Below are 115,343 nucleotides of genomic sequence, written 5' to 3'. Positions count from 1 at the left end.
TCGCGATCAGCAACCTGCTGGCCCGGCACGAGCTGGACTGGCTGGACTGGTACGAGGACGACCGCAGCCTGCACCTGCTGCCCGGCCACCACATCGGCGGGCCCTGGTGGTTCCTCCAGGGGTTCCGGGCGGGCGCCACCAACGTGCTCGCGCAGGGCTTCGACGCGCGGCGCACCCTGGAGTGGTTCGCGGAGGGCGGTATCACCACGACGCTGATCGTCCCGTCGATGCTCCAGGTGCTGCTGGCCGAACCGGACGTGGGGCCGGGGCACTTCGCCGGGCTGCGGAAGGTGGTGTACGGCGGGTCGCCGATGCCGGAGTCGCTGCTGCGGCAGTGCCTGGAGACGATGGGCTGCGCGTTCGCGCAGATCTACGGGCTGACGGAGACCTGCGCGTCCGCGGTCTGCCTGCCACCCGCCGACCACGTCCCGGGGAGCCCGCGCGCCCGGGCGGTGGGGCGGCCCTACCCGGGGGTGGCCGTGGAGGCGGTCGGCCCGGGCGGGGAGACGCTGCCGCCGGGTGAGGTCGGGGAGGTGCGGATCGTCACCCCGGCGGTGATGACGGGGTACTGGAACCGTCCGGAGGAGACCGAACGCACCCTGTCCGACGGCTGGTTGTACACCGGTGACGCGGGACACGTGGACGCGGACGGATACCTCCACATCCACGACCGCATCAAGGACGTGGTGCTGGTGGCCGGGGAGAACGTGTACCCGGCGGAGGTGGAGAACGCGCTGGCCCAGCACCCCGAGGTCGCGGAGGCGGCGGTGGTCGGCGTGCCGGACCAGGTGCGGGGCGAGGCGGTCCGCGCCTACGTCGTGGCCCGGGACGGCAGCCGACTCGGCACCCGGGAGCTGACGTTGTTCCTGCGGGAACGGCTGGCCGACTACAAGGTGCCGTCCTCCTTCGCGTTCGTCGACCGGCTGCCGCGCAACGCGGGCGGCAAGGTCACCCGGCACACGCTGCGCGCGCGGGCCACCGAGGAGGCGGAGGACGAGGGCGTCGAGGACGGCCCGCTCGGCCCCAACAGCCCGCTCAGCCTGGACGGTTCGCCGTCGCGCGCCCCCGGTGCTCAGGGTGGCCCGGGCGCCGCAGGAGCGCGGGGCGGAGGCTCGGCGCTGCCGCCGTGGCCGGTCCCCCGGCTGGAGGAGTGCCCGTTCGGCCCGCCCCCGGAGATGGCGGAGTTCCGCGAACGGGGGCTGACCAGGGTGCGCTGCCCCACCGGGATCACCGCCTGGCTGGTCAGCCGGTACCCGGACGTCCGCGAAGTGCTGGGCGACGCGGAGCGGTTCAGCAGCAGGCCGGGCCAGGCCGCGCACGTGCTGCGTCACCAGGACCCTCAACTGCCCGTCATGAACGGTGACTTCACGCGGATGGACGGGCCGGAGTACCAGCGCTACCGGCGGCACTTCGGGCCGGAGATCGGGATGCCGAAACGGCTCGCCGAACTACGGCCCGAGGTACGGCGGATCACCGACGAGCGGCTGGACGCGCTCGGGGAGCGCGGCCAGGAGGCGGAGTTCTACCACGAGTTCGCCATTCCGATCACGACGGCGGTCATCGCCGGGCTGATGGGCGTGCCCTACTCCGACCGCCAGCTGTTCCACGACGCGGCGGCGGCCATGTTCGCCTCCGGTACCGACGAGGCGGACATAAAGCGCGGCACCGACCCGCTCTTCGCCTACGTGCACCAACTGGTGCGCAGGCGCCGCGCGGACCCCGGCGAGGACTCCATCAGCCGGATGATCGAGCGCAGCGCGGCGGCCGACGAGCCGTTCACCGACCACGAGTTGATGATGATGGGCGCCAGCCTGCTCATCAGCGGCTTCGACACCACCGCGACGGTGCTCACGCACAGCGTGCTGGCCCTGCTGCGGCACCCGGAGCAGTGGCGGCGGCTGCTGGACGATCCCGGGCTGGTGCCGAACGCGGTGGAGGAGCTGGCCCGCTTCTTCGGCGGCTCCCCCGGGCTGACGCGCGAGGTGACCCGGGACACCGAGATCGGTGGACAGCCCGTCGCCAAGGGCGAGTTCGTGGTGCTGGCGGTGCAGGCCGCCGACCGCGACCCGCACGCCTTCACCGATCCGGACCGGCTGGACGTGGGGCGGGAACTCGGTGAGCACCTCGGCTTCGGCTACGGCACGCACCAGTGTGTCGGGCAGCAGACCGCCCGGCTGGAGATGACCGTCGCGCTGGAGACGCTGCTGCGGCGGGTGCCCTCGCTGCGGCTCGGGGTGCCCCCGGAGGAGATCGTCTTCAAATCGGGGACTCCGGTGGTGGGACCGGCCGCTCTGCCCATAGCGTGGGACGCCATCCTGCCTGCCGAGGAAGGACGTTGAGGATGAAAGTAACGGCCGACACGGAGAGCTGCGTGGCCGCTGGAATGTGCGCGTTCACCGCGCCGGAGGTGTTCGACCAGAGCCAGGAGGACGGCGTGGTCGTCGTGCTGAGCGAGCAGCCGCCGGAGAGCCAGCACGCGGCGGTGCGCCGGGCGGTCCGCGCCTGCCCCGCCCAGGTGCTCTCCCTCACGGAGTAGCGCCCGGTCCGCACGCGCGGCGCCCCGTCCGGACACCCGTCCGGGCGGGGCGCCGCGCTGTGTGGACCCGAACGGCCCGGTGCGGGCGGGGAGTTCACGCCCCGAAGTGGGGTGCGGGGCGGACGGAGCGGAGTCCGGCACGGCGCCCCGGATGTCGGGCTGGACACTTCCCGGGGCGCGATTCTCGGCCAACTCCCGTACGACGACGCCGCGCGCTCAGCCGACGTCCACGGGCCGCTTCCGCCGCCCCGTCCAGCCCCGTCGGACGGGTCGTGTGATCGCTCAACTTCCCTGCTCCACAAGGGTTGTTGACGGCGTTCCACCCCCAGGAGCCGCGCGGCGGCACACCACCTCTGTCAACTTTGATTGACGGCGACGCTGGTGTCATCTTAGGTTGACGGCATGACAGTGCCCGAAGCACGAGACGCCGTGGACACCGCGCAGGCGGCCGCCAGTCGCGACCCGGGAACGGGACTGCGCGCCGTCGCGGCCCTGCGCCGGCTCACCGAGCGACTGGAGGCCCTCCAGGTCGACAACGCCCGCCGCCAGGGCTGGTCGTGGGACGAGATCGGCACCGCGCTGGGAGTCAGCAGGCAGGCCGTACACAAGAAGCACGCACGGAGGTAGCCATGTTCGAACGGTTCGCGAGCACGACACGTCACCTGGTGGTCGTGGCCCAGGAGGAGGCCCGCGCCCTGGCACACCGGAGGATCGGCACCGAACACCTGCTGCTGGCCGCGCTGCACGACCCGGAGCAGCCGGGGGCGGCCACCCTCGCCCGGATCGGCGTGACCCGCGCCGCCTGCCGTACCGCGGTGACCGAGGTCGCGGACGCCGAGAGCGGCGCGCTCGGCGAGGCGGACGCGGAGGCGCTGCGCGGCCTCGGCATCGACCTGGAGGCGGTCCGGGCCCACGCCGACGCCACCTTCGGCCCCGGCGCCCTGAACGGGCCCGCCCCGGCCCGGGCGCCCCGCGGCCATCTGCCCTTCGCCCCACCGGCGAAGCGGGCCCTGCGCCGGGCGCTGGAGGAGGCGAAGGGGCGCCGGGACCGGCATATCGGCGTGGAACACGTCGTGTTGGGGGTACTGGGGGTGCTGGCGGCGCCGCGCGCCGAGGACCCGGCCGGGCGGGCGGTGCTGGACCGGCTCGGCGTCGTCCCGGCGGACCTTCGCGAACTGGTCCTGGCCGATCTGCGATCCGCCGCGTGATGGCGTACAACCCCCCGGCGGGCTCGTGGGTCTCACTGGACATCCGGGCATGAGCCGCATGCCTCGGATATGACCAATCGAGCGAGCTGATGCCGCCACGGGCTGATGAAATCCGTTGAACGCCAGTACTGGGGGACGAACGGTGACACATACCCGGAAGAGCTGACGATCGCCGATGAATGCCAATGAAGGGGAAAACTCTGATGCGTTCCATGCGCTACACCAAGGGTGCTGTCGTGGCCGCGGCCTGTGCCGCCCTCCTCGTGCCCGCCGGGGCGGCCTACGCGGGAAGCGGCGAGACGGCGGCCCCGTCGGACCGGGCCGCGAAGAGCGCCGCCCCCTCTCCTGAGGGCAACCCCAGCAGCAAGCTGGCCCAGGAGGCCGGGGTGTGCGATGACGCGACCGAGATCGGCGAGCGCGGCCTGATCACCAAGGACGGCAAGACCATCGCCTCGGTGAAGCAGTTCTACTCCAAGGAGTGCCAGGAGAACTACGGCTACCTGTGGGTGTGGGAGGACTTCAGGGACGGCGCCGAGCCGTACGACGTGAGCGTCGGCGTGTACAGCGACGAGGACGACACGGTGCACGGCAAGCGCAGCTGGAAGGCGACCGACCGGCAGGAGTTCTGGTCCTCGGGCAGCGACACCGTCGCGGACTGCACCAGCGGCTTCGGTGAGCTGCGTCCGGCGGGCGACCCGCAGACCCACCAGGCGTCCTCGGAGACCCGCTGCTGAAGCGGACTCCCCCGCTGAACACCGGGGCCCGGCGGCCGTCTCCCACGGCCGCCGGGCCCCCGGTCCGTGCGTGGCCCGTCGGTCAGCGGCACGGCCCGTCGACGGGGTGGGACGAGCCGTCGGCCGGGTGGCGGGGACCGGTGACCGGGTGGCGGGCCGGGGGTGGGCGTAGGGCATCATTCCGCCATGGGGATAGTCGCCGGTCTGGACAGTTCAGCTGATTTCACGCGCATCGTCGTCTGCGACGCGGAGACGGGCACCGTCATCCGGCAGGGCCACGCCGAGCACCCCGAGGACCGGGAAGACCCGCAGTCCTGGCTGGTCTCCCTGGGCAAGGCGGCGAGCGACGGACAGCTCGCCGACGTACGCGCCATCGGCGTCTCCGCGCAGCAGCAGGGCGTGGTCGCGCTGGACGCCCAGGGCGAGCTGGTGGGCCCGGCGCTGGTGGGCAACGACCGGCGCGCGCAGACCTCCGCCGCCGACCTGGTGGACGCGCTCGGGGGGCGCGGGACGTGGGCCGAGGCCGTCGGCGCGGTGCCGCAGGCCGCCCATCCGGTGTCGAAACTGCGCTGGCTGGCGCGGAACCAGCCGGAGACGGCCGCGCGGGTCGCCGAGGTGATGCAGCCGCACGACTGGCTGGTGTGGCAGCTGCTCGGCCGCCCCGCCCGCCGCGTCACCGACCGAGGTGACGCCTCCGGCACCGGGTACTGGTCGGCGCGGACCGGGGCCTACCGCCCCGACCTGGTCGAACTGGCCCTCGGCCACCAGGTGGCGCTGCCCGAGGTGCTCGGCCCACAGGAGGTCGGCGGGGAGTCCCCCGAGGGCATCGCGATCTCCGCCGGGACCGGCGAGACGATGGCCGCCGCCTTCGGGCTGGGCGTGGGCGCCGGGGACGCGGTCATCTCACTGGGCGCCTCCGGCTCGGTGTTCTCCGTCCACCACGAGGCGCTGTCCGACCCGACGGGCACCATCACCTCGTACGCCGACGCCACCGGCCACCATCTGCCGGTGGTCCGCACGCTGAACGCCACCCGGGTGCTGCGCGGCACCGCCGAACTGCTCGGCACCGACCTGGACGGGCTGTCCGAACTGGCGCTGCGCTCCACCCCCGGCTCCTCCGGCCTGGTGCTCCTGCCCTACCTGGGCGGCGAGCGCACCCCCGAACTCCCGCACACCGCCGGGTCGTTGCACGGTCTGCGCCGGGAGAGCATGCGTCCGGAGTTCCTCGCCCGGGCGGCCGTCGAGGGCATGCTCTGCGGACTCACCGACGCGCTGGACGTGCTGCGCGGACGCGGCGTCGAGGTACGCCGGATCTTCCTGCTCGGCCAGGCCGCGGGGCTGCCCGCGGTGCAGGCCGCGGCGCCCGCGCTGTTCGGCGCACCCGTGGTGGTGGCCGACCCGGCGGACTACGCGGCGATCGGCGCGGCCCGGCAGGCCGCCTGGTCACTGGCGGGGGGCGGGGAGCCGCCGCGCTGGCCGGAGCCCACCGGCCGCACTCTGGAACCCGGCGAGGAGCTGGCCGTCGGACAGGCCGTGCGGCAGCAGTACGTGACGGTGCGCGAGGAGGCCCACCCGGGCGCGTTCGCCGCCACCGCCCCGACGAACGGCGCCTGACCGGGCGCCTGGCGGTCAGTCGAGGTAGCCGCGCAGCTGCTCCGCGAAGGCGTGCTCGCGGAGCTTGTTGAGGGTCTTGGACTCGATCTGGCGGATGCGCTCCCGGGTCACCCCGAAGAGCCGCCCGATCTCCTCCAGGGTGCGCGGCCGTCCGTCCGCCAGCCCGTACCGCAGCTGCACGACCCGCCGCTCCCGCTCGCCCAACGTGGAGAGCACCGCCTCCAGATGCTCCCGGAGCAGCAGGAACGCGGCGGACTCGACCGGGGAGGGAGCGTCGCCGTCCTCGATGAGGTCGCCGAGGTGGACGTCCTCCTCCTCACCGACGGGCGCGGAGAGCGACACCGGCTCCTGCGCCAGCCGCAGCACCTCGCTCACCCGCTCCTCGGAGAGGTCGAGCTGCACCGCGACCTCCTCGGCGGTGGGTTCGCTGCCGCGCTCCTGGAGCAGCCGCCGCTGCACCCGCACCACCCGGTTGATCAGCTCCACGACGTGCACCGGGACCCGGATCGTCCGGGCCTGGTCGGCCAGGGCGCGGGACATCGCCTGCCGGATCCACCAGGTCGCGTAGGTGGAGAACTTGTAGCCACGCGCGTAGTCGAACTTCTCCACGGCCCGGATCAGGCCGAGGTTGCCCTCCTGCACGAGGTCGAGCATGGTCAGCCCGCGGCCCACGTACCGCTTGGCGACGGAGACGACCAGCCGCAGGTTCGCCTCGATCAGCCGCCGCTTCGCCATCCGGCCCAGGACCACCAACCGGTCGAGGTCCAGGGCGAGTTGCCGGTCCAGGTCGGGGGTGTGCGCGAGCCGTTCCTCGGCGAACAGGCCCGCCTCCACCCGGCGCGCCAGCTCGACCTCCTCCGCCGCCGTGAGCAGCGGAATCCGGCCGATCTCCCGCAGGTACTGCCGGAAGAGGTCGGCGGAGGTGCCGTTCGGCGCCGCGGCCCGCTGCCGCGCCGCGGCGTCGGGTTCGCTCTCGATCCCGGGCGGCCCGCCCTGCCGGGGCACCGCGTCGATCCGGACGGACTCCCCCGCCGGGGAGCGCCCCGCGCCGTGCGGGGGCGTTCCGGTCGTCGGCTCGTCGGGCGTCGTCGGCGCCGCGGGGGCACCGGCTGTCAGGGTCCGGGTCTGCACGGGGGCGACCTCCAGTGTGATCGCGGCCAGTTGGGGGCGGCGCGCGCGGCGGGGGCGGAAACGGCCGTGCCGCGCTCCGTCCTTTGGGGACCATCGCGTCGTGTGCGGATCGACGGGGGACTGCGGCCCCTCCTGGCCAGCACCGCCCCGTTCCGAGGACTCAGGCACCGCTCACCAGTGTGGGGGACAGCACACTCCCGCCACGAGAGGCGTGCGCCCAGTTTTTGGGATAAACGGTGACCCCGTGCGCACGGACGGACACGTGGGACGACCTCCTCCACGTCCCCCGCCCCTCCCGGCACGCGGGCCCCGGCCGCACCACCCCTCCGGCGGCCGAAGACGACGGGGCGTGCGGTGGCCGGGCGAGGGACGGTGGAGACGGACCGGCCGAACGGACAGGGCCGGGCGGGCGCTACAGCGCCGCCGCGCCCCGCTCCCGCAGCGCGATGCCGTACTGCTGGAGGGTCCAGATCTCCCGGCGTACCTCCGCCGAACGCTCCAGCTCCCGCTGCGCCTCCAAGCGGCGGGCGGAGCCCTCCAGTTCGGCGAGGCGCGCCTGGACGGCGGCCAGCCGCACCGCGACCAGCTGCGTTCCCGCGTACTCGCGGTCCGGTTCGCGGCCCCGGCGGGAGATCCGCGGCGGCTCCACCGCCAGCTCGGTGACGAGGGTGCGCGCCGCGTCGTCCGCGGCGGCCTCGCGCACCCGGGTGAGGAAGTCGCGCTCCCGCTCCGCCTCCTCGACCCCACCGGCCCACTCGATGGCCCGCCGCACCTCGGCGTACGGCGGGGCGGTGAACTCGTCCGCGCCGTACGCGTCGAAGGCGGGGGCCACCAGCTCCGGGCGCTGCAACGCCAGCTTCAGCAGCTCGCGTTCGACCTGGTGGGCGGGGCTGCGCAGATGGAGCGCGGGACCGCTGGGCGGCGGCGCGGCCGCCCGCTCAGCGGCGGGCGCCGGGGCGCCACCGCCCGGCCGCGCGGCCCGCCGCGCCCCGTGCTGGCCGTGCTGGCCGCTGGACTGCCGCTCCCGGGCCCAGCGGGCGAGCTGCGCGATCCGCCGCACGACGAACTGGGTGTCGAGGATGCCGATCAGCCCGGCGAGGCGGACCGCGTACTCGTGCTGGATCGCCACGTCCTTGATCCGCGCGACGACCGGCGCGGCCTCCTCCAGGGCGGCCGAACGCCCCTCCGCCGTGTCGAGGTTGAACCGGGCGACGGTCGAGCGGATCGCGAAGTCGAACAGCGGCGAGCGGTCCTCGACGACCTTCAGCACCGCCGCGTCCCCCTCGGCCTGGCGCAGGTCGCAGGGGTCGAGCCCGCCGGGGGTGACGGCGATGGAGGTGCGGGCGGCGAACTTCTGGTCGTCCTCGAAGGCGCGCAGCGCGGCCTGCTGACCGGCCGCGTCCCCGTCGAAGGTGAAGATCACCTCGGACTGGGCGTTGTCCATCAGCACCCGGCGCAGGATCTTGACGTGCTCCCCGCCGAAGGCGGTGCCGCAGGTGGCGATGGCGGTGGTGACACCCGCCAGGTGGCAGGCCATGACGTCGGTGTAGCCCTCCACCACGACGGCCCGGTTGGCCTTGGCGATGTCCCGCTTGGCCAGGTCGATGCCGTACAGCACCTGCGACTTGCGGTAGATCGGGGTCTCGGGGGTGTTCAGGTACTTCGGGCCGCTGTCGTCCTCCCGCAGCCGCCGCGCGCCGAAGCCGACGACCTCGCCGGTGATGTCCCGGATCGGCCAGAGCAGCCGCCCCCGGAAGCGGTCGATGGGGCGGCCGTTCCGCGCCTCCTGCGCGAGGCCGGAGAGCAGCAGCTCCTTGTCGCTGAAGCCGCGGCCGCGCAGGAACCGGGTGAGGTGGTCCCATCCGGCCGGGGCGTACCCGAGGCCGAACCGCTCGAACGCGGGCTCCGCGAAGCCGCGCTCGCGCAGGAACCGGCGGGCCGGTTCGGCCTCCGCCTCGGCCAGCCGCTCGGTGTAGAACTGGGCGGCGGTCCGGTGCGCCTCCACCAGGCGGGTGCGCTCGCCCTGCTGGCTGGCGCGGCCGTAGCCGCCCTCCTCGTACCGCAGGGTGATCCCGGCCTGGGCGGCCAGCCGCTCCACCGCCTCGGAGAAGGAGAGGTGGTCGAGCTTCATCACGAAGTCGAGGGTGTCGCCGCCCTCCTGGCAGCCGAAGCAGTGGTACAGGCCCTTGCTGGGGCTGACGTGGAAGGAGGGGGACTTCTCGTCGTGGAACGGGCAGAGGCCCTTGAGGTTGCCGCCGCCCCCGGGCCGCAGCTGGAGGTACTCGGAGACCACGGCGTCGATCGGGACGGCGTCCCGCACCGCCTTCACGTCCTCGTCGTTGATCCTCCCAGCCACGTGGGAAGTCTACGGCGCGCCCCCGGCACCCCCCGCGCACGGTCCGCCGCCCGGAACGGGACGGGTCAGGGACCGCTCAGGGGCGGGGGATGTGGCGCAGGTTGGAGCGGGCCAGCTGCACCATCCGGCCCACCCCGCCGTCCAGCACCGTCTTCCCGGCCGACAGCGCGAAGCCGCTCAGCTGCTCCCGGGTGACCTTCGGCGGCATGGACAGCGCGCCGGGGTCGGTGACCACGTCGATCAGGGCCGGGCCCTGGTGGGCGAGGCCCTCGCGCAGCGCGTCCCGCAGCTGCTTGGGCTTCTCGACCCGCACCCCGTGCGCGCCGGCGGCGCGGGCGATCGCCGCGAAGTCCGTCTTCCGCAGGCCCGTTCCGTAGGCGGGCATGCCGTCCACCATCATCTCCAGCTCGACCATGCCCAGCGAGGAGTTGTTGAAGACCACCACCTTCACCGGCAGCCCGTACTGGACGAGGGTGAGGAAGTCGCCCATCAGCATGGCGAAGCCGCCGTCCCCGGACATCGAGATGACCTGCCGTCCCCGGTCCAGCAGCTGGACACCGATGGCCTGCGGCACGGCGTTCGCCATCGAGCCGTGGGTGAAGGAGCCGATCACCCGGCGCCTGCCGTTCGGGGTGAGGTAGCGGGCGGCCCAGACGTTGCACATCCCGGTGTCGACGGTGAACACCGCGTCGTCGGCCGCCACCTCGTCCAGCACCGAGGCGACGTACTCCGGGTGGATCGGGGTGTGCTTCTCGACGTTCCGGGTGTACGCCTTGACCACGCCCTCCAGCATGTCGGCGTGCCGCTTCAGCATCCGGTCGAGGAAGCGCCGGTCCGTCTTGGGCCGCACCCGGGGCGTCAGGCAGCGCAGTGTCTCGCGCACGTCGCCCCAGACGGCGAGGTCCAGTTTCGAGCGGCGGCCCAGGTGCTCCGGGCGGACGTCGACCTGCACCGTCCGCACGTTCCGCTGCGGCAGGAACGCGGTGTACGGGAAGTCGGTGCCCAGCAGGAGCAGCAGATCGCACTCGTGGGTCGCCTCGTACGCGGCGCCGTAGCCCAGCAGCCCGCTCATGCCCACGTCGTACGGGTTGTCGTACTGGATCCACTCCTTGCCGCGCAGGGCGTGCCCCACCGGGGACTTGACGCGTTCGGCGAACTCCATGACCTCGCGGTGCGCCCCGGCCGTTCCGCTGCCGCAGAACAGTGTGACCCGCTCCGCCTCGTCGATCATGCGGGCCAGCGCGTCGATCTCCGCGTCCCCGGGGCGGACCGTCGGGCGGACGGTGACGATCGCGTGTTCCTCGGGGCTCTCGGTGGCGCTCTCGGCGGCGATGTCCCCGGGCAGCACGACGACGCTGACGCCCTGCCGCCCCACCGCGTGCTGGATGGCGGTCTGGAGCACCCGGGGCATCTGCCGCTTGTTGGAGACCAGCTCGCAGTAGTGGCTGCACTCGCGGAAGAGCTGGTCGGGGTGGGTCTCCTGGAAGAACCCGGAACCGATCTCGCTGCTCGGGATGTGGGAGGCGAGAGCCAGCACCGGGGCCATGGAGCGGTGCGCGTCGTAGAGGCCGTTGATCAGGTGCAGGTTGCCGGGGCCGCAGGAGCCCGCGCAGGCGGTGATCCGCCCGGAGAGCTGCGCCTCGGCACCGGCCGCGAAGGCGGCCGTCTCCTCGTGACGCACCTGGACCCAGTCGATCTCGGAGTTCCGGCGGATCGCGTCGACCACCGGGTTGAGGCTGTCGCCCACCACCCCGTACAGCCGCCGCACGCCCGAGCGCACCAGCGTCTCCACGAACTGCTCCGCCACCGTCTGCCTGGCCATCGCCGCGTCCTCCGCTCGCACCGCCGCTCCGCGACCCCGCAGGCAACGTATCCCTTTTGTGGGGAAACGCGCGCGGTGGGCGTGGCAGTCGCCCGACCCGGCGGGGCCCCGCCCGCCCCGCTCCGGGACGGCTTCCCGGGCGGGCGGACGCGGGCGGGGTGGGCGGACGCGGGCGCGGGCGGGCTAGTCGCCCAGCGAGTCGAGCGGGACCGCCGGGTCGCCCAGCGCCAGCGGGTCCACCTCTGCGCCACCACGGATCAGCCGCTGGATCGGCCCGGTGACGTCCCAGATGTTGACGTTCAGCCCGGCCAGCACCCGGTTCTCCCGCAGCCAGAAGGCGACGAACTCCCGCTTGCTCACGTCCCCCCGGCACACCACCTGGTCGTAGGCGCCGGGCGGGGCGTAGCCGGAGTACTCCAGACCGACGTCGTACTGGTCGGAGAAGAAGTACGGCACCCGGTCGTAGCTGACCTCCTCGCCGAGCATGGCGCGGGCCGCCGCCGGTCCGCTGTTCAGGGCGTTCGCCCAGTGCTCGACGCGCAGCCGCTCCCCGAGCAGCGGATGCCGCACCGCCGCCGCGTCGCCCGCCGCGAAGATGTCCGGATCGGAGGTGCGCAGCGAGGCGTCCACCGCGATACCGCCCACCCCGCCCTCCGCCAGCTCCAGCCCGGCGGCCTCGGCCAGCGCCACGCGTGGGGCGGCGCCGATCGCGGCGAGCACGTCGTGTGCCGGGTGCTCGTCCCCGTCGTCCGTCCGGACGTGGTGCACCAGACCGTCCTCGCCGACGATCTCCGACAGCCGCGCCCCGAAGTGGAAGCGGACACCGTGTTCCCGGTGCAGGTCGGTGAAGACGGTGCCCAGCTCCGGCCCCAGCACCGAGTGCAGCGGCGTCGGCTCCGGCTCGACCACGGTGACCTCCGCGCCGTACGACCGCGCGGCGGCGGCGACCTCCAGGCCGATCCACCCGGCACCCGCGATGACCAGGTGACCGTTCTCCTTGCCGAGCGCCGCCAGCACCCCGCGCAGCCGCTCCGCGTGTGCCAGCCGCCGCAGGTGGTGGACCCCGGCGAGGGTGGTCCCCGGCACGTCCAGGCGGCGCGGTTCGGCGCCGGTGGCCAGCAGCAGCGTGTCGTAGCGGACCCGGGCGCCGTCTCCCAGCACCACCGTCTTGGTGGCGCGGTCCAGCCGGACGGCGGGCTGTCCCAGGCGCAGTTCGATGTCGGCGGAGGCGTACCAGGCCGGTTCGTGGACGAAGAGGCTGTCGCGCGCGTCGACCCCCGTGAGGTATCCCTTGGAGAGCGGTGGCCGCTCGTAGGGATGGTCCCGTTCGTCACTGATCAGGATGACCCGCCCGGTGAAGCCCTCCGCACGCAGGGTCTCGGCCGCCTTCGCTCCGGCAAGACCTCCACCGACGATGACGAACGTCCGGTGTGCGTCGACCACTTGATGCCTCCTCGCTGACGCGTCCCCCGACGGTTGAGTTTCCGTGTCCCCGTTTCGTGCCCGTTCGTGCCCTGTTCGTGCACCGTGCGTGCACCGTGTGTGCCCCGTGCGTGCCCTGTTCGGGCCCACGGGTGAGCGTCCCGCATCACGGGGTGCGCGGGAAGAGCACGGGCGGGGAAGAGGGCAGCGCCCTCACATCCCCTTCCCGGAACGAACAGCCCCGCACCATCGCTCCCTGACACGGGCACCGCACCACGAGCACAGCGCGTCCCTCGCCCGGAGCCCCAGAGCCCCGGCCGCCGGTCCGCCGTCCCGGGCGGCCCACCCGCACGCACCCGTGCGCCCCCGTACGCCCCCGGACGGGTGGCGTGGCGCTCCCGGCGGACGGGCCAGCCGCGCTCACGCGGTCAGGTGGCGGTGGAGCGAACGGGCCGAGGCGTCCGTCAGCGAGGCGATCTGGTCGACGGTGACGCGCAGCCGCGCAGCCGCCCCGTCCGCCGCCTCGGCCTGGAACAGCTCCCGGAACCGGGGGTCGAACCCCTCCGGCGCCCGCTCGGCCAGCGCCTCCGCCAGCTCCGCGAGGATCACCCGCTGCTCGGCCCGCAGCCGCTCCAGGTCCGGCCGCTGCATCACGTACAGATCGGCGACGGCCTTCAGCACCGCGCACTCCAGCCGCACCGCGCGCGGCACCACCAGGTCCGCCGCGTACCGCGTCAGACGGCCCGGGCCGAAGGCCGCGCGGGTGGCCCGCTCCGCCGCCACGCAGAACCGGCCGATCAGCTGACTGGTCGCGTCCTTGAGGCGGGCCTGCGCCAGCGCCGTGCCGTCGTAGCCGTGGGGCCACCAGTCCTGGGCGAGCAGCCGGTCCAGGGCCGCGCCCAGCTCCTCCCGGTCGGCGTCCGGCGCGTACCGCGCGACGGCGACCTCGAAGACGGCCCGCCGCTCCGGTCCGGACAGCAGCGTCGCCGGGTCCAGATAGCCCGCGCGCAGCCCGTCCTCCACGTCGTGCACCGAGTAGGCCACATCGTCCGCCCAGTCCATGACCTGCGCCTCGAAACAACGCCGGTGGGCGGGGGCTCCGCGCCGGAACCACGCGAAGACCGCGCCGTCGTCCGCGTACACCCCGAACTTGGCGGACTCCGGATCGGCCGGGTCCCCGCCCCGGAACCAGGGGTACTTGGTGGCGGCGTCCAGGGCGGCCCGGGTGAGGTTCAGCCCCACCGAACGCCGCCCCGCGCCGCCGCCCGGACCGCCGGGGTTCTCCGGACCGCCGGGGTTCCCGGGGCTTCCGGGGCTCTCCGGGCTGAACCGCTTCGGCTCCAGCCGGGTGAGCAGCCGCAGCGACTGCGCGTTGCCCTCGAATCCACCGCAGGGCTCCGCGATCTCCGCCAGCGCGCGCTCCCCGTTGTGGCCGAACGGCGGGTGCCCCAGATCGTGCGCGAGACAGGCCACCTCCACCAGGTCCGGGGCGCAGCCCAGCGCCGCGCCCAGCTCCCGCCCCACCTGGGCGCACTCCAGCGAGTGCGTCAACCGGGTGCGCGGCGCCGCGTCCCAGATCCGGCTCGCGGCCGCCCCGTGTCCGGCGTCCACCGCGTCGTCGGCGTCTCCGGGACCGCCGCCCCCCGAGCCCGGCGCGACCATCTGGGTCTTGCCCGCCAGCCGCCGCAGCGCCGCCGAGTGCAGCACCCGCGCCCGGTCCCGTTCGAAGGCGGTACGCCCCGGGCGCTTGTCGGGCTCCGGGACCCAGCGCTCGACGTCGGCCGCCGCGTAGCCGGAGGCGGGGCCCACCGGCCCCTCGGCCCCGGCGCCGGACGGCGCCCCGCTGGCGGGGACGGCCCGGCCGCCACCACCCGGCGGCTCTCCGGCTTCCGGAGTGGACGTTGGGCGCATACCGCCGACCGTAACCCCACCGCGCCAACCCGGCCCTCCGGCGTCCGCCAGCCTCGCGACGAGCCGCGCCGGGCGGACTCCGTGACCGGCCGTCACCGGAGGGGCCGGGGGGAGGGGCCGTCGCGGGGCCGTCCCGGCCGGTGGGACGGGAGGCGGGGAGGCGGGGCCAGCCGGTGTCGGCCGGTGGGGCGACCGGCCGGCCTCAGCCGGTGGGGGCGGAGCCGGTCTCCTGGGCGACCCAGGCCAGGTAGTCGACGTTGCCCCGGGTCACGGGGGTGGCGATGATCTCCGGCACGTCGTAGTCGTGCGCCTCTCGGAGGTACGCCTCCAGCGCGTCGTACCCGGCGGCGCTGGTCTTGAACAGAACCTGCCACTCGGGGTCCCGCTGGACGGCGCCGTCCCAGCGGTAGACGGAGGTCACCGGAGCGCTGATCTGCGCGCAGGCGGCGAGGCGGCGCTCCACCGCGCCCGAGGCCAGGTCGTTGGCCCTCGCTTCGCTGTCGATGGTGGTCAGCACGGTCAGGATGTCGGCCATACGGTTCACCGTAGCCGCCACCGGGCCACCGGTCGCGCTCTTCCGGACCGCACGGGCCCCTCGGACACCCCGGCCTCAGCTCCCGCCCCCCGCACGGGTGTTGGGGACCATCCGTCCCGGTGGAGCGTCCCGGCCCGGCGCGCTCCTCCGTCCAGCGGGGATGTCCCGTGCGGGTCGGGCGGGATGGCGCGGGACGCGGCCGGTTATCCCGTGGCGCACGGCGGGCGTTTCCCGCACGATGAGCCGATGACCAAGCTGAACAAACGAGCGGACCTCTTCGTCGAACTGGCCGACGACCCCCGCGAGTTTCCCCGGCAGGGCGGCGAACTCGACACCCTGATGGACTTCCTGCGCTTCCAGCGCACCACGCTGGAGCTGAAGTGCGCCGGACTGAGCGCCGCCGACCTGGCCCGGCGCTCCGTCGAACCCTCCACCCTGTCCCTGCTGGGTCTGGTGCGGCACATGGCGGACGTCGAACGCGTCTGGTTCCGACGGCGGCTCGACGGCCAGGAGGCACCCTCGTACTTCTGCACACCGGACGACCCGGACGGCGACTTCGACGGCGCCGTCGGAGAGCCCGAGGTCGTCGAGCGGGCATGGGAACTGTGGCGCGCCGAGGTCGCGTTCGCGGACGACTTCGTGGCGCGCGCACCCCACCTGGACATCCGCGCCGAACTGGGAGGCGGCGTCCAACTGTCGCTCCGCGAGGTGCTGGTGCACATGGTGGAGGAGTACGCCCGGCACAACGGCCACGCCGATCTGCTGCGCGAGCGGATCGACGGCAGGCTGGGCCAGTAGCACCCACCCGCGCCCCTCCGACGCCGGGCGGGACGACCGGCCACCCCGCCCCACGTCCCGCCCGCCGCCCCGGCCACCAGCCGCCTCCGGGCCGCCCCGATCCGCCCCGCCCGAACTCACCCGAACCACGCCCGGAGCACCTCTGAGTTGACGGCGGCGCGCACCCCCGTCCGGCCCACGGCCCACGGGGCATACGGGAGTACGGGAGCCGCCGGGCTCCTCCCACCGGGCGACGTGGCCCGGCACACGTCCGTTTCGTTCAAGAACTCCGGCGGGAGACGGCCCTAACCTGCGCGCATGACACCTCAGTTCGACATGATCGGCATCACCACATCCGACCTGGCGGCCTCACTCGCCTTCTACCGGCGCCTCGGCCTGGACATCCCCGCCGGAGCCGAGGAGCAGCCCCACGTGGAGGCGGCGCTTCCGGGCGGACTCCGGCTCGCCTGGGACACGGACGACACCGCCCGGTCCATCGACCCCGGCTACGACCCGGCCGCCACCGGGCGGGGACGGATCGCGCTGGCGTTCCGCTGCGCCGACCCGGCCGAGGTGGACGGCCAGTACGCGGAGCTGACCTCGGCCGGATACCGCGGCCACCTGGAGCCGTGGGACGCCTTCTGGGGCCAGCGCTACGCGACGCTGCTGGACCCGGACGGCAACACCGTCGAACTGTTCGCCCCTCTTCCCCAGACCGACTGAGCCACACCGACTGAGCCAGACCGGCTGGACCCGGCAGCGCGGGTCCGACCGGTCAGACCGGTCCGACCGGTCAGACCGGAGGCTGGCTGGACCAGCGGCTGACGGGCGCCAAGTCCACGCCGTTCAAGTGGGGTTGGGGCCCTGATCGGGCCGTACGGACGGAGTTGGGGCCCGGCCCGGGGGGGGATCGGGCCCCGCCCCGCCCGGGTTGGCGCCCGGGCGGGGCTGGGTCGGCGCGGGCCCCGAGGCCGTGGGTCAGCGCAGGGGGTCGAAGTGGCGCATGAGGGGCGGGGTCCGGCCGGTGGCCACGGACTCCGCGAGGAGCTTGCCGGTGAGTGGGCCGAGCACCATGCCCCACATGCCGTGCCCACCGGAGACGTGCACCCGTGGCGAGCGGGTCGTGCCGACCAGGGGGAGCCCGTCGGCGGTGCACGGCCGGGAGCCGACCCACTCGTCCCGCCGGGCCGTCCAGTCGACGCCACGGAACATGGGGCGGGCGGCGTCGATGATGGTCCGGACGCGACGCGGGTCCAGCTTGGCGTCCGCGGGACGGAACTCCATCATCCCCGTCACCCGGAAGCGGTCACCCAGCGGGTTGCAGGCGACGCGCCGCCCGGCGAGGTAGATCGGGTGGGTGGGCATGTCCTCCGGTTCGACGCTGAAGCTGTAGCCGCGCCCGGCCTGCACCACCGTCCGTACGCCGAAGGGGCGCGCCAGTCCGTTCAGCCAGGCGCCGGTGGAGAGCACCACCGCGTCGGCGTGGATCGGTTCGCCGTTCCGGCAGGTCAACTCCGCGCCGCGCGCCCCGAGATCGCGTACGCCGGTCACCTCTACGCCGGTGCGGACGGTGCCGCCGCGGGCCTGGACGGCGTCGGCCATCGCGTGCGTCATCTCGGGCGGGTTGATGAACCGCTGGCCGTGGACCAGGACGCCGGTACGGTTCTCGGTGCTGAGAATCGGCTCCAGGGCGCGGAGTTCGTCGCCGGAGACGGTCTCGTAGCTGACCTCCCCACCGGCGGCCGCCACCTTCTCGAACTCCTCGATGAGGTGCCGACGGTCCTCGTCTGTGCCGCAGGCGGCGACGAACGGGGCCGCGTCCCGCACGGGGGCGGTGACACCCGCGTCGCTCAGCTGATCGTAGGCGTCCAGACTGACGCGGTTGACCTCGGTGAAGACCTCCATCGCCCGCTCCCACCGGCGGTTGGTGCACTGCCGGGCGAACGCGATCAGGAACGCCCAGAGCCGCCGGTCGACAGTGGGCGGGATGGCCACCGGCGAGGAGCGGTCGAAGAGCGAGGCGATCCCGTAGCGCAGGATCGACGGCTCGGCCAGGGGCAGAGTGAAGGCCGGGTTGAGCATCCCCGCGTTCCCCCAGGAGGAACCGGCGGCGACCCCGGTGCGGTCGACGACGGTCACGCCGACCCCGCGCTCCTGTAGGAACCAGGCCGCGGAGAGACCGACCATGCCCGCGCCGACGATGGCGACGTGTGCGGGTGCCGAGCCAACGCTCATCTCAGATACCTCCCCAGTGACGGTGACACGTGAAGTGACATGCGTGGTGTGCGGACAAGCGTGGTGCGCGGTGCGGGTCCCGGCGGGGAGCGCGGCTGGCGGCGCTGGCCCCGGCCGGGGTGGGTCAGGTGAGAGGGCGGCGGGCGGTCTCCGGCATCAGCGCCAGCGGGACGAGGGTGAGCAGGGCGACCAGGATCAGGTAGTACGCGGGCATGTACAGGTTGCCGGTCCGGTTCACCACGAAGGTCATCAACAGCGGTGCCGTGCCGCCGAACACGGCGAAGGAGACGTTGTAGCCGACGGCCACCCCCGTCCCCCGCACCCGGGCGGGGAACAGTGCCGGAAGGGTGGCCGTGGTGGTGCCGAGGATCGGTATGTGGCAGAGCGTGAGGAGGACCAGCCCGGCGAGCGCCCCCTGCCACGTCGCCCGCTCGATGAGGAGGAACGCCGGGTACGTCAGCACCACGTACCCGATGGCCGCGCCCCTCAGCATCGGTCCGCGCCCCACCCGGTCCGAGAGGATCCCGGCGAAGGGTATGCCGAGGGTGAGCAGCCCCCCGGCCACGAACACCAGCAACTGGGCGGTGGACGACGCCATGTCGAGGTCCTCGGACAGGTAACTCGGCAGGTACGTCAGCAGGATGTAGGTGCCGATGCTGGAGTAGACGACGACACCCCCGCAGATCAGCACGCGCGCGCGGTGTGCCGTGAGGGTCTCGCGGAGCGGGCCGCGCGCCCCGGGCTTTTCCTTCGCCAGCGCGTCGAAGACGGGCGTGTCCAGCAGCCGCATCCGCAGGTACAGGCCGATCGTGCCCAACGGCAGGGCGAGCAGGAAGGGAAGGCGCCAGCCCCAGGACTCCATGCTCGCCTCGGACAGCGCGTAGGTGAGCAGGGTGGTGAGGCCGGAGGCCAGCAGGAAGCCCGCGATGGCGCCGCACTCCAGCCAGCTGGCCCAGAAGCCGCGCCGCCGGTCCGGCGCGTACTCCACGACGAAGGTGGAGGCGCCCCCGTACTCGCCACCCACCGCGAAGCCCTGGACGAGCCGGAGCAGGATGAGCGCGAGGGGCGCGAGGACGCCGACGGTGTCGTAGCCGGGGAGGAGACCGATCGCGGAGGTGGCGACGGCCATGGTGAGGATGGTGATCGACAGCGTCCGCTTGCGGCCGATCCGGTCGTTCAACGGCCCCAGCACGAAGGCGCCGAGCGGGCGGATCGCGAAGGCCAGCGCGAAGGTCGCGAAGGAGGCGAGCAGCGACAGACCGGGTTCGGACTGGGGGAAGAACACCTCGCCCAGGACGACGGCCAGATAGCCGTAGGTGGCGTAGTCGTACCACTCGGTGGCGTTTCCGATCATCGCGGCCGTGACGGCGCGACGCCGGGTCGCGGCGTCGAACCGCCGTGCGGCGTCCAGGGTTTCGCTCATGGTGTTCCGTTCCCCTGCCGTGCGTCGCGTTGCCGTGCGTCGGGTGTGCCGTGCGTCGCGCTGCCGTGGGCCGTGCCCGGTCGCCTCCCCGACCGGAATCGCCGTGCTCGCTCCGTTCCTCCCCTCGCGGTGCGCTGTTCCCTCGCGGTGCCCCGCTCACTCACGGAGCCCGGTGCGTTCCGGACGGGTGTGGGGCACCGTTCCGGGAACGTGTGGTCCGTCCCCGGTGCGGCGCGGCCCCAGTCCCTCCCGTCACAGGGGGAGTTGGCCACCCCACGCGACCGTCACGCGGACGGCTCGACGGTCCGCCGTGCCCGGGCCCACCGCGCTGGACCGGCGGGCCCAACGGGCCTCCCCAAACCGGGGGTTCCGGAGCGTGAGTTCCGGAGCACAGTTCGGGAGCAGGTGTTCCGCAGCGGGGGTGGCACGGCGGGGTGGTCCGAACGCCCGTGTACTCAGCGAGAGTTCGGACCCGTCGCGGCCGTCAGAGGGTGATGAGGTCGGCGGCGCCGTGGGTCAACGGCCGCGCCCCGTCCCGCTCCACGACGAAGGTCTGGCTCAGCCCGACGCCGGAGTTGCCGAACGAGCGGAAGGAGCCCGGGATATGGAAGACCATGCCGCTCCGCAGCGGCTCGTCGTTGTCCGGCGTGAGGTAGAACGGGACGCCGTCCATCCAGTGCGGCTTGTGCGCCAGCCCCACCGGATAGCCGAGCAGCCGGTGGAACATGACGTCGTCGGGGAGATCGCCGAGCGCCCAGCTGGCCTCGGTCGCGACGTGTCCGGCCGTCACCCCGTCCCGCGCGTGCTCCAGTACGGCGGCCACGGCGGTCCGCGCGAGTTCCGCCAACCGGGCGTCGGCGGCGCTGAGTTCACCGCGCACCAGGGTCCGCATCACCGGAGCGTGGTAGCGGTGGTGGGTTCCGGCGAACTCGATGAACGTCGGCCCGTCCCCCAGCGGGCGGTCCACCCAGCTGGAGTGCGGGATCCCTCCGCGCCGCCCGGTCGCCACCACCGGGCCCCACGCCGAGGGCGAGTTGGCGTCCCGGTACAGCGCCTCGGCGACGGAGGCCGCGACGGAGGAGTCGGTGGCGTCCGGCTCCCGCGCCGCCACCACGGCCGCCTCGACTCCGGCCTGGGTCGCCACCGCCGCCTGTTCCACACACCGGAGTTCGGCGGGCGAGAGCACCAACCGGGCGCGCTCGACCAGGTAGTCGGGGTGGCGGACCGCGAACCCCTGCTCGCGCAGCAGCTCGACGGCGCGCGGCGGGGTGGAGGCGTGCCCGACCTCGACACCGACCCGGGCCCCCCGCGGCAGCACCGTCGCGGCGTGGCCGAGGAACAGCTCCAGCCCGCGCAGCGCGTCCGCGTAACCGCAGAAGCGGATCTCGTCCACCCGGGAGCTGGCCAGCGCCCGGCCCACCTCCAGGTCGGGAATGTAGAGGTAGGTCTCCGAGGCGGTGACCAGCAGCGGCTGCGGCGCGGTCTCGGCGGTGTAGAACCCGCAGAGGTACTCGACGCTGGACGGCCGGAACACCACCATGGCGTCCAGTTCCGCGTGCGCCATCCGCTCGCGGACGTCCGCCAGCCGGGCCGCGTACTCCTCGTCGGGGAACGCCTGTTCCTCCGCCTCCCGCACCCGCACCGAGGCGGCCTCGGTGAGCCACGAGGGAGTGGACGCGCTGCCCAGCTCCACGATGTTGGGGGAGAACCCGGCCGGTCGGTCGTTGCCCATCTGATCCCCTTCCAAATCCGTCGCGTGTTGTCAGTACGGTCCTACGTACGGTCCTACGGGGTGGTGCGCGATCCGCCGGGCGGGCGCCCGGCGTGTCCTGGCGGGGTACGTTCCCCGTTCCCGTGCCGCACTCCGGTGCCCCGTCCCCGCGCACCGGGGTACGTCCCTCCCGCCCCGCCTCCCCCGTCGCCCTCCGGGCCACCGCCCGCCTCCGTCCGGACGCCCAGGCGGTCGAACCTCGCCTGGCGCGGGCGGAGTTGGGCGCGGAGGATTGAGTGGGTGGGCGCGTGGTGGCTACGGGAGCGGGGTGGAGCGGGAGGTGCGGGACGCCGCGCGCGGGCTGGACGGGCTCGCGTGCGGGCTGCCGCGTCCGGTCCACGGATGGGGTTCAACGGCTGGGGTTCCGCGGATGGGGTTCAACGGGGTACGGACGCGGGCGGAGTTGGGCGCCGAGGCGGGTGTGTGAGTGCGGGTGTGGGGTGTGCCCGGAGGGCCCGGCCGGTGCTCCGGGCGGGGAAGTCCCCGGACGGTCGGGCGGGAGCGGCCGTGGAGCGGAAGCAGCCGTGGGTGGCGGCTACCGGACGCCGGCGCCCGCGTGTCGGTGTGTCACCGTAAGCGGGGGACGGACGGGGGCGGTTCGGTCAGCGGGGCGGCGCCCCTGGGGCGGTCGGAACCGGACGTGCGGTGCGCCGTCAGCCAGCCCATCGGTGTCCTCTCCTAGCGTTCCGGATGCTCTCACCGTGCTTCCGGGACCCCTCGCCACCGGCGCGGAGTGACCCGGTTCCAGCCGTTCACCGATCCCCCTCTGCGTCGCAGTGTGAGTCCCCGCGTTCGTTCACGTCCATTGCAGATTGGTTCAGCGATTGTTTTAGTGATGGTTCATGGAACTCTCGCTGCACCGGTTGCGCATGCTGCACGAGCTGAGCCGGCGCGGGACGATGACGGAGGCCGCCGCCGCGCTGCACTACACGCCCTCCGCCGTCTCGCAGCAACTGGCCGCGCTGGAACGCGAGGTGGGGCTGAAGCTGCTGGAACACGTGGGCCGCCGGGTCCGGCTCACCGAGATCGGCCGGGTCCTCGCCCAGCACGCCGCCGAGGTGCTTGCCGCGGAGGAACGGGCGCGGATAGCGCTGGAGCGGGCGCAGCGCAGCCTCACCGCCGACCTGACCGTCGGGGTGCTGGCGACGCTGGCCGGTTCGCTGGTGCCGCCCACCCTCGCGCTCCTGGCCGAACGCCACCCCGGGGTACGGGTCCGAACCCGCGAACTGGCCCCGGAGGAGACGCAGTCGGCCGTTCGCGACGGCGATCTCGACCTGGCGTTCGTCCTCGACTACCCCGATCACCCCGACGTCCCGGTCTCCTGGGACGCCCACGTGGAGGCGACGCTCGTCGGCGTCGAGCACCTCCATCTGGTCGCGCCCCAGGGGATGTTGACGACTCCGGGCCCGGTGGACCTGGCCGACCTCGCCGACCACTCCTGGGTGGCCTCGGGCACCAGCACCGAGTTCGGCCGGGCGCTGTGGACGATGTGCCGAGCGGCGGGCTTCACCCCGCGCATCGCCCACCAGATGGACGAACAGGCCACGGCGATGGCGATGGTCGCCGCCGGGCTGGGCGTCACCCTCGTCGCGGACCTCGGTCTCTCCCTGCGCCCGTCCGGCGTCGAGGTGTTCCGCTTCGCGAAGCCGCTCCGGCGCCGCGTCATGGTGCTGCGCCGCGCGGCGACCCAGGACCGGCCCTCCGAACGGGCCTTCGTACGCGCCGCGGTGGACGCGGCGGCCGGGCTCGACCTCCGCGAACCCCCCGCCCGCGCCCCCTGACGTCCCCCACCCGACCCGTTCCCTCCTGACCGCCCGCGCCCGGCGGCAGCACCGGGCGGCCCGCACCGGGCGGCCCGCCCGCGCCGGAACCGGCTGCCCCTCGGTGTGACCCAACTCCCCCGCGCCGCCCGCCGCTTGAGTCCCGCCGACAGCAGCGGCCCACCCGCGCCCGGCGGTTCCCCGCATCTGCCCGCGCCGTCCTCCCGCCGCCCCCCCCCGTCGCCCGTGGGCCGCCGGCCGCCGTGCCGCGCTTCCCCCGCTCATCCAACTCGGCCCGGTCCTGTCCCACCTCCCGGCGCGGCCTCGCACGTCCTACCGGTTCGGCTCCCCCAACGCGTCCCAGCCGTCCCACACCCCGCGTTCGCCCCACGTTTCCGGTCCGCGCCGCGTCCCCGGTCCGCCACGCTCCGCCAGGAGGGCGCGCAGGGAGGTTCCCGCCAACGCGCGGATCTCTCGGGACAGATGGGCCTGGTCGGCGTATCCGGCCAGGGCGGCGATCCGCACCGGCGGCAGCCCCTCCCCCGCGAGCGCCAGCGCGCGGCGCATCCGGAGCACCCGGGCGAGCGTCTTCGCGCCGTACCCGAAGGCCGCATGGCAACGACGACGCAACTGCCGCTCGCTCAGCCCCACTTCGTGTGCCACCCCGGCCACCGGGGCGCCCGCGCGCAGCAGCCGGAGCACCGCACCCGGGAGCGGATCGGCGGTGGTGCGCCCCGCCGCCCACGCCGCGCCGCGCGCCAGCGCCCGGCTGGGACGCTCCGCCTCCGCGACCCGCTCCGCGAGTCGCCGCGCCGCGGGCTCCGGCCACACCCGCGCGAGCGGCAGTCGCAGGTCCCGCAACTCGTCGGCCGGGACGCCGAGCACGGACGGCCCGGTACCCGGCGCGAAACGGAGGCCAATGATCCGCTCACCCGGAGCCCCCGCGACCAGGTGCGCCCGGGTGTCCGGCCCGGCGACCACCAGTTCACCCCGGAGCAGCAGCAGGTCCATGCAGCCGTCGGGCAGCACCCGGCCCACGTCCCCCTCGGGGGCCGTCCTCGTCCAGAGCACCGCACCGGGCGGCACTCCCGGCTCCCTCGCCGGGCGTTCCTCGTACATGCCACCAGGCTGCCGCACCGCACCGACACCCCCCGCGCCTCCACCCCCTGGGGCGTCCACCGCCCGACGCCGGGTGGCGCACCCCGCCTGAGGCCAGGTGGCGCACACCGGTCCGAGAGCGCTCGGGCACGCCGGAGCGGACCACGTCCGGCGGAGCGCCGCGCGTCAGGCACCGGGCGGGGGACGTCGGGGGCGGGGGAGGTCAGGCGTCCGGGCACCGGGGTGCCGGTGCGGCGGTGCGCCGCGTCCGTCGGTCATGTTCACGCGGGTGGCCGGTGCGGCGGGCACGAGCCGAGCCGAAAGCCGCGCTCGCGCGGCCTAGAGTGCCGACATGGACGATCCCACCTCAGCCCAGCCGTCCGGACAGCGCCCCGAGGGCGACCCGGGACGGCGACCGGCGGCGCCCGGGGCCGGGCCCGGAGAGCGGTCCATGGAGGGGCCCGGGGAGATGCCCGTGGACGGGCCGGGAGACAGGCCCAGCCTCGTGGAGACGCTGGAGCTGCGCCGACGGCCCGAGGGCGGCTGGTACCGCGAGACCTGGTCGTGCGCGCACCAGCTGCGTCCGGAGGACTACCCCGGGGCGCGAGCGTCCGCCACCCTCGGCTACCTGCTGCTGCGGCCCGGCGAGGAGACCAGCTGGCGCACCCTCCGCTCGGACGAGATCTGGCTGCACCACACGGGCGGTCCCGTCACCCTGCTGTTCGGCGGCACGGGGAGCCGTCCGTCCACCATGCCGACGACCGCGACGCTCGGCCCGGACCTGGCGGCCGGTCAGCAGCCGCAGCTACGGGTGCCGGGCGGCGCCTGGCGGTCCGCCCGCTGCGACGGCCCCACCGAGACGCTGATGACCTGCCTCGTCTCGCCCGGCTTCCACCCGGACGACCGCACCGTGTACACGGAGCCCGGGCCGGTTCCGCCCGCCGAGCCGACCGAGGCCCACCTCAACGAGCCGCCGGGGGAACCGCCGGACTGAACCGCCCGCCCACACCGCCGCTCCCGCGCACTCCCGCCCCCTCGCCCCTCGCTCGGGGGGCTCCCCACCGAGGCCGCCCCGGGCGATCCGCGTCCCCACCCACCGGATCCCCAACTCCCTTGGGAGACCTGGTTCTTGTGGCTACGGGATCACCCGTGGACGCCTGCTGACCGCCCTCTCGGCCAGGCTTCCCCGTACTTCCCTGGACCTGCCCGTACTTCCCTGGCCCTGCCTGGACCTGCCCGGAGACCTGCCTGGGTTTCTCGGGTTCCCGGTGGCCTCCCCTGGTCTCCCGGTCCCGGCGGCGGTTCAGCCGCCCCGCAGGGTCACGCCGTACCGCGTCCGCAGGCGGTGGATCTCCCACCAGGCGATCGCCGTCACCGACGCGGGCCCGCCGACGAGCACCACGTACGCGATCGCCGGAGGCCCGGCGGGCAGCCCGCCGATGGCGGCGTACTCCCAGACCAGCACGCTCGCCAGCAGGGCCGGAAGCGCCGGATGCACGGCGGCCGCGCCGAAGCCACTGCGTACGACGGAGATCGACGCGAACACGAAGAGGAACAGCGACCAGGCCGTGGCCGCGAAGCAGGCCATCACCCACAGCACCTCAACTCCCTGACTGTGCGAGGGTGTCGCCTCACTCAGCAGCAGGAAGCAGGCGGGTACGAGCGCCAACACGCCCAGGAACCGCAGGAGTTTGCCCAGCGGCGTCCGGAGGGCGCTTCGCATGGCGCGCCGCCGGGCCGGATACGAGCACGCGATGAGGACGCCCACCACCACGGGCGCACTGACGATGAGCAGCCAGGGCGCGACGAAGAACACCAGCCACCGTTCCGCCGCCTGCTCCATCACGTCCTCGGCGGTGCCGAAGACCATGAGCACCCCGAACGACACCAGCGCCGCCGACCACACCCGGAACCGCTTGACCCGGGCCACCGCCCGGTCGTGGGCGCGGATCGGAACGCCCGGGCCGAAGATCCGGTACGAGGCGAGCCGCGCGCTCCGCGCGAGCGCGTACAACCCCAGGAAGGGGGAGAGGAGTAACAGCAGCGGCGACAGGAACAGCAGCAGGGGCGCGGGCACCCGGGTGACCAGCCACCACACGGACGGCCAGCGCCGGAAGCCTCCCGGCGCGTCCGGGTCCGGGGAGGGGGGCGGCGGCCCCGGCGGCGGTACGGGTGGCCGCGGGCCCGGCGTCGGTTCGGGCGGCCGCGGCCCCCATCCGGGTCGTACTCCGGTCACTGCGCGCTCCTCCCCCAGCCCCTCCCGAGGGCGCCTGGTCCCGGCGCCCCGGGTGCGTACCCCCGTAAGACGCCGGACCGCCCGACGCGGTTCGACCGGATTCGGCCGGAGGGGAACGCGGTCGGCCGGGCCGGGGGGTGAGGTGGTGGGGCCTGGCCCCGCCACGGTGCGAGACGGGCCCCGGCACGGTGGGACGCGGCGGCGCGAGGCGGCCCTCCGCCGCCGGTGGGCAGCGCTTGCGGATCGCCCGCGACCAGCCACGATGGAGGGATGGACGATCTCACGTCGCTCGCCGACGAGCACCTGACGCGGGCCAGGTCCGACCCCCACGGGCGCAGCGCCCAGCTGTTCCTGCACGACGGGCCGCTGCGGCAGAGCGTCATCGCGCTGACCGCTGGGGCCGCGCTGGACGAGCACGGCGCGCCCCCGGCCGCGAGCCTCCTCGTCCTCCGGGGCCGGGCGCTGCTCACCACCGAGGATCGGGAGCAGGAGCTGAGCGCCGGGCACATCCAGCGCGTCCCGCAGCTCCGGCACGGACTGCTCGCGGTGGACGACACCGTCGTCCTGCTGACGACGGTCACGGGCGGCTAGCCCACCCGCTCGGGCACCGGTTCGTACCGTTCGGGCGCCGTCCCGGTGCCGTTTCGTACCGTTCGGAGGCCTTCCCGGCGCCCGTTACGGCCGCCCCCACGGCCGCCGCGGCCGGTGTTTTCGCGCCACCTCGACTGATACTCCCGCAGTGATTAGCCTCCGTCCTACTCGGCAGCTGAGGAGTGCGACGTCATGGGCTGGACAGCGCGGAACATCCCGGACCAGACGGGCAGGACGGCGGTGGTGACCGGCGCGAACAGCGGCCTCGGCTTCGTGACCGCCCGCGAGTTGGCGCGCCGCGGCGCCCGCGTGGTGCTCGCCTGCCGGGACGCGGAGCGTGGCCGGATCGCGCGGGAGCGGCTGCGCCGGACGCTGCCCGAGGCCCACACCGAACTGCGGACGCTGGACCTCGCCGACCTGGCGTCCGTGCGGCGCTTCGCCGAGGAACTGCCGGACGAGCGGCTGGACCTGCTGGTCAACAACGCGGGCGTGATGGCGCTGCCGTACCGCAGGACGGCGGACGGCTTCGAGACGCAGTTCGGCGTGAACCACCTGGGGCACTTCGCGCTGACGGGGCTGCTGCTGGAGCGGCTGCTGGCCGCCGAGGCGCCCCGGGTCGTCACCGTCTCCAGCGGGCTGCACGCGCTGGCCAACATCGATATCGGCGACCTCAACAGCGAGCACACCTACCGGCGTTGGGTCGCCTACGCCCGGTCGAAGACGGCCAACCTGCTCTTCACCCACGAACTGGCGCGCCGGGCCGCCAGCCGCCGGCTGACGGCCGCCGCCGCCCACCCCGGTTACGCCGCGACCGAACTCCAGACGCGAGCCGCCCGGATGGAGGGACACCGGATGCGGGAGCGGCTCGCCGGACTCGGCAACCGGGCGTTCGCACAGCGCGCGGAGGCGGGCGCGCTCCCCACGCTGTTCGCGGCGTGCGCGCCGGGCGTGCGGCCCGACTCGTTCACGGGGCCACGGCTGCTCGGTGTGCGCGGCACCCCGGCCCCGTCCTGGCGGATGGGGTGGACGCGGAACGACACGGCGGGTGAGCGACTGTGGGCCGCCTCCGAGCAGTTGACCGGGGTGCGCTACCCGGCGCTGTGACCGCGCGCCCTCCGCTCCGGAGCGCCCACGCTCCGGGGCGGCCGCCCGCCCGTCCCCGACCATTCCCGACCCTCCGGAGCGGAGGGCTCCGAGACCGAGGAGGGAGACCCGGTGCTCAGCGTGCTCGTGGTGGACGACGACTTCATGGTGGCCCGGCTGCACAGCACCCTGGTGGAGCGGGTTCCCGGGTTCCGGGTCGCCGGGGTGGCGCACAGCGGGTCCACGGCGCTGGAGGCGGCCCGCAGGGAACGGCCCGACCTCGTACTGCTCGACATGTACCTGCCCGACATACCGGGCCTCGCGGTACTGCGCGCCCTGCGGGGCGGCGCCTGGGAACCCGCTGGACCGGACGAACCACTGGACGAACTGGACGTGCTGGTGGTGACCGCCGCGCAGGACGCGCGCACGGTGCGCGCCGCCCGGCGGTGTGGCGCCGTGCAGTACCTGATCAAGCCGTTCGAGGGGGTGGAGCTGCGGGAGCGGCTGCTGGACTACGCGGCGGGCCGCCGGGAGAGCGAGGCGCTGACCGCCCCCGGACAGGCCGAGGTGGACCGGCTGTTCGGCGCGGGGGCCGGGGGCGCGTCCGCGCGGGGCACCCGCGCGAGGGCGGCGCCGGGCGCGGGCCGCGACACCGGACGGGACGGAGCCCGCGCCTGGCCGAAGGGGCTGACGGAGCAGACCGCCTCGCTGGTGCGCGGCGCGCTGGAGTCCCTCGGGGAGGAGGGGAGCCTGTCCGCCTCGGAGTGCGCCGAACTGTGCGGGCTGTCCCGGGTGAGCGCGCGCCGGTACCTGGAGCACTTCACCACCGTCGGGGAGGCGCGGGTGTCCCTGCGCTACGGCACGACCGGACGGCCCGAGCGCCGGTACCACCACACCGGCCCACGCGGCGGATCGATGGCCCACGCCCCGGACGCCACCGGAACACCCAGCGCTCCCCTCCGGCAACTCCCGCCCCTCCCATAACGGAACAGAGCCTCTATTTCTGCCAATCCGGCCATTCACGGCCCTGATCGCGCACCACGGATGTAACCCCCGCGTATGGGGTGTTGTCCGCACACGGATCGCTACCACCCCGAATCGGGCAGCCGGATCCGGTGACCCTGAACCGCGCACCCGAAGCCGGGCACCCTCGGAGCGAACAAGAGAAATGCCCGATTCGGGGCGTATGTTCCCAAGGTGCACCCAGAGGGGCCGACTCGGACGGGAAGGCGCGAGGACCCCCACACGAGGGACGCGGCGACGTGAGAGCTGTCACATCCGATCAACCGACGGAACCGCCGCGACCGTCCGACACTCGGCCTCCCTCTCCGTCAACGACGCCGCTGACCGGGACACTTGAGGACGCATCTCACTGAACGTCACGCTCCGCACGAGTTGTGTGCACCGGGGCAATTTCACCGAACGCCTTGTGGCGGGGATTTCCGCCTGATTAGCGTGCATCCGCCGACGCGTTCTCCATGCGCCGGTCTCACCGCCGGAAACGCCGAGTCCCGCCGTCCGGTGGCCGAGAACACCACGAACACACCGCGGCGGGAGCGGGGGAACCAGGTAAGCGCCGCACCGTGCGTCACCGCACAGCGCGGCTTGGGGTGAAGCCGTCCACGCGCCCCGCGCGGGACGGCCGGGCAGCTCCAGCCCGAATCCGACAGCTCACCTCGCAGGCGCAGGAGAGGAACAGACCCATGTCTGGACTGTCTGGACGGGGGCGGCACCGCCGCCAGCCCGAACGGCGCATCCGCCGCCGTATTTCCCGCGCCTCGCTCGCCGTCACCGCTGGCGGCGCGGGCATCGCGCTCCCGCTGCTCGGCGCGGGCAACGCACAGGCCGCCTCGGTGAGCACCTGGGACAAGGTCGCCCAGTGCGAGTCGACCGGCAACTGGTCCATCAACACCGGCAACGGCTACTACGGCGGCCTCCAGTTCGCCCAGAGCACCTGGGAGGGCTACGGCGGCACGCAGTACGCGCCGCGCGCCGACCTGGCCACCAAGGACCAGCAGATCACCGTCGCCGAGAAGGTGCTCGCCGGGCAGGGCCCGGGCGCCTGGCCGCTGTGCGGCCCCAAGGCCGGACTCAGCCAGAACAGCGGCGCCCCGCAGGTCTCACCGGACCGTGGCGAGGCGGACCGCTCCGAGCGCGGTGAACGCCGCTCGGCGCAGGGCGGCGAGCAGGCCACGCCGAAGAAGCCGAAGGCCGAACAGCCGAAGGCGGCACAGCCCAGCCAGCCGCGGAGCGACGCCGGTTCGCACCGCGTGGTCAGCGGGGACACCCTGCACACCATCGCCGAATCCCGTGACCTGCGCGGCGGTTGGGAGCGGCTGTACGAGGCCAACCGGAAGACGGTCGGTTCCGACCCGGACCTGATCTACCCCGGACAGAAGCTGACCCTGTCCGGCGCGAAGGCGTCCGGTGCGGCCTCCGGCCAGGAACGCTCCTCGGCTCCCGCCGAGCGGAAGGCCCCGCAGAAGGCCGACCGTTCCGTCTCCACCCAGTCCGCCTCCGGCGGCAACGGCGCGTACACGGCGCCGGTCGACGCGAGCACCAGCACCCCCTACGGCGCGTCCGGCGGCAGCTGGTCCAGCGGCAGCCACACCGGAGTCGACTTCTCGGCCTCCTCCGGCACCCCCGTCAAGGCGGTCACCTCCGGCATCGTCATCTCGGCGGGCTGGGGCGGCGCCTACGGGAACGAGGTCGTGGTGCGCCACGACGACGGCAAGTACACGCAGTACGCGCACCTGTCCTCGCTGTCGGTGCGCTCCGGCCAGCAGGTCGACACCGGCGAGCAGCTGGGGCTGTCCGGCTCCACCGGCAACAGCACCGGCCCGCACCTGCACTTCGAGGTGCGCAACGGTCCGAGTTACGGCGCGGACATCGACCCGCTCGGCTACCTGCGGGCCCACGGCGTCGCACGCTGACCCACCGGCCCCCCTCCGACCGCGCCGGCCCCCTCCGGATGCCCGGTACCTCCCCTCGGAGGTACCGGGCATCGGCGTCTCCGGACGGGGGTGCGGCCGCCCCAGAGTACGGCGGGCGGGAACGGCGCACGGGAGAACGTCCTTCGGTGAGGCTCGCGTTGACGCCGACGTCACCTCCTAACGTGGTGTCCCTCCCCGGGAGATCCGGCCGCGGCACGGTGCGGCACCCGACACGGTGCGCCCGGCACGGTGCGGCGCCCACCCCGGGTGGGCGCGGGGACGGACGGCCGGCCCGGACAGCGGACGACGGGAGGGGAGACGAGTGCGGATCGGGGAACTCGCGGAACGGGCGGGGACGACCACGCGCACACTGCGCTACTACGAGGCGCGCGGGCTGCTCCCCGCCCGCCGGGACGCGCGCGGCCACCGCACCTTCGACGCGGAGGACCTGCGGCTGCTCCAACAGATCCGTCTCCTCCAGGACTTCGGATTCGGCCTGGAGGACACCCGGCCGTTCGTCGAGTGCCTGCGCGCCGGGCACCCGGCGGGCGACTCCTGCCCGGCCTCCCTCGCGGTGTACCGGCGGAAGCTGGACGAGCTGGACGCGTGCATCGCACAGCTGCGGGAGGCACGGGAGCGACTGGGAGACCGGCTGGCCAGGGCGGAGCTGGAGGCCGCCGCACGCCTGCCCGAACCACCCGAGCCCCGCTGCGAGTTGACGGGCACGGCGGTGGATCCCCCGCGAGCCGAGGATCACCCCTCGGCCTGAGCGCGACAGGGCAGCCGGAGACCGTACGGCCCGTTCCCGTACATCCGGCATCCGAAGCACATCCACAACAAGGCAGGCTGGAAGGTGGAGAACATGACGGGACAACGGGAAACCCCCGCACACGGGACCGCCGCACCCACACGGCCCCCACGGACACCGCCCTCCCTCCCCTCCTCCCATCCGTCGCAGCCATCCCCACGGGTCGGTCGCTCCCCGGCGGAGGACGGTCCCGCGGGTCCGGGGAGCGCCAGCGGCGCGGGCGGGGACGGAGAGGTCGTACGGGCCAGCGACGCCACGTTCCGTGACCTCGTACTGAACGCGGACGTTCCGGTGCTGGTGAAGTTCACCGCGGCCTGGTGCGGTCCCTGCCGGGCACTCACCCCGGTACTCGCCGAGATCGCCCGCGAACGGGCGGGCGAACTGCGCGTCGTCGAGCTGGACGTCGATCACGATCCGGGTACCCAGTCCGCCTACGGGGTGCTGTCGACCCCGACGCTGATGCTCTTCCGAGGTGGGGAGCCGGTGCACTCGCTGGTGGGCGCCCGCCCCAAACGGCGGCTGCTCCAGGAACTGGACGCGGTGCGCTGACCACCCGGCAGCGAGACCGGCGCCCGACGGACGGAACTGTCCGGAGGGCGGAGAGGCCCCGGGACGGTCCGGGAAAGCCCCGGGGGAGGCCCCAGGGAGAGGCCCTGGGGAGGAGGAGCCGGGAGAGGGTTCGGGAGAGGATCCTTTGGAGGGACGAGCCCGGCCGGAAGACGTCCGGAACAGGACGGAACAGGACGGAACAGGCCGTGGCGACGGTTCGGCGGGTTTCGGTTACGTCCCGTCAGGTCTCCAAACGCACGGCGTACGCCTCCAGTTGGTACGCCGCGAAGGTCCCGGGCTCCCAGTCCTCCACCAGCACCTCCCTCTCGCTGGTCCAGACGTAGGCCCAGCCGTACCCGCCCTCGCCCAGGTGGAGTCGGCGCAGTTCGTAGTCGTCGTCCTCGAAGTCGTCCAGCAGGCGCCATTCGGCCGGGGTCAGCCCGGTGAGCAGCCGCCCACGGACGGTTCCCGCCGCGGGGACGAGGCCCGGGTAGGGCCGGTCGCGCAGGGCGGCCGCCCGCCAGCCTGGGGCGGTGGCCGGGCGTCGTGCGGGCGCGCGGCCGAGGAGCGCGCGCAGGATGCGGGGAAAGAGCAGGGTGCCGTAGACGAACAGGGTGTCCGGGGCCACGGCGAGCCGATGACCTGCGTGGGGGGCGTGGTGCGCCCGAGGGATGTCGGGGAACTCGTCGGCCATGGGGGGCGGTTCACCTCCGTACGGTCGGGGTGGGTCGGCGCCGCACCCTGCCGACCGGGGGAAAGGTTCCCGGCGCGACCGGCACCGGAAACGCCGGTGCGCGCCAGGCTGGGGGTCGTGTGTCTCAGTCGCCGCTCCCCTCGCGGACGGCCGTGCCGAGGGCGAGTGGCGCGGCGGCCGCCCACGCCTGCGGGGAGCAGGCGTGCGGGTAGGGCACGGGGTGCGGATGCTCGGCGCAGGCGTACCCGGCGACGGCCTCGGGCAGCCGGTATCCGGTGTGCGCGGCCATCGCGATCTGGGCCCGCGCGACCTCGGTGGCCTGTTCGCGCATTCCATAGCGGGCGAGTCCGAGGGCGATGACCGCGTTGTCGTGCGGCCAGACGCTTCCCCGGTGGTAGGAGAGCGGATGGTAGGCCCCCTGTGCGGCGGCGACGGTGCGGACGCCCCAGCCGGAGAAGAAGTCCTCCTCCAGCAGGCGGCGTCCGACGGTCTCCGCCGAGGCGGGGTCGAGGACTCCGGACCAGAGGAGGTGTCCGGCGTCCGAGGAGAGGGCGTCCACGCGTCTGCCCTCGCCGTCCAGTGCCAGAGCCGGGAAGTGGGCCTCCGGCATCCAGAAGTCCCGCAGGAAGCGGCAGCGCAGCTCCTCCGCCGTCTTCTCCAGCCGCTCCGCGTGGGCGGGGTCCGCCCAGACAGTGCGGGCCAGCCAGGCGGTTCGGCACAGCGCGTCATAGGCGTAGCCCTGGGGAGCGGCGGCGGTGACGGTGCCCTTGACCTCGGCGCCGTCGGCGAAGCAGATGGCGCCCGGTGAGTCCTTCCAGCTCTGGTGGGAGAGTCCGCGTTCGTTGGACTGGTATCTCAGGTAGCCGTGGGCGCGCAGGCCACCGTCCCGGAACATCCACTCCACAGCGGCGCGGGCGTGGGGTTCCAGGCGCCGCGCGAGCGCGGTGTCGCCGGTCTGCTCGGTGTAGGCGCCGAGTAGTACGAGGAAGAGCGGGGTGGCGTCGACGGAGCCGTAGTAGCGGCCGTAGGGCACCTGGCCGAAGTGGGCGAGTTCGCCGTGCCGCACCTCGTGCACGATCTTTCCGGGTTCGGCTCCGGGCCCCGCGCCGGACTCGGGACTCCGCCCCGGGACGGTGGAGTTGGAGTCGGGGTCGGATCCGGGGCCGGAATCGGGGCCGGGGTCCGGGTCGGTCGAGCCGGGGCCGGTGGGCCGGGTGCCGGTGGCTGGTCCGATGTCGGTGGTGATCTGGGTGGCGGCGAGGGCGGGCAGGGTGGCGGCGGCGAAGGCGGGCGCGTACGGCAGGGCGAACAGCGAGGCGAGCAGGGCGTCCCGGCCGAAGAGAGCGAGGAACCACGGCACTCCGGCGGCGGGCACCCACAGCCGCTCGGCGTCCAACCCCCGTGCGGGAACGCGTAGTTCGTGCAGGTCGCGCAGGCCCTGCGCGCAGGCGCGGGCGAGTTCGGGCCAGCCCTCGCGGACGCCGGGCAGGAGCGCGGTGGGGCTGCCGGGCGCTCCGGCCGTCTCCGACTGTGCCTCGGGGGACGGTGGTTCGGCGGTTACCTCGCTCTCCGGGACGCCGTGTGGGTAGGCGGTGACGCGCAGCGCTATCTCGGCTGATCCGTGCGCCGGTAATCTCAGGTCCCAGACGAGCTGCCGGGCGCCGCTTCCGGTGTCTCCGACACCGTCCGGTGGCGGGTGGGCGGTGACGGTGGTGCGGGAGTGCCACTCGCGGCGCCGGTAGCCGAACTCCACGCCGTCGGGGCGGGTTTCGCGGGTGCGCACGGCGTGGGGCTTCTCGTAGCAGCGGTGGTCGGACCGGAGTTCGAACTGGTCGGCGAAGTCGACGTCCACGGTGAGGGCCAGGCGCGCGGTGACGGCGGCCGAGCGGTTGTTGGCCAGCCGGAGGCGTTCGGTGAAGGTGCTGGCGCGCACCGACTGTTCGCGGAAGACGGTGTGGGCCGGGGGGTCGGCGCGTCCGCTGGGTGGGGTGAGGACGCAGGACGTGGTGGCCCCGCCTCCCTCGGCGGCGGGCACGAGCACCGCGGGGGTGGTGCCCTCGACGGTGAGTTGCCAGCGGCTGAGATGGCGGGCGTCCCGGACGAAGAGGCCGTCCGGGGCGATGCCGCGCTGCCCGGTGATGTCGCCGGAGCGGGTCAGCGCGGCGAAGGTGCCGCTGTGTACCAGGATTCGGTAGTCCGTCGTGTTCATCGTGCTCCTCCGGTGGGTGCGCCGCCCGGCGGGACGGGCGGGGTGTGCGGCGGGTCGAGGGTGGGTGCCGTGGTCCGGCTGAACTCGCGGGACCCGCGCGCCTCCTCCGTGATCGGGTCGGGAAACTCTGCGAACTCGGGGAACTCGGGGAACTCGGAGGTGGAGGCGGCGCGGAGCACACTGTGCCGCAGCGCCTCCGTCTCCCGGGTCTGTCCGTGCTGCCGCTGTCCCCGGTCCGGAAACCCGTTGACGTTGAACCAGACCGGGCCCCACCAGCGTCGGACCGGGCCGAAGCTCGGGCCGTCGAGCGCGCTGCGGAGCACCGATCGGGTGATTCCGCCCCGCCCGAAGTGGCGGCCGGTGGCGGTGCGCCGGGGCGCCCCGGCGCAGACGGTGGTCTCGACGTGCCGGGGTGCGCCGCTCGCGGCGCCCGCACCAGATGGCGCCCGGACGTCCCCGCCGGGGTGGTAGGCGGCCAGGGGCGCGTCGGGGTCGGAGGCGATGCGGGGGATGCGGCCGTCGGACCACGGAGCGACGAGCGGCGTTTCCCGTTCGCCCCGGGGCGCGGGCGGTGGAGCCATGGCGCGGTCCGACGGCGCGGAAGGCGGAGTGCCAACTCCCCTGGTGGGGGTGGAGGTTGCTGGAAGGGACGGTGGAACGCCCGGTCCGGTGGCGGATCGGCACCCGCTGGGCGCGGACGGCGAGGCCGGTTTCCACGGGGCGCTCCCTGGGACGGGGACGTGGGCGGGCGCGCGGATCCTGGTTCCGGCGAGTGGCCCCTACCACCGCACCCCGGGAGGGTGACCGGTTTCGGCCGGACCAAGCCTCCCGGCGGCGGGGCGTCGGGGTCACCGGTGCGCACGGGAGCGCGCGGGGCGGTGGGCGTCCGGGGCGGCTCCCCGGTACCAACCCCCGCTGGTCAGCGGGCCCTCCCGTCACCACCGGACGGCCACCACCGGACGGCGCCGCGCCGGGTACGCCGGGGCCCCAGCGCCGGGACTCCGCCGGGCCGGCACCCGGCGGGCCGGCACCCGGGCGGGCCGGGGGCGCGGGGCCGACGGCACCGGCGGGCGCCGCCGCACGCGGTCGCGCGGGACGAACCGACGGAGCCCCCTCGCCGCCGTGCCTGGCACGGCCCGGGACGCTCGCGGGGCCGTCCGCGAGGACCGCGAACGGCCAGGCGCCGCGAACGACCGCCGCTGAACGGCCGCGTACGCGTCACGACCGCCGCTGGCCACCGCCCTGGACGCGCGGCTCCGACGGCCGCCCGGACGCGCCGGAACAGCCGTCCGGCGCGGACACCGGCCAGACGCCCGGACGCGCCGAGCGCGCGACGCCGGGACCCTCGCCGGCTCCACGCCCCGGGTCCCGCCGGGTCCACGGGTGCCGCCTCGTTCTGTCTGATGGACGAGCAAAGCTAGCTTCGCGGCACCCCGGGAACAAGCGCGCATACGAGACAGCGGGGACGGAAACGCGCCGTCGGCGACGGCGCCGGGGCGTCCCGGCCGTCCCCGCCGCTTCCCCGGCCTGGCGGGGCCCGGCGGGGTCACCCACGGGGAAGGGCGAGGGGCCGTCGGCCTGTTGAGGTCGACCGCCGGCCCCGGGCCGTCGACACCCCGTACGGGGAGAGCCACACGGGAGGGCGCGCGCGGCGCCCGGGCGGCGGCTTCCCGTGGAGCGCCTCGCCAGCTCGACCGGATTTCGCCCCCTGGCCACGCGACGGGCGCGTCATTCCGCCCCACGCTCGGCACCGGTGGCCGCCCCCGCGCGGGCGCCCGCACCCGCGCGGGCGGGCGTCCCCGCCTCCGGGGCCCGTCTCAGATGAGCGACCCCACGCCTCCCCTCCCCCACACCGCTCCCCTGTCCCACTCCTTCTCCCGCGTCCCACGTCCGGCCCGCTCCCGCCGCGCGCTCACCCCGACGGGCACTCGCGAGCTGGTTACGGGCGCCGGTGCCCGGCCGTCCGCGCCCTCTCGACGCCGCCAGTTCGCGGCTACTCCTCGGTCGTTCCATCCCGTTCGCCCCGGATCGCACCGGTCGGGGCGGGCGCCGCCGCCCCCGTGGGTCCCGCGCGAGGCGGGGATTCGGGCGCCGGGAGCGGGTGGGCGCGTGGGGTGGTGGCCCCGGCTCCCGGGGCGTCCGCATGGTGGACGAAGCGCCCCCCGAGCGCGTGATTCTCGCCACCTTGATCAGACCCCCGCTCATATGAGCGCTCACATGTGAGCTGTAGACCTCCAAGGAGCAGGGCGCCACTTTACTGAGCCTTGGTTTACTTGCCGAAGGTGCACATCAGACATACCTCGTCATACTGGGTTACCAAGACACCACAGTTCCTCATCCCTTCTTAGTTACCTGAAGTGTTTCCCAGAACCCGTTGAGCGCCCTACTACTTGGATCATTTGGCGGGAGCCCGGTTACAGGCATGTGACGTGCTGCTGTACGTATCCGGATGCCTTCGATCTGGGTACGCTCCCGGCCGTCAGGGCAACCGTCCACGAGGAGTCGAGTCCCGTGCCGGATCACGCAGTAAACGCAGCAAGCGCGGTGGACAGCACCCCGCGGAAGTTCGTCTACGACTTCGCCGAGGGGAACAAGGACCTCAAGGACCTCCTCGGCGGCAAGGGCGCCAACCTCGCCGAGATGACCAACCTGGGCCTCCCCGTCCCACCCGGGTTCACCATCACCACCGAGGCGTGCAAGGTCTACCTGGACTCCGGCGACGCGCCAGCCGAACTGCGCGACGAGGTCAGCGCCCATCTCGCGGCGCTGGAGAGCCGGATGGGCAAGAAGCTCGGGCAGGCCGACGACCCGCTGCTGGTCTCCGTGCGGTCCGGTGCCAAGTTCTCCATGCCGGGCATGATGGACACCGTTCTGAACATCGGCCTCTCCGACGACTCGGTGCACGGGCTCGCGGCGCAGTCCGGGGACGAGCGCTTCGCCTGGGACTCCTACCGGCGGCTCATCCAGATGTTCGGCAAGACCGTCCTCGACGTGGACGGCGACCTCTTCGAGGAGGCGCTGGAGGAGGCCAAGCGGGGCCGGGGCGTCAGCACCGACGTGGAGCTGACCGCGCCGGACCTCAAGGAGCTGGTCGAGCGGTTCAAGGGCATCGTCGAGCGGTCCGCCGGACGGGGCTTCCCGCAGGACCCCAGGGAGCAGATGGACCTCGCGGTCCGCGCGGTCTTCGACTCGTGGAACGGCGAGCGCGCCCGGCTCTACCGCCGCCAGGAGCGCATCCCGCACGACCTGGGCACCGCAGTCAACGTCTGCTCGATGGTGTTCGGCAACCTCGGGCCGGACTCGGGCACCGGCGTCGCGTTCACCCGCGACCCGGCCAGCGGCCAGCAGGGCGTCTACGGCGACTACCTCCAGAACGCCCAGGGCGAGGACGTGGTGGCCGGGATCCGCAACACCGTCCCGCTCGCCGACCTCGAAGAGCTCGACGCGGCCTCCTACCGGGAGCTGCTCGGGATCATGGAGACGCTGGAGACGCACTACAAGGACCTGTGCGACATCGAGTTCACCATCGAGCGGGGCAAGCTCTGGATGCTCCAGACCCGCGTCGGGAAGCGCACCGCCGCGGCGGCCTTCCGGATCGCCGTGCAACTGGTGGACCAGGGGCTGATCAACGAGGCGGAGGCGCTCCAGCGGGTGCGGGGCGCCCAGCTGGCGCAGCTGATGTTCCCCCGCTTCGACCGGGACGCCGAGTCGGAGACGCTCGGGCGCGGCATAGCGGCCTCGCCCGGCGCCGCCGTCGGACAGGCCGTCTTCGACTCGGACACCGCCGTAGAGCGGGTCCGCGCGGGTGAGCGGGTCATCCTGATCCGCCGGGAGACCAACCCGGACGACCTCGACGGGATGATCGCCGCCGAGGGCATCCTGACCTCCCGGGGCGGCAAGACCTCGCACGCCGCGGTCGTCGCCCGGGGGATGGGCAAGACCTGCGTGTGCGGCGCGGAGGAGCTGGAGGTCGACCTGAAGCGGCGGCAGCTGACCGCGCCGGGCGGGCTGGTGATCCGGGAGGGCGACGTGCTGTCGATCGACGGCACGACCGGCGCCGTCTACCGGGGTGAGGTGCCCGTGGTGGCCTCGCCCGTCGTCGAGTACTTCGAGGGCCGGACCGACCCGGAGGCGGACGGCGCCACCGACGAGCTGGTGCAGGCCGTGCACCGGCTGATGACCTACGCCGACCGCGTGCGTCGGCTGCGGGTGCGGGCCAACGCCGACAACGCGGAGGACGCGGACCGGGCGCGCCGGTTCGGGGCGCAGGGCATCGGCCTCTGCCGTACGGAGCACATGTTCCTCGGTGACCGGCGCGGCCTCGTCGAACGGCTGGTGCTGGCGGACACCGACGGCGAGCGGGAGGAGGCGCTGAAGGCGCTGCTGCCGCTCCAGAAGGGCGACTTCGTCGAGCTGTTCGCCTCGATGGACGGGCTGCCGGTCACCGTCCGGCTGCTGGACCCGCCGCTCCACGAGTTCCTGCCGGACCTGACCGAGCTGTCCGTGCGGGTGGCGCTGGACGAGTCGCGCGGGACCGTCTCCGAGCAGGACACCCGGCTGCTCGCGGCCGTGCAGCGGCTGCACGAGCAGAACCCGATGCTGGGGCTGCGCGGGGTACGGCTCGGGCTGGTCATCCCGGGGCTGTTCACCATGCAGGTGCGGGCCATCGCCGAGGCGGCGGCGGAACGCCGCGCCGCGCAGGGCGACCCACGGGCCGAGATCATGATCCCGCTGGTGGGCACCGTGCAGGAGCTGGAGCTGGTGCGGGACGAGGCCACCGCGGTCATCGCGGAGGTGGAGGCGGAGTACGGCGTCGAGCTGGCGCTCACCGTGGGCACCATGATCGAGCTGCCGCGGGCGGCGCTGACCGCCGGGCAGATCGCGGAGTGCGCCGACTTCTTCTCGTTCGGCACCAACGACCTCACCCAGACCGTGTGGGGCTTCTCCCGGGACGACGTGGAGGCCAGCTTCTTCACGTCGTACCTGGAGAAGGGCGTCTTCGGCGTCTCCCCGTTCGAGACCATCGACCGCGACGGGGTGGGCGCCCTGGTGCGGCAGGCGGCCGAGGCGGGCCGCGCCGTGCGGCCGGACCTCAAGCTCGGGATCTGCGGCGAGCACGGCGGCGACCCGGACTCGGTGCACTTCTTCCACGAGGCCGGGCTGGACTACGTCTCCTGCTCCCCGTTCCGCGTACCCGTCGCCCGGCTGGAGGCGGGCCGGGCCGCGGCGGACCCGTCGAGCAGCGACAGCCGCTGAGGCGGCGCTCCACACCTCCGGGTCCGTCCACCGCACCCCGACCCTCAACCGCGGTGGACGGTCCCGGACTCCGAAAGAGAGGGCGGCACCCGTGCGGGGGTGCCGCCCTCCGGACGTCGCCCGGACGGCGTCGGCGGCGCGCGGCCCGGCGGGGAGCGATCGGCGGGGACAGCCCGACGAGGACGGCCGGCGGAGGCGGTCCGCCCGTACGGGCGGGTCAGCCGCCGGAGGTGGCGAGTTCGGCCTCCGGGCTGAGCCCGGCCCCGCAGGCGTAGGGGTCGTCCAGCCAGCCGTCCGGCAGCACCACCCGGTTCCGGGCGTGGGTCCGCCCGCGCGGCCCGTCGGCACCCTCCGGCCAGGGCTGGTCCAGGTCCAACTCGTCGAGCAGCACGCGGAGTTCGTCGAGGGAGGCGGCGACGGCCAGCGCGGAGCGCGCCGCCGAACCGACCGAGAAGCCCTTGGTGTACCAGGCGACGTGCTTCCGGAAGTCGATCACGCCCCGGGCCTCGTCGCCCAGCCACTCCCCCAGCAGCCGCGCGTGCCGCACCATCACCTCCGCGACCTCGCGGAGCGAGGGCTCGGCCACCCGGTCCCGTTCCGCCTCGTCGCCGAAGGCGGCCACCAGGTCGCCGAAGAGCCAGGGGCGGCCCAGGCAGCCACGGCCCACCACGACACCGTCGCATCCGGTGTGGCGGGTCATCCGCACCGCGTCCCGGGCCGACCAGATGTCGCCGTTGCCGAGGACCGGGATCTCCGGCACCGCCTCCTTGAGGCGGGCGATGGCGTCCCAGTCGGCGGTGCCGCCGTAGTGCTGCGCCGCGGTGCGGCCGTGCAGCGCGATCGCGGAGACGCCCTCCTCGACGGCGATCCGCCCGGCGTCCAGGTAGGTCAGGTGGTCGTCGTCGATGCCCTTGCGCATCTTCATCGTCACCGGGAGGCCGCCCGCGTTCGCGGTGGCCGCGCGGAGGATGCCGCGCAGCAGCGGCCGCTTGTACGGGAGGGCGCTGCCGCCTCCCTTCCTGGTGACCTTGGGGACGGGGCAGCCGAAGTTCAGGTCGACGTGGTCGGCCAGGTCCTCTTCCGCGATCATGCGGACGGCCCGGCCGACGGTCTCCGGGTCGACGCCGTACAGCTGGATGGAGCGGGGGCGCTCGACCGCGTCGAACCGCACCAGCTGCATGGTCTTCTCGTTCCGCTCCACCAGCGCCCGCGAGGTGATCATCTCGCTGACGAACAGCCCCCGGCCGCCGGAGAACTCCCGGCACAGGGTCCGGAAGGGGGCGTTGGTGATGCCCGCCATCGGCGCCAGCACCACGGGCGGCGTGACCGTGTGCGGGCCGATCTGGAGCTGCTGCGGCATGCGATGACTCTCCTGGACGTTCCGGCCGGGCTGTCCCGGCCCACTCCTGAGGCCCCTGACCGTCCCGGGGCGGGGCCCCGCCCGCGCGGACGGTCCGCCCTCGCGGACGGGCTCGGGCCCGGACCTCCGGGCGGCGGCCGACCTCCCATTGTGGCGCATCCGCCGGTGGCGCATACGCCCGCGCCCGCCGGGCGCGGGCAGGCACGAGCGCCCGCCGGGCGCGGGCAGCCGAAGGGGGCGGCCCCGTGGGACCGCCCCCGTGCGCGGCGCGCGGCTGCCGGGCCGCGCCCGGGGTCAGCAGCCGAGCAGCCGGCCGCCGAGGTAGCTCTCGACCTGGTCCAGCGAGACCCGCTCCTGCTTCATGGTGTCCCGCTCGCGGACGGTCACGGCGTTGTCGTCCAGGGTGTCGAAGTCGACGGTGACGCAGAACGGGGTGCCGATCTCGTCCTGCCGACGGTAGCGGCGGCCGATGGCGCCCGCGTCGTCGAACTCGATGTTCCAGTTCCTGCGGAGCGCCGTGGCCAGACCGCGGGCCTTCGGGGAGAGCTGCTCGTTCCGGGAGAGCGGCAGCACGGCGACCTTGACCGGGGCGAGCCGCGGGTCGAGCCGCATCACGGTGCGCTTCTCCAGCTTGCCCTTGGCGTTGGGGGCCTCGTCCTCGACGTAGGCGTCGAGCATGAAGGCGAGCATCGCGCGGTTCACGCCGGCGGCCGGTTCGATGACGTACGGCACCCAGCGCTCGCCCGCCTCCTGGTCGAAGTAGGAGAGGTCCTGCCCGGACGCTTGGGAGTGCGCGGTGAGGTCGAAGTCCGTGCGGTTGGCGACGCCCTCCAGCTCGGAGAACTCCTGGCCGCCGAAGTTGAAGCGGTACTCGATGTCGGCGGTGCGCTTCGAGTAGTGCGACAGCTTCTCGCTGGGGTGCTCGTACCAGCGGATGTTCTCCTCGCGGATGCCGAGGTCGAGGTACCAGGCCCAGCGCTGGGCCATCCAGTACTCGTGCCACTCCTCGTCCTCGCCCGGCTTGACGAAGAACTCCATCTCCATCTGCTCGAACTCGCGCGTGCGGAAGATGAAGTTGCCCGGAGTGATCTCGTTCCGGAAGGACTTGCCCATCTGCGCGATGCCGAACGGCGGCTTCTTGCGCGAGGTCTGCTGGACGGCGGCGAAGTTGGTGAAGATGCCCTGGGCCGTCTCGGGCCGCAGGTAGGTCAGCGAGCCGGAGTCCTGGGTGGGGCCCAGGTGGGTGCTGAGCAGGCCGGAGAACTGCTTGGGCTCGGTGAAGCCGCCCTTGTTGCCGCAGTGCGGGCAGTTGACGTCGGCGAGGCCGTGCTCCGGGGCGCGCCCGTGCTTGGCCTCGTACGCCTCCTCCAGGTGGTCGGCGCGGTAGCGCTTGTGGCACGAGGTGCACTCGGTGAGCGGGTCGGTGAAGGTCGCGACGTGGCCGGAGGCCTGCCAGACCTCCGGCGCCAGGATCACCGAGGAGTCGATACCGACGACATCGTCGCGGGAGACGACCATGGAGCGCCACCACTGGCGCTTGATGTTCTCCTTGAGCTCCACGCCGAGCGGTCCGTAGTCCCAGGCGGCGCGCTGACCACCGTAGATCTCACTGCACGGGTACACGAAGCCACGGCGCTTGCTCAGGCTGACGATGGTGTCGATCTTGTCGGCGGCCACAGTGCTCTCTTCATCAACGACGACGGAATACCTCAGATTACCGAGAGCCACGGGGGGCGGATCAAATCGGTACCGGAACGATCAGGCGGCGTACCAGAGCGAACCCCAGTTGACAATCGTTTCCAACTACAGTGAAAATGAGTGTCATGAACATCAGACGCCACCTGATACGCCCGGCCGCCGCGGCCACCGCCCTCGGCCTGGGGGTCCTCACCCTGTCGGCCTGCGGGGACGGCCCCGGCGGCGACGACGGCAAGGTCAGTGTCGTCGCGTCGTTCTACCCCATGGAGTTCCTCGCCCATGAGATCGGCGGCGAGCACGTCTCGGTCAGCACCCTCACCAAGCCCGGCGAGGAACCACATGACCTGGAGCTGAGCCCGAAGCAGACCGGACAGCTCAGCGAGGCGGACCTGGTCGTCTACCTCAAGGGGCTCCAGCCCGCCGTGGACGAGGCGGTCGAGCAGTCGGGCGCCGAGCACACCGCCGAGGCGACCTCCTTCACCTCCCGGACCGACGGCGACCCGAAGCACTCCGACGACCACGACGACTCCGCCGACCACGAGGACTCGGACAAGGGCCACGACCACGGCGAGCATGAGCACGGCGACCACGGCGGGGACGAACACGGCGACCACGACCACGCGCACGACGGGGGCGCCGACGATCCGCACATCTGGCTGAATCCCGTGCGCTACGCCGAGGTCGCCAAGGGCGTCGGCAAGGAGCTGGCCAAGGCCGACCCGGACCACGCCGACGACTACCGGGCGAACACCGCCGCGCTCGTCAAGCGGCTCAACCAGCTCGACAAGGACATCGAGAAGGGTCTGAAGGACCGCACCTCCGACACCTTCATCACCACGCACGCCGCCTTCGGGCACTTCGCCGACCGCTACCACCTGCGCGAGGAGGCGGTCAGCGGGCTCGACCCGGAGTCCGAGCCGAGCCCCGCGCGGATGAAGGAGCTGCACCGCATCGCGAAGGGCGGGAAGAAGGGCGGCGACGGCGGGGACGGCGTCGACACCGTCTTCTTCGCCTCGGGCGCCAGCGACAGGACCGCCCGGACCCTCGCCGACGACCTGGGGCTGAAAACCGCCGTCCTCAACCCGCTGGAGGGCGTGAACAAGGAGAAGAAGCAGGACTACCTCTCCGTGATGCGGCAGAACCTGATGGCGCTCCAGACCGCGCTGGGCGCCAGGTGACCGTGCCGGGCGGCGCCCCGCCACCCGGCACGGCCACCGGCCGTCCCCCGGCACCGCACACCCCTGACCGCGACCCGTACGACGATCCACGGGAGGCGAGGATGGCCCGCACCACGGCCAGCCCGGACACCGGGACACCACGCGAGGAGCAGCGCCCGGCCCCGCTTGACGGTTCCGGCCCCGCGACGCCGGTCATCGCGCTGCGCGGGGTGACCGCCACCCTCGGGACCCGTCCGGTGCTGCGCGGCGTCGACCTGTCCGTGGGCGCCGGGGAGGCCGTCGCGCTGCTGGGCGCCAACGGCTCCGGCAAGTCGACCACGATCCGGGCGGTCATCGGCCAGACCCCGATCAGCGGGGGCGAGCTGCGGCTGTTCGGGGCGCCGCTCACCGGGCCGGGGCGCTTCCGCGACTGGCGCCGCGTCGGCTACGTCCCGCAGCGCTCGACGGCGGCGTCCGGGGTCCCGGCGACCGTGCGGGAGGTGGTGTCCTCCGGGCGCCTCGGCCGACGGGGGCTGCGCCCGCTGGGCCGGGCCGACAAGCGGGCCGTGCGGCACGCGCTGGAGCTGGTGGACATGGCCGGGCGGGAGCGGGACCCGGTCCACGCGCTCTCCGGCGGGCAGCACCAGCGGGTGCTGATAGCCCGCGCGCTCGCGGGCGAACCGGAACTGCTGATCATGGACGAGCCGCTCACCGGCATCGACCTGGCCAGCCAGCGGGTCCTCGCCGACGCGCTGCGCGAGCGCCGCGCGGAGGGCGTCTCGCTGCTGTTCGTCCTGCACGAACTCGGGCCGCTCGCCCCGCTGATCGACCGGTCGGTGGTGCTCCGGGACGGGCTCGTCGAGCGGGTCGAGCACCCCGAGCAGCTGCACGACCTCGCCTGCCATCCACACGAGGCCGCGCCGGACGACGGCGCGCTGGCAGCCACCGGCCTCCGGGTCGGCGAGGTGGGGTTCCCGCGGAGAGGAGTGGACGCGTGATCGAGCTACTGGAGTACCCCTTCATGCAGCGGGCGCTGCTCGCCGCGGTGCTGGTGGGGATCGCCGCCCCGGCGGTCGGGATCTACCTGGTGCAGCGGCGGCAGGCGATCATGGGGGACGGCATCGGGCACGTCGCGCTGACCGGTGTCGCGCTCGGCTTCCTGCTGAACGCCAACCCGGTGTGGATGGCGGTGCTGGTCGCCTCGTTCGGCGCCGTCGCGATGGAGCTGATCCGCTGGTACGGCAAGGCGCGCGGGGACCTCGCGCTGGCGATGCTGTTCTACGGCGGCATGGCGGGCGGCGTCATGATCATCAACCTCTCGCCCACCGGCTCCAACGCCAGCCTCACCACCTACCTCTTCGGTTCCGTCACCACCGTCTCGGAGAGCGACATCACCGCGATCGTGGTGCTGTCGGCCGTGGTGCTGGCCGTCTCGCTGGGGCTACGCCGTCAGCTCTTCGCGATCTGCCAGGACGAGGAGTTCGCCCGGGTCACCGGGCTGCCGGTGCGGCTGCTGAACCTGGTGCTCGCGGTGATGGCCGCGGTGACGGTGACGGTGGCGATGCGGGTCGTCGGGCTGCTGCTGGTCAGCGCCCTGATGGTGATCCCGGTGGCGACGGCGCAGCAGGTCACCCGGGGCTTCGCGATGACGCTGGCCGCCTCGGTGGGCGGCGGGGTGCTGGTGACCCTCTCCGGCACCGTGACCGCGTACCACGCGGACGTCCCGCCGGGCGCCAGCATCGTGCTGCTGGCTATCGCGCTGTTCGCGCTGGTCACCATCGTGGCGGCGCCGCTCGCCCGATGGCTGGCGGGCCGGAGCACGCGGGACGGGTCGCCCGGTCCGGAGGGCGCGGAACCGTCCGCGGCAGGCGGTGGGGAGCCGGTGGCGGCCGGGGTGGCCGGGATGACAGGGCGCCCGGTGGCGGCCGGGGCGGGGCCCGGCGGGGGCGCGACGCCCGGGGGTACCGGTAGCAATACACCGGTGTAATGACCGCACAAGGGGTGTGCCTGGCACAATGGGCCGCGCCAGCCCGTCGTGCGACGAACGAAGGAGTCAGCGCGTGGTCACAGCAGGCCCCCCCGTACGCGGCCGGTCCACCCGGCAGCGGGCCGCCGTGTCGGCCGCTCTTGCCGAGGTCGAGGAGTTCCGCAGCGCGCAGGAACTGCACGACATGCTGAAGCACCGGGGCGACTCGGTGGGTCTGACCACCGTCTACCGCACCCTCCAGTCCCTGGCCGACGCCGGTGAGGTGGACGTGCTCCGCACCGACGAGGGCGAGGCGGTCTACCGACGCTGCCACAGCGACGACCACCACCACCATCTGGTCTGCCGCCGGTGCGGCAAGGCGGTCGAGGTGGAGGGTCCGGCCGTGGAGAAGTGGGCGGAGTCGGTCGCCGCCGAGCACGGTTTCGTCGACGTCGGTCACACCGTGGAGATCTTTGGTACCTGCGGGGAGTGCTCGGCCCAGCGCTGACCCCGCCCGCCCGGGCCCCGGCCCGGGACACCCGCCGCCCGGGGCCATCGCCCGGGCGACGTCCGGGAGTTCGGCCCGGGCGGCCCCCGACGATCCGAACCCGGGGATTCGCCGGGTTCAGACCGGGGGTTCACCGGCCGTCCGCGCCGTCCGGAGCGGAGCGGGTGGCCGCCCGCGCCTCCCGCGCCTCGATGCCGTCCAGGATGATGGCGAGCCCGAAGTCGAAGGACGGGTCGAACTCCTCCTCCACCCCGGCGTCCCCGGCGGCCCGGTCCGTCTCCGTGGGCGCCGCGGCCTCCCCGTCCGGCGTGGGCCGGACGGCCAGCCCGGACTCCAGCAGCGCGGTGATCGCGGGGTAGTGGCCCCCGCGGGTGAGCCGCGCGAGCAGCTCCCAGTAGTGGGCCTCGGCCTGTTCCTGCCGTTCCCGGCCGCCGCCGGTCGCCGCCTCCATGTCGGCGGCCAGGGAGACGTGGCTGCGCACGAACCCGCTGAGCAGCATCAGGGTGGCGAGCTGTTCCTCGCCACCGAGCCCGGTACGCCGCAGGTAGCGCAGGCCGTGCTCCATCCACGCGACGCCGGTGGGGGAAACCGGCGGGGTGCTGACCGGGATCCGCATGATCCACTTGTGCCGCCAGAGCACCTTCCGGTAGGCGCGCGCCCACTGACTAAGCCCCTCCCGCCAGCCCTCCCCGGGCGGTGGGCCCGGCGGGGACGCGTCGAAGGCGGCGTCCTCCATCAGGATCAGCAGTTCGTCCTTGCCGGAGACGTACCGGTAGAGCGCCATGGTGGAGACGCCCACCTCGGAGGCGACCCGGCTCATCGAGACCGCGGACAGGCCCTCCTCGGCGGCGATCTCCACGGCCGCGTGCACCACCCGCGGCAGGTCGACCCCGCGCGCGGGGCCCTTGCCCGGACGCTCCCGCAGACCCCAGGCCGCCTCAACCCCCGGCGGCAGTCCGGACGATCCGGTCCTCGGTCGCTGTGTGCTCCCCATGTGGCATTCACCTCTCGGAGTGTGTATAGCATACGCAGTAACGTGTACGGCATACACAGTTACGCGTACGAGATACGCGGAGAGGGGTGGAGTTCGATGCGACACGTGTCAGCGGCCGGTGCGCCGCCGGGGGACCGGGCGACGGACCAGGCACGGAACCAGACCGCGAACCCGGGGGTGAGCCGGGCTGGGCACCCGGGGGCGAACGGGCCCGCGGACTGGGCGATCGAGACGCGGGGGCTGCGCAAGTCCTACGGCGGCAGGGCCGTGCTGGACGGGCTGGACCTGCGGGTGCGACGCGGCGGGGTCTTCGCGCTGCTGGGCCAGAACGGCGCGGGCAAGACCACCACCGTCCGGATCCTGACCACGCTCACCCGCGCCGACGCGGGGCGGGCCCGGGTGGCGGGCTTCGACGTGGTGGCCGAGCGGTCCCGCGCCCGCCGCGCCCTCAGCCTCACCGGGCAGTACGCGGCGCTCGACGAGGAGCAGACCGGCGAGGAGAACCTGCGCATGATGGCCCGGCTGGTCGGCGCCGACCGGGCGACCGCCGCCGCCCGGGCCACCGAACTGCTGGCCCGGTTCGACCTGCGGGAGGCGGCCGGCCGCCGGGTGGCGACGTACTCGGGCGGTATGCGGCGCCGACTGGACATCGCGGCCGGGCTCACCGGGGCGCCCGAGGTGGTCTTCCTGGACGAGCCGACCACGGGGCTCGACCCGCGTGGGCGCCGCGCGATGTGGCGACTGGTGGGCGGGCTGGCCGAGTCGGGCGTGACGATCTTCCTGACCACGCAGTACCTGGAGGAGGCCGACCAGCTCGCCGACCACGTCGCCCTGCTCGACCAGGGGCGGCTGGTCGCCGAGGGCACCCCACGGGAGCTGAAGGAGCGGGTGGCGGGCCAGCGGCTCGACCTGACCCTCAGCGACCCGCACGCCTACCGGGCGGTTGCCGAACGGCTCGGCGAACGTGCGGTGTTCGCGTCCCCGGAGGAGCTGCTGCTCGGGGTGGCGACGGACGGCGGCGCCGCCGGGGTACGCGCGCTGCTCGACGAACTCGACCCCGGTCACCGCGACATCGCCCGCTTCGCCGTCCGCGGCGCCACCCTCGACGACGTCTTCCTGGAGTTGACCCAGCATGGCCCGGCTCACTGACTACCCCGTGTTCGCCGCCCGCGGTGTGCGGCTCAACCTCCGCAATCCGGACGCGCTGATCACCGCACTGGTGCTGCCGGTGATGCTGATGCTGGTGTTCGTCTACCTCTTCGGCGGCGCCCTGGAGGACACCACCGGCTCCTACGTCACCTACGTCGCCCCGGCGGTGCTGGTGCTCTGCTCGGGGTACGGCGCCTCGATGACGGCCACCAGCGTCACCAACGACATGACGACCGGGGTCATCGACCGCTTCCGCTCGATGGACGCCAGCGCCACCGCGGTACTGGCCGGGCACGTGGCCGCCAGCCTGGTGCGGAACACACTGGCCATCCTCGTGGTACTGGCCGTCGCCCTGGCCATCGGCTTCCGGCCGCAGGCCGGGCCGCTGGAGTGGGGCGCGGCGCTCGCCGTCCTGCTGCTCTACGTCACCGTGCTCTCCTGGCTGGGCGCGGCGGCCGGGCTGCTGGCCCGGTCCGTGGAGGCGGCCAGCGGGTTCACCTTCCTCGTCCTGTTCCTGCCGTATCCGAGCAGCGCGTTCGTGCCGGTGGAGACGATGCCCGGCTGGCTGCACGGCTTCGCGCAGCACCAGCCGGTCACCTCGGTGATCGAGTCGCTGCGGGCGCTGCTGCTGGGGCAGCCCGTGGGGAACAGCGCCTGGACCGCGGTGGCCTGGTGCGTGGGGCTGTTGCTGCTCACACTGCCGCTGTGCGCGGCGCTGTTCCAGCGCCGCGCCCGCTGACCGGCCAGGCCGCACACCCACCAGGCCGCTGACCGGCCGGGGTCGCTGGCGCTCCGGGGCTAGCCGGCGGCTCCGGTCTCCTCCGGGGCCGCCACGGCGCCGCCGAACCGGCGGTCCCGGCGGGCGTAGTCCAGGCAGGCGGCCCACAGGTCCCGGCGGTCGAAGTCCGGCCAGAGGACGTCCTGGTAGACCATCTCGGCGTAGGCGCTCTGCCAGATCAGGTAGTTGGAGGTGCGCTGCTCCCCGGAGGGGCGGAGGAACAGGTCCACGTCCGGCATGTCCGGGTAGTAGAGGTACTTGGCGAAGGTCTTCTCGGTGACCTTGGCCGGGTCGAGGCGACCGGAGCGGACGTCCTCCGCGAGGGCCCGGGCGGCGTCGGCGATCTCGGCCCGGCCACCGTAGTTGACGCAGAAGTAGAGGGTCATGGCGTCGTTCCGGGTGGTCTGCTCCTGGGCGACCTGGAGTTCCCTGACGACCGAGCGCCAGAGTCTCGGCATCCGGCCGACCCAGCGGATGCGGATGCCCAGCGCGTCCATCTCGTCCCGGCGGCGGCGGATCACGTCCCGGTTGAAGTTCATCAGGAAGCGGACCTCCTCCGGGGAGCGCTTCCAGTTCTCCGTGGAGAAGGCGTAGAGGGAGAGGTTCCGCACCCCCATCTCCAGGCAGCCCTTGAGCACGTCCATGACGACGCCCTCGCCGACCTTGTGGCCCTCGGTGCGCGGCAGCCCCCGCTGCTTGGCCCACCGGCCGTTGCCGTCCATCACCACCGCCACGTGGTTCGGGACCAGTTCCCCGGGGATCTTCGGCGGGCGGGCACCCGAGGGGTGCGGCTCCGGAACGGCGTACTCGCGGTGTGACCAGGGGAGTACACGGCGTGCCATGGGGGGATCAACTCCAGGTTCGGGCGGGCTCTCGCCCGGAGCCTACGCGCTGCCCCTGGCCGGGCCCCAACCCGGCCGAACGGCTCCGGACACCCCGGTGCCGGGTGTGGCGCCGGGTGTGTGCCGGGCACCGTCAGGCGCCGGAGGGAGCCTGCCGCACGTAGCGCAGCGAGCGCAGTCCGCGTTCCAGGTGCCAGTGCAGGTAGGCGGAGACCAGCCCGGCCCCCTCGCGGACGTGCCGCGGCTCGGCGGCGTCGGCCGTCGCCCAGTCGCCGGTGAGCAGCGCCCCGAGCAGGCGCAGCGCCTCGGGTGAGGGCACCACGCTGCCCGGTACGCGGCAGTCCCCGCACACCACCCCGCCCGAGGCGACCGAGAAGAAGCGGTGGGGGCCGGGCAGTCCGCACTTCGCGCAGTCCGCGAAACTCGGCGCGTACCCGCCCATGGCGAGCGAGCGGAGCAGGAAGGCGTCCAGTACCAGCCCGGGCGCGTGGGCGCCGGAGGCGAGGGTACGCAGTCCGCCGACGAGCAGCAGGTACTGCTGCACCCCCGGCTCGCCCTCGTGCTCGGTGAAGCGTTCGGCGGTCTCCAGCATCGCGGTGCCCGCGGTGTAGCGGTCGTAGTCGCCGACGATGCCCCGTCCGTACGCGGCGATGGTCTCCGTCTGGGTGCACAACGGGAGGCCGCGGCCGACCAGTTCGCTGCCCCGGGCGAAGAACTGCACGTCGACGTGGGAGAAGGGCTCCAGGCGGGCGCCGAACTTGGACCTGGTGCGCCGCACGCCGCGCGCGACCGCGCGGACCCGTCCGTGTCCGCGGGTGAGGAGGGTGATGATCCGGTCGGCCTCCCCCAGCTTCTGGGTGCGCAGCACCACCCCGTCGTCCCGGTAGAGGCTCATGACCGGTGGGAGACGGAGGACGCGCGGTGAGGCGAGGGGGCGGGGTCTCGGGGGGCGGGCGGCATGCGCCCCATTGTCGCGCAGTCCCCCGGGCTCCCCCGCGCGCCCCCGGTCCCGGTCGACCGGTGGCCCCGCCCGGTCGCGGGCCGGCCGCGGTCAGCCGGTGGTTCCGGGGGTGATCAGCCCCGACTCGTAGGCGGCGATGACCAGCTGCGCGCGGTCCCGCACCCCGAGCTTGCCCATGATCCGGCTGACGTGGGTCTTGGCGGTCAGCGGGGAGAGCGCGAGGGCGGTGGCCACCTCCTGGTTGTTGAGCCCCCGCCCGACCAGGCTCAGCACCTGCCGCTCCCGTACCGAGAGTCCGGCCAGCGTCTCCGGCACCCGGGTCTCGTCCTCGGGGGCCGAGGGGAGGCGCAGCACCCGCGCGATGAGCCGGGCGGTCGGACCCGGGGAGAGCAGGGACTCTCCGGCGGCGACCGTGCGGATGGCGTCCAGGAGTTCGGCGGGCCGGGTGTCCTTGACGAGGAAGCCGGACGCCCCGGCGCGCAGCGCCTCCAGCACGTGCTCGTCGGTGTCGTAGGTGGTGAGCACGAGCACCCGCGTCCCGGCCAGCCCGGGGTCGGCGGCGATCCGCCGGGTGGCGGCGATGCCGTCCCAGTCCGGCATCCGGATGTCCATCACCACCAGGTCGGCGCGGGTGGAGCGGGCCAGCGCGACCGCCTCCCGGCCGGTGCCCGCCTCCCCCACCACCTCCATGTCCGGGGCGGAGGCGATCAGCATCGCGAACGCCGCGCGCACCAGGTTCTGGTCGTCGGCGAGGACCACGTTGATCCTCTCGGACGCGGTCATCGGGCGCTCTCCTTCGTCGTGCGGGGGTCGGGCACCGTGCCGAGCGGGAGGGTGGCGGTCACGGCGAAGCCCCGCGCGTCGGTGCGGGGCCCGGCCTCCAGGGAGCCGCCGATGCTGCGGGCCCGCTCCCGCATGCCGACGATGCCGTAGCCGCCGGGAGCGCTCTCGCCGGTGTCCGGTCCGGGTTCCCCGCCGTCGTCCACCACGGAGATCCGCAGGGCGGAACCGTCGCCCGGCAGGGTGGCCGCGACCCAGACGGACACCGAGGGACCCGCGTGCCGCACGGCGTTGGTCAGCGCCTCCTGGACGACGCGGTAGGCGGCCGCCCCGACGACGGGGGGCAGCGGCAGCGTGGCGAGCCGGGTCGCCGTCGTCAACTCGACGCGGGCGCCCGCCCCTTCGGCGCCGCGCGCCAGATCGGGCAGGCCGCCGAGGCCGGGGAGCGGGCCGAGCGCCTTCGGGTCGTCGGCGCGCAGCACCTCCAGGGTGGTGCGCAGTTCCAGGCGGGCGTCCCGGCAGGTCTCCGCGATGCCGTCCAGCGCCTGCGCCACCTGTTCCCGGTCGAGCCGTTCCGGGTCCGCGACGAGCACGTGGGCCGCCACGGAGGTCTGCACGCCGATCAGCGTGATGCTGTGCGCCAGCAGGTCGTGCAGGTCGCGGGCGATGCGGAGGCGTTCGCGCACCACCCGGCGGGCCGCCTCCTCCTCGCGGGTGCGCTCGGCCCGTTCGGCCCGTTCCACTATCGCGGCCACGTAGTCGCGGTGGATGCGGACCGCCTCGCCGACCAGCACGGTGGCCACCAGCCAGCCGGAGGTGCGCATCATCTCGCTCACCTCGTCGGCGCCGCCCATCCCGCCGATCATCATGGCCATCACGCCGACGATGCAGCCGAGGGTGAGGAAGGAGCGGAGCGGTGGCCCGGCGAGGGCGAGCAGGTACAGCGCGGCGAGGGAGGCCGGTACCACCGCGGTGTGCGCGAACTCCTGCGCGTGGTACGGCCCCACGCACAGGATGTTGCCCAGCACCACCAGCCAGGGCGCCCGCCGGGCCCCCACCAGGACCAGCGCCGAGGCCGACAGCAGGAGCCAGCCGCCGGCGTCCGGGATCCGGCCGTCGTCCGGGGAGAGCCACAGCGCGAGCGCGATCTGGAGCAGGAGGACGAGCAGCGCGACGAGGACGTCGTGCCGCCCCACCCGGGGCGCCGGGCCGCGCTGACGCCCGACGGTGCGGGCGAGCACGGCCGTGACGGAGTCCAGGGTGAGGCGCACGGGACTATCCTGCGCTATCCGCGCCCACGGTGGCGGCGGGTTCCCGCACTGGCCGCTCGTCAACCGCCTTGCCATGCCCGGGAGTCGGAGTGCCGGGCGGGCGGCCGCCGGAGGTTCCGGGGTCGCGCCGGAAGAGCCGTCCGGGCCACCAGATCCAGCGGCGCAGCAGCACGCCCGCCGAGGTCACCAGGTAGGTGCGGACGAGGAAGGTGTCGAGCAGCACCCCCACGGCGACGACGAAGCCCATCTCCACCATCAGCACCATCGGCATCGTCATCAGCACGCAGAAGGTCGCGGCCAGGACCACGCCCGCCGAGGTGATCACGCCGCCCGTGGTGCGCAGCGCGTCCAGCGTGGACTCCGGCACCGGACTTCCGGACAGCCCGTTCTCCCGCATCCGGTGCATCAGGAAGATCCCGTAGTCGACGCCGAGCGCGACCAGGAAGACGAAGCTGAGCAGCGGGATGTTGGCGTCCAGCCCCGCGAAGCCGAGGACCGGCCCGAAGACCAGCCCGCCGAGGCCCATCGCGGCGCCCCAGGAGGCGACCACGGCCACCACCAGGAGGACCGGCGCCACCACGGAGCGCAGCAGCGCGATCAGGATGACCAGTACGGCGGCGAGGACCAGCGGGATCACCGTCCGGCGGTCGTCCGCGTTGGTCCGCTCCAGGTCGAGCTGCTGGGCGCTGGGGCCGCCCACCGCCGGGTCGGCGCCCTCGATCGTGGACAGTTCGGTCCGCAGGGCGCGGATGGTCTCCTTCTCGCCAGCCGACTCCGGCTTGTCCCGGGCGAAGACGGACAGTTCGCTCCAGCCGCCGCCGTCGCGTCCGCGCTGGACCGAGGCCACCCCGTCGGTGGCGCGGGCGGCGCGGGTCACCTCGGCGACGTGGTCGGTGCGGGCCAGGACGGTCAGCGGCTGGCTGCTGCTCTCCGGGAAGGACCGCTCCACCGTCTCCATCGCGCTGACCGACTCGGGGGTGTCGGTGAAGGTGTCCTCCTGGCGCAGGTCGCCGGGGAGGTTGAGGGCGCCGAAGGCCAGCGAGCCCAGCAGCGCCGTCCCGGTCAGCAGGATCGCGAGGGGCCGCCGGGCCACGGTGCGGCCCACCCGGTCGAACAGCGGGCGCCGCCCGCCGCGCGGGGCGTCCGTCCGCTCCGGGTCCCAGACCGGGACCAGGGGCCAGAACACCCGTCGGCCGAGCAGCACCAGGATCGCGGGCAGCAGGCTGATCATCGCGGCCAGCGCGCAGACCACCCCGACGGCGCCCACCGGGCCGAGCCCGCTGCTGCTGTTCAGGTCGGCCGCGAGGAGGCAGAGCAGCCCGGCGGCGACGGTGCCGGAGGAGGCCAGCACGGCGGGGCCGCAGCCGCGCAGCGCGCTGAGCATCGCGGTGAACGGCCGCCGGTGGCGCAGCAGTTCCTCCCGGTAGCGGGCGACGAGCAGCAGCGCGTAGTCGGTGCCCGCGCCGAAGATCAGCACCGTCATCAGCGAGGTGCTCATGGTGGTGACGGTGAGGTCGAAGAGCTGGACCAGCCCGTACACCACGGCCATCGCGGCCACGGTCGCGAAGCCGACGACCGTCAGCGGCACCAGCCAGAGGAAGGGGCTGCGGTAGGTGAGGATCAGCAGGACGGCGACGACGGACGCGGTGCCGAGCATCAGCGTCCCGTCCACCGACTCGAACACCTCGTCCATGTCGGTGGCCAGCGCGCCCGGGCCGCCGACCCGCACGGTCAGCCCCTCGGGGGCGCCGGACAGCCGGTCCCGCACCTCGTGCACGGCCTCGGTCTGCGCGTCCTTCTCGGGGAGCCCGGCCAGCGCCATCGGCGTCATCAGCGTCTCGCCGTCCTCGCTGGGGACGGTGCGCGGGCCGCCGCCGCTCAGCCGGTACTCCCCGGCCACGTCCGCGACCTGCTCCCGCGCGGCGGCGCGGTCGGCGGCGGTCAGCCCGCCCTCGCGGTGGTGCACCAGCAGCAGGTCGACCGTCCCGCCGCCCGGCAGCTCCTTCAGCAGTTCCTCGGCCCGGGTCGAATCGGCCCCGGACGGAAGGTAGTTGATGCTGTCGTCGCTGGTGGCGCCGGACAGCCTGCCGGAGAACGGCAGCGCCAGGAGCAGGATCACCACCCAGAGGCCGATCACCGCCCAGGGCGCGGTCCGACCGCCCCGTGGCCGACCGGCCGCGCTCCGGCCCGCTCTCCCGTCCCGCCGCTCCCCCGGTGTGCGGGGCGTCTCAGGCCCGCCCGGCGGCCCGGCGTCCAACGCGCCGCCCCCGGACGGTCGTTCGGACTGTCCCATGAGCCCACTCCTGTTCCGCGCGGGTGCCTCCCGCTCACGGTCCAGAATTCCGCCGCGCCAGCGCGATCTCGTCGCTCGGGGGAGCGAACCGCGCGCTACTCCGGTGGGCGACGCCACCCCGCCACTACTCCCCGGGGCGTACTCCAGCGGGCGCGCTCAGTCCCACGCCGGGGGCGGTTCCCCGCGCCACCCGAACCACCCGAACCCGCGGCGGACGTCCCGCCGTCAGGCGCGGATGGGGCGTGGTGGGCGTGTGGCCGGGCACGGGCAGAGGCGGCGCCAGGGCGGGCGTGTGGCCGGGGTCAGGAGGGGGTGCGGGCGGCGGCCAGCAGTCGGTCGACGTCCTCCGCGTCCATGCCCAGGGACCGGCCGACCGAGGCCAGCACCTCGCGCTCCCCGGCGCCGTACAGGCCGTCGGCCAGCGCCACCCGGGCGCCCCGGAGCAGCAGGCTCTCCCGGCCTCCGGGGGCGAGGTGCGGCGCCAACGGCACCAGCGCCTCGTGGAGTTCGATCTCCATGCTGACGCTGCTGTCCGCGCTGACCGCGAGGAGCAGCGCGAGCAGCTGGTCCTCGGTGAAGTCGGGGAAGCCGATGGCGCGCACGCTCTCCACGGCCACCTCCCGGGCCGCGCCCGCCTCGGCGCCCCCCGCGCCCAGCACCGCCAGCACGATGGTGTGCACCGCGTGCCGGAGCATGGCGGCGAGCCGGTCGCTGGTGGGGTGGTCGAGCGCCTCGGGCCCGAAGTGGCCCCGGCAGACGGCGCATTCGAGGACCGGACCGGCGGTGCCACGGGGCAGAACCGGAACGCCCAGCAGGACGAGTCTGCGGCGGCCGGTACGGCGCCGGAAGCGCCGGTCGCCCCCGCATCCGGGACAGAAGAAGTCGCCGTCGTCCAGCGTGCGCCAGCTGGTGCGTACGCCGGCGAGGCGCACCGCGCTCACCAGTCTGACGGAACGCCTCCGCCGATCCCGGGACGGCCCCACACCGCACCTCCATCACGTGTTGGCGGTCTCGCTCCGCAGCGCGCGGCGCGTCCGCCACGGCGCGCGCGGCACCGTTCAGCCGCGCCGCGGCAGCGCCGTCTCCCGCGCTACGGGCAGCGCCAGCCGCGAGAAGCGGAGCACCGCCGAGTTACGTGATGTTAACCACAGTCGCGAGGTGGCGTCAGCACCTCAGCCCGGAAGAATCGAGCCAGTGTTCCCTCCCCGGCCGTCCGGAGCGGGCGGCCCGCCCCTCCCCAACACCCCCGCCCGACAGGGCGGTTCGGGCCGTGCGCGGGGGGACGGAGGGTGGCCCCGGCGGGACGGGCGCGGGGGACGGCCGCCGCCCGGGAGCCGGTCCCGGACGGCGGCGGGGGCTCAGCGGGAGGCCCGGTTGACGGCGGAGACGACGCCCCGGATGGAGGCGCGGACGAGGTTGGCGTCGATGCCGACGCCCCACAGCACCTGGTCGCCGATGGCGCACTCGATGTAGGAGGCGGCCTGCGCCCCGGCGCCCTCGCTCAGGGTGTGCTCGACGTAGTCCAGCAGCCGTACCTCGATGCCGATGGCGTGCAGCGCGTCGAAGAACGCCGCGAGCGGGCCGTTGCCGGTACCGGAGAGCACGGTGGCGACGCCGTCCACGGTCGCCTCGATGGTGAGCTGGTCCCGCCCGTCGGTGGTGGTGGAGCTCTGGGCGCCCTGGAGCGCGATCCGGCCCCAGCTCTTGTCCGGGGTCGGCAGGTACTCGTCCTGGAAGATCTCCCAGATCTCGGCGGGGGTGACCTCGCCGCCCTCGCCGTCCGTCCGCTCCTGGATGATGCGGGAGAACTCCACCTGCATCCGGCGCGGCAGGTCCAGGTGGTGCTCGCCCTTGAGCACGTAGGCGATACCGCCCTTGCCGGACTGCGAGTTGACGCGGATGACCGCCTCGTAGGAACGCCCCACGTCCTTCGGGTCGATGGGCAGGTACGGCACGGCCCAGGGCAGCGCGTCGACGCTGGTGCCAGCGCGCTCCGCGCGGACCGCCAGGTCCTCGAAGCCCTTCTTGATGGCGTCCTGGTGCGAGCCGGAGAAGGAGGTGTAGACGAGGTCGCCCGCGTAGGGGTGGCGCGGGTGTACCTCCATCTGGTTGCAGTACTCGTAGGTCCGGCGGACGTCGTCGATCCGCGAGAAGTCGACGCAGGGGTCGACGCCCTGGCTGAACAGGTTCATCCCCAGCGTCACCAGGTCGACGTTGCCGGTGCGCTCCCCCTGGCCGAACAGGCAGCCCTCGACCCGGTCGGCGCCGGCCAGCACGGCCAGTTCGGCCGCGGCGACGGCGGTGCCACGGTCGTTGTGCGGGTGGGTGGAGAGGCAGACCAGGTCGCGGCGGGACAGGTTGCGGGACATCCACTCGAAGCGGTCCGCGTGGGTGGAGGGCGTCGACCGCTCGACGGTGGCGGGGAGGTTCAGGATGATCTCGCGGCCGGGCTCCGGCTGCCAGACGTCCATCACGCTCTCGCAGACCTCCAGCGCGAAGTCCAGTTCGGTGTCGGTGAAGATCTCGGGGCTGTACTGGTAGCCGAAGACCGTGCGGTCGTCGAGCAGCTGCTCGGCGTACTTCAGGACCGCGCGGGTGCCGTCCACCGCGATCCGCCGCACCTCCTCTCGGGAGCCGCGGAACACCACCTCGCGGAAGACCGGGGCGGTGGCGTTGTACAGGTGGACGGTGGCGCTGCGCGCGCCACGCAGCGCCTCCACGGTGCGCTCGATCAGCTCCTCACGGGCCTGGGTGAGGACGGAGATGGTGACGTCCTCCGGGATCGCGTCCTCCTCGATGATGGAGCGCACGAAGTCGAAGTCGGTCTGCCCGGAGGCCGGGAAGCCGACCTCGATCTCCTTGTAGCCCATGCGGACCAGCAGGTCGAACATCTCCCGCTTGCGGGCCGGGGACATGGGGTCGATCAGCGCCTGGTTGCCGTCCCGCAGGTCGGTGGAGAGCCACCGCGGGGCGTGGGTGATCCGGCGGCCGGGCCACTGGCGGTCCGGCAGGTCGACGGCGTCGTACCCGGAGTAGCGCTGGAAGGGCATACCGGAGGGACGTTGCCGGACGGTGGCCGAGGTGATCGGAGTGCGGCGGCCCGGGGGACGGGTGGGCGCCGGGGCGGTGGTCTCGGGGTTCATCTGCGCTGGGCTCCTGTGGCGGTCACGGAGGGGGCTCCGTGGACGGGGGCCGACGTGGACAGCACCAGACTCCGCGGGGAGGGGGTCGGCCGGTGTCTACAGGCCCTCGCCGCGGCAGCTAAGGAGAAGCAGCCCGAAACGCATGGTGCGGTCAGCCTAGACCAGCCCCGGCGATCGGCCAGCCCCGTATCACTATGCGAAACAGCACATCAGCGTGGTGACCCCGCTGGTCAGCCCGGTCAGCCCCGGAGCGCGAGCGGCCGGGACCGTGCGGGGCGGCAGGGGCGGGGTCGGGGCCGGGGCGAGCGTTGACGGGGACGGGTGGGGGGCGGCCGTGGGGCCGGTGTGTGGGGGCGCGCGGGTGAGCGCGGGGCGCCGGGCGGCGGCGACGGCGCGCCCGGCCGGGCAGGCGTCCGGCGGGCGCGCTCCAGGGCACCCCTTTCTCGCGAATTACCCCTCGCCCTCGGTGACATGACGGTCACCGAATGCCACATTTCCGGTATGTACTCAGCACACTCACGCCGTCCGCGGCCGTTCTGCACCATCGTCCCGCCGCACCTGCTGGACCAGGTCTCCCAGGCCGAGGACCCGGCCCTGCACCTGCCCGCCCGCCGCACCCTGGAGCGGGACGCCGACTGCCGGGCCCGCCGGATCGCCGCCCTCCGCCAGACCGGCAGGGCGAGCGCGGCCAGCGCCGCCGACGCACCGGCGGAGGCGGACGCCGGGAAGAAACCCCGCCGCACCATCTCCGACGCGGGCGGGCGCACCGAACTGCCCGGCCGGGAGGTCCGCGCCGAGGGCTCGGAGCCGGTGGCGGACGCCAGCGTCAACCGGGCCTACTCCGGGCTCGGCGCCACCTTCGAGCTGTTCCTCACCGTCTACTCCCGCCACTCCATCGACGGCTCCGGCCTCCCCCTCGACGCGACGGTGCACTACGGCGAGGACTACAACAACGCCTTCTGGGACGGCCACCGGATGGTCTTCGGGGACGGGGACGGCGAGGTCTTCCGGGACTTCACCCTCGCCGTCGACGTGATCGGGCACGAACTCACGCACGGCGTCACCCAGCACACCGCCGACCTGACCTACTCCGGCCAGTCCGGCGCCCTGAACGAGTCCGTCTCGGACGTCTTCGGGTCCCTGATCAAGCAGTACGCGCGCGGGCAGACGGCCGCCGAGGCCGACTGGCTCGTCGGCGACGGGCTGTTCACCGACCGCGTGCGGGGCGACGCGCTGCGCTCGCTCAAGGCCCCCGGCACCGCGTACGACGACGACGTCCTCGGCAAGGACCCGCAGCCCGCCCGGATGGCGGACTACGTGCGCACCGACAAGGACAACGGCGGGGTGCACATCAACTCCGGCATCCCCAACCACGCCTTCTACCAGCTCGCGACGGAACTCGGGGGGCATGCCTGGGAACGCGCCGGGCAGATCTGGTACGACACGCTCACCGCCCAGAACCTCGCCTCCGACGCGGACTTCGCCGCCTTCGCCGCCGCCACCGCGAAGGCGGCCTCCGAACGGTACGGGCGGGACGGCCAGGAGCACGACGCGGTGCTCAAGTCGTGGTCGGCCGTGGGCGTCGACCCGACCATGGCGGACGGCTGAGCCGGAAGGACCGGACGGAGCCGGAAGGACCCAGAGGAACCGCGAGCGCCGGCCACGGCCAGGCCCGGGCCGACGGCCCGTAGAACAGGAAGGAGGGGCGGTGCGCATCACCGTCACCCGTACCGGCGGCTTCGGCGGGCTGACCCGCCGGGCCACCCTGGAGACCACCGGGCGCGAGGACGCGGACGAGCTGTCCGGGCTGGCCCAGCGAGCGCTCACGGAGGGGCACGGCGAGCGCCCCCTGGGCGTGCCGGACGGCTTCCACTACGAGATCGAGGCCGAGGGCAGCACCGGATACTGCGCCGACCCCCGCCTCTCCGAAGCCCAGCAGCGGCTGATCTCCACCGTGCTCCGCGAGGGCAGCTGACGCCGCGCGCGGCGGGGCGCCGTGCCCGGAGGCCCAGGGTCTCCGGGCACGGCGCCCGACCGCTCGTCCGCCACCGGCGGCGCGCTCAGTCGGCGGCGCGCTCCAGGATCCGCGCCGCCACGGCGGGCGAGTCGACCAGCGGGTGCAGGGCCAGCGCGCGGAGCGCCGCCCGCCGCGAGCCGGAGACCGCGGCCTCGACCGCCGCGCGCTCCACCGACTTCAGCTGGAGCACCAGACCGAGTTCGGCGTCCGGGAGCGGGCCGCCGGGGCGGGGCCGCGCCCCGTCGACGTTCACGTCACACACCGTCTCGATGATCGCGTCCGGCGCCAGGGCGGGAAGCGTCGTGCCGTTCGGCACGTTGAGGATCAGCCGGGTGCCGTCCCCGCTGGACAGCGCCCGCATCAGGGCCAGCGCCACCTGGTCGTAGCCACCGCCGTCCAGGTCGCAGCTGTCGCGCTGCCAGCCGCCGCTCGCCGCGCGGCTGTCCGCCATGTACGTCTCCTCGCGCTCCAGCCGGGTGCGCTCCCACAGCGCGAGCGCGGCGGCCGGGTCGGACGCGGCGGCCTGGGCGAAGAACGTGTCCTGCTGGGCGTGGAGTTGCTCGCCGCGGGTCTGGGCGGCCTCACGCGCGGCGGCCAGCGTCTCCCGCCGGAAGTAGTAGTAGTGCAGGTACTCGTTGGGCAGCGCGCCCAGGGCCCGCAGCCACTCGGCGCCGAACAGCCTGCCCTCCTCGAAGGAGGTGAGGGCCGTGGTGTCGGCCAGCAGCCCCGGCAGCAGTTCGGTGCCGGTGGAGTCGGTCAACCCCCGTAGCCAGCCGAGGTGGTTGAGGCCGACGTAGTCGTAGGAGACGGTGTCCGGGTCGGCGCCCACGGCCCGGGCGGCACGGCGCACCAGTCCGACGGGCGAGTCGCAGATCCCGATGACCCGGCGCCCCAGCACCCGGGACATCGCCTCGGTCACGATCCCGGCCGGGTTGGTGAAGTTGATGACCCAGGCGTCCGGGGCCACCGCGCGCACCCGTTCGGCGATCTCCAGCGCCGTCGGCACCGAGCGGAGCGCGTAGAGCACCCCGCCCGCGCCGACCGTCTCCTGGCCGAGCACGCCCTCGGCGAGCGGAACCCGCTCGTCGCGGACGCGTCCGGCCATGCCGCCCGCGCGGATCGCGGAGAAGACGAAGTCGCTGCCGCGCAGGGCGTCGTCGAGGTCGTCGGCCACGCGGACCAGGGGTCCGCCGGGCACCTCCTCCGCCGCGGCCTGCGCGGCGAGCACGGACTCGACGACGCGCAGCCGCCCGCGATCCGTGTCGTACAGCACGAGTTCGGTACGCGGGCCGCCCTCCTGGGCGCGGGCGTCCCGCAGCAGCGCGCGGTGGACCAGGGGGACGCGGAAGCCGCCCCCGCCGAGAATCGTCAGCCTCATGAGCCGGAACGTACCCCACGGGAGGGCTCGTTCCGCCTCCAGCGCCCACCCTCCGTGAGGCACCCGCCAGAACACGCCGCGGTGGGGTGGCGCACGGGGCGTGCGGCCAGCCGCTCGGCCAGGGCCGACCGGAGGCGCGGGACGGGGCGAGCTACGGTGCCGGGAGACGCCGGAGCGGACGTCCGGTGTGAACACGCCCGCGCGCGGGGTGAGATCCAGCCGCCGCCGACGGAGCGCCCCCGGCCGAACACCACCCCGCGGGAGACGAAGATCCGCCCGCGCCGCCCGCGCCGGGCACGGGCGCGGCAGACTGCCCGTACACGTCGGCGGAGCCCGGGAGGGCCCGCCGCAGCGAGAGTAAGCGAGAGTAGGAGGCACGGTGAGCACCCGCGAGATCCCCCAGAACGCCGCCGGTCAGACGGCTCCGCGCGCCGAACATCCGGGGCGCCGCCAGCTCGACCCGCTCGCCGCCCTGCGCGGGCCGCACGATCCGGGCTGCGACGTCTACCTGACCGGCACCGTGTTCCTGGACATCATCTTCACCGGGCTCGACTCGGCGCCGGTGCGCGGCACCGAGTCCTGGGCGCGCGGTATGGGCTCCAGCCCGGGCGGCATCGCCAACATGGCGACCGCGCTGGCCCGCCTCGGTCTGCGCACCTCGCTGGCCGCCGCCTTCGGCGACGACATGTACGGCGACTACTGCCGGGACGCGCTGGAGCGGGGCGAGGACATCGACCTGTCCCACTCGCACACGGTGCCCGGCTGGCACTCCCCGGTCACGGTCTCCATGGCCTACGAGGGTGAGCGGACGATGATCTCGCACGGCCACACCGCGCCGGAGCGCAACGCGGCCACCGCCTACGATCCGGACGCCCCCGAGTGCCCGCCGCCGTCCCGGGCCTGCGTGGCCTCGCTGGTGCCCGGCGAGTCCCAGGAGTGGATCGCGACGGCCGCCCGCCGGGGCAGCCGGATCTTCGCGGACGTCGGCTGGGACGAGTCCGGGGAGTGGGACCTGGCGGCGCTGCCCGACCTCGGGCGGTGCGAGGCGTTCCTGCCGAACGCGGCCGAGGCGATGCGGTACACCCGCACCGACTGCCCGCGCGCCGCCGCCCGGGCGCTGACCGAACACGTACCGCTCGCCGTGGTGACGCTCGGCGCGGAGGGCGCGTACGCGGTGGACGGCCGCACCGGCGAGAGCGCGGAGGTGCCCGCCATCGCCGTGGAGGCGCTGGACACCACGGGCGCCGGGGACGTCTTCGTGGCGGGATTCGTGACCGGCTCGCTGGCCGAGTGGCCGCTGACCGACCGGCTGGCCTTCGCCGGGCTGACGGCGGCCATGTCGGTGCAGGAGTTCGGCGGCTCGCTGTCCGCGCCCGGCTGGCCGGAGATCGCCTCCTGGTGGCAGCACGTGCGCACCCGGAGTGACCAGGACCCGGCGTCGCTGAGCCGGTACGCCTTCCTGGACGCGCAGCTCACCGACTGTGGCCGGGAGTGGCCCCGCCGTCGCGCGGTGCCCACCCTCGGCTTCCGCGAGGCTTGACCAGCGGACACGGGGGAGCCAGAGGTAGCGGGGGCAGGGGAGGTACGGGGAGCGGGGGCGGCGGGCACCGCGTGGGGGCGGTGCCCGGGGCGCGGGGCGGGAGTATACGGGTGGGGTAAATGCGTTCTGCGGCGTCACCGGCGCGTCGTACTCTGGATATCCCAGGCCCCTGAGCGCAGAGAGGGATGAGCTGGCCTTCCGGGCCGCCTATGACGCAGACAACCCCGCACACGACCGCTCCCGCGGACACCCCCCAGGCCACCGCGCGGTTCACCGTGCCGGCCAAGCACCCGATGGTGACGGTGCTGGGCTCGGGAGACTCCCTGCTGCGCGTGATCGAGGACGCCTTCCCCCGCGCCGACATCCACGTCCGCGGGAACGAGATCAGCGCTACCGGTGACCCGGCGGAGGTCGCCCTGATCCAGCGGCTGTTCGACGAGATGATGCTGGTGCTGCGCACCGGCCAGCCCATGACGGAGGACGCGGTGGAGCGCTCCATCTCCATGCTGCGCAACCAGGAGAACGGCACCGGCGCCGCGGGCGAGACCCCGGCCGAGGTGCTGACGCAGAACATCCTCTCCAGCCGTGGCCGCACGATCCGCCCGAAGACGCTCAACCAGAAGCGCTACGTGGACGCCATCGACCGGCACACCGTGGTCTTCGGTATCGGCCCGGCCGGTACCGGCAAGACCTACCTGGCGATGGCCAAGGCCGTGCAGGCGCTCCAGGCGAAGCGGGTCAACCGGATCATCCTGACCCGTCCCGCCGTGGAGGCGGGCGAGCGGCTCGGCTTCCTGCCCGGCACGCTCTACGAGAAGATCGACCCCTATCTGCGGCCGCTCTACGACGCGCTGCACGACATGCTCGACCCGGAGTCGATCCCCCGGCTGATGGCCGCCGGGACCATCGAGGTGGCGCCGCTCGCCTACATGCGCGGCCGTACCCTCAACGACGCGTTCATCATCCTGGACGAGGCGCAGAACACCAATCCCGAGCAGATGAAGATGTTCCTGACCCGGCTCGGCTTCGACTCGAAGATCGTCATCACCGGGGACGTCACCCAGGTCGACCTGCCGGGCGGCACCCGGAGCGGGCTGCGCCAGGTCCGGGAGATCCTGGACGGCGTGGAGGACGTCCACTTCTCCCTGCTCACCAGCACGGACGTGGTGCGGCACAAGCTGGTCGGCCGGATCGTCGACGCCTACGAGCGGTACGACGACCAGCGGCGTGGCGAGAGTCCGCCCGAGCAGGAGGGCCACCGGGAGCACGGCGGCCCGCGGCGGAACGGGCCGGACGGCGCGTCCCGGAACGGGCGGCGCCCCGAGCGCCGCGAGGAGAGGTGAGCGCGCCGACCATGACCATCGACGTGAACAACGAGTCCGGCCGCACGGTCGACGAGCGGGCCCTGCTCGACGTCGCCCGGCACGCCCTGAACCGGCTGCGGATCCATCCGCTCTCCGAGCTGTCGCTGATCGTCGTGGACGCGGAGGCGATGGAGCAGCTGCACCTGCGCTGGATGGACCTGCCGGGCCCGACCGACGTGATGTCCTTCCCGATGGACGAGCTGCGCCCGCCCAGCCGGGACGACGAGGACCCGCCGGAGGGGCTGCTGGGCGACATCGTGCTCTGTCCCGAGGTGGCGGAGCGGCAGGGCGCCGAGGCGCCCACCGGGCACTCGATGGACGAGGAGCTGCAACTCCTCACCGTGCACGGCCTGTTGCACCTGCTCGGTTACGACCACGAGGAACCGGCCGAGCGCGCGGAGATGTTCGGCCTCCAGTCCGCCATCGTCGACGGGTGGCGCGCCGAGTACGGCCTGGAGGGGCCGTCCCCGGCCCCGACGGCCTCGTGAACACGCAGCTGATCACGATCGCGGTGCTGCTCGTCGTGGTGGCCTGGCTGTCGGCCTGCGCCGAGGCCGGGCTGGCCCGGGCGACGAGCTACCGCGCCGAGGAGGCCGTCCGGCAGGGGCGGCGGGGCAGCGCCAAGCTCGCGGTGGTCGCGGCCGACCCGACCCGCTACCTCAACCTGGCACTGCTTCTGCGGGTGGCCTGCGAGGTGGCGGCGGGCTCCCTGGTGACCTACGCCTGCCTGCGCGCGGTGGACGAGAACTGGGAGGCGCTGCTGCTGGCGGTCGCCGTGATGGTGCTGGTCAGCTACGTGGCGGTGGGGGTCTCCCCGCGCACCATCGGCCTCCAGCACCCGCTGAACACCGCGACGGCCGCCGCGTACGTCCTGGTTCCGCTGGCCCGCATCCTCAGTCCGGTGACGCAGCTGCTGATCCTGGTCGGCAACGTGCTGACGCCCGGCAAGGGGTTCCGCAAGGGCCCGTTCGCGAGCGAGGCGGAGCTGCGGGGCATGGTCGATCTGGCGGAGCGGGAGTCGCTGATCGAGGCGGAGGAGCGGAAGATGGTGCACTCCGTCTTCCAGCTCGGCGACACCCTGGTGCGCGAGGTGATGGCCCCGCGCACGGACCTGATCACCATCGAGCGGTGCAAGACCGTGCGGCAGGCGCTGACGCTCGCGCTCCGCTCGGGGTTCTCCCGGATACCGGTGGTCGGGGAGAACGAGGACGACGTGGTCGGGATCGTCTATCTCAAGGACCTCGCCCGCAAGGTGCACATCAGCCGGGACGCCGAGAGCGAGCTGGTCTCCACCGCGATGCGTCCGGCCACCTTCGTGCCGGACACCAAGAACGCGGGGGAGCTGCTGCGCGAGATGCAGCGGGACCGGGGCCATGTCGCGGTCGTCATCGACGAGTACGGCGGGGTGGCGGGCATCGTCACCATCGAGGACATCCTGGAGGAGATCGTCGGGGAGATCACCGACGAGTACGACCGGAACGAGCTGGCGCCGGTGGAGGAGTTGACCGGTGACCGCTACCGGGTCACCGCCCGGCTGGACATCGGCGACCTCGGCGAGCTGTACGACCTGCGGCTGGACGACGAGGACGTGGAGACGGTCGGCGGGCTGCTGGCCAAGTCGCTGGGCCGGGTGCCGATCGCGGGGGCCACCACCACCGTCGACGTCAGTGAGGACCGCGCCGATCCGACGCTCACCGCCCTGCGGCTGACCGCCGAGGCGCCCGCCGGACGCCGCAACAAGATCGTCACGGTGCTGGTCGAGCCGGTCCGCCCGGATCCCGGCGCGGACGAGCACGCCACGGGCGGCGCGGCGCACTAGCCCGCCGCGCCTCGGCCGCCCGCCCGCCGCCCCAACTGCCCACCTTCCGCCGCCTCCCCGGCTCCCGCCGGGGAGGCGGTCGGCGTTGACGGCCGCGGAACGGGGTGCTCTGGATGAGCTGGTCAACGGGGTGGGCGGGCGCGCGGCGCCGACGGGTTCCGAACGGGCTGGGGCCCCGGATGGGCGTCGGAGCTGCTTCGGGCAGCCGTGCGCGCTGCCACCACGCGTGTGGTTCTCCCCCGGCGATGGACGCGTGTTTCGGATTCCACTTTGGGCGAATTCCTAATGTTCGCCCTATGCTACCAAGAACTCGAAATACCACCTCACAAGAGAAAAAAACGCTATCCCCATTCGGGAGGCGGCTCCTCGGTGGCTGGGCGCGGCGCTGCGCGGTCGTCGGTCTCGGGGTCCTCGGAATGCTGGCCACCCCGCTCACCCAGCCGGTTCCGGCACAGCCCGCCGGGAAGGCCGCGCTCACCTCGACCCAGCGGGCGGAGAGTGGAGGTGAGTCCGCCACGGCGCGGCCCACGGGCCAGGGCCGAGCCCTCCAGCAGGGGGCGCCGCTGGTGGACGAGACCTTCACCGGCGCGACCGCGGACCCGAATTTCCAGGCGTTCGGCCCGGCCTGTCTGACCGGCGCCCCGGAGGGTGGCGCTCCCGGCGACGGCGCGCGCCCGCTCACCGGCTGCCCGCCGAACGCCGTCGGGCCGGTGCCGCCGAACGACGCGGCACCCAACGGCTACCTGCGGCTGACCGACGCCTCGAACGACCAGTCGGCGGCGGTGCTCTACAACCACGCGCTGCCCGCCAACCAGGGCGTGGTCGTCACGTTCGACCAGTGGCAGTACGGCGGCACCACCAACCCGCCCGCGGACGGCATCTCGTTCTTCCTGATCGACGGCGCGGACACGCTGACCGAGCCGGGCGCCTTCGGCGGCAGCCTCGGCTACGCGCAGAAGCTGCCGAACGACGACCCGACCCAGCCCTTCCTGCCGGGTGTCAACAGCGGTTACCTGGGCGTCGGTCTGGACGTGCTGGGCAACTACTTCGGCGACTGGGAGCACCGGGGCAACGGGTGTGACACCCGCTCCCCCGCCGGTACCGGCTTCCGGATCCCGGCGCCGGGCAGCAACATGGTGACGCTGCGCGGTCCGGGCGACGGCACCACCGGCTACTGCTTCCTGGACGCGACGAGTGACAACCTCTCCACGACGCCGCCGTGGAACTCGACGCTGCCGGGCCCGTTGCACGGACCCACGATGACCATCCCGCCGGACGCCACCCCCGAGCAGGCCGAGGCGCTGCTGGAGCCCTCCCGCCGCACGGTCACCGTCGAGGTCTCACCGGCCCCGAACCCGGTGATCACCGTCTCGATCGACTTCCACGACGGCAACGGCGTCCAGCAGGTGCTGTCCACTCCGGCTCCGAACCCGGTGCCCAGCACCTACAAGTTCGGCTTCGGCGCCTCGACGGGGCTGTTCACCGACGTGCACCTGCTGCGCAACGTGACAGTGCGTCCGGCGGCCGAACTGCCGGAGCTGAACCTGGTCAAGCAGGTGTCGAAGGACCCGGAGGTGCCGCTGCCGCTGAGCCCGGGGGACGAGGTGCCGTACGAGTACGTCGTCACCAACAGCGGCAACACGGAGCTGACGGACGTCGACGTCACGGACGACCACGTCGACGACATCGTCTGCCCGAAGACGACGCTGGCCGTCGGGGAGACGATGACCTGTACGGGGACGTACACGGTGACCGAGGAGGACGCCGAGGCCGGTTCGCTGACCAACACCGCCACCGCGCGGGGGATGTCGGACGGGACGGAAGTGACCTCGCCACCCGATGAGGTGACGCTGCCGGTGCAGCGCGGGCCGGGGGTGCGGCTGGAGAAGACGACCGAGCCGTCCCGTTCGTACCGCGTGGGCGAGGAGGTGTCCTACAGCTACACGGTCACCAACACCGGGCCCACCGAGCTGACCGGGGTCACCGTCGACGACGACCGCGTCACCGACGTGACCTGTGACTCCACCACCCTGGCACCCGCCGGGGAACCGGGTGACAGTACGACCTGCACCGGCACGTACACCATCACGGCCGAGGACGCCGAGGCCGGTTCGGTGACCAACACGGCCACCGCGAACGCCCGTTCCGACGGCACCGACGTGACCTCGGACCCGGCGGACGCCACCGTCGCGGTGGTGGCCCCGGCGGCGCTGTCGCTGGACAAGTCCACCGACACCTCCCGCACGTACACCGTGGGGGACGAGGTGGAGTACCTCTACACCGTGACCAACACGGGCGGGGAGACGATCAACAACGTCACGGTGGAGGACAGCCTGGTCCCCGACATCACCTGTGAGGCGACCACACTGGCGCCCGGCGAGAGCACCACCTGCCGGGGAACCCACCTGGTCACCGAGGAGGACGCGGAACGGGGCACGGTCGCCAACGTCGCCGTCTCCCAAGGGCGGCTCAACGGGCGGCAGGTGGAGTCGCCGCCGGACTCCGAGCAGGTCGAGATCGTGCCACCGGCGCGGGCCGACCTGTCCATCGAGAAGGCGGTCGACGCCAGCGAGCCGTACCGGGTCGGTGACGAGGTGACCTACACCTACGCGGTCACCAACACCGGCGGCCGCACGGTGACCGGGGTGGCCGTCGACGACGACCGGGTCTCCAACGTCACCTGTGAGGCGACCACGCTGGCCCCGGGCGAGAGCACGACCTGCACCGGGACCTACACCGTCACCCGGGAGGACGCGGGCCGGGACCTCACCAACACCGCCGTCGCCACGGGCGACGGGGGCGTGCGCTCCGATCCGGACCGGGCCACGATCACGGTGCGCGGCAAGCCGGACCCGTGCGCGAAGAAGCCCTGCAAGATCGTCCTGCGGAAGACCGACAAGCACAGTGGCAAGCCGCTGGCCGGAGCGGTGTTCGAACTGTGGAAGGAGACCAACGGCGTCCCCGGGCTCCAGACCCGCGGCCGCGAGCCCGACACCCGGATCAACGGGGCCTGCGCCACCAACCGGAAGGGGCTCTGTGTCTTCCGCGGTCTCGACCTGGGGAGCTACTACCTCCGCGAGGTCGACGTTCCGGAGGGCTACGTGCTGCCGAGGAAGCGGGTCACCGGTCCCCTGGAGCTGACCAAGGACCACACCCGCCTCTCGGTCCGTCTCGCGAACAAGCGCGGCGAGCCCTGCAAGGGCGGCGGTAAGCACTGCAAGTGACCCATCCCGAGCCGGGTTCCGCACGGTCCGTCCGTGCGGAACCCGGCTTCCCGCGTTTCGGGGGCCGCGCGCCCGCACCTCCCGCTCGTCCGTCTCATCTCGGTCGGGGCCTCAGGCCGGGGGCCTCACCCGTCTCGCCTCAGCCCGGGCCTCACCCTGGTGCCCGTCCCACGGACGGTCCTCCCCGCTCGCCACGGGAGACGCGGCGGACCAGGGTGAGGGCATGGGTTCGCACCACGGCCACCACCACCAGCTCCCCCACCTTCCCCCGCTGCGGCGAGGGCGCCTCCTCCGGACGCTGACCGTCCTGCTGTGCGCGGGCGCGCTGACCGCGGCCGCCCCGCCCGCCGAGGCGCTGGGCGCCACCCCGGCGTCCAGCGGGGACGGCGCCGCGTGCGTCCGGGGGACGGGGCCCTACCAGCGGCAGTTGGAGCGGTTCCTGAAACGGCCGGTGGACGGCCGCCAGTCCCCAGGGGACTGCGTCGCCATCCGCGACTTCCAGCGCGAGCAGCGCCTCGGCCGGCGGGACGGGTACGCCCGGCTGGAGACCTACCGTCAGACACAGGTCGTCAAGGCCACCGGGAACCCCAACGCGGCGGGCCGCTGCCCGACGCACCGGGGCCGGGTGGTGTGCGTGGACATGACGCGGCAGCTGCTCTGGGTGCAGACCGGCCGCCGGGTCGACCACGGGCCCGTCGCCACCCGGACCGGCCGGTGGGGAGAGGAGACCCGGCGGGGGCTCCACCGGATCCAGCGCCGGGTCCGGGACGACCACTCCCGCCTGTTCGACAACGCGCCGATGCCCTTCGCCCAGTACTTCGACGGCGGGCAGGCGATCCACGGCAGGTACGACGACCTGTTCGACGGCGGCGGCTCGGCGGGCTGCGTCAACCTGCGCCTGCGGGACGCGAAGGTCCTCTGGCGCCGCCTCGGCGTCGGCGACCTGGTCTTCGTCTGGGGCCGGAAGCCCGGCACCTGACCCGGCCCCACGGACCGGTCCGCACGGGCCGGGCCCACCAGCCGGGCACCACGGAACGGGGCCCGCGGGCCGGGCGCGGGTCACCGGGTGGAGGGATCCCGGGCGGCTCCCGCCCGCCGCCCGCCGCATATGCTCACCGCTATGAGTGACGAGGCGCTGGACCCCGAAGACCGCAAGATCCTCACGCTGGCCCGGAGCGCCCGGGCGCGGAACGCCGTGCCCGAGGGCGCCGCCGTACGGGACGAGAACGGGCGCACCTACGTCGCGGGCACCGTCCAGCTGCCCTCGCTCCCGCTGTCCGCGCTGCGCACGGCCGTCGCGATGGCGGTCGCCTCGGGCGCCAGGTCGCTGGAGGCGGCGGCCGTCGTGACCGAGGCGGAGGCGCTCGCCGAGGAGGACCTGGCGGCCGTGGCGGACCTGGGCGGGCCGGGCACCCCGGTGTTCCTGGCGGGGCCGGACGGGACGCCGCGGGCCACCGTCGCGGCGGGCTGAACCGGCCCTCCGGCCGCCACGGCCATCGGGGACAATGGGCCGTATGAACGCACCTTCCCCGGCCCCGGCGGCCTCCGACACCCCTCACCGGTCCGGTTTCGCCTGCTTCGTGGGTCGCCCCAACGCGGGAAAGTCGACCCTGACCAACGCGCTGGTCGGCAGCAAGGTCGCGATCACCTCCACCCGGCCGCAGACCACCCGGCACACGGTGCGCGGGATCGTGCACCGGCCGGAGGCGCAGCTGGTGCTGGTGGACACCCCGGGACTGCACAAGCCGCGCACCCTCCTCGGTGAGCGGCTGAACGACGTGGTCCGCACCACCTGGGCCGAGGTGGACGTCATCGGTTTCTGCCTGCCCGCCGACCAGAAGCTGGGCCCCGGCGACCGCTTCATCGCCACCGAACTCGCCGAGCTGCGCCGCACCCCGAAGGTCGCGGTGGTCACCAAGAGCGACCTAGTGGACGCGGACACCCTGGGGCGGCAGCTGCTCGCCGTCGACCAGCTCGGCCGCGAACTGGGCATCGAGTGGGCGGAGATCGTCCCGGTCTCCGCCGTCCGGGAGACCGGCGGCGACGCGGCCCGCGCGACCACCGCGCCCAGCGGCGCCGACCGGACCGGCGGCCAGGTCGGGCTGCTCGCCGACCTGCTCGTCAAGCTGCTGCCGGAGGGGCCGCGGCTCTACCCGGACGGCGAGCTGACGGACGAACCGGAGCAGGTGATGGTGGGCGAGCTGATCCGGGAGGCGGCGCTGGAGGGCGTGCGGGACGAACTGCCGCACTCCATCGCGGTGGTGGTGGAGGAGATGAAGCCGCGCGAGGACCGCCCGGCCGACCGCCCGCTGCTGGACGTGTACGCCAACATCTTCATCGAGCGGCCCAGCCAGAAGGGCATCGTGATCGGCCCGAAGGGGCGCCGGCTCAAGGAGGTGGGCAGCACCTCGCGGCGGCACATCGAGGCGCTGCTGGGCACCCCCGTCTACCTCGACCTGCACGTCAAGGTCGCGAAGGACTGGCAGCGGGACCCGAAGCAGCTCCGGCGGCTCGGCTTCTGAGCCGCTCCCGCCGCAGCGCCGGACGCCGCCCGCCCCCGTCCCGGAGGCGGGCGGTCACTCCTTGACGGCGCCGCTGAGCATCCCGTCGACGAAGCGGCGTTGCAGCAGCACGTAGACGATCACCACCGGCAGCGCCACCAGCACCGCCCCGGCCGCCAACAGCGCGTTGTCCTGGGCGTGCTGGCCCTGGAAGAAGGCGAGCCCGAGCGGGACGGTGCGGTGCGCCTCGTCGCTGACCATCACCAGTGCCAGCAGGAACTCGTTCCAGGTCCACATGAAGGTGAGCACCAGCATGGTGGTGACCGCCGGGCGGGCGCCGGGCAGCAGCACCCGCCAGAGCACCGTCCAGCTTCCGGCGCCGTCCAGCCGGGCGGCCTCGGCGAGGCTGCGGGGGCTGGTGCGGAAGTGCGCCCGCATCCAGAAGGTGCCGAACGCCAGGGACTGCGCGGTCTGCGGCGCGATCAGCGCCCAGTAGGTGTCCGTCAGGCCCAGCCAGCGCATGTCGTGGTAGAGCGGCACGACGACCGCCTCGGCGGGCAGCGTCAGGCCGACGAGGAACAGCGCGAAGAGCGGGGTCGCGCCACGGAAGCGCATGGTGCCGAAGGCGTAGCCCGCGAGGATCGACAGCACCGCCGAGACGCTCACCACCACGGCGGCGACCAGCAGCGAGGAGCCGAGGTAGCGGCCGAAGTGGCCCCTGGTCCAGGCCTCGGTGAAGTTGTCCCAGCGCAGCCCGTCCGGCAGCGCGAAGCCGGTGGCCAGTCCGTCCGGGTCGGAGAACGCGGTGGACAGGATGCCCACCACCGGGGTCAGCGCGAGCAGCGTGAAGAAGGCCAGAACGGCGTAGGACACGGCGCGTTCGCCACGCGAGATCATCGGCGGCCCTCCACGAGTCGGGTCACGGTCAGCGTGAGCGCGAAGACCACGACCGTGAGCGCGACGCCGATGGCCGCCGCCTGCCCCACCTGCCCGGTCTCGAAGGCCCGCCGGTAGACCTCGTAGGCCGGTACGGAGGTGGAGTCGCCCGGACCGCCGCCGGTGGTCAGGTAGATCAGGTCGAAGTTGCGGAGCCCGGCGACGATGGTGAGGGTCAGGCCCACCGCGAGCTGCGGGCGGAGCGCGGGCAGCGTGACGGCGGTGAACTCCCGCCAGGCGCCCGCCCCGTCGAGCCGCGCCGCCTCGTACAGCTCGCGGGGGATGCGCTGGGCGCCGGAGAGGAACAGCACCAGGCAGAGCCCGGTGCCGACCCAGGTGCCCACCAGCCCGACGGACGGCAGGGCCAGCGCGTGGTCCCCGAGCCAGGGCCGGGCGAGCGAGCCCAGGCCGACGGCGCGCAGCAGGTCGTTGAGGAGCCCGTCGGGCGCGAGGATCGACCGCCAGGAGACGGCGACGACGACCATCGCCAGCACCTGCGGCAGGAAGATCACGGTGCGCCAGAAGGTCATCCCGCGCAGCCGGGCGCGGGAGAGCAGCGCGGCCAGGGCCAGCCCCGCCGCGACGGGCAGCACCGCGTAGAAGAACAGCAGGACCAGCGAGTGGCCGAAGGCGCCGCGCAGCGCCGGATCGGACAGCAGCGCGCGGTAGTTGTCGAGACCCGCGGGGGTGGCGCGGGACAGCCCGTCCCAGTGCAGCAGCGAGAGGTTGACGGCCTGCCCGAACGGCCAGAGCAGGAACGCCCCGTAGACGAGCAGCGCGGGAGCGATGTAGAGGTAGCCGACCGACCGCGGCTCGCCGGGCGCGCGGCGGCTCACCGGCGCTCCCGGTGGAAGGCGGTGTAGTCCTTCTGGAGTTCCTCCGCGAACTTCCCGGGACTGGTGCGTCCGCTGAGAACGTTCTGGAGTCCGGCGCTGAGGGTGTCGTAGAAGGTGGTCGTCGCGTAGTCGAGGTAGGGCACCAGCCCGTCGTCGGCGACGAGGCGGCGCCAGCCGTCGAACATCTGCCGCTCGACGGTGCCCTTCTTCGGCGACTTCCCGGGGACGACCGGCAGGACGCCCTCCTCAGTCATCACCTGGGCCGCCCGCTCCCCGGTGAGGAAGTCGATGTAGGCGGCGGCCACTCCGGGCTGCTTCGCCTCGGAGGTCACCGTCCATGCGAGACCCTGACCGCCGGTGGTGACCGAGGGCCCGCCCGGCTCGGCGGGGGGCAGCGGCATGAAGCCGAGGTCCTCGCCCATCGTCTTCTTGAGGTCCGCGAGTTGCCAGGTGCCGGTGAGCAGGTAGGCGCCCTCGCCGCCCGCGAAGTCCTTGGCCGCCGCGTCGTGCCCCTGGCCGTTCGCGTCCTTCGGGAGGTGACCCGCGCGGGTCCAGGCGCGCAGCGTGCCCGCCGCCTCCCGGACCTCCTCGGTGTCCCAGGAACCGCGCTCGCCGCGCCCGAAGATGGCGTCGCGCTGCTCGTCCTTGTCGGCGAGCTGGTCGAGGACGGCGCCGAAGGTGTGGATCGCGGGGTACTTGTCGAGGTTGCCGAACTGGACGGGGAGTTCGCCCGCCTTCTTGATCCTCGGGAGCTGCCGGGTGAACTCGTCCCAGGTGCGCGGGGGTTCGATGTCCAGCTCGCGCAGCAGCTCCTTGTTGTAGTACAGCCCCAGGTACTCGCCCGCCTGGGAGAGGCCGTAGAGCCGGCCGGTGCCGAAGGACCGGGTGTCGGCGGAGACCCGGTTGAGGTCCAGCAGCGCCTGCGGGTAGCGGGTGTTCCAGCCGTAGCTGCCCGCGTAGCCGTCGAGCGGGGTGAGCAGCCCGGCACGGACGAAGGACACCATGTCCCCGTACCCCTGGTTGGCCTGCACCACGTCGGGCGGGTTGCTGCCGGAGAGCGCCAGCTTGAGGGTGGTCTTCAGGTCGGAGAAGCTGCGCGAGGTGCGCTTGATGGTGACGTTGGGGTACTTCTCCTCGAACTTCGCGTTGAGCCGCTCGATCTCGGCGTTCTGCCCGCCGCGCACCTCCTGGTCCCAGACCTTCAGCGTGATCTTGCCCGCCGCGCCGGGGTCGGTGGTCGCCCCGCCGGGCCCGCCCGCGCCGTCCCCGGCGGGGCCCTGGGTTCCCGGAACGCAGGCGGTGACGAGCAGGGCCAGCACCGTGACGGCCGCGAGCAGCACGGCGCCCGGGGTCAGGGGGACAGACTGGGGGCGTCTCATGAGGGATCACCCTGTCCCATGGCGCCGCCGGTGCCAAGTGGTCGGCGGTCCGCTGAGAGCGCACCGCCGCCTCCCAGGTCACCCCGTCCGTCCGCCGCGCGACCCCGGCGGGCCCGGCCGCGCCCCGGCGCGCGGTCCGCCGCCCGGCGGCCGTACGATCCAGAGGTCCACCCCCGCCCGTCCACCGGCACCGGCCACGCACCACCCGGAGTCCGGTACCGGCACCGGGAGTTCCCCGCGTACGGCGGGCCGCCCGCCCGCGGGCCACCGCACCACGGCCAGAGGAGGCCACGAGACGATGAGCAGCCAGTCCGGGCCCGCCCCCCTCACACTGGACGACGTCCGCCAGGCCGCCGCGCGGATCGCGGGCCACGCGCACCGCACCCCGGTGCTGCGCTCCCGCACCCTCGACCGGCTGACCGGCACCGAGACCTTCCTCAAGTGCGAGAACCTGCAACGGGTCGGCGCCTTCAAGTTCCGCGGGGCCTACAACGCGCTGGCCCAGCTCTCCGCCGAACAGCGGGCCCGCGGCGTTCTCGCCTACTCCTCCGGCAACCACGCGCAGGCCGTGGCGCTCGCCGCGCGCGAGCTGGACAGCGGCGCGGTCATCGTGATGCCCGCCGACGCGCCGCGCGCCAAGCTGGAGGCGACCGTCGGCTACGGCGCCGAGGTCATCTCCTACGACCGCTACACCGAGAGCCGCGAGGAGCTGGGCGAGCGGATCGCCGCCGAGCGCGGACTGGCCGTCATCCCGCCGTACGACCACCCGCACACCATGGCGGGCCAGGGCACCGTCGCGCTGGAGCTGCTGGAGGAGGTGCCGGACCTCGACGCGCTGGTCGTGCCGGTGGGTGGCGGCGGGCTGCTGGCGGGCTGCGCCACGGCCGCGACGGCGCTGCGCCCCGGCATCCGGATGATCGGGGTGGAGCCGGAGGAGGGCGACGACACCCGGCGCTCCCTGGAGCGGGGCGCCCGGGTCAGCATCGAGGTGCCGCACACCATCGCGGACGGCCAGGCGGCCACCACCCCCGGGGAGCTGACCTTCGCCGTCAACCAACGGCTCGCGGAGAGCGTGGAGTTGGTCAGCGACGAGGAGATCCGGGCGGCGATGCGGCTGGCCTTCGAGCGGCTGAAGATCGTGCTGGAGCCGAGCGGGGCCAGCGGGCTCGCCGCGCTGCTGTCCGGCCGGGTCCGCCCCCGGCCCGCCCGGGTGGGGGTGGTGCTCTCCGGCGGCAACGTCGGCGTGGACGCCTTCGCCCGGCACCTCACCACGGGCTGACCGCCCGGAAGGCGCCGCCGCCCGCCCCGGCGGGGCTCGCGTCAGGCTGCCGGGGCGGCGGCCAGGAAGCGGGCGAGCGCGGCGGCGACGCCGTCCGGATCGTCGTCGTGGATCCAGTGCCCCGCCCCCTGGAACTCGATCTTCCGGGTACGCGGCCGGAGTTCGGTCATCGCCCGGGCCAGCCCGGCGGGCAGCAGCCCGCTCTCCGTACCGCGCAGCACCAGCGCGGGGACGCGGGAGGCGAGCCAGTCGGCCCACCAGTCCCCGACCCCGCCCCGCTGGACGGCCATCATGTCCGTCCAGTCGAACAGCAGCCGCCAGCCGCCGTCCGCGTCCGGCTCGGCGCTCTGGAGGAAGTAACCGCTGTCCGGGGCGCCCGCGGCCTCGATGGCCGCCCCCAGCGCGGCGCGGCTGGCGGCCCCCCGGGGCCAGCCGCGCACGTCGAGCACCGGATGCTCGACCTCCGGCCGCCGCATCACCGGGCCCACGTCCTCGATGACGAGCGCGGAGACCAGCTCGGGGTGGCGGGCGGCCAGCTGGTAGGCGGTGACACCGCCCAGCGAGTGCCCGAACACCGGGACGGGGCCGAGACCGCGCCGCCGGAGGAAGGCCGCCGCGTCCTCCACGAAGGCGTCCCGGCCGTAGTCCCCGGCACGGGCGCTGTGGCCGTGTCCCCGCTGGTCGGGCGCGATGATCCGCACCCGGCCGGTGAGCCGGGCGGCGAGCCCGGCGAAGATCGCGCCGCGTCCGAACGTGCCGTGCAGGGCGAGCAGGGGGACGCCGTCCCCACCGAAGTCGAGCCAGCTGACGCGGCGCCCCGCGATCAGCTCCGTGGACGCCTCGGGCAGGGGGTGCGGGTGGGGGCCGCGCGCTTCGGACATGAGCCGAGACGCTAGCGGGCGGTGCTCCCCGCCGCACGGCGTTTTCGGACCGGAACCCGGGCGAGGTCCTCGGCGACCGTCAACTCGCCCGCGAACCCGGCCTCCCGGGCCTGCCGGGCGAAGACCGAGGGGTCCTGGTACCGCTGCGAGAAGTGGGTGAGCACCAGCTGCCGCACCCCCGACTCGGCCGCGACCCGGCCCGCCTGCCCGGCGGTCAGATGGCCGAACTCCCGGGCGAGGTCGGCGTCCTCGTCGACGAAGGTGGACTCGATGACGAGCAGGTCACACCGCTCGGCCAGCGCGAAGACCCCGTCACACAGCCGGGTGTCCATGACGAAGGCGAAGCGCTGGCCGCGCCGGACCTCGCTGACCTCCTCCAGCCGCACCCCGCGCAACTCCCCACGCCGCTGGAGCAGGCCCACGTCCGGCCCGGAGACGCCGCGCTCCGCGAGCCGCTCGGGCAGCATGGTGTGGCCGTCCGGCTCCGTCAGCTGGTACCCGAACGCCTGGACGGGGTGGGAGAGTTCGCGGGCGACGAGGGTGAACCGGGGGCCCTCGTGGAGGACGCCGGAGGTGTGCACCGGCTCCTCCCGCAGCCGGACCGCCTCCCGGTAGGCGGTGGCGTACCGCAGCCGCTCGAAGAAGCGCTGGCCGCTCGCCGGGTAGTGCGCGGTGACCTGGTGCGGGACCCGGTCCAGGCTGAGCCGCTGGATGACGCCGGCCAGCCCGAGCGAGTGATCGCCGTGGAAGTGCGTCACGCAGAGGCGGGTCAGGTCGCTCGCCGCCACCCCGGCCCGCACCATCTGGCGCTGGGTGCCCTCGCCCGGATCGAAGAGCAGCCCCTCGCCGTCCCAGAGCAGCACGTAGCCGTTGTGGTTGCGGTGCCGGGTGGGCACCTGACTCGCGGTGCCCAGCACCACCAGTTCACGGTGGGACACCGGCTATCCGGGGGGCCATTCGAGGCCGCGCCCGCCGAGGACGTGCGCGTGGGCGTGGAAGACCGTCTGCCCGGCGCCGGAGCCGGTGTTGAAGACGACGCGGTAGCCGGTGCCCGGCCCGCCCTCCCGGGAGACCAGCGCCTCCCCGGCGGCGACCTCGCCCGCCTCGCGCAGCACGTCGGCCGCGAGTTCCGGGGCCCCGGTGGCCAGCGACGCGGCGTCCGGGTAGTGCCCCTTCGGGATCACCAGCACATGGGTGGGCGCCTGCGGGTTGATGTCCCGGAAGGCGACGGTGGTCGGGGTCTCCCGCACGACGGTCGCGGGCACCTCCCCGGCCACGATCTTGCAGAACAGGCAGTCGGCCTGCGGTTCTCCAGCCATACGGCGATGCTACCGGGCACCTCCCGCCGCCGGGCCGCCCACCGGGAACCCGGCCCGGGAGCGCGACGGGCCCCACCGGCGGCCGGGGCGGGCGGCGGGAGACAGCCGGGAGACGGAACGGACGGGACCGGCTGGCGGGCCGTCAGTCGACGAGTTCGCGGACGACCGCGTCCGCCAGCAACCGCCCGCGCAGCGTGAGCACGGCCCGGCCGCCCTCGTGCGCGCCCGGCTCCAGCAGCCCGTCGTCGCGAGCGCGCCCGGCGGCCTTCCGGCCCTCCTCGGTGAGCAGGTCGAGCGGGCAGCCGCGCGCCAGCCGCAGCTCCAGCAGGATCCGCTCCACCCGCCGGTCCTCCGCCGACAGCAGCTCCCGGCCCGCGCCCGGCGACCGGCCCTCGGTGAGCGCCCGCGCGTAGGCGGCAGGATGCTTGACGTTCCACCAGCGCACGCCGCCCACGTGGCTGTGCGCGCCGGGGCCCGCGCCCCACCAGTCGGCGCCCGTCCAGTACAGCTCGTTGTGTCGGCAGCGCGCCGAAAGGTCCCCGGACACCGCCCAGTTGGAGACCTCGTACCAGCTCATCCCGGCGGCGGAGAGCCGCTCCTCGGTCAGCAGGTAGCGGTCGGCGTGGGCGTCGTCGTCGGTCATCGGGATCTCGCCGCGCCGCACGCGGCGGGCCAGCCCGGTGCCCTCCTCCACGATCAGCGCGTAGGCGGAGACGTGGTCCGGACCGGCGCCCAGGGCGGCGTCGAGGGTGGCGCGCCAGTCCTCGTCGCTCTCCCCCGGGGTGCCGTAGATCAGGTCCAGGTTGACGTGGTCGAATCCGGCCGCGCGGGCCTCGGCCACGCACTCCTCGGGCCGCCCCGGGGTGTGGGTGCGGTCCAGCACCCGAAGGACGTGCGCCCGGGCGCTCTGCATCCCGAACGACACCCGGGTGAACCCGGCCTCGCGCAGCGCCGCCAGCGAGGCGGCGTCGACCGACTCCGGGTTGGCCTCGGTGGTGATCTCCGCGTCGTCCGCGAGCCCGAACTCGGCCCGCACCGCCTCCAGCATCCGGCCGAGGTCGGCGGGGGGCAGCAGGGTGGGGGTGCCGCCGCCGACGAAGACCGTCTCGACGGGCCGAGGGTCCTCCCCCAGCACCCGGCGGGCCAGCCGTACCTCGGCGGCGAGGGTGTCCGCGTAGCTCTCCCGGGAGACGGCCACGCCCCCGCCATCCCCCAGCTCACTCGCGGTGTACGTGTTGAAGTCGCAGTACCCGCAGCGGCTGGCGCAGAACGGGACGTGCAGGTAGAAGCCGAGCGGACGGTCGGCCGTGGCGGCGAGGGCGGACGCCGGGAGCGAGCCGTCCTCGGGCACGGCTTCGCCGTCGGGGAGTGCGGAGGGCATGCCTCCATTGCACCATCCCGGCGGAGCCCGCTCGACGGACCGGGAGCGGAGCGGTACCGGCGCCGATCAGTCCGCAGGGACGGTGACGAAGTCGATCAGCTCCTCGACCCGGCCGAGCAGCTCGGGCTCCAGATCCCGGTAGCTGCGCACCGCGCCCAGCACCCGCCGCCAGGCCGCGCCGGTGTTCTCCGGCCACCCCAGCGCCCGGCACACCCCGGTCTTCCAGTCCTGCCCGCGCGGCACCCGGGGCCAGGCGTCGATACCCAGCGAGGACGGCTTCACCGCCTCCCAGACGTCGACATAGGGATGCCCCACCACCAGCACGTCCGGGCCGCTCACCCGCCCGGCGATCGCCGACTCCTTCGACCCGGGCACCAGGTGGTCGACGAGCACGCCCAGCCGCGCCCCGGGGGTGGGCCCGAACTCCTCCACGATCGCCGGGAGGTCGTCGACCCCCTCCAGGTACTCCACCACCACGCCCTCGACGCGCAGGTCGTCGCCCCACACCCGCTCGACCAGCTCGGCGTCGTGCCGCCCCTCCACGTAGATACGCCCGGCGCGCGCCACCCGCGCCCTGGCGTCCGGCACCGCGATCGACCCGGAGGCCGTCAGTCGGGGCCGCGCGGGGGCGGCGTCCCGGCCACCAGCCGGCCGCACCAGAGTGACCGGCGCGCCCTCCAGCAGGAAACCGCCGGGGACGAGGGGGAAGACCCGGGGACGGCCGAAGCGGTCCTCCAGGGTGACCGTCACTCCCCCCGCGGTCTTCTCGCAGCGGATCACCGCGCCGCAGAATCCGGTGCTGGGCTCCTCGACCACCAGGCCGGGCTCCGCCGGGACTTCGGGCACCGGCCGCCGCTTCTTCCACGGTGGGGTGAGGTCCGGGCTGTAGTGACGACCACGCATGCGGCCCATTCTCCCCCGAGGGTTGTCCCCCGCTTCTCCCCGGCGGGTTCTCCCCCACGGCCGCTCCCGTCCCCATCCCACCCCGCCACCCCGGTCGCCTCACCGCCCGGCGCGCGGGCCGGGTCACCGCACCGGCGTCCGGTGGGGCGGGGCGCGGGTCAGCCGCCGACGCCGAACCGGCGGGCCAGCTGGTCCCGTTGGGCCCGTACGAAGTCCGCGTCGACGACAGCCCCGTGCCCCGGCACGTACCGCGCGTCCTCCCCGCCCAGCTCCAGCAGCCGGTCCAGGGCGGCGGGCCAGCGGGCCGGGACGGCGTCCCGCCCGGCCTGCGGCTCCCCGGACTCCTCCACCAGGTCCCCGCAGAAGACCACCTCCCGCTCGCCGGGAACGCACACCACCAGGTCGTGACCGCTGTGCGCGGGGCCCAGGTTGGCGAGCAGCACCTCCCGCTCCCCGAGCGTCAGGGTGAGTTCGCCGGAGACCGGGTGGTCCGGGACGACCAGCACGTCCAGCGCCTCGTCCGTGTCGTGGGGCGACAGCCCCTGCGCCAGGGCGCCGCCGCGCAGCGCCTCCCGCCCCTCGGCGAGCCGCCCGGCCAGCCCCACCGCGCCGTACACCCGCACCCCCGCGAAGGCGGCGGTGCCCAGAACGTGGTCGAAGTGCCCGTGGGTGAGCGCCACATGGGTCACCGGGCGGCCGAACAGCTCCACCACCTCCCGGCGGATCCCGGCCCCCTCGCGGAGCGAGGACCCGGAGTCCACCAGCAGCGTGCCCCCGTCCCCGGCGATCGCCCCGACGGTGGCGTCCCAGCCGGGGAGACGACGGCGGGCCACACCGGGCGCGAGGTGCTCCCAGCGCGCGGGGGGCGCGGCGGCGTCCGCCCCCGGGCCGCCCGGCCCCGGGTGTTCCGGCCGTCCCGGCCCCCGGTCGTCCGGCCGTACCGGCACCGTCTCCGGGCCCGGGTTCTCGTTCCGCGCTGTCATGCGCCGACCCTAGCGGGAAGCCCGGCGCGCGCCCCCGCCCCGCGCCCCGGGTCGGCCCCCGGGAGGCGCGGCCGACGCGGGGGAACGGTGTGAGCACGGGGAGTGACGGCGGGGCGGTGCCGGGCACCCGGCAGCGCCTGTCAGGGGAGGGGGTGAACTCCCGGAGTACGCGGACGAATCCGGGTGAACGGCCAGGAGAGGGCACCGGATCCGGCCACCCTTGCCCGGCCGGTGGCTACCGGCCGTACACTGGCTCGGGGCGACTGGCACTCTCCGCGGGCGAGTGCCAGGCGAAGTGACTGGAGGTGACCGGCCGTGACCGGACTCCAGGGACGAGACGACGCCGGACGGGAGGTGCGCGGTGCTCAGTGAACGGAGACTGGAGGTCCTGCGTGCCATTGTCCAGGACTACGTGGGCACCGAGGAGCCGGTCGGCTCCAAGGCGCTCACCGAGCGCCACAACCTCCAGGTGTCCCCGGCCACGGTCCGCAACGACATGGCCGCGCTGGAGGAGGAGGGGTTCATCGCCCAGCCGCACACCAGCGCCGGGCGCATCCCCACCGACAAGGGCTACCGGCTCTTCGTGGACAAGCTCGCGAACGTCCGGCCGCTCTCCACTCCCGAGCGGCGGGCCATCCAGAACTTCCTGGACGGCGCCGTCGACCTGGACGACGTCGTGGGCCGGACGGTACGGCTGCTGGCGCAGCTGACCCGGCAGGTCGCGGTCGTCCAGTACCCCTCGCTGACCCGCTCGACGGTGCGGCACGTGGAGTTGCTGGCGCTGGCGCCCGCCCGGCTGATGCTGGTGCTGATCACCGACACCGGCCGCGTCGAGCAGCGCGTGATCGACTGCCCGGCGCCCATCGGCGAGACCACGCTGGCGGACCTGCGTGCCCGGCTGAACAGCCGGGTCGTGGGGCAGCGCTTCACCGAGGTGCCGCCGCTGGTGCAGGACCTGCCGGACGCCTTCGACGCCGACGACCGGGCCACCATCTCCTCGGTTCTGGCGACCCTGCTGGAGACGCTGGTCGAGGAGACGGAGGAGCGGCTGATGATCGGCGGCACCGCCAACCTCGCCCGTTTCGGGCAGGACTTCCCGCTGGTCATCCGGCCGGTGCTGGAGGCGCTGGAGGAGCAGGTGGTGCTCCTCAAACTGCTGGGCGAGGCCAAGGATCCGGGCATGACCGTCCGGATCGGACATGAGAACGCCCACGAGGGCCTGAGTTCCACATCAGTCGTATCGGTCGGCTACGGTTCGGGCGACGAGGCGGTCGCCAAACTCGGTGTGGTCGGCCCGACCCGCATGGACTACCCCGGAACGATGGGAGCTGTACGCGCAGTGGCACGGTACGTCGGACAGATCCTGGCGGAGTCGTAAGTGGCGACGGACTACTACGCGGTCCTCGGCGTGCAGCGCGACGCCTCGCAGGACGAGATCAAGAAGGCGTTCCGCCGCCTCGCCCGTGAACTCCATCCGGACGTCAACCCGGACCCGAAGACCCAGGAGCGGTTCAAGGAGATCAACACCGCCTACGAGGTGCTGTCGGACCCGCAGAAGAAGCAGGTCTACGACCTCGGCGGGGACCCGAACAGCAGCGGCGGCGGGGCCGGTGGCTTCGGCGGCGGCTTCGGCAACTTCTCCGACATCATGGACGCGTTCTTCGGCACCGCCTCGCAGCGGGGGCCGCGCTCGCGCACGCGGCGGGGCCAGGACGCGATGATCCGGCTGGACATCGACCTGGAGGAGGCCGCGTTCGGCACCACCAAGGAGATCCAGGTCGACACGGCCGTGGTCTGCGGTACCTGTAGCGGTGAGGGCGCCGCCCCCGGCACCTCCGCGCAGACCTGTGACATGTGCCGGGGCCGCGGCGAGGTCTCGCAGGTGACGCGCTCCTTCCTGGGTCAGGTCATGACCTCCCGCCCCTGCCCGCAGTGCCAGGGCTTCGGCACCGTGGTGCCCACCCCGTGCCCGGAGTGCGCGGGAGACGGCCGGGTCCGTTCGCGGCGCAGCCTCACCGTCAAGATCCCGGCGGGCGTGGACAACGGCACCCGGATCCAGCTGGCGGGCGAGGGCGAGGTCGGCCCCGGCGGCGGCCCGGCCGGCGACCTCTACGTCGAGATCCACGAGAAGGCGCACCCGACCTTCCAGCGGCGCGGCGACGACCTCCACTGCACGGTCACCATCCCGATGACGGCGGCGGCGCTGGGCACCAAGGTCCCGCTGGAGACGCTGGACGGGGTCAAGGACATCGACATCCGGCCGGGCACGCAGTCCGGCCAGTCCGTGCCGCTGCACGAGCACGGCGTGACCCATCTGCGCGGCGGTGGCCGGGGCCAGCTGATCGTGCACGTCGAGGTGACGACACCCACCAAACTGGAGCCCGACCAGGAGGAGTTGCTGCGGCGGCTGGCGCAGCTGCGCGGCGAGGAGCGGCCCCAGGGCCAGTTCCAGCCCGGACAGCAGGGCCTCTTCTCCCGCCTGAAGGACGCCTGGAACGGCCGCTGATCCCGGAGCCCGGCCCGCGCCCGGCGCGCGGTCCCCAGGCCCCGAGGCCCGGGGAGGTCCCCCGCCGGGGCCGCGGCGAGGCGCCGGAAGCCGCGCACCGGACGCCGTCCCGGGCCACCCGCCGGGGCGGGAAGCCCACCCCACGGGGGCGCGCCACCCGCGTGGCAGGATGTGGCCATGCCGACCCCGCCGCCTTCCGCGTCACCGTCGTCGCCCTCCCCGGACCCGTCCTCCGGGTCCCCCCGGTCCGGTCCGGTGGCCTCGGCCCTGACCGCCGCCCCCTCCGCCTCGGCCGCGATGTCGACCTGGTTCGCCGCGCTCGCGCCCTACCCCGTGGTGCAGGCACCGATGGCGGGCGGCACCTCCGGCCCGCGGCTGGCCGCCGCCGTCAGCGGAGCGGGCGGGCTGGGCTCGCTCGCCGCGGGCTACAAGAGCCCCGCGGCGATGCGTGACGAGGTGCGGGAGCTGCGCGGACTGACCGACCGGCCCTTCGCCGTCAACCTCTTCATGCCGCAGCCCCCCACCGGGGACCCCGCGGCCGTCGAGGTGTACCGGGAGCAACTGGCCCCGGAGGCCGCCTGGTACGAGGTGCCGCTGGGCTCCACGGACGGTGCCGCGGACGACGCGTACCAGGAGAAGCTGGCCGTCCTGCTCGACGAGCCGGTGCCGGTGGTCTCCTTCACCTTCGGCTGCCCCTCCCCCGAGGTGCTGGAGCGCCTCGCGCGGGCCGGCAGCCAGACCGTCGTCACGGCCACCACCCTCGTCGAGGCGCTGGCCGCCGAGGAGGCGGGCGCGGACGCGGTCTGTCTCCAGGGCACCGAGGCGGGCGGCCACCAGAGCACCCACGTGGACAGTCCGCGCGACGAGCGGAACGGCGGCGGCCTCGGGCTGCTCGCCCTGCTGACCCAGGTCCGGGAGACGGTGCGGCTGCCGCTCATCGCCGCCGGGGGGCTGATGCGCGGCGGGCAGGTCGCCGCCGTGCTCGCCGCCGGGGCGAGCGCCGCGCAGCTGGGCACCGCCTTCCTGATCTGCCCGGAGTCCGGCGCCCACCCGCTGCACAAACGGGCCCTGCTCGACCCGGTCTTCACCCGCACCGAGATCACCCGCGCGTTCTCCGGGCGTCCCGCGCGCGGGCTGACCAACCGCTTCATCGAGGAGCACGGCCGGTACGCGCCCGCCGCCTACCCGCAGGTCCACTACCTGACGGCCGGGCTGCGGAAGGCCGCGGCGGCCGCGGGCGACCCGCAGGCGATGGCGCTGTGGGCGGGGCAGGGACACCGGCTGGCGCGCGAACTGCCCGCCGCCCGGCTGGTGGAGGTGCTCGTCGCCGAGCTGGCGGAGGCACGTCATGGGCTCACCGCCCGCGGCGGCGCCGCCACCCGCGACCCCGGGCCGGGCACGTCCCGGCCGGGCACGCCGGAGGCGGGGAGCGCCTGGTGACGGCGCCGGTCTTCCTCGTCGACGAGGGTCGGCTGACGGTCGGCACGGTGACGCTGGACGGTCCCGAGGGACGGCACGCGGTGACCGTGCGGCGGCTGCGCGCCGGGGAGCCGATCGTGCTGACGGACGGCGCGGGCACCGGTGCGGTCGGCACCGTCGCCGAGGTCTCCGGGAAGGACACCCTGGAGGTCGCGGTCGACGCGCTGCGGACCGAGCCGGAACCCCGGCCCCGGATCACGGTGGTGCAGGCCCTGCCGAAGGGGGACCGGGGCGAGCTGGCCGTGGAGACCATGACGGAGACCGGGGTCGACGCCGTGGTCCCGTGGGCGGCGGCCCGCTGCGTGACCCTGTGGAAGGGCGAGCGCGGGCGGAAGTCGCTGGCCAAGTGGCGCGCCACCGCCCGGGAGGCGGGGAAGCAGTCGCGTCGGCTGCGGTTCCCCACGGTGGCCGACCTCACCGCGACACGGGAGCTGGCCCCGCTGCTGTCCGGCGCCGCGTTCGCCGCGGTGCTGCACGAGGAGGCCGAGCAGCCGCTGGCGACCGCGCCGCTCCCGGTGGACGGCGGGGAGATCGTGCTGGTCGTCGGGCCGGAGGGCGGCGTCGCACCCGAGGAGCTGGCCGTGTTCGAGGAGGCGGGCGCCCTGCCGTACCGGCTCGGGCCGACGGTGCTGCGCACCTCGACGGCGGGACCGGCCGCGACCGCGCTGCTCATGTCCCGTACGGGTCGCTGGAGTTGACCGCCCGCGCGGGCCGCCGGAGCTGACCGGCGCCGCACGGGGACCGGCAGCGCGGCGCGGACCGGCGGACCCGGGCCGGGCGCGTGAGGCACACCCGGCCCGGTCCTCAGGGCCGGTGGCACGGCCCCGGATCCCTAGCCGCGCAGCACCTCCTCCAGCAGGGTGGCGGCCCGCTCGGCGCCGCCCTCGGCGCGGGCACGGGCGCGCAGGCGGGCGCAGTTCGCGGCCACCTCCGGATCACCGGTCAGCTCCAGCAACGCGGAGCGGAGCGTCTCCGCGTCGGCCTCCGGGTCGAGATGCCGGGCGACGCCCAGCTCCGCGAGCCGGTCGGCGTTCATCACCTGCTCGCTGTTGCCGGGTACGGCGATCATCGGGACGCTGGTGTACAGCCCCTCGCCGCAGCCGCCCATCCCCGCGTGGGTGACGAAGGCGTCGGCCTGCTCCAGCACCGCCAGCTGCGGGACCCAGGGGTGCGTCTCGACGTTCGCCGGGAGCGGGCCGAGCACCTCGGGGTCGGTGTACTTGCCGATCTGGAGCACCACGTGCCAGCCGGGCAGGTCGCCGAAGGCGGCCAGGCACCGGCGGTAGAAGTCCGGCCGCCGGGTGGCCGCCGAGCCGAGCGAGACCAGCAACAGCCGTTCCGCGCCGGCCGGCCGGGGCCAGCTCTCCCGCTCCGCCCGGCGTCCCGGGCACGGCCCGACGAAGGTGACCGTCCCGGAGTCGACGCGGTCCGCGTTCGGCTGCATCGCCTCGGAGATCGTCGCCACCACACGCGGCGGCCGCCCGGCGAAGGTGTCCACGTCGGTGGTGGTGGCGCCGGAGTCGGCCAGCCAGTCCGCGAACTTCGCGAGGTGCCCGGTGGCGCCCGGCAGGTTCTTGAGCTGCGCGCCGACCTCCTCCTGGTAGCCGCTCCAGGCGACGAAGGTGGGCGAGAGCTGCACGACCGGTCGGCGCTGCGCCTCGGCGAGCGCGCGGGCCGCGTAGGAACCGATGTCGTACAGGTAGAGGTCGGCCGGATCCGTCTCGTATACGGCGCGCAGCTGCGGCAGCATCCGGATGTTGTCGTCCAGGAAGACGTCCATGGCGGCGATCGGGTCGGCCGGCCAGTCGTTGTCGGCGACCGGCAGACCGGAGACGTAGGGCACGAACTCGGCGCCGACGCCGGTGACCAGCTCCTCCACGGCACGGTCGTTGGCGTAGGTGACCCGGTGGCCACGGTCCACCAGCTCCCGGATGACCTCCAGGCTGGGCAGGACGTGGCTGACGGCGGGCACACCGATCATCGCGATATGGGCACGACGGGACATGAGCGCTCTTCTCGTTGTTCGAGCGGCCGCCACCCTCGGTGGGCGGCCGGAAGACGGGCATGACTCGGAGCCCCGGGAGCGGTCACGGCACACTGGCGGCGGTGACGCTCAACCGGAGCGGGGCGGGCGCGCGGCGCCCGGGGAGTCAGCCGTAGAGCTGCATGAAGTGCATGCCGGAGAGCGTAGGGCCGCCCGGAGATCGACGCGAACGCTTTTCCGGCGGCCGGACCCAGACCGGGCCGGAACCCGGCCCGGGCCGGAACCCGCGCCGGACCGGGCCGGAACCCGCGCCGGGCCGGGGGCCGGGACCGCCCGTCCGCTCACCCTGCCCGACGGACCGTTCCGCCCAACTCGCCTCGGGGCGCCGGGGATCGCCTCAGGGGAGGGGCCGGATGGCCGGGGTGTCCGGCGCCCCGGGGCCGGTGGCCCGCAGGACCAGCAGCGCGAGGTCGTCGGTGGGTTCCCCGGTGCCGAAGTCGTGCACCGCGCGGCGGATGTGCTCCGCCGTCCCCCGCGCGTCCCGTCCGGCGCACTCCGCGAACACCGCGGCCAGCCCGTCGTGATCGTCGAACTGGCGGCTGCCGGACCGCCGTTCGGTGACGCCGTCGGTGACGCAGAGCAGCGTCTCGCCGGGCGCGAGGGTGAAGGTCTGGCTCTCGTAGTGGACATGGTCGTCGATGCCCAGCAGCAGCTGCGGGGTGACGGCCGCGCGGACCGCCCCACCGGCCTCGCGCAGCAGCGGCGGCGGGTGTCCCGCCGAGGCCACGGTGCACCGCAGGCCGCCGCCCACCGAGGGGTCACGCGGCACCAACTCCCCGTAGACCAGGGAGAGAAAGCGGGTCTGCTCCCCCACCTCGCGGTTGAGCCGGTCCAGCGTCCCGGGGACGCCGTACCCCTCGCGGGCCAGCAACCGCAGTACCGGGCGGGCGAGTCCGGTGACGACGGCGGCCTCCGGGCCCTTGCCGCACACGTCGCCCAGCGCGAAGCACCAGCGGTCCGGACCCGCCCGGAAGACGTCGTAGAAGTCCCCGCCCGCGTAGGCGTTCTCGCCCACGGGTTCGTAGACCACCGCGGTCTCGGTGTGCGGCAGGGCCGCCTCGCCACGGGGCAGCAGCCCGCGCTGGAGCACCTGGCTGATGGTGGCCTGCTGGGCGTAGCGGCGGGCGGAGACCACCGAGAGCGCCACCCGGCGGGCGAAGTCCTCGACGAGCCGCAGTACTTCGTCGGGGATGGCGTCCCGTCCGGCGCGCCCCAGGGCGAGCGTGCCGACGGCCCGCCCACCGGCGATGAGGCGGCAGGCGACGGCGGAACGGCCGCGCGCCGCCGCCGGGACCTCCGCGAAGGGCGGGAACCAGCGGACCGCGTGGCCGTTCAGCCCGCCATCGGCCGCGCGCGTGGTCGCCGGCGGCCCGCTCGCCAACCGCCGCCGCAGCTCGTCGAGTTGTTCCTCGGCGTGGTGCCAGACCCGGGCGAGGCGCGGCGGGACGCCCCGGTCGGGATCCTCCAGCCAGACGGCGCACCAGTCGGCGAAGCGCGGCACCAGGAGCTGTCCGGCCAGGGCCGCCACCCGGTCCTCGTCCAGCTGGCCGGTGAGCAGGTCGGACGCCTCCGCGAGGAAGGAGACCGTGCCTGGGGTGACCCATCCCGCGTCGACGTGCGGCGACGCTCCGGCCGCCGGGTGGCCGCCGCCGCGCGCGCTCCCGCTCCGGCGGCGGGCGCCCCGCGCGAGAGCGGTCGGGAGCGCTTCCGGGGGTTCCGTGTGTGGCCTGGCGATGGCCTCGTCCGGTGAACCGCCCACAGCGGCCCGGGAGTTCGCGGGGGCCGGGGGGTTCGCGGCACCGTGCTCCGCCCATGCGGTCCCACCCGCGCCCGCCGGACGGGGTAACGCCGACGGGCCCTCCGGCCGGCGCGCGCCGCGCGGACGGACGGCCTCGGCGCGCCCGGCGCACGGGCCGGAGCGGGCGGAGGCGAGCGCGAGCCGGAACCAGACCGTCTTGCGGTCCCGGCGGTAACTGCTGCCCCACTCGTCGGAGAGCGCGCGCACCAGGCGAAGCCCGCGTCCCCGCCCGTCGTCGCGGACCGCGACAGTGCGGCCGGGGTACCGGTCGGAGACGGTGGCCAGCAGCGCGTCGCCCTCGTGGCGGCACTCCAGCCGGACGGAAGTCCCCGCGTGCACCACCGCGTTCGTCACCAGCTCGCTGACGAGCAGCACCATCGTGTCCCGCGTCGGCGCGCCCACCTCCCACGCCGCGAGCGCCGACCGCACCAGCCCCCGCGCGACCGATGCCGACCCGGCGGCGCCCGGCAGTTCGCGGCCCACCGACGGAGCGCGCTCCGCCCGTTCCGGGACACCGGGCTCGCCCCTGCCAGCGGAGGCGACCGGACCGGGCGGACCGGCGGGCGGGCGGGCCGTGGCTGACCCGGCCGGACCGGCGTCGGCCGGGTTCCCCGGCGCACCCCGGCCGGCGAGCAGGCCGCCGCCCACGGTCTCTCCGCACTGCGATGAACTCCCCACCTCGGCCCCCACAGTCCGGAATCGGCTCAACGCGTACGGCCAGCGTGACAGACCGGATCGACGCGCATGCGGTGAGTACGGAAGTACGGGCGGTCGACTTCCTTCCGGCGGGCGCGACCGGGTGCCCGGCAGCGCCCAGGCGTACACGGCACGGTCAACTACGCGCGGTGTGCGCCCTGTTCACCACACGAGCAACGGAGTTCACCACGCGGACCCGGGGAAGGTGGAGTCCGGCGCGCGGTACGCGGCGGGCCCGGAGCACCGCGAGGGCCGCCGGGGGAACAGCGGGGCCGGGGCGGACCACCGTCCACGCCCCGGCCCCTCGGTGGCACGCCGCCACCTACGCGCGCCCGTGGCGCTCACGCCTCGCGGGATCCGGCGTACATCTCGTCGATCAGCTCTCCGAACTCCCGCTCCACCACGGGACGCTTGAGCTTGAGACTGGGTGTCAGCTCCCCGTGCTCCACGTCCAGATCGCGCGGCAGCACCCGGAACTTCTTGATCGTCTGCCAGCGCTGGAGCGTGCCGTTCAGTTCCTCCACGTAGCCGTCGATCAGCTCCCGCACCTCCTCGCTCGTCACGACCTCGGTGTACGGGCGGCCCTTCAGCGTCTCGCGCTCCTCCGCCCAGCCCATCAGCGAGGGCTCGTCCAGCGCGATCAGCGCCGTGCAGAAGTTCCGGTCGGCGCCGTGCACCAGGATGTTCGAGACGTACGGGCAGATCGCCTTGAACCGTCCCTCGACCTCCGCCGGGGCGACGTACTTCCCGCCCGAGGTCTTGATCAGGTCCTTCTTGCGGTCGGTGAGGCGCAGGTAGCCGTCGGGCGAGAGTTCACCGATGTCACCGGTGTGGAACCAGCCGTCCTCCTCCAGGACCTCGGCGGTCTTCTCGGGCATCCGGTGGTAGCCCTCCATGATGCCCGGACCGCGCAGCAGTACCTCGCCGTCGTCCGCTATCCGCACCTCCGTACCGGGCAGCGGCTTGCCGACGGTTCCGGTGCGGTACGCCTCGCCGGGATTGCAGAAGCTCGCGGCGCTGGACTCGGTCAGCCCGTAGCCCTCCAGGATGTGCACCCCGGCGCCGGAGAAGAAGAAGCCGATGTCCGGCGCGAGCGCCGCCGATCCGGAGACGCAGGCGCGCATCCGGCCGCCGAACGCCTCGCGGAGCTTGGCGTACACCAGCCGGTCCGCGACCGCGTGCTTCGCCCGCAGCCCGGCGGGCGCGCTCGCGACGCCGGTCCGGCGGAAGTTGTCCTGGGTGACGCGGCCGTACTCCCGGGCCACTCCGGCCGCCCACTGGAAGATCCGGTACTTCGCCGCGCCGCCCGCCTTCGCCTTCGAGGCGACGCCGTTGTAGACCTTCTCGAATATCCGGGGCACCGCGGCCATGTACGTGGGGCGGACCACCGGCAGGTTCTCGATGATCCGGTCGATCCGGCCGTCCACGGCGGTGACGTGCCCCACCTCGATCTGGCCGGTGGTCAGCACCTTGCCGAAGACGTGGGCCAGCGGCAGCCAGAGGTACTGCACGTCGTCCCCGGTGACCAGACCGGTCTGGGCGATCGCCTTGCCCATGTACGACCAGGCGTCCTGGGTGAGCCGCACACCCTTGGGCTGCCCGGTGGTGCCGGAGGTGTAGATGAGCGTGGCCAGCTGGTCCGAGCGGAGCGCGCCCACCGTCTCCCGGACGGCCTCCGGATGCTCCCGCAGGTACTCCTCGCCGCGCCGCTCCAGAGCGGCGAAGTCGAGCACCCAGTCCCCGGAGTCCCCGGCTGTTCCGGACTCCCCGGGGTCGCCGCCGTCCTCACAGCCCGCCGCGTCGATCAGCACCACGTGCTGGAGCCGCGGCAGTTCGGCCCGGCGCTCCCGGACCTTCGCCAGCTGCTCCACGTCCTCCGCGATCAGCACCCGGCTCTCGGAGTCACCCAGGATGTAGGCGGTCTCCTCGGTGTTGGTACTCGGGTAGACCGTGGTGGTCGCGCCGCCCGCGCACAGGATGCCGAGGTCGGCGAGGATCCACTCGACGCGGGTGCTGGAGGCGATGGCGACCCGGTCCTCGGGGCGCACCCCCAGCGCCATCAGCCCCGCCGCGATCGCGTACACGCGGCGCGCGGCCTCGGCCCAGGTGTAGGAGCGCCACTCGTCGGGGCCCTCCCCCGACTCCGGCGGAACGGGGTAGCGGTACGCCTCTCCGTCCGGGGTGGCCTCGACACGCTCCAGGAAGAGTGTCGCCACGGAAGACGGCCGGTTTTCGATCAGAGACTGTGTGTCGCTCACGACATCCTCCGGGGGACACGCGACGGCGCGCATGGGTAACTCACGAGTAACTAGCGGGTACGGAGAGAGTAAACGGCGCGTCCGCTCCATGTAAGGGCTGCGACCAGCGAATCCGTGATTCCTCCCGCGCCCGTCCCGCGTCCGCCACTCGCCCCCTGCCCCTCAGCGCGAGCGGCGGCACACCCCCGGAACCACCCCGATCCCCCCGGTGATGCGGCGAGTTTCGGCCGCACCCCCGCCCGGGACGCCACTGCTCAGCGCGGCGGCCACCGGCCGCCCGCCGAACGGTGCGGACGCGCGGCGGCCACCCGCCGCCGCGCACCGGTCACTTCTTCGCCTTGGCGTCCGTGGCGCCCGCGCCGTCGCTGGACAGCGCGGCGATGAAGGCCTCCTGCGGCACCTCGACCCGGCCGACGACCTTCATCCGCTTCTTGCCCTCCTTCTGCTTCTCCAGCAGCTTCCGCTTCCGGGAGATGTCACCGCCGTAGCACTTCGCCAGCACGTCCTTACGGATCGCGCGGACCGTCTCCCGGGCGATGATCCGGGCGCCCACCGCCGCCTGGATCGGCACCTCGAACTGCTGGCGTGGGATGAGTTCGCGCAGCGTGTTGGCCATCCGGGTGCCGTAGCTGTACGCCTTGTCCTTGTGGACGATGGCGGAGAACGCGTCCACCTTGTCGCCCTGGAGCAGGATGTCGACCTTCACCAGCTCCGCTGACTGCTCCCCGGTGGGCTCGTAGTCCAGCGAGGCGTAGCCACGGGTCTTGGACTTCAGCGCGTCGAAGAAGTCGAAGACGATCTCCGCGAGGGGAAGCGTGTAACGCAGCTCGACCCGGTCCTCGGAGAGGTAGTCCATGCCCTGGAGACTGCCGCGGCGGGACTGGCACAGCTCCATGATCGCGCCGATGAACTCACTCGGCGCGATGAGCGTCGCCCGCACGATCGGCTCGTACACCTCGTCCGTCTTGCCGGTGGGGAACTCGCTCGGGTTGGTGACGACGTGCTCCTGGCCGTCCTCCATGACCACGCGGTAGACCACGTTCGGCGCGGTGGCGATCAGGTCGAGGCCGAACTCCCGCTCCAGCCGCTCCCGGATCACCTCCAGGTGCAGCAGCCCGAGAAAGCCCACCCGGAAACCGAAGCCCAGCGCGGCGGAGGTCTCCGGCTCGTAGGTCAGCGCGGCGTCGTTGAGCAGCAGCTTGTCCAGCGCGTCCCGCAGCTCCGGGTACTCGGAGCCGTCCAGCGGATAGAGCCCGGAGAACACCATCGGCTTCGGGTCCTTGTACCCCGGCAGCGCCTCCTCGGCGCCCTTGGTCAACTGGGTGACGGTGTCCCCCACCTTGGACTGCCGGACGTCCTTCACACCGGTGATCAGGTAGCCGACCTCACCGACGCCCAGGCCGTCCGCCGCGCTCATCTCGGGCGAGTGGGTTCCGATCTCCAGCAGTTCGTGGGTGGCGCCGGTGGACATCATCCGGATCCGCTCGCGCTTGCTCAGCTGCCCGTCCACGACCTTGACGTAGGTGACCACGCCCCGGTAGGCGTCGTAAACCGAGTCGAAGATCATCGCGCGGGCCGGGGCGTCCGCCGCACCGACCGGCGCCCGCACCTGCCGCACCACCTCGTTCAGCAGTTCCGGCACGCCCTCCCCGGTCTTCGCCGAGACCTTGAGCACGTCCTCCGGCTCGCAGCCGATGAGATGCGCCAGCTCGGCGGCGAACTTCTCCGGCTGCGCGGCGGGCAGGTCGATCTTGTTGAGCACGGGAATGATCGTGAGATCGTGCTCCATCGCCAGGTAGAGATTGGCGAGCGTCTGCGCCTCGATCCCCTGCGCCGCGTCGACCAGCAGCACGCACCCCTCACAGGCCGCGAGGGAACGCGAGACCTCGTAGGTGAAGTCGACGTGCCCCGGGGTGTCGATCATGTTCAGGACGTGCGGAACCGGCTCCGACCCCTCCGAGGGAGTCCAGGGCATCCGCACCGCCTGGGACTTGATCGTGATACCCCGCTCACGCTCGATGTCCATGCGGTCGAGATACTGAGCGCGCATCATCCGCTCCTCGACGATCCCGGTGAGCTGGAGCATCCGGTCGGCGAGCGTCGACTTGCCGTGGTCGATGTGCGCGATGATGCAGAAGTTACGGATCAGCGCCGGATCGGTACGGCTCGGCTCCGGCACGTTCGAAGGGGTCGCGGGCACGCAGGGTCCTGTCGGGTCTGTCAGCTGGATGATTCGGGCTGTCGCCGCCCCCATGGTCCCATGCGCGGGAACGGGCGACCGGATTGGGAGGGCTCCGAGGCCGCTGGTAGGCTAGGCGACCGTGTCTTGTGGCCCCAGGGCCAGCGCTCCGGGCACCCCGAGCACTCCACACACCGTGAAACCAGTGAACGCACCGTGACCTCCGGATGGCAACAGCCGGATGCACGGGTCCGTTGTGAACGGACCCGGCGGACACGGGTCCGTGCGAACGGACCAGCCGACACGGACACGAGGTGTCCGGTGCCGGGTCCCGCGTGATCCGGTGACCACTCGGGGATCCCGCCCGGTGGCACCCCTCGGGACACGCACGGCAGGCCGAGGCCGGTGACCTTCGTGTCGGCGGCGTCGGCGGTAAACGGAAAACCCGAACCGTAAAGGCTCTTTCGTGGCGAACATCAAGTCCCAGATGAAGCGGATCAAGACCAACGAGAAGGCGCGGCTGCGCAACAAGGCGGTCAAGTCCGACCTCCGCACGGCGATCCGCCGTACCCGCGAGGCCGTGGCCGCCGGAAACGCGGCCGAGGCCGCCGCCGCCCAGCAGCTGGCGTCGAAGAAGCTCGACAAGGCCGTCAGCAAGGGTGTGCTGCACCGCAACAACGCCGCCAACAAGAAGTCGGCGCTGGCGCGACAGGTCGCCTCCCTCCAGGGCTGATCCCCTCATCTCGCCACCGTCGACCGGTGGCGGGCCGGTGCTCCCGAGCGGGCCCTCTCATTCCGCTCCGTACCGGCTGTCTCACTCAGCGCGCCGCACGCGGCCTGCGTTCGCCACGCGGGTGCGGCGCCCCATACGGCAGGAGCCCCGCGTCCACCCTCCCCAGGGGGACGCGGGGCTTCGGCGTGCCCGGTACCCGCTGCCCCCGCGGCCAGGCGGCCCCGCAGCGGGGCGGGACCTCGCGGCGAGGCGGGACCCCGGACACCGCCGAGGAGTGGTCCCAGCCCGCCAGCCCGTGGCCCGCTGATGCACGTTGATGCCCACTGATGGTGGGGCGGTCACCGTGAGCACGGTGGGGGCGGTGATGTGGCGGGGGCGGTTCGAGCGCGGACTCCGCACACGGTCCGAAGGCGGCGGGGCGGGTACGAGCACACGGTTCGTGTGCGCGGCACCGCTCACACGGGCCCCGGAGGGGCGGAGGGTCCCGGCGCCGGGTGGGGGAAGGAGAGGGAGAGAAGAGAGGAGGCGCTAGCGGGAGCGGGCGGCTCGCGCGATGGTCACGACAGCACACTCCAAGGCGTACCCCGGATCGTCTCCCCCGCCCTTGACCGCCGCGTCCGCCTCTGCCACGGCGCGCAGCGCGGTGGCCACACCATCCGCCGACCAGCCGCGCAGCTGCTGCCGCACCCGGTCGATCTTCCACGGCGGCATGCCCAACTCGCGGGCCAGATCCGCCGGGCGAGCACCACGCGGAGCCGAGGCGAGCTTGCCGATGGACCGCACCCCCTGCGCCAGCGCGCTGGTCAGCAGCACGGGGGCGACCCCGGTGGCGAGGGACCAGCGCAGCGCCTCCAGCGCCTCCGCGGTCCGGCCCTCCACCGCCCGGTCGGCGACGGTGAAGCTGGACGCCTCCGCCCGGCCCGTGTAGTACCGCCCGACCACGGCCTCGTCGATGGTGCCCTCCACGTCGGCGGTCAGCTGCCGACAGGCGGAGGCCAGCTCCCGCAGGTCACCACCGATGGCGTCGACCAGGGCCTGACAGGCCTCCGGGGCCGCCGAACGCCCCAACGCGCGGAACTCGTTGCGTACGAAGGCGAGCCGGTCGGCGGGCTTGGTCAGCTTCGCGCAGGCCACCTCACGCGCCCCGGCCTTACGGGCCGCGTCCAGCAGACCCTTGCCCTTCGCCCCGCCCGCGTGCAGCAGTACCAGCGTGATCTCCTCGGCGGGGGCCTCCAGGTACGCCTTCACGTCCTTGAGCGTGTCCGAGGCGACGTCCTGCGCCTCCCGCACGACGACCACCTTGCGCTCCGCGAAGAGCGAGGGGCTGGTCAACTCGGCGAGCGTTCCGGGACGGAGGTCACCGGAGGCCAGCTCCCGGACGTCGGTGTCCGGATCGGCGGCGCGGGCCGCCTCGACCACCTGCCGCACCGCGCGGTCGAGCAGCAGTTCCTCCTGCCCGACGGCGACGGTGACCGCGGCGAGCGGATCGTCGCTCGCCGGCTTCTTCCGGGAACTCACACGGGTGCCTGCCATCGCCGTCCAGCATCCCACGCGGGGCCGACAGCCGGGGAGCCGTCGCCCCCTCCCCCTCCCCCGCTCACCGGCCGGGGCTGCGACAATGCGCCGGTGACCGAGGTGCGACACGTGCTGGTACTGCCCGACCGGGACGCGGCGGAGGAGATCGCCGCCGAGCTGGAACTCCGGCTGGGGCTGCCCGAGGAACCCCGCCCCCTCCGGGAGGCGCTCGCGGGCGAGGACGACGCCGAGGACGCCCAGTGGCTGATCGTCCTCGACGACGCCCGGTCCACCTACGACCCGGCGATGCTCGACGCGCTGGCCGCCGAGTACGACGGCTGGCTGGAGCGCCCCTGACGGACGCCGACACCCTACGGCCCCCTGACACCGGCCGGGTCCGTGAGACCGGTCCGCCGGTTCGCCGAGCGGCAGGCTCACGGCCCAGCCGCTTTGGGCGGCAGCGGCGGCGGACGCACGGAAGGCCCGGACACCAGTCCTCCCGATCGGTGTCCGCTCCTGGTGACGTCCGTGGGCTTCCGCCCACGCGCTGGGTGCCCCACCCGGATCGCTGGCTCCACGCCGTGCGGGTGCGGAGGTGTACACCGTCCACGTCTGTGTCGCTCTTCGGCGGGGCGAACGGTGGCTCGGTTCGGAACAGCGGCGCGTCCGCCGGGCGGCGGTGGCGCTGACGGCGCGTGGGCGCGGCCGTCCCGCTGCCCCGTGGCGAGCGAGGGCCCGCCGGGCCCCGCCTGACGGGGGTCGCCGGACAGGGGTCGCCGGACGAGGGTCGCCGGATATCCGGCGGATGCTTCGTGCCTCCGGGCATCGTGAACGTCGACCGTCGCCTTCGCGAGCGCACGCCAGCTCCGGCCCTGGACTCGGTCCCGGATCTGGTCCTGGAGCTGGGGCCGGGCCTGGGCCTGGGCCTGGGGCCGTGGTTCGTGGAACCGCCGGTGGCACAGGCGTTGTGCGTGAGCGAGGCGCGGGGCCGCGCCCCCGTGCGGACCCGTGTGACCCGCCGGGGCGCGCCTCCGTAATGTGGGGCGTCCCCCGCCGCGCCCGGACGGGACGGGCCCCGGAACGCGTGGCGGCGACAACTCGGCTCTGTGGCGCCGTCGGTGGCGGTGGGCGGCTGGGCGTGCCTGGGGTGGCGGGGCGGTGGTGCTCCCGCCGCCGCGCGGGCTGCCGCGTTCCACCACCACGGCCGGGGCCCGCTCCCGGGTGTCCTCGCCCGCCGCTCCCCCGCCCGGCGTCCGGCCACCGGCGCGCTCCTCGCGCGGGATGACGGCGAGCGCGCCGTTCTGGTCCGTACGGGCCACCAGCGCGCCCGCCTCTCGCAGGGTGTGCAGCACGCGGGGCGCGGGATGTCCGTAGGGGTTGTCCTCTCCCACCGAGACGAGTGCCAGCCGGGGACGCAGCCGTCCGAGGAAGGCTGGATCCTGGTGCGGCGAGCCGTGGTGGGGCAGCTTGAGGACGTCGACGGTGCCGAGATGCGGGTGGGCGCCCAACAACCGGCGCTGCGCGGGTGGTTCAAGGTCACCGGCGAGCAGTGCGGTCAGTCCGCCGGTCCGCACCAGCAGCGTGACGCTGGCGTCGTTCGCCCCTCTGGCCGCGAGGTCCGGCGGCGGCCAGAGCACCCGCCAGGACAGCTCCGCCGCCCGCCGCCGCTCCCCGGCCGCGACCGGCCGCACCGGAACCCCGGCCGCGCGGGCCGTCTGCCGGACGGCGCGGGCCTGACCTGGCGGCTCCTCCAGCCCGGTGGTCTGCACGGCACCGACCGATCTGCCCCGGAGCGCGCCCGACAGCCCACCGACGTGGTCGGCGTGGAAGTGGGTGAGCAGCAGCAGGGGGATCGAGGTGACGTCCAGGATTCGCAGGCAGCGGTCGACGGTTTCCGGGTCCGGCCCGGCGTCCACCAGGACGGCGGTGTTCCGCTCGCCGGTGGCGAGGACCAGCGCGTCTCCCTGACCCACGTCACAGGCGACCATCCGCCAGCCGGGCGGCGGCCAGCCGAGCAGTGGGCGCACCAGCGGCGCCGGGCGGAACAGGGCCACGGCCAGGAGCAGCGCGCAGCAGGCGCAGAGCAGCGGACGGTGGGGCAGGCGGAGCAGCCCGGCGACCCACAGAAGGCCGCCGAGGAGGAGCGCGAGCCACAGTGCGCCCGTCCAGCCGCTCGGCCAGCCGATCTCGGCGCCGGGCAGCCGTGCCCCGGCGCGGGCGATGGCCGCGATGGCGTCCGTCGGCCAACTGGCCAGCCAGGCCAGCCAGTTCGCGACGGTGGGGGCCCAGACGCCGGTCGCCAGGGTCGCGAAGCCCAGCACGGTGGCGGGGGCGACGAGGAACTCGGCGAGGAGGTTGCAGGGCACCGCCACGAGGCTTACGTGCGCCGCGAGTACCACCACGACCGGGGCGCAGACCAGTTGGGCCGCCGCGGCGGCGGCGAGCGCCTCGGCCACCCGCCCGGGTACGCCCCGACGCCGCAGGACCGCCGCCCATCGTGGGGCGATCGTCAGGAGCGAGCCGGTGGCCAGGACGGAGAGCAGAAAGCCGAAGTCCCGTGCGAGCCAGGGGTCGAACAGCAGCAGGAGCAGCACGGCCCCGGCGAGCGCCGGGATCAGTGACCGGCGCCGTCCGGTGCCGATGGCGAGGAGGGTGATCGCCCCGCAGGCGGCGGCGCGCAGCACGCTGGGTTCGGGGCGGCACACCAGGACGAAGGCGAGGATCAGCAGGGAGCCGGCGAGCGCGGTGTGGCGCAGTGGGATGCCCAACCCCGGGGCGAGACCGCCGCGTTCGGAGCGGTGCGCGATCCCGGCGGGGCCAATCAGCAGCACGAGGAGGATGCTGAGGTTGGCTCCACTGACCGCGAGGAGGTGCACCATGTCGGTGGCGCGGAAAGCGTCCCGGAGCGCGTCCGGGAGGCGGGAGGTGTCGCCGACGACCAGTGCGGGCAGCAGGCCGCGGGCGTCTCCGCCGAGGGAGGCGGTGGCGTCACGCAGGCCCGTGCGGAGGCTGCCCGCCGCGCGCTGGAGCGTTGACGGGGCAGCGGTCCGCCGGGGCGGTCCGGCGTCTCGTACGCGGAGGACGGCGGCGACCGGACGGCCGCCCGAGTGCCCCGTGGTGGGGGCCAGTTGACCGGTGACACGCAGGCGGGTGGAGGGTAGGAGACCGCGCCACGGACCGGCCGCCGTCCCCGCGCTGTCGCCCTCGTCACCGCCGGGTTCCGCCCCGTCGGAGCGGTGCGCGCCGTCCGTGCCGTCGGGGCTCGGCTCGGCGTGCGGGCCGTGGGGGCTCCGCTCGCCGCCGGGGGTGTCCGGGCGGCCCGGCGCGGCGTCCGGGGGTCCGTCATCGCGGGGGCTGACGACGAGCAGCACCGGGGTGCGCAGGGCGGAGGGTTCCCGGGCACACGCGGCGGGGACCCCGACTCGGGCGGGCGAGCGCGCGCCGGGGCGGGCGTCACAGCCCAGCGGGGACAGTTCCCGCACGACGGCCGGTACCAGGACCGTCGGCTCGCCCGTCGAGGCGCCGTTCGCCCGGGGCCGCACCAGTCGGGGGTCGCCGTTGACGGAGACCTCCACGTTGACCATCGCGTACCGCTCGGCGAGGGCCGGTACGGGACCTCGCCGGAGGTCCGCGGAGTGCAGCGCCGCGCTGCCCGCGGCGGCGGCAGCGCAGAGCAGCGCCAGCGCGAGCCCGAGCCGCACGCCCCTCCGGGCGGTGGCGGGGGTGGCGGAGTCCCCCACCGCCCACGACGGTACGGCGGCAACCGACGACGCGGGCTCCGGTCCGGCGCGGGTGCGCCGCGTCTGCGGGGGCTCCGCCGTAGGGGACGGGTTCGGGGGCGGGGCGGTGGGCGGGTGCCGTGGGGTGGTGGAGGGACCGACCGGGCGGGCCGGGTGCCCCGGCCGCCCGGGCCCGGGCGGGTGTGCCCGGGCGGCGAGGAGCACCAGGAGCAGACCGCAGCCGCCGCAGAGCACCACGCCCACCATGACGCTCCAGCCGGGCGCGCCGAGCGCGAGGGCCGCCGCTCCCCAGGCGCCGAGCGCCCCCGGCAGCAGCCGGAGGTCGGTGGGCCCCTCCTGCCGGGGATGGGAGGAGCCGAGCGGGTGTCCGGCGGCGGCGTGCGGCGCCGCCCGACCGGGCGTCACGGGGAGACCCGGGGTTCGAGTTCGGCGAAGCGGCTCTCCCCGATGCCGTTGACCTCGCGGAGCTGGTCCACGGAGGTGAAGCCGCCGCGCTCCGCACGGTGGTCGAGAATGTGCTGGGCGAGGACCGGCCCGACGCCCGGAAGGGTCTCCAACTGGTCGGCGGTGGCGGAGTTGAGGCTGACGGGGGTGCCCGGAGCGCCCTGGCCCCCGGGCGCGGCTCCGGCCTTTCCGCTGGTCGCGCCGGAACCGGCGGCACCCGGCTGACCTCCCTGGGCGGTCGTGGTACCGGAGGCGCCGACCACGATGTGCTCGCCGTCCACCAGTACGCGGGCGCGGTTCAGCCCGGTGGTGTCGGGTTCGCCGCGCAGGCCCCCGGCGGCGGCCAGCGCGTCGGAGACCCGGGATCCGGCGGGGAGTCGCCGCACGCCCGGTTTCCGGACCTTGCCCGCCACGTCGACGACCACCGGCCGCCCGGAACCAGCGCCGGGGGCGCCGGTCGCCGTGGACGGCGCGACGCCCTCCGCGCGCCCGGAGGCGCCCGCGGAGCCGGAACCACCTGGAGCCGCCGGGGAGCCCGCCCCCTGGACCGCCGGAGCCTCGACGGGCCGGGGCCGCCCGGACCAGAAGTGCCAGGCGGCGAAGCCGAGCGCGACGCCGAGCAGTACGAGGACGGCGAGCACCGTCCGCGCCCGGAGCCCACAGCGCGGCTGGAGCCAGAGGGGTAGCCGCTCGCGGAGGGCGAGCCCCAGACGTTCGGTGCGACGCCGCCACTCCGGGCCACCGCTCTCCGGATCGGTGGGGGTGGGCGTGTTCCCGGCGGGCGCGGGCTTCGGAGGGGGCTGACCACCGCCCACTCGGGCTTCGGCGCCGGAGGGCCGTACGGTCTCGCCGGGAGCTGTCTCCCGGCCAACCACCGGACGGGCGGGGGTGGTTGGCTCGTGTGGACGGCGTGGTCCCAGGCGGCCGGGGGTGTGGACGGCGCCGGGAGCTTGGCCGGGGAACGCCTCGCCGGAGGGGGCTCCGGCGGCCCTCCCGCGTTCGTCCCTAACCGGGGTCGGGGTCGGGTCAGGGGGTGGCGGTTCGGGCTCTTCCCGCGCCCATGACGGCGGGTTCGGGGGTCGCAGCCAGCGCGAGGCGTGGAACGGGGTGCCCAGTGCGATGTCCGAGGGGGAGATTCCGCGCTCCGCCGAGGACGGCGGGGTGGCCCCCGACACCGCCGGGAGCGGCGCCGTCTCACCCGTCCCACGGTTCACGCGCGGTGGCGGAGGGTGGCCCGGGCCAGGTCGGCGGTGGTTCCGGGCCGCCCGTCGTGCGCGGCCGCGCCGAACGGCGGAGCGCGCCACGGCGACGGCCTCGTCCCGCGAGAGGACGGGGCCCTCCGGCGGGTCCGGCGTCTCGGGGCGCGGGTCCGGGCGCGTTCCGGAGGGGCGAACGGGGAGGCCCGGTGGGTGGCGGGCGAACTGGACGGAAGCCGGTGGGGCGCCGAGCCGCACGTTCGGGCGTGGTTCGGAGACGGTCGGCCAGGGGAGCCGCTCGCCCGGGCTGGCGAGCGGCCGCGACGGCCCGGAGGGAGCGGAACGGGGTTCCGGGGGTGGGGAGTTGGCGGGGACGGGCTCACGGGGCGGGGGACTCGCGGTGGCGGAGTCGGCCGCCGGGTCGGGTCCGCTCGGTGGAGAGCCGGGGGTGCGTGGGGGTTCGTCCACCGATCCGCCGGGGGTGGGCGCGCCGACGCCGAAGGACGGGCCCACCCGCGGGGAAGCGGCCCCGGGGGAGCCCGGGAGGCCCTCGCCGCCGGGGGCGGGGGTGGCTGGTTCGGGGACGGGCGGGGGCGGAACGCTCGCTAGCCGCGGGTCCCCGGACGTGAGCGGCCGGGGCGCGGGAGACCGGGACGCCCGAGACGGGGAGACGCGGGTTTGAGAGGCGGGGGTTCGTGGGGTGAGGGCTCGCGGGGTGAGGGCTGGAGGTGAGGCGCCCGGGTAGGAGGTGATCGTGGTGGCCGCCTCGGGGAAGAGGGCGGCGGCCCGCTGGGCGTCCGGGCGCGGTGGCACGGGGCGCCAGGGCCGGGTACGGCGGGCCGGGAGGGACGGGCCCACGGACCGGACACGGCGGACGCGGCGCCCGCCTCCAGGACCGGTCCCGGATCCGGTCCCAGCTCCGGTTCCTGGGCGGGTTCCGGAGCCGGTTCCTGGGGTGGTGTGGGCGTGGGTGCGGGGCGGGCGCGAACGGTCACGGGCAGTGCGGGCCGAGCGGGCGGTACCGGTGGTGCGGTGGGCGCGGACGGCACGGGTGTCGGTTCGAGGACTCATGCCGACCGACGCTAGGCGGCTTCCGCCGGAGCGAACGATCTTGCGGAATTCCGGTGGACAACCCGTGAGTTGTGGAAAACCACGTCACTCAGCGGGGGGACAGCACCGCCCCCACCAGCCCCGGTCCCGTGTGCGCTCCGATGACCGCGCCGACCTCGCTGACGTGCAGCGCGCACAGCCCCGGCAGCCGCTCGTCGAGCCGTTCCGCCAGGCGCTCGGCCCGCTCCGGTGCGGCCAGGTGGTGCACCGCCACATCGACCTCCGCCGAGCCCGCGCGCTCCACGACGATCTCCTCCAGCCGCGCCACCGCCCGCGAGGTGGTGCGCACCTTCTCCAGCAAGTCGATACGGCCGTCCGCGAGTTCGAGCAGGGGCTTGACCGCCAGGGCCGATCCGAGCAGCGCACGAGCCGCTCCGATCCGGCCGCCGCGACGGAGGTAGTCCAGGGTGTCCACACAGAAGTAGGCGGAGGTCCCGGCGGCCCGCTCTCCGGCCGCCGCCACGATCTCGTCCAGGGAACCCCCGGCGTCCGCCGCCCCCGCCGCCGCGACGGCGCAGAAGCCCAGGGCCATCGCGACCATCCCGGTGTCCACGACCCGGACGGGCAGCGGCGCCTCGCGGGCCGCCAACAGCGCCGCGTCGTACGTACCGGAGATCTCGGCGGAGAGGTGGAGGGAGACGACCGCCTCGGCGCCCCGCTCGGCGGCTCTCCGGTAGGCGCGGGCGAACGTCTCCGGCGCCGGGCGGGAGGTGGTGACCGCGCGCCGCTCGCGGAGGGCGGTGGCGAGGGTGTCCGCCGTGATGCCGGTGCCCTCCTCGTACGCCTCGCCGCCCAGCACCACCGTGAGCGGGACGACCGTAACGCCGTGCTCCTCCAGGGCGGTCTGCGGGAGGTAGGCCGTGGAATCGGTGATGATGGCGACATTGCGCGGCATGGTCCAGAGGCTATCTGGCCGATTATCTCCCCCCGGCCGGGCCCCGGGAACCCGCGCGAATACCCGCAAGCCCACCGGGACAACGCGGCCCCTCCCCAGCCCGTGGGCAGGCCACCCGAACCGCCCCGGGCGCTCCCGTGGCCGAGGGGCCGGGCTCCGAATCCCTGGGACGGGGCGCGACGACCGAGGGGAACGGTCAGCTCGTGCCGTGGGGGTCGGAGCGGCTGTCGGAGCGGGCCCCTCCGAGGGAGAGGTCGTCGATCCAGCGGGCGCCGTCCGCGCCCGCGCCGTTCCGTCTCCGGTCCCCCAGCTCGGCGGGGCGGGGTTCGGCGCCCTCGGTGGCCGGGGCCTCCGCGGCGGCGCCGGGCGCCGGTCCGCCGGAGGACGCCGGGCGGGTGGTGTGGTCGTCCGGTTCGCCGCCGGTGGTGGGTTTCTCCCAGTGCCGCAGCGCGACCGACTCCATCTGGATCTGTTCGCGGAGGGCGTCCAGACCGTCGGCCCCGTGCTGGCTGGCACGCTCCTGCGCGGCGAAGCGGAGCGAGTCCGCTGACTCGCGGATCCGGTCCGCGCGCTCCCGCGCCGCCGGCAGCCGGTCCGCGATCCGGGCGCGGTCCGGCTCACGTTCCATCAGCACTCGCAGTTCGCGGTCCAACTGGCGTGCGTGCTCGTGTAGTTGGTCAAGAAGTGCGAGGGACTCACGGAGCGAGGGGTCCTCGGCCACACCCAGCTCCAGGGCGCGGCGGGTGTTGTCGACGGAGGAGCGCAGCCCGAGCCGGACCCGGGCCACCTCTCCGACCGCTCCCGGCTGCGCGGCGCGCGCCTTGAGGGTGGTCTCCTCGACGGTGCGCCGCACCTGCGCACCGGTGCGCTCCACGCCGCGCCGCATCGCGCGCACGGCGCGCACCGTGAGGACGCAGCCGTACACCACGAAGAGCACGAAGAGCAGAGCCAACGCACCGAAGACGAATTCCATGGACCGCCCTTCCGTCCGTGCGAGTCCACTCCACAGTAAACGCGCGGGCCGGGTACCGGGTTCCAGGAGATCCCGGAACACCCCCGGACCGTCCCCGTAGGGGCCCGGGCAGGCGGGTTCCGGACGGACCGGCGCGTCCTCCGGACGGCTCCCGGCCACCGTGGCGGGGAGCCGCCCGTCCGTCCCGCGCTCAGCGCGTGATCAGGCGGGGACGATGTTGACCAGTTTGGGCGCCCGGACGATCACCTTGCGCACCCCGGCATCGCCCAGAGCGGCCACGACGGTGGGGTCCGCGAGAGCCCGCGCCTCCAGGTCGGCGTCCGAGACGGAGGGCGGGACCTCCAGCCGGGCCCTGACCTTGCCCTTGATCTGCACGACGCAGGTCACCGTCTCGTCCACCAGGTAGGCCGGATCGGCCGCCGGGAACGCCTGGTACACCACGCCGTCCTCGTGGCCCAGTCGGCGCCACAGCTCCTCGGCCGCGTGCGGGGCCAGCGGCGCGATCATCAGCACCATGGGCTCGGCCACCGCCCGCGGTACCTCGGTCAACTTCGTGACGTGGTTGTTCAGTTCGGTGATCTTGGCGATCGCCGTGTTGAACCGGAGCTCCTCCATGTCCTGCCGCACGCCGTCCACCGTCTTGTGCAGCACCCGGAGGGTGGTCACGTCCGGTTCGGCCTCGACGACGGCGCACTCGCCGGTCCGCTCGTCGACGATGTTCCGCCAGAGTCGCTGGAGCAGCCGGAACTGGCCGACCACGGCACGCGGGTCCCAGGGCCGGGAGACGTCCAGCGGGCCCATCGCCATCTCGTAGAGCCGCAGGGTGTCCGCGCCGTACTCGGCGCAGATCTCGTCCGGAGTGACCGCGTTCCGCAGCGACTTGCCCATCTTGCCCAGCTGCCGGGAGACCCGCTCGCCCTGGAAGAAGTAGGCGCCGTCGCGCTCCTCGACCTCGGCGGCCGGAACGGCGATCCCGCGCTCGTCCCGGTAGACGTACGCCTGGATCATGCCCTGGTTGTACAGCTTGTGGAACGGCTCGGCCGAGGAGACGTGCCCCAGGTCGAACAGCACCTTGGACCAGAAGCGGGCGTACAGCAGGTGCAGCACCGCGTGCTCCTGGCCGCCGACGTACAGGTCGACGCCGCCGGTGGGCATGCCCGCGCGCGGCCCCATCCAGTACCGCTCGACCTCGGGATCCACCAGCCGCTCGCTGTTGCGCGGGTCCAGGTAGCGCAGCTCGTACCAGCAGGAGCCAGCCCAGTTGGGCATGGTGTTGGTCTCCCGGCGGAAGCGCCGTGGCCCCCTGCCGTCCCCGAGGTCCAGGGTGACGTTGACCCAGTCCTCGTTGCGGGACAGCGGCGTCTCCGGCTCGGCCTCCGCGTCGTCCGGGTCGAAGGTGCGCGGGGAGTAGTCGTCGACCTCGGGCAGTTCCAGCGGCAGCATCGACTCGGGCAGCGCGTGCGCCACACCGTCCTCGTCGTAGACGATGGGGAACGGCTCGCCCCAGTACCGCTGGCGGCTGAACAGCCAGTCCCGCAGGCGGTAGTTGACCGTGCCCTCGCCGAGGCCGCGCTCCTCCAGCCACGCGGTCAGCCGGGTCTTGGCCTCGGGCACCGGCAGGCCGTTCAGCGAGACCGTCTCCCCCTCGGAGTGGACGATCCGCGCCTCGCCGGAGACGAACGCCTCACTCCACGCCGCCGGGTCGAGGCCACGGCCGTCCGAGGGCTCGACCACACAGCGCATCGGGAGGTCGAAGGCGCGCGCGAACGCGAAGTCGCGCTGGTCGTGCGCCGGGACCGCCATGATCGCGCCGGTTCCGTACCCCATCAGCACGTAGTCCGCGATGAAGACCGGAACGCGCTCGCCGCTGACCGGGTTGGTCGCGTGGGCACCGGTGAAGACGCCGGTCTTCACCTTGGCGTCGGCCTGCCGCTCCACGTCCGACTTGGCCTCGGCCTCGGCGCGGTACGCGGCGACGGCGGTGGCCGGATCCGGGTGACCGCCGGTCCAGACCGCGGGTGTGCCCTCCGGCCACGCGGCGGGCACCACCGTGTCGATCAGCGGATGCTCGGGGGACAGGACCATGTACGTGGCGCCGAAGACGGTGTCCTGGCGCGTGGTGAAGACCTCGACCCCCTGGTCCCCGAGGGGGAACCGGATGCGAGCGCCCTCGCTGCGGCCGATCCAGTTGCGCTGCTGGAGCTTGATCGACTCGGGCCAGTCCAGTCCGTCCAGGTCCTCCAGCAGCCGGTCGGCGTAGGCGGTGATACGCATGTTCCACTGCCGCAGCCGGGCCTTGAAGACCGGGAAGTTGCCCCGCTCGCTGCGGCCGTCGGCGGTGACCTCCTCGTTGGCCAGCACCGTGCCCAGCCCGGGGCTCCAGTTGACCGGGGCGTCCGAGGCGTAGGCCAGCCGGTACTCGCTCAGCACCTCGGCCCTGGCCGCCGCGTCCAGCTCCGGCCAGGGCTGGTAGCCGCCGGGCGTCGGCCGCTCACCCGTCTCGAACTGGTCCACCAGCTCGCTGATCGGCCGGGCCCGCCCGGCGTCCGCGTCGTACCAGGAGTCGAAGATCTGGAGGAAGATCCACTGGGTCCAGCGGTAGTACTCCGGGTCGATCGTCGCGAACGACCGGCGCTCGTCGTGCCCCAGCCCCAGCCGCCGCAGCTGGGACCGCATGGTGACCATGTTGGCCTCGGTCGTCCCCCGGGGGTGGGCGCCGGTCTGCACGGCGTACTGCTCCGCGGGCAGCCCGAAGGCGTCGAAGCCCAGGGTGTGCAGGACGTTGTGGCCGGTCATCCGCTGGAGACGGGCGTAGGCGTCGGTGGCGATGTACCCCAGCGGATGGCCGACGTGCAGCCCGCTGCCCGAGGGGTACGGAAACATGTCCATGATGAACTTCTTCGGCAGGGCCGCCCGCCGGGGATCGCCGCCGAGTTCGCCGTCGCCCGGGTTGGGCGCCTCGTACACGCCGTGCTTCTCCCAGAAGTCCTGCCAGCGCGCCTCGATGTCAGCGGCCAGCGCCGCCGTGTAGCGATGGGGGGCCGCGCTCTCCGCGGCGTTGGTCGTCTCGCTCATCGTCCTCAAAGCTCCATCGGATCGTCTCAGCTCAGCACCCCACGGGGCCCAAAACAAAAGAACCCCTCGCACAGGAGGGGGGGCCGCGCCGTTTCCGGTCCACCACGGGAACCGGAACTGTTCAGCGCGGCCAGCTCAGCAGAAGGCGTCGGGCACGCATGGGCTCAGGGTACCGCAAGGCCGTACGCCACCCGGGGCCCGCCCGGAACCCGAGACGCCCCACGCCAGCCACCGCGCGCCGAGCGGACGCGCCCCGCCGTCCCGCCACGCGCCCTTGACCGGCGGCTCCCGCGCCGGAAGCCTGGCCAGCCCGGGGCGCGGCAGGCCACCGGCAGCGTCACGACAGAGGAGATGCCACATGCCCGAGGCCGACCGAGACGCCCCGACGCCGGAGCCCACACCGTGACGGACCCCTCCAGCACGGACGGCCACCACCGCTCCTTCGGCGTCGAGGGCGTGCGCCTCGGCCACTGGACGCACCAGGAGGCCCAGACCGGCTGCACGGTCGTCGAGTTCCCCGAGGACACCGTCGCCTCGTGCGAGGTGCGCGGCGGGGCGCCCGCCTCACGCGAACTGGACCTGCTGGCCCCGGACAAGACCGTCACCCGGGTCGACGCGGTCCTGCTCACCGGCGGCTCCGCCTACGGACTGGCCGCCGCCGACGGCGTCCTGCGGTACTACGAGGAACGCGGACGCGGCGTCGCCACCCCGGCGGGCGTCGTGCCGATCGTCCCGGCCATGGCGCTCTTCGACCTCGCCGCCGGGGACTCCACCATCCGCCCGACCAGCGAGGCCGGATACCTCGCCGCCCAGGCCACCCGGGGCGAGCAACAGCTCACCGGAGCCGTCGGCGCCGGCACCGGCGCGTACGTCAGCCAGTGGCGGGGGCCCGGGGGCCGTCGCCGTGGCGGCCTCGGGTACGCCGAGCACCGGCTCGGGGACCTGACCGTGGGCGCCCTCTGCGCCGTCAACGCCTTCGGGGACATCGACGACGGACGCGGCGACATCACCTTCGACGCGGTGCGCGCCCTGGAGGCCCCCTTCGCGCTCACCCCGGACCGCGCCCACACGACCATCGGCGTCGTCGTCACCAACGCCCGGCTCGACAAGACCGGCTGCCGGATCGTGGCGCAGGGCGCTCACGACGGGCTCTCCCGCGCCCTGACCCCTCCGCACACCCGGTTCGACGGGGACGGCTTCGTCGCCGCCGCCACCGGCCACGTCTCCGCGCCCGTCGACACGGTCCGGATGCTGGCGCTCGCCGCCGTCACCCACGCCGTTCGCGGCCTCGCGAACACGACGGATCCCGGGCCACCGGACGGCTGAGCGGGCGGGGCGCGGGAGTTCGCCAGATCGCGGGACGGGCCCCGCCCGGGACGGGGCACCGCCAGCCCCCGCGAACGGCCCACGGAGACGACCCCACGAAACCGGGCTCAACCGGGCCCACACACGCGAAAGTGCCCCGCCGTATGACGGGGCACTTCCGAACGTCTCAACCTGTGTGGAGCTAAGGAGAATCGAACTCCTGACCTCTTGCATGCCATGCAAGCGCTCTACCAACTGAGCTATAGCCCCGGAACCGACCGCCATCCCGCAGCGGCCTCGCCAAGCTTACACAGCTCATCCCCCCTTCCGCCAAATCGCTTCCGGCCACCGGCGACCTCCCCTTCCGGGCGAAACCACGGACCACGACATCTCCCGCGCGGCACACGGACGGTTGACCGGGTAGCGCCGCGCGTACGGGAGCCGAGCGACCGCGCCACACGCGGTCAACCGGTTCGGGAGCCCGGCCATCCGCCGTGACCTGGAGCCGCCCTCGTGAGCGCACCCCCGCAGCCGACCCCACCCCCACGGGCTCCCTGGTTCGCCGCGCGCTCGCCCCTGGACGGGCGGGTCCGCCGGTGGCCGCTCGCCCTCGCGTTCTGCCTGCTGTCCTTCGCCGCCTGCTGGGCCGCCCAGCACGCGGCGCGGGTGTCGATGATCGACCTCAGCGTCTACCGGGCCGGTGCCGCGGCGGCCCGGGCAGGGGCGGACCTCTACGCACTGCGCTTCACCCCGGCCGACCTGGCGATGACCTACCCGCCGTGCGCGGCGCTCCTGTTCGCCCCGCTGACGCTGGTCGACGAGGCGGCGGCCCGGACCTGTGCGACCGTCCTGAACCTGCTGCTCCTCGTCGTCCTCGTCCACCTCTCGCTGCGGCTGCTCCACCTCCCGCGCCGCTCCCACGCGCCCCACTCCCCCGGCCAGCGGACCCCGGCCGACCCCTTCGGGCCGTCAGCGGGAGCGGCACCCTCGGGCCCGCCAGCTTCCCCAGACCCGTCCGCCCCGTTCCTCCCCGCCGACCCGGCCGCCCGGATCGCGCTCACGCTGGCCCTGGCCGGGGCCGCCGTCTGGTGTGAACCCGTCTGGACAACCCTCCGCTACGGGCAGGTCAACCTGCTGCTGACCGTCCTGGTGCTCTGGGACATGACGCGTCGCGCCGGTCACCCCTGGGCCGGGGCCGGTACCGGGCTGGCCGCTGGCGTCAAGCTGACCCCCGCGCTGTTCATCCTGCTGCTGGCGGTCAGCGGCGCGGTACGGACCGCCCGGCGACGGCGTGCGGGCCACCGGCGCCCGCCCGACCCCGCGCTGCGCGCCGCAGCGGTGGCGACGGCCACCCTCGTCGCCACCGTGCTGCTCGGCGCGGCGCTGCTGCCGCGTGACTCCTGGCACTTCTGGACACGACTGCTCTTCGACTCCGGCCGCGTGGGCCACCCGGTGATCACCGACAACCAGGCGCTGAGCGGTGTGCTGACGCGCCTCCTCCATCTTCCGCAGCCCGGGACACCGTGGCTCGCGGTGGCCGGGCTCTGCGCGCTGGCCGGCATAAGCGTCACGGTGCTGGCGGCGGTCGCGGAACCGGAACGGCTGCCGTTCGCCTCCGCCTGGTCCACGCTCGGCTGCGCCGCGACGGCCCTGCTGATCAGCCCGATCTCCTGGTCACACCACTGGGTGTGGTGTGTGCCCGCCGGGCTGCTGCTGGCCGCCGAGGCACGGCGCCGCGCCAGCGGCCGCTGGTGGGCGGGGACGGCGGTCACCTGGGCGCTGTTCTGCTCGTACGCGCTGTGGTGGGTGCCGCACGGCCAGCCCGGGGAGCGGGCCGAACTCCACCAGGGCGCGGGCGAGATGGCGCTCTCGGCGGGCTACGCCGCGGCCGCCGTCTGCTTCCTGACGCTGACGGGGTCGGTGGCGCTACGGGCGGCGCGGAGCCCCGCGTCGAAGCACCGGGAACCGCGCCGGGGCGCGGGGCCCCGCGCGGACGGGCCGCCTCAGGCGGTGGCGAAGGAGTAGAAGCGCTTCAGCGTGCAGTGGTCGTCGAGCAGGCGGCCGTAGATCGGCTCACCGTCCAACTCACGGTAGGTCTCGATGGGATCGCCTTTTATGATCAGCGCCCGGGCGCAGTCCTCGCACCAGTACTGGTAGGCGGTGTTCACCGGCTCCATGTCACGGACGATGGGGGTGCCGCTGCCGCACCAGTCACACTTCCTGCTGTGTGCACCCATCTCAGTCAGCTCCAGCTATGGCCGCAAGCCGTGCACACGTAGGAAACTCCTCCATTGTCGCCGAGCATCTGGGCGACATTCGATGATCCGCAGGATGGGCACTGAAGGGCGTCCTGAAGGGGCGGGAAGCATCCGGGCGGGCCCTCGGAGCACAGGCGGCCTTCCTCAGCGAGGACCATCGCCGACATCGCACCCGTCCCTCCCCTCGGAGCGTCGCCCTCGCCAGCCGTCACGATTCTGCCACGTTCTCCCCCATACCAGCAGTCCCGGAGGCGCCCCGGAGCGCGACGGGAACCACTCGTGCCCCGGTGCGGGGGCCTCCGCGCACCGCCCGGCAACCGCCCGCGCGACAGGGGGCCGCGGCCGGTTCCCCGCCAACCGCCCACCGTGGCGGGCGCGTTCACCACGCCGGGCCGGAGCGCCGGGGTGGGCGGTGGGCACACACAACGCGCTGCTCAGCGCCGAGTCGCCGGAGGTCACCCCGCAGCTCCGGAGAGCCGCCCCGGAGTTCCCGGGGAACGTCCGACGGTGATGACCGTCCCGCCACCGGCGGCGCTCGCCGGGACCAGTCCGGATGACCGGCTGTCCCGCGCCGACCGGCGGAGCACAACCGCGCACCACCACCCGGCGCTCGCACCGGGGAGCGTACGGAGAGGCACGCGAAAAAGCCCCGTTCGTTCTCCGCCATCTCGATGACAGGGAACGAACGAGGCGTGCTGTGGAGCTAAGGAGAATCGAACTCCTGACCTCTTGCATGCCATGCAAGCGCTCTACCAACTGAGCTATAGCCCCGCGCTCCGGGCGCCGGAGCGCCGCGAACGAGGAGCAGCTTACAGGCGGCGGAAGCGAAAACGAAATCCGTACCGGGGCAGCGCACCCGCCCCGGCGGCGCGACGTCGCCGGTCAGTCGTCGTCGCCGAGGACCGGCTCCGGCAGCGAGCCCGCGTTGTGCTCCAGCAGGCGCCAGCCCCGGACGCTCTCACCCAGCACCGACCAGGAGCAGTTGGCGAGACCGCCCAGCGCCTCCCAGGTGTGCGGCGGCAGACCGACCAGCCGCCCGATGGTCGTACGGATCGTGCCACCGTGGCTCACGACCACCAGCGTGCCGCCGTCGGGCAGCTTGTCGGCGGACCGCTCCACCACCGGCGCCGCCCGGTCCGCGACCTCGTACTCCAGCTCGCCACCACCACGGCGCACCGGTTCCCCGCGCTTCCAGGCGGCGTACTGCTCGCCGAACCGCTCCATGATCTCGTCGTGGGTGAGGCCCTGCCACTCCCCCGCGAAGGACTCGCGCAGCGCCTCGTCATGGACGATCGGCAGACCAGTGACAGCGGCCAGTTCGGCGGCGGTGGCCCGGGTCCGCATCAGGTCGGAGGAGATGACGGCGTCCGGCCGCAGCCCGGCCAGCAGCCGCGCGGCACGGCGGGCCTGGGCCACGCCCTCGTCGGTGAGTTCGATATCGGTGGTGCCCTGGAAGCGGCGCTCCAGGTTCCACGCGGTCTGACCGTGCCGCCACAGCACGATCCGGCGGTTACGGGGCTCCGCGACGTGCACGATCAGTTCAGCTCGCCGTCGCGCTCGCCGGAGGGGGCGGCCTGCTCTCCCTTGCCCCGGGTCGCCTTCGCGTCCTCGGGCAGCTCGATCTGCGGGCAGTCCTTCCACAGCCGCTCCAGGGCGTAGAAGACCCGCTCCTCACTGTGCTGGACGTGGACGACGATGTCGACGAAGTCCAGCAGGACCCAGCGGCCGTCACGCTCCCCCTCACGGCGGGCCGGCTTCGCGCCCAGCTCCTTGTGCAGCTTCTCCTCGATCGCGTCGACGATGCTCT

General features: G+C 74.1%; 88 protein-coding genes, 2 tRNA genes, 3 pseudogenes and 1 riboswitch (2 of these 94 only partly in view). Of the genes and pseudogenes, 43 read left to right on the top strand and 50 right to left on the bottom strand.

Annotated elements, in window-relative coordinates:
* The 7 genes and pseudogenes from E0L36_RS28450 to E0L36_RS03200 form a co-directional block, all read left to right on the top strand.
* Positions 1-977 (top strand): annotated as a pseudogene (locus E0L36_RS28450) (long-chain-fatty-acid--CoA ligase); its annotated part reaches 610 nt to the left of the window's first position; the annotation flags it as partial.
* 198 nt (positions 978-1,175) lie between these two features.
* Positions 1,176-2,339 carry a cytochrome P450 gene (locus tag E0L36_RS28445; RefSeq protein ID WP_180928561.1) on the top strand — a complete coding sequence of 388 codons (1,164 nt, stop codon included), beginning with the start codon at positions 1,176-1,178 and terminating at the stop codon, positions 2,337-2,339.
* Positions 2,340-2,341: 2 nt separating this feature from the next.
* The gene (locus tag E0L36_RS03220) at positions 2,342-2,536 is read left to right on the top strand and encodes a ferredoxin (protein WP_180927320.1); all 195 of its coding nucleotides are present in this window, start codon (positions 2,342-2,344) and stop codon (positions 2,534-2,536) included.
* 402 nt (positions 2,537-2,938) lie between these two features.
* Positions 2,939-3,163 (top strand): hypothetical protein, encoded by a 225-nt coding sequence (locus tag E0L36_RS03215; protein ID WP_180927319.1) that lies wholly within the window; start codon positions 2,939-2,941, stop codon positions 3,161-3,163.
* A 2-nt stretch (positions 3,164-3,165) separates the two neighbouring features.
* A complete protein-coding gene (locus E0L36_RS03210) occupies positions 3,166-3,744 on the top strand; it encodes a Clp protease N-terminal domain-containing protein (RefSeq protein WP_180927318.1) in 579 nt (192 codons plus the stop codon).
* Positions 3,745-3,947: 203 nt separating this feature from the next.
* Positions 3,948-4,478, top strand: a complete 531-nt coding sequence (locus E0L36_RS03205; RefSeq protein WP_180927317.1) for a hypothetical protein — start codon at positions 3,948-3,950, stop codon at positions 4,476-4,478.
* 186 nt (positions 4,479-4,664) lie between these two features.
* Positions 4,665-6,092 carry an FGGY family carbohydrate kinase gene (locus E0L36_RS03200; RefSeq protein WP_180927316.1) on the top strand — a complete coding sequence of 476 codons (1,428 nt, stop codon included), beginning with the start codon at positions 4,665-4,667 and terminating at the stop codon, positions 6,090-6,092.
* 15 nt (positions 6,093-6,107) lie between these two features.
* Here E0L36_RS03200 and E0L36_RS03195 read toward each other — a convergent pair whose 3' ends face one another.
* From E0L36_RS03195 to cutA, 6 genes are all read right to left on the bottom strand, one after another.
* Positions 6,108-7,253: an RNA polymerase sigma factor gene (locus tag E0L36_RS03195; RefSeq protein WP_219636264.1), complete on the bottom strand. Its 1,146-nt coding sequence runs from the start codon at positions 7,251-7,253 to the stop codon at positions 6,108-6,110.
* 382 nt (positions 7,254-7,635) lie between these two features.
* The gene (dnaG, locus tag E0L36_RS03190; protein ID WP_180927314.1) at positions 7,636-9,579 is read right to left on the bottom strand and encodes a DNA primase; all 1,944 of its coding nucleotides are present in this window, start codon (positions 9,577-9,579) and stop codon (positions 7,636-7,638) included.
* A gap of 76 nt (positions 9,580-9,655) precedes the next feature.
* On the bottom strand, positions 9,656-11,401 hold the full coding sequence (locus E0L36_RS03185; RefSeq protein ID WP_180927313.1) for a pyruvate dehydrogenase: 1,746 nt from the start codon (positions 11,399-11,401) through the stop codon (positions 9,656-9,658).
* Positions 11,402-11,584: 183 nt separating this feature from the next.
* On the bottom strand, positions 11,585-12,844 hold the full coding sequence (locus E0L36_RS03180; RefSeq protein ID WP_180927312.1) for an FAD-dependent oxidoreductase: 1,260 nt from the start codon (positions 12,842-12,844) through the stop codon (positions 11,585-11,587).
* A gap of 399 nt (positions 12,845-13,243) precedes the next feature.
* Positions 13,244-14,734, bottom strand: coding sequence for a deoxyguanosinetriphosphate triphosphohydrolase (locus E0L36_RS03175; protein WP_180927311.1), 1,491 nt, complete (start codon positions 14,732-14,734; stop codon positions 13,244-13,246).
* A 202-nt stretch (positions 14,735-14,936) separates the two neighbouring features.
* Entirely contained in the window at positions 14,937-15,269 is a 333-nt protein-coding gene (gene cutA / locus E0L36_RS03170; protein WP_180927310.1) for a divalent-cation tolerance protein CutA, read from the bottom strand.
* 246 nt (positions 15,270-15,515) lie between these two features.
* On the opposite strand from cutA, the gene E0L36_RS03165 reads away from it, so the two are divergent.
* Entirely contained in the window at positions 15,516-16,067 is a 552-nt protein-coding gene (locus E0L36_RS03165; RefSeq protein ID WP_180927309.1) for a DinB family protein, read from the top strand.
* Positions 16,068-16,364: 297 nt separating this feature from the next.
* Positions 16,365-16,769 carry a VOC family protein gene (locus tag E0L36_RS03160; protein WP_180927308.1) on the top strand — a complete coding sequence of 135 codons (405 nt, stop codon included), beginning with the start codon at positions 16,365-16,367 and terminating at the stop codon, positions 16,767-16,769.
* A 255-nt stretch (positions 16,770-17,024) separates the two neighbouring features.
* On the opposite strand, the gene E0L36_RS03155 is transcribed toward E0L36_RS03160, so the two are convergent.
* From E0L36_RS03155 to E0L36_RS03145, 3 genes are all read right to left on the bottom strand, one after another.
* Positions 17,025-18,281 carry an FAD-binding oxidoreductase gene (locus E0L36_RS03155; protein ID WP_180927307.1) on the bottom strand — a complete coding sequence of 419 codons (1,257 nt, stop codon included), beginning with the start codon at positions 18,279-18,281 and terminating at the stop codon, positions 17,025-17,027.
* A 124-nt stretch (positions 18,282-18,405) separates the two neighbouring features.
* Positions 18,406-19,704, bottom strand: coding sequence for an MFS transporter (locus E0L36_RS03150; protein ID WP_180927306.1), 1,299 nt, complete (start codon positions 19,702-19,704; stop codon positions 18,406-18,408).
* A gap of 484 nt (positions 19,705-20,188) precedes the next feature.
* Positions 20,189-21,436 carry a Xaa-Pro peptidase family protein gene (locus E0L36_RS03145; RefSeq protein WP_180927305.1) on the bottom strand — a complete coding sequence of 416 codons (1,248 nt, stop codon included), beginning with the start codon at positions 21,434-21,436 and terminating at the stop codon, positions 20,189-20,191.
* A gap of 881 nt (positions 21,437-22,317) precedes the next feature.
* Here E0L36_RS03145 and E0L36_RS03140 point away from each other — a divergent pair.
* Positions 22,318-23,256, top strand: a complete 939-nt coding sequence (locus tag E0L36_RS03140; protein ID WP_180927304.1) for a LysR substrate-binding domain-containing protein — start codon at positions 22,318-22,320, stop codon at positions 23,254-23,256.
* A 312-nt stretch (positions 23,257-23,568) separates the two neighbouring features.
* On the opposite strand, the gene E0L36_RS03135 is transcribed toward E0L36_RS03140, so the two are convergent.
* Positions 23,569-24,354, bottom strand: coding sequence for a helix-turn-helix transcriptional regulator (locus tag E0L36_RS03135; protein WP_180927303.1), 786 nt, complete (start codon positions 24,352-24,354; stop codon positions 23,569-23,571).
* A gap of 331 nt (positions 24,355-24,685) precedes the next feature.
* Between E0L36_RS03135 and E0L36_RS03130 the strand changes: the two genes are divergently transcribed.
* On the top strand, positions 24,686-25,327 hold the full coding sequence (locus E0L36_RS03130) for a cupin domain-containing protein (protein ID WP_219636085.1): 642 nt from the start codon (positions 24,686-24,688) through the stop codon (positions 25,325-25,327).
* 309 nt (positions 25,328-25,636) lie between these two features.
* On the opposite strand, the gene E0L36_RS03125 is transcribed toward E0L36_RS03130, so the two are convergent.
* Positions 25,637-26,410, bottom strand: coding sequence for a hypothetical protein (locus E0L36_RS03125; protein ID WP_180927302.1), 774 nt, complete (start codon positions 26,408-26,410; stop codon positions 25,637-25,639).
* Between the two features lie 429 nt (positions 26,411-26,839).
* Between E0L36_RS03125 and E0L36_RS03120 the strand changes: the two genes are divergently transcribed.
* The 6 genes and pseudogenes from E0L36_RS03120 to trxA form a co-directional block, all read left to right on the top strand.
* Positions 26,840-27,160: a cupin gene (locus E0L36_RS03120; protein ID WP_180927301.1), complete on the top strand. Its 321-nt coding sequence runs from the start codon at positions 26,840-26,842 to the stop codon at positions 27,158-27,160.
* A 192-nt stretch (positions 27,161-27,352) separates the two neighbouring features.
* Complete coding sequence (locus E0L36_RS03115; RefSeq protein ID WP_180927300.1) at positions 27,353-28,264, top strand: oxidoreductase; 912 nt, start codon at positions 27,353-27,355, stop codon at positions 28,262-28,264.
* Positions 28,265-28,375: 111 nt separating this feature from the next.
* Positions 28,376-29,227: a response regulator gene (locus E0L36_RS03110; protein ID WP_180927299.1), complete on the top strand. Its 852-nt coding sequence runs from the start codon at positions 28,376-28,378 to the stop codon at positions 29,225-29,227.
* A gap of 549 nt (positions 29,228-29,776) precedes the next feature.
* Positions 29,777-29,941: riboswitch (cyclic di-AMP (ydaO/yuaA leader) on the top strand.
* Positions 29,942-29,955: 14 nt separating this feature from the next.
* On the top strand, positions 29,956-31,176 hold the full coding sequence (locus tag E0L36_RS03105; RefSeq protein ID WP_258016011.1) for a transglycosylase family protein: 1,221 nt from the start codon (positions 29,956-29,958) through the stop codon (positions 31,174-31,176).
* 322 nt (positions 31,177-31,498) lie between these two features.
* Complete coding sequence (locus E0L36_RS03100; RefSeq protein ID WP_180927297.1) at positions 31,499-31,945, top strand: MerR family transcriptional regulator; 447 nt, start codon at positions 31,499-31,501, stop codon at positions 31,943-31,945.
* Positions 31,946-32,218: 273 nt separating this feature from the next.
* Positions 32,219-32,533 (top strand): annotated as a pseudogene (gene trxA, locus E0L36_RS27380) (thioredoxin); the annotation flags it as partial.
* Positions 32,534-32,774: 241 nt separating this feature from the next.
* Here the strand turns inward: trxA and E0L36_RS03090 are convergent.
* From E0L36_RS03090 to E0L36_RS03080, 3 genes are all read right to left on the bottom strand, one after another.
* Complete coding sequence (locus E0L36_RS03090) at positions 32,775-33,227, bottom strand: gamma-glutamylcyclotransferase family protein (RefSeq protein WP_180927295.1); 453 nt, start codon at positions 33,225-33,227, stop codon at positions 32,775-32,777.
* Positions 33,228-33,351: 124 nt separating this feature from the next.
* Complete coding sequence (locus E0L36_RS03085) at positions 33,352-35,436, bottom strand: glycogen debranching N-terminal domain-containing protein (protein WP_180927294.1); 2,085 nt, start codon at positions 35,434-35,436, stop codon at positions 33,352-33,354.
* Positions 35,433-36,017, bottom strand: coding sequence for a hypothetical protein (locus E0L36_RS03080; RefSeq protein WP_180927293.1), 585 nt, complete (start codon positions 36,015-36,017; stop codon positions 35,433-35,435). The genes E0L36_RS03085 and E0L36_RS03080 overlap by 4 nt, the downstream gene beginning before the upstream one ends.
* 1,930 nt (positions 36,018-37,947) lie before the next feature.
* On the opposite strand from E0L36_RS03080, the gene ppdK reads away from it, so the two are divergent.
* Positions 37,948-40,692 carry a pyruvate, phosphate dikinase gene (gene ppdK / locus E0L36_RS03075; RefSeq protein WP_374705483.1) on the top strand — a complete coding sequence of 915 codons (2,745 nt, stop codon included), beginning with the start codon at positions 37,948-37,950 and terminating at the stop codon, positions 40,690-40,692.
* Between the two features lie 217 nt (positions 40,693-40,909).
* Here ppdK and dusB read toward each other — a convergent pair whose 3' ends face one another.
* Positions 40,910-42,052 carry a tRNA dihydrouridine synthase DusB gene (gene dusB / locus E0L36_RS03070; protein ID WP_180927291.1) on the bottom strand — a complete coding sequence of 381 codons (1,143 nt, stop codon included), beginning with the start codon at positions 42,050-42,052 and terminating at the stop codon, positions 40,910-40,912.
* A gap of 294 nt (positions 42,053-42,346) precedes the next feature.
* Positions 42,347-43,729, bottom strand: coding sequence for a glycine--tRNA ligase (locus E0L36_RS03065; RefSeq protein WP_180927290.1), 1,383 nt, complete (start codon positions 43,727-43,729; stop codon positions 42,347-42,349).
* A gap of 146 nt (positions 43,730-43,875) precedes the next feature.
* On the opposite strand from E0L36_RS03065, the gene E0L36_RS03060 reads away from it, so the two are divergent.
* The 4 genes from E0L36_RS03060 to E0L36_RS03045 all read left to right on the top strand — a co-directional run bounded on the left by E0L36_RS03060 (position 43,876) and on the right by E0L36_RS03045 (position 47,381).
* On the top strand, positions 43,876-44,928 hold the full coding sequence (locus E0L36_RS03060) for a metal ABC transporter substrate-binding protein (protein WP_258015880.1): 1,053 nt from the start codon (positions 43,876-43,878) through the stop codon (positions 44,926-44,928).
* 101 nt (positions 44,929-45,029) lie between these two features.
* Positions 45,030-45,905, top strand: a complete 876-nt coding sequence (locus E0L36_RS03055) for a metal ABC transporter ATP-binding protein (RefSeq protein ID WP_180927288.1) — start codon at positions 45,030-45,032, stop codon at positions 45,903-45,905.
* Positions 45,902-46,894 carry a metal ABC transporter permease gene (locus E0L36_RS03050; RefSeq protein ID WP_180927287.1) on the top strand — a complete coding sequence of 331 codons (993 nt, stop codon included), beginning with the start codon at positions 45,902-45,904 and terminating at the stop codon, positions 46,892-46,894. Before E0L36_RS03055 ends, E0L36_RS03050 begins: the two co-directional genes overlap by 4 nt.
* 73 nt (positions 46,895-46,967) lie before the next feature.
* Positions 46,968-47,381 carry a Fur family transcriptional regulator gene (locus E0L36_RS03045; RefSeq protein ID WP_180927286.1) on the top strand — a complete coding sequence of 138 codons (414 nt, stop codon included), beginning with the start codon at positions 46,968-46,970 and terminating at the stop codon, positions 47,379-47,381.
* A gap of 130 nt (positions 47,382-47,511) precedes the next feature.
* Here E0L36_RS03045 and E0L36_RS03040 read toward each other — a convergent pair whose 3' ends face one another.
* Positions 47,512-48,375 carry a TetR/AcrR family transcriptional regulator gene (locus E0L36_RS03040; protein ID WP_180927285.1) on the bottom strand — a complete coding sequence of 288 codons (864 nt, stop codon included), beginning with the start codon at positions 48,373-48,375 and terminating at the stop codon, positions 47,512-47,514.
* A gap of 96 nt (positions 48,376-48,471) precedes the next feature.
* Here E0L36_RS03040 and E0L36_RS03035 point away from each other — a divergent pair, with 96 nt between their 5' ends.
* On the top strand, positions 48,472-49,524 hold the full coding sequence (locus E0L36_RS03035; protein WP_180927284.1) for an ATP-binding cassette domain-containing protein: 1,053 nt from the start codon (positions 48,472-48,474) through the stop codon (positions 49,522-49,524).
* Positions 49,508-50,263 (top strand): ABC transporter permease, encoded by a 756-nt coding sequence (locus E0L36_RS03030; RefSeq protein ID WP_180927283.1) that lies wholly within the window; start codon positions 49,508-49,510, stop codon positions 50,261-50,263. The genes E0L36_RS03035 and E0L36_RS03030 overlap by 17 nt, the downstream gene beginning before the upstream one ends.
* A 59-nt stretch (positions 50,264-50,322) precedes the next feature.
* On the opposite strand, the gene E0L36_RS03025 is transcribed toward E0L36_RS03030, so the two are convergent.
* From E0L36_RS03025 to leuA, 7 genes are all read right to left on the bottom strand, one after another.
* The gene (locus tag E0L36_RS03025) at positions 50,323-51,144 is read right to left on the bottom strand and encodes an isoprenyl transferase (protein ID WP_180927282.1); all 822 of its coding nucleotides are present in this window, start codon (positions 51,142-51,144) and stop codon (positions 50,323-50,325) included.
* 133 nt (positions 51,145-51,277) lie between these two features.
* Positions 51,278-52,039 (bottom strand): DNA repair protein RecO, encoded by a 762-nt coding sequence (gene recO, locus E0L36_RS03020; protein WP_180927281.1) that lies wholly within the window; start codon positions 52,037-52,039, stop codon positions 51,278-51,280.
* A gap of 156 nt (positions 52,040-52,195) precedes the next feature.
* The gene (locus tag E0L36_RS03015) at positions 52,196-52,888 is read right to left on the bottom strand and encodes a response regulator transcription factor (RefSeq protein ID WP_180927280.1); all 693 of its coding nucleotides are present in this window, start codon (positions 52,886-52,888) and stop codon (positions 52,196-52,198) included.
* Positions 52,885-54,156, bottom strand: coding sequence for a sensor histidine kinase (locus E0L36_RS03010; RefSeq protein ID WP_374705482.1), 1,272 nt, complete (start codon positions 54,154-54,156; stop codon positions 52,885-52,887). Before E0L36_RS03010 ends, E0L36_RS03015 begins: the two co-directional genes overlap by 4 nt.
* Positions 54,157-54,160: 4 nt before the next feature.
* Positions 54,161-56,293: an MMPL family transporter gene (locus E0L36_RS03005; protein ID WP_308416614.1), complete on the bottom strand. Its 2,133-nt coding sequence runs from the start codon at positions 56,291-56,293 to the stop codon at positions 54,161-54,163.
* A 458-nt stretch (positions 56,294-56,751) separates the two neighbouring features.
* Positions 56,752-57,432 (bottom strand): TerB family tellurite resistance protein, encoded by a 681-nt coding sequence (locus E0L36_RS03000; RefSeq protein WP_374705481.1) that lies wholly within the window; start codon positions 57,430-57,432, stop codon positions 56,752-56,754.
* Positions 57,433-57,807: 375 nt separating this feature from the next.
* On the bottom strand, positions 57,808-59,592 hold the full coding sequence (leuA, locus tag E0L36_RS02995) for a 2-isopropylmalate synthase (RefSeq protein ID WP_180927276.1): 1,785 nt from the start codon (positions 59,590-59,592) through the stop codon (positions 57,808-57,810).
* A 501-nt stretch (positions 59,593-60,093) separates the two neighbouring features.
* Here leuA and E0L36_RS02990 point away from each other — a divergent pair.
* Together E0L36_RS02990 and E0L36_RS02985 are read left to right on the top strand one after the other, a co-directional pair.
* Complete coding sequence (locus E0L36_RS02990; RefSeq protein ID WP_180927275.1) at positions 60,094-61,200, top strand: M4 family metallopeptidase; 1,107 nt, start codon at positions 60,094-60,096, stop codon at positions 61,198-61,200.
* A 100-nt stretch (positions 61,201-61,300) separates the two neighbouring features.
* The gene (locus E0L36_RS02985) at positions 61,301-61,567 is read left to right on the top strand and encodes a protealysin inhibitor emfourin (RefSeq protein ID WP_180927274.1); all 267 of its coding nucleotides are present in this window, start codon (positions 61,301-61,303) and stop codon (positions 61,565-61,567) included.
* 85 nt (positions 61,568-61,652) lie between these two features.
* On the opposite strand, the gene E0L36_RS02980 is transcribed toward E0L36_RS02985, so the two are convergent.
* The gene (locus E0L36_RS02980; RefSeq protein WP_180927273.1) at positions 61,653-62,987 is read right to left on the bottom strand and encodes a 6-phospho-beta-glucosidase; all 1,335 of its coding nucleotides are present in this window, start codon (positions 62,985-62,987) and stop codon (positions 61,653-61,655) included.
* 394 nt (positions 62,988-63,381) lie between these two features.
* Between E0L36_RS02980 and E0L36_RS02975 the strand changes: the two genes are divergently transcribed.
* The 8 genes from E0L36_RS02975 to era all read left to right on the top strand — a co-directional run bounded on the left by E0L36_RS02975 (position 63,382) and on the right by era (position 73,456).
* Complete coding sequence (locus tag E0L36_RS02975) at positions 63,382-64,527, top strand: PfkB family carbohydrate kinase (RefSeq protein ID WP_180928559.1); 1,146 nt, start codon at positions 63,382-63,384, stop codon at positions 64,525-64,527.
* A gap of 209 nt (positions 64,528-64,736) precedes the next feature.
* The gene (locus E0L36_RS02970) at positions 64,737-65,870 is read left to right on the top strand and encodes a PhoH family protein (protein ID WP_180927272.1); all 1,134 of its coding nucleotides are present in this window, start codon (positions 64,737-64,739) and stop codon (positions 65,868-65,870) included.
* Positions 65,871-65,881: 11 nt separating this feature from the next.
* Positions 65,882-66,379: an rRNA maturation RNase YbeY gene (gene ybeY / locus E0L36_RS02965; RefSeq protein ID WP_180928558.1), complete on the top strand. Its 498-nt coding sequence runs from the start codon at positions 65,882-65,884 to the stop codon at positions 66,377-66,379.
* Complete coding sequence (locus E0L36_RS02960; RefSeq protein ID WP_180927271.1) at positions 66,376-67,710, top strand: hemolysin family protein; 1,335 nt, start codon at positions 66,376-66,378, stop codon at positions 67,708-67,710. Before ybeY ends, E0L36_RS02960 begins: the two co-directional genes overlap by 4 nt.
* A gap of 416 nt (positions 67,711-68,126) precedes the next feature.
* Positions 68,127-70,934, top strand: a complete 2,808-nt coding sequence (locus E0L36_RS02955) for a SpaA isopeptide-forming pilin-related protein (RefSeq protein WP_180927270.1) — start codon at positions 68,127-68,129, stop codon at positions 70,932-70,934.
* Positions 70,935-71,157: 223 nt separating this feature from the next.
* Entirely contained in the window at positions 71,158-71,913 is a 756-nt protein-coding gene (locus tag E0L36_RS02950; protein WP_180927269.1) for a L,D-transpeptidase, read from the top strand.
* 129 nt (positions 71,914-72,042) lie between these two features.
* Positions 72,043-72,405 (top strand): cytidine deaminase, encoded by a 363-nt coding sequence (locus tag E0L36_RS02945; protein ID WP_374705480.1) that lies wholly within the window; start codon positions 72,043-72,045, stop codon positions 72,403-72,405.
* Positions 72,406-72,439: 34 nt separating this feature from the next.
* Positions 72,440-73,456: a GTPase Era gene (era, locus tag E0L36_RS02940; protein ID WP_180927267.1), complete on the top strand. Its 1,017-nt coding sequence runs from the start codon at positions 72,440-72,442 to the stop codon at positions 73,454-73,456.
* 54 nt (positions 73,457-73,510) lie between these two features.
* On the opposite strand, the gene E0L36_RS02935 is transcribed toward era, so the two are convergent.
* The 3 genes from E0L36_RS02935 to E0L36_RS02925 are packed head-to-tail and all read right to left on the bottom strand — an operon-like array spanning position 73,511 to position 76,586.
* Entirely contained in the window at positions 73,511-74,332 is an 822-nt protein-coding gene (locus E0L36_RS02935; protein WP_180927266.1) for a carbohydrate ABC transporter permease, read from the bottom strand.
* Positions 74,329-75,207, bottom strand: a complete 879-nt coding sequence (locus E0L36_RS02930) for a carbohydrate ABC transporter permease (RefSeq protein ID WP_180927265.1) — start codon at positions 75,205-75,207, stop codon at positions 74,329-74,331. Before E0L36_RS02930 ends, E0L36_RS02935 begins: the two co-directional genes overlap by 4 nt.
* Positions 75,204-76,586 (bottom strand): ABC transporter substrate-binding protein, encoded by a 1,383-nt coding sequence (locus E0L36_RS02925; protein WP_180927264.1) that lies wholly within the window; start codon positions 76,584-76,586, stop codon positions 75,204-75,206. Before E0L36_RS02925 ends, E0L36_RS02930 begins: the two co-directional genes overlap by 4 nt.
* 298 nt (positions 76,587-76,884) lie before the next feature.
* Between E0L36_RS02925 and E0L36_RS02920 the strand changes: the two genes are divergently transcribed.
* Positions 76,885-77,865, top strand: a complete 981-nt coding sequence (locus E0L36_RS02920; RefSeq protein WP_180927263.1) for a threo-3-hydroxy-L-aspartate ammonia-lyase — start codon at positions 76,885-76,887, stop codon at positions 77,863-77,865.
* A gap of 41 nt (positions 77,866-77,906) precedes the next feature.
* Here the strand turns inward: E0L36_RS02920 and E0L36_RS02915 are convergent, their stop codons facing one another.
* The 6 genes from E0L36_RS02915 to E0L36_RS02890 form a co-directional block, all read right to left on the bottom strand.
* On the bottom strand, positions 77,907-78,746 hold the full coding sequence (locus E0L36_RS02915; protein ID WP_180927262.1) for an alpha/beta fold hydrolase: 840 nt from the start codon (positions 78,744-78,746) through the stop codon (positions 77,907-77,909).
* Positions 78,747-78,757: 11 nt separating this feature from the next.
* Entirely contained in the window at positions 78,758-79,684 is a 927-nt protein-coding gene (locus E0L36_RS02910; protein ID WP_180927261.1) for a ribonuclease Z, read from the bottom strand.
* Between the two features lie 3 nt (positions 79,685-79,687).
* Entirely contained in the window at positions 79,688-80,065 is a 378-nt protein-coding gene (locus tag E0L36_RS02905) for a histidine triad nucleotide-binding protein (RefSeq protein WP_180927260.1), read from the bottom strand.
* Between the two features lie 142 nt (positions 80,066-80,207).
* Positions 80,208-81,446 (bottom strand): radical SAM family heme chaperone HemW, encoded by a 1,239-nt coding sequence (hemW, locus tag E0L36_RS02900; protein WP_180927259.1) that lies wholly within the window; start codon positions 81,444-81,446, stop codon positions 80,208-80,210.
* Positions 81,447-81,512: 66 nt separating this feature from the next.
* Complete coding sequence (locus E0L36_RS02895) at positions 81,513-82,349, bottom strand: DUF3097 domain-containing protein (RefSeq protein WP_180927258.1); 837 nt, start codon at positions 82,347-82,349, stop codon at positions 81,513-81,515.
* Positions 82,350-82,507: 158 nt separating this feature from the next.
* On the bottom strand, positions 82,508-83,332 hold the full coding sequence (locus tag E0L36_RS02890; RefSeq protein ID WP_180927257.1) for an MBL fold metallo-hydrolase: 825 nt from the start codon (positions 83,330-83,332) through the stop codon (positions 82,508-82,510).
* 361 nt (positions 83,333-83,693) lie between these two features.
* Between E0L36_RS02890 and hrcA the strand changes: the two genes are divergently transcribed.
* The 4 genes from hrcA (at position 83,694) to E0L36_RS27370 (ending at position 88,015) form a co-directional block, all read left to right on the top strand.
* Positions 83,694-84,710, top strand: coding sequence for a heat-inducible transcriptional repressor HrcA (hrcA, locus tag E0L36_RS02885; RefSeq protein WP_180927256.1), 1,017 nt, complete (start codon positions 83,694-83,696; stop codon positions 84,708-84,710).
* Positions 84,711-85,838, top strand: a complete 1,128-nt coding sequence (dnaJ, locus tag E0L36_RS02880) for a molecular chaperone DnaJ (RefSeq protein WP_180927255.1) — start codon at positions 84,711-84,713, stop codon at positions 85,836-85,838.
* A gap of 297 nt (positions 85,839-86,135) precedes the next feature.
* Complete coding sequence (locus E0L36_RS27375; protein WP_180928557.1) at positions 86,136-87,278, top strand: nitronate monooxygenase; 1,143 nt, start codon at positions 86,136-86,138, stop codon at positions 87,276-87,278.
* On the top strand, positions 87,275-88,015 hold the full coding sequence (locus E0L36_RS27370) for a 16S rRNA (uracil(1498)-N(3))-methyltransferase (RefSeq protein WP_180927254.1): 741 nt from the start codon (positions 87,275-87,277) through the stop codon (positions 88,013-88,015). The genes E0L36_RS27375 and E0L36_RS27370 overlap by 4 nt, the downstream gene beginning before the upstream one ends.
* Before the next feature lie 134 nt (positions 88,016-88,149).
* On the opposite strand, the gene E0L36_RS02865 is transcribed toward E0L36_RS27370, so the two are convergent.
* The 4 genes from E0L36_RS02865 to lepA form a co-directional block, all read right to left on the bottom strand.
* On the bottom strand, positions 88,150-89,322 hold the full coding sequence (locus E0L36_RS02865) for a macrolide family glycosyltransferase (protein ID WP_180927253.1): 1,173 nt from the start codon (positions 89,320-89,322) through the stop codon (positions 88,150-88,152).
* 376 nt (positions 89,323-89,698) lie between these two features.
* The gene (locus E0L36_RS02860; protein ID WP_180927252.1) at positions 89,699-91,642 is read right to left on the bottom strand and encodes a SpoIIE family protein phosphatase; all 1,944 of its coding nucleotides are present in this window, start codon (positions 91,640-91,642) and stop codon (positions 89,699-89,701) included.
* Between the two features lie 554 nt (positions 91,643-92,196).
* The gene (locus E0L36_RS02855) at positions 92,197-94,113 is read right to left on the bottom strand and encodes a long-chain fatty acid--CoA ligase (protein ID WP_180927251.1); all 1,917 of its coding nucleotides are present in this window, start codon (positions 94,111-94,113) and stop codon (positions 92,197-92,199) included.
* A gap of 325 nt (positions 94,114-94,438) precedes the next feature.
* Complete coding sequence (gene lepA, locus E0L36_RS02850) at positions 94,439-96,313, bottom strand: translation elongation factor 4 (protein WP_180927250.1); 1,875 nt, start codon at positions 96,311-96,313, stop codon at positions 94,439-94,441.
* A 445-nt stretch (positions 96,314-96,758) separates the two neighbouring features.
* On the opposite strand from lepA, the gene rpsT reads away from it, so the two are divergent.
* Positions 96,759-97,025, top strand: a complete 267-nt coding sequence (gene rpsT, locus E0L36_RS02845; protein WP_180927249.1) for a 30S ribosomal protein S20 — start codon at positions 96,759-96,761, stop codon at positions 97,023-97,025.
* Between the two features lie 528 nt (positions 97,026-97,553).
* On the opposite strand, the gene holA is transcribed toward rpsT, so the two are convergent.
* A complete protein-coding gene (gene holA / locus E0L36_RS02840; RefSeq protein ID WP_180927248.1) occupies positions 97,554-98,558 on the bottom strand; it encodes a DNA polymerase III subunit delta in 1,005 nt (334 codons plus the stop codon).
* A 93-nt stretch (positions 98,559-98,651) separates the two neighbouring features.
* Here holA and E0L36_RS02835 point away from each other — a divergent pair, with 93 nt between their 5' ends.
* The gene (locus E0L36_RS02835) at positions 98,652-98,897 is read left to right on the top strand and encodes a hypothetical protein (protein WP_180927247.1); all 246 of its coding nucleotides are present in this window, start codon (positions 98,652-98,654) and stop codon (positions 98,895-98,897) included.
* A gap of 893 nt (positions 98,898-99,790) precedes the next feature.
* Here the strand turns inward: E0L36_RS02835 and E0L36_RS02830 are convergent.
* From E0L36_RS02830 to leuS, 5 genes and pseudogenes are all read right to left on the bottom strand, one after another.
* Positions 99,791-102,241: pseudogene (locus tag E0L36_RS02830) on the bottom strand (ComEC/Rec2 family competence protein); the annotation flags it as partial.
* A 440-nt stretch (positions 102,242-102,681) separates the two neighbouring features.
* A complete protein-coding gene (locus E0L36_RS02825; protein WP_308416613.1) occupies positions 102,682-103,539 on the bottom strand; it encodes a helix-hairpin-helix domain-containing protein in 858 nt (285 codons plus the stop codon).
* A 1,540-nt stretch (positions 103,540-105,079) separates the two neighbouring features.
* Positions 105,080-105,925: a DegV family protein gene (locus E0L36_RS02820; RefSeq protein WP_180927246.1), complete on the bottom strand. Its 846-nt coding sequence runs from the start codon at positions 105,923-105,925 to the stop codon at positions 105,080-105,082.
* Positions 105,926-106,121: 196 nt separating this feature from the next.
* The gene (locus tag E0L36_RS02815; protein ID WP_180927245.1) at positions 106,122-106,898 is read right to left on the bottom strand and encodes a hypothetical protein; all 777 of its coding nucleotides are present in this window, start codon (positions 106,896-106,898) and stop codon (positions 106,122-106,124) included.
* Positions 106,899-107,099: 201 nt separating this feature from the next.
* The gene (gene leuS, locus E0L36_RS02810; protein WP_180927244.1) at positions 107,100-109,973 is read right to left on the bottom strand and encodes a leucine--tRNA ligase; all 2,874 of its coding nucleotides are present in this window, start codon (positions 109,971-109,973) and stop codon (positions 107,100-107,102) included.
* 402 nt (positions 109,974-110,375) lie between these two features.
* Here leuS and E0L36_RS02805 point away from each other — a divergent pair, with 402 nt between their 5' ends.
* Positions 110,376-111,299 carry a P1 family peptidase gene (locus E0L36_RS02805; RefSeq protein WP_219636083.1) on the top strand — a complete coding sequence of 308 codons (924 nt, stop codon included), beginning with the start codon at positions 110,376-110,378 and terminating at the stop codon, positions 111,297-111,299.
* 176 nt (positions 111,300-111,475) lie between these two features.
* On the opposite strand, the gene E0L36_RS02800 is transcribed toward E0L36_RS02805, so the two are convergent.
* Positions 111,476-111,548, bottom strand: a tRNA-Ala gene (locus tag E0L36_RS02800).
* 306 nt (positions 111,549-111,854) lie between these two features.
* Between E0L36_RS02800 and E0L36_RS02795 the strand changes: the two genes are divergently transcribed.
* A complete protein-coding gene (locus tag E0L36_RS02795; RefSeq protein ID WP_258016007.1) occupies positions 111,855-113,303 on the top strand; it encodes a glycosyltransferase 87 family protein in 1,449 nt (482 codons plus the stop codon).
* Here the strand turns inward: E0L36_RS02795 and E0L36_RS02790 are convergent.
* The 5 genes from E0L36_RS02790 to rsfS all read right to left on the bottom strand — a co-directional run.
* A complete protein-coding gene (locus E0L36_RS02790; protein WP_180927241.1) occupies positions 113,282-113,515 on the bottom strand; it encodes a hypothetical protein in 234 nt (77 codons plus the stop codon). The genes E0L36_RS02795 and E0L36_RS02790 overlap by 22 nt on opposite strands.
* 5 nt (positions 113,516-113,520) lie before the next feature.
* Positions 113,521-113,703, bottom strand: a complete 183-nt coding sequence (locus E0L36_RS27360; protein WP_258015878.1) for a hypothetical protein — start codon at positions 113,701-113,703, stop codon at positions 113,521-113,523.
* A gap of 531 nt (positions 113,704-114,234) precedes the next feature.
* Positions 114,235-114,307: transfer RNA gene (locus E0L36_RS02785), tRNA-Ala, on the bottom strand.
* Positions 114,308-114,418: 111 nt separating this feature from the next.
* Complete coding sequence (locus tag E0L36_RS02780) at positions 114,419-115,069, bottom strand: histidine phosphatase family protein (RefSeq protein ID WP_308416612.1); 651 nt, start codon at positions 115,067-115,069, stop codon at positions 114,419-114,421.
* A gap of 2 nt (positions 115,070-115,071) precedes the next feature.
* Positions 115,072-115,343, bottom strand: the 3' portion of a protein-coding gene (gene rsfS, locus E0L36_RS02775; RefSeq protein WP_180927239.1) for a ribosome silencing factor. 157 nt of this gene lie beyond the right edge of the window; the window shows 272 of its 429 coding nt (coding positions 158-429); its start codon lies off the right edge, out of view — the gene reads right to left on this strand; the stop codon is at positions 115,072-115,074.

The organism is Streptomyces sp. AJS327, from assembly GCF_013450295.1.
Classification (GTDB): Bacteria; Actinomycetota; Actinomycetes; order Streptomycetales; family Streptomycetaceae; genus Streptomyces.
This window is presented reverse-complemented; position numbering and strand designations above follow the sequence as displayed.

Coding starts and splice junctions, on each gene's coding strand:
- E0L36_RS28445 (WP_180928561.1), top strand. CDS start 1,176: ATGGCGGAGTTCCGCGAACGGGGGCTGACCAGGGTGCGCTGCCCCACC.
- E0L36_RS03220 (WP_180927320.1), top strand. CDS start 2,342: ATGAAAGTAACGGCCGACACGGAGAGCTGCGTGGCCGCTGGAATGTGC.
- E0L36_RS03215 (WP_180927319.1), top strand. CDS start 2,939: ATGACAGTGCCCGAAGCACGAGACGCCGTGGACACCGCGCAGGCGGCC.
- E0L36_RS03210 (WP_180927318.1), top strand. CDS start 3,166: ATGTTCGAACGGTTCGCGAGCACGACACGTCACCTGGTGGTCGTGGCC.
- E0L36_RS03205 (WP_180927317.1), top strand. CDS start 3,948: ATGCGTTCCATGCGCTACACCAAGGGTGCTGTCGTGGCCGCGGCCTGT.
- E0L36_RS03200 (WP_180927316.1), top strand. CDS start 4,665: ATGGGGATAGTCGCCGGTCTGGACAGTTCAGCTGATTTCACGCGCATC.
- E0L36_RS03185 (WP_180927313.1), bottom strand. CDS start 11,401: ATGGCCAGGCAGACGGTGGCGGAGCAGTTCGTGGAGACGCTGGTGCGC.
- E0L36_RS03175 (WP_180927311.1), bottom strand. CDS start 14,734: ATGCGCCCAACGTCCACTCCGGAAGCCGGAGAGCCGCCGGGTGGTGGC.
- cutA (WP_180927310.1), bottom strand. CDS start 15,269: ATGGCCGACATCCTGACCGTGCTGACCACCATCGACAGCGAAGCGAGG.
- E0L36_RS03165 (WP_180927309.1), top strand. CDS start 15,516: ATGACCAAGCTGAACAAACGAGCGGACCTCTTCGTCGAACTGGCCGAC.
- E0L36_RS03160 (WP_180927308.1), top strand. CDS start 16,365: ATGACACCTCAGTTCGACATGATCGGCATCACCACATCCGACCTGGCG.
- E0L36_RS03155 (WP_180927307.1), bottom strand. CDS start 18,281: ATGAGCGTTGGCTCGGCACCCGCACACGTCGCCATCGTCGGCGCGGGC.
- E0L36_RS03150 (WP_180927306.1), bottom strand. CDS start 19,704: ATGAGCGAAACCCTGGACGCCGCACGGCGGTTCGACGCCGCGACCCGG.
- E0L36_RS03145 (WP_180927305.1), bottom strand. CDS start 21,436: ATGGGCAACGACCGACCGGCCGGGTTCTCCCCCAACATCGTGGAGCTG.
- E0L36_RS03140 (WP_180927304.1), top strand. CDS start 22,318: ATGGAACTCTCGCTGCACCGGTTGCGCATGCTGCACGAGCTGAGCCGG.
- E0L36_RS03135 (WP_180927303.1), bottom strand. CDS start 24,354: ATGTACGAGGAACGCCCGGCGAGGGAGCCGGGAGTGCCGCCCGGTGCG.
- E0L36_RS03130 (WP_219636085.1), top strand. CDS start 24,686: ATGGACGATCCCACCTCAGCCCAGCCGTCCGGACAGCGCCCCGAGGGC.
- E0L36_RS03120 (WP_180927301.1), top strand. CDS start 26,840: ATGGACGATCTCACGTCGCTCGCCGACGAGCACCTGACGCGGGCCAGG.
- E0L36_RS03115 (WP_180927300.1), top strand. CDS start 27,353: ATGGGCTGGACAGCGCGGAACATCCCGGACCAGACGGGCAGGACGGCG.
- E0L36_RS03090 (WP_180927295.1), bottom strand. CDS start 33,227: ATGGCCGACGAGTTCCCCGACATCCCTCGGGCGCACCACGCCCCCCAC.
- E0L36_RS03085 (WP_180927294.1), bottom strand. CDS start 35,436: ATGAACACGACGGACTACCGAATCCTGGTACACAGCGGCACCTTCGCC.
- E0L36_RS03080 (WP_180927293.1), bottom strand. CDS start 36,017: ATGGCTCCACCGCCCGCGCCCCGGGGCGAACGGGAAACGCCGCTCGTC.
- dusB (WP_180927291.1), bottom strand. CDS start 42,052: ATGCCGCAGCAGCTCCAGATCGGCCCGCACACGGTCACGCCGCCCGTG.
- E0L36_RS03060 (WP_258015880.1), top strand. CDS start 43,876: ATGAACATCAGACGCCACCTGATACGCCCGGCCGCCGCGGCCACCGCC.
- E0L36_RS03055 (WP_180927288.1), top strand. CDS start 45,030: ATGGCCCGCACCACGGCCAGCCCGGACACCGGGACACCACGCGAGGAG.
- E0L36_RS03040 (WP_180927285.1), bottom strand. CDS start 48,375: ATGGGGAGCACACAGCGACCGAGGACCGGATCGTCCGGACTGCCGCCG.
- E0L36_RS03035 (WP_180927284.1), top strand. CDS start 48,472: ATGCGACACGTGTCAGCGGCCGGTGCGCCGCCGGGGGACCGGGCGACG.
- E0L36_RS03030 (WP_180927283.1), top strand. CDS start 49,508: ATGGCCCGGCTCACTGACTACCCCGTGTTCGCCGCCCGCGGTGTGCGG.
- E0L36_RS03025 (WP_180927282.1), bottom strand. CDS start 51,144: ATGGCACGCCGTGTACTCCCCTGGTCACACCGCGAGTACGCCGTTCCG.
- recO (WP_180927281.1), bottom strand. CDS start 52,039: ATGAGCCTCTACCGGGACGACGGGGTGGTGCTGCGCACCCAGAAGCTG.
- E0L36_RS03015 (WP_180927280.1), bottom strand. CDS start 52,888: ATGACCGCGTCCGAGAGGATCAACGTGGTCCTCGCCGACGACCAGAAC.
- leuA (WP_180927276.1), bottom strand. CDS start 59,592: ATGAACCCCGAGACCACCGCCCCGGCGCCCACCCGTCCCCCGGGCCGC.
- E0L36_RS02990 (WP_180927275.1), top strand. CDS start 60,094: ATGTACTCAGCACACTCACGCCGTCCGCGGCCGTTCTGCACCATCGTC.
- E0L36_RS02980 (WP_180927273.1), bottom strand. CDS start 62,987: ATGAGGCTGACGATTCTCGGCGGGGGCGGCTTCCGCGTCCCCCTGGTC.
- E0L36_RS02970 (WP_180927272.1), top strand. CDS start 64,737: ATGACGCAGACAACCCCGCACACGACCGCTCCCGCGGACACCCCCCAG.
- ybeY (WP_180928558.1), top strand. CDS start 65,882: ATGACCATCGACGTGAACAACGAGTCCGGCCGCACGGTCGACGAGCGG.
- E0L36_RS02955 (WP_180927270.1), top strand. CDS start 68,127: ATGCTGGCCACCCCGCTCACCCAGCCGGTTCCGGCACAGCCCGCCGGG.
- E0L36_RS02950 (WP_180927269.1), top strand. CDS start 71,158: ATGGGTTCGCACCACGGCCACCACCACCAGCTCCCCCACCTTCCCCCG.
- E0L36_RS02945 (WP_374705480.1), top strand. CDS start 72,043: ATGCTCACCGCTATGAGTGACGAGGCGCTGGACCCCGAAGACCGCAAG.
- era (WP_180927267.1), top strand. CDS start 72,440: ATGGGCCGTATGAACGCACCTTCCCCGGCCCCGGCGGCCTCCGACACC.
- E0L36_RS02935 (WP_180927266.1), bottom strand. CDS start 74,332: ATGATCTCGCGTGGCGAACGCGCCGTGTCCTACGCCGTTCTGGCCTTC.
- E0L36_RS02925 (WP_180927264.1), bottom strand. CDS start 76,586: ATGAGACGCCCCCAGTCTGTCCCCCTGACCCCGGGCGCCGTGCTGCTC.
- E0L36_RS02920 (WP_180927263.1), top strand. CDS start 76,885: ATGAGCAGCCAGTCCGGGCCCGCCCCCCTCACACTGGACGACGTCCGC.
- E0L36_RS02915 (WP_180927262.1), bottom strand. CDS start 78,746: ATGTCCGAAGCGCGCGGCCCCCACCCGCACCCCCTGCCCGAGGCGTCC.
- E0L36_RS02905 (WP_180927260.1), bottom strand. CDS start 80,065: ATGGCTGGAGAACCGCAGGCCGACTGCCTGTTCTGCAAGATCGTGGCC.
- hemW (WP_180927259.1), bottom strand. CDS start 81,446: ATGCCCTCCGCACTCCCCGACGGCGAAGCCGTGCCCGAGGACGGCTCG.
- E0L36_RS02895 (WP_180927258.1), bottom strand. CDS start 82,349: ATGCGTGGTCGTCACTACAGCCCGGACCTCACCCCACCGTGGAAGAAG.
- E0L36_RS02890 (WP_180927257.1), bottom strand. CDS start 83,332: ATGACAGCGCGGAACGAGAACCCGGGCCCGGAGACGGTGCCGGTACGG.
- E0L36_RS27375 (WP_180928557.1), top strand. CDS start 86,136: ATGTCGACCTGGTTCGCCGCGCTCGCGCCCTACCCCGTGGTGCAGGCA.
- E0L36_RS02865 (WP_180927253.1), bottom strand. CDS start 89,322: ATGTCCCGTCGTGCCCATATCGCGATGATCGGTGTGCCCGCCGTCAGC.
- holA (WP_180927248.1), bottom strand. CDS start 98,558: ATGGCAGGCACCCGTGTGAGTTCCCGGAAGAAGCCGGCGAGCGACGAT.
- E0L36_RS02820 (WP_180927246.1), bottom strand. CDS start 105,925: ATGCCGCGCAATGTCGCCATCATCACCGATTCCACGGCCTACCTCCCG.
- E0L36_RS02815 (WP_180927245.1), bottom strand. CDS start 106,898: ATGGAATTCGTCTTCGGTGCGTTGGCTCTGCTCTTCGTGCTCTTCGTG.
- leuS (WP_180927244.1), bottom strand. CDS start 109,973: ATGAGCGAGACGACCAACGCCGCGGAGAGCGCGGCCCCCCATCGCTAC.
- E0L36_RS02790 (WP_180927241.1), bottom strand. CDS start 113,515: ATGGGTGCACACAGCAGGAAGTGTGACTGGTGCGGCAGCGGCACCCCC.
- E0L36_RS27360 (WP_258015878.1), bottom strand. CDS start 113,703: ATGTCGGCGATGGTCCTCGCTGAGGAAGGCCGCCTGTGCTCCGAGGGC.